This window comes from Dethiosulfatarculus sandiegensis (assembly GCF_000931935.2).
GTDB classification, from domain to species: domain Bacteria; phylum Desulfobacterota; class Desulfarculia; order Desulfarculales; family Desulfarculaceae; genus Dethiosulfatarculus; species Dethiosulfatarculus sandiegensis.
Map to the genome: position 1 here is coordinate 40,001 of NZ_AZAC01000010.1, position 115,343 is coordinate 155,343.

Here is a 115,343-nt window from a genome sequence, read left to right on the forward strand (position 1 = left end):
TTATTTGAGAGATCATTGCTGGCGAAACCTGCCAAGTTTTTCCTGCACCGTCCGTTTGGTCAGTGCGTCGCGTCAGCAACGAGGGGGATAATATCAGAACCAGTCTAACCGTCAAGCATAAAAAGCCATTTTTTTTTCACACTACCGCCACACGCGCTTATCCACCTTCATAATTCTAATTATAACCGTTCGTTACCTGTTTAGGCTTTTTATTTTAATCATCAAAAAAGAATTGCCCCATCCCTTGGCAAACCCTTCACAACGCGCTCATTATGATTTCTTGCCAAATTCAGGGTTTCGTTTTTTTTAGGGATCTGCATAAATAAATGTATCTGTAGGCAGGCTCCCTGTTTTCCAGGGCATAGAAATGCCGATTAAAGAAGCTGCTGAGTTCTTTTTTAAGGGTCAAGTCCTCAACCCCATGCATCAAAAGCATCATGGCTGTCCAGGAGGGCAGGGCGGCATTGGGATGCCTTTCAAATTCCAACTGCAATTTACTGAGCATACCCTCCACTTCAGCCGGATCAGGCAATCCGTGTTTCTTATGCTCTCGAAGCCATACACTACCGGTCAGTCCCAGGACATACTCCTCTGCATATGCTGCCTGGGCAATGGGAAAGCCCAACACCAGCCCCATTTTGGCGACCCGCTGTAATTCCTCTATAAAGAAGAAGCGATCATGATGAGCCACATGTTCCAGCACATCCAGGGCAACGGTGATATCCACCGAGTTGTCCGGCTGGCTGAGTCCTCCGTGTTTCAGGGATATTTTTTCGGTGTTGGCGGTAACCTGGTGTTCAGGTAAAAAAGCGGCAAAGGCGTTGTCAAAGGAACCGACATCAAGCACAGACAGCCTGCGTCCCGCTGCCAGAGAGCGGATCAGCTCCGCTGCTTTGGCAAATCGCTGATAACGATCGAACCACAGGCTGTCTGTACTCATTTAACCTCTTACTATGGTTTACTCCGGCACTACCCGGTGATGTTTCTTTTTACCTGCCCTGAGGCGTATGGAGCCGTCATCTCCGGCCATATCCAGTCCGATCAGCTGATCAAAGGCGGTGAGCCTTTCTTCTCCCACATAAGCGCCACCTTGTTTGACCAGTCTCCTGGCGTCGCTGCTGGACTTGCACAATCCGGTCTTCACGAACATCTGGAAAGCGGGCACACCCTTTCTAAGCTCCTCTTTGGAAAAGGTGCTGGTGGGGATGCCCTTCACTCCTCCGCCTCCGGAGAAGGCTGCCTCGGCCGCCTGACGCGCCTTTTTAGCCTCATCTTCACCATGAACGATCTTGGTCACCTCAAAAGCCAGCACCTGCTTGGCCTCCCTGGTGTCCGCTCCCTCCAGTTTAGCCAGTTCATCTACCTGTTCCATGGGCAGGAAGGTAAAGAGCTTCAACATGCGCACCACGTCTTCATCGGTGGTGTTCACCCAGTACTGGTAAAAGTCATAGGGAGAGGTTCTATCCGCATCCAGCCAAACCGCACCGGCTGCGGTCTTGCCCATCTTGGCTCCGGTGGAAAGGGTTACCAAAGGGAAGGTCAAACCATAGACCTGGGTGCCGAACATTCTGCGGCACAAATCCACACCGGCCACAATATTGCCCCATTGATCGTTACCGCCCATCTGCAGGCGGCAGCCAATCTCCTTACACATGTGCATAAAGTCAAAAGCCTGCAAAAGCTGGTAGTTGAACTCTATAAAAGAAAGGCCCTGCTCCTGTTCCAGGCGAAGTTTCACACTTTCGGCGGCCAACATGCGGTTGACGGAAAAATGCCTGCCAACATCGCGCAAGAACTCAATGTAGTTGAGTTTAGTCAACCATTCGGCGTTATTAAGCATAATCGCCTGGCCTTCACCAAAATCCAGGAATCTGGAGAGCTGGTTCTTAATGGCCAGTACGTTTTCTTCCAGAGTTTCATAAGTCAGGATCTTGCGCATCTCGGTCTTGCCCGAGGGGTCGCCGATCATACCGGTGCCCCCGCCCACAAGGCAAATGGGCCTGTGTCCGTTTCTTTGCAGACGCATCAGGCTCATGATCGGCAAAAGACTGCCAACATGCAGGCTGGTGGCGGTGGGGTCGAACCCGATGTATCCAATCACCTGTTCTTCTTCAAAAAGACGGCTCAACTCCGCTTCGTTGGTGCACTGCTCAACATAGCCGCGTTCCTTGTATATTTCGAACATGCTCACTTTTATAAACCCCTTAACTGAAATCTATCTGTTAATTGCATATTGTCTTAATTTCATATTCGGCTCAAGTGAAAACACCCTTGCCGGCTTATCCATGTATTAATAACAATATCGATGGAGGTGAGCAGCCCCGTTTTGTGGAAAGAATAATAATGTATCCATAACCCATCCTCCTTGCTGGAAGTTCATCCTCGCAAAGCCAAGTCAAGGCGCTCTATTTTAAGGGCCTTACCCGACTTCTTGTCTATTGTTATAAAGGCCCCCTGCAGTCGGGGGTCCTTGGTTGCGGCCTTCATGTTGTTGGGCCTTGCGGTTTTAAACCGGTAAAGCGCTGTCTCCGGATCCATGCCGATCACCGAATCATGGGGTCCGGTCATGCCCAGATCAGTCATATAGGCCGTGTGTTCATCCAATATTCTCTGGTCGGCGGTCTGCACATGGGTGTGGGTGCCGACCAAGGCGCTGACCCGTCCCTTGAGATGATAGGCCATGGCCTTTTTCTCACTGGTGGCTTCGGCATGAAAGTCCACCAATATGGTCTTTATACCAGCCAACGGCCCGTCAAGCAGTCTGTCCATGGCTTTAAAGGGGCAGTCAAGATCACCGCCATAGACCCGACCCTCCAGGTTAACCACCGCAATCCGGCTCCGGCAGGGCAAAGTCCGAATGGCATAACCACAACCCGGGGCAGGGGAGGGATAGTTAAGAGGCCTTATCACCCTGGGCTCGGTCTTGAGCACACCTACCAGATCCTTTTTTTTCCAGACATGGTTGCCGGTGGTTATTACATCCACTCCATATCCCAAAATATCTTCGGCCAGTTTGGCGCTAAGCCCAAGTCCGCCGGCAGCGTTTTCGGAATTGGCCACCACCAGGTCAAGGGACTTGGATTTTCTCAATCCGGGCAGTAGTTCCGCGAGGCACCTGCGCCCGGGCTTGGCATAGACATCACCCAGCATAAACAGCCTGATCTGGTTGGGATCCGGCTTGCCATGATTGTTGATAGAGAGTTTTTTTATAAGATCCTGAAACATAAAAAATCCGTAGACAAAAAAATAAGGGGGCCTTAAGGCCCCCTTTACAGGTACGCCTACCTGGTTATTTATTTGGCATAATCCACAGCCCGTGTCTCCCTGATCACCGTCACCTTTATCTGACCGGGATACACCATCTCATCTTCGATCTTGCGGGCCACATCCTTGGCCAGCATCAAGGCTTTGTCATCGCTGGTCTTGGCTGCTTCCAAAACGATCCTCAGTTCGCGTCCGGCCTGGATGGCAAAGGATTTGGAGACCCCTTCAAAGGAATCGGCTATGCGCTCGAGGTCTTCCAACCTCTTCACATAACTTTCCAGCATCTCCCGCCTGGCGCCTGGCCTGGCCCCGCTCAAGGCGTCCGCCGCCTGAACCAGAACATCCAGGACGCTGTTTAGGGGAACGTCTTCATGGTGAGCCTGGATCGCGTGAATAATATGGGGCTTCTCGCCATATCTCTTGGCCAGATCGGCGCCGATCACCGCATGGGGGCCTTCGATCTCATGATCAAGGGCCTTGCCGATATCATGCAAAAGACCGGCCCTCTTGGCATGTTTGGGGTTGATTCCAAGTTCACTGGCCATGGTCCCGCAAAGGAAGGCCACTTCCAGGGAGTGCTGCAACACATTCTGGGCATAGCTTGAACGGTACTTAAGGCGACCGATAATCTTGACCAGTTCCGGGTGAATGCCGTGTACACCCACATCAAAGGTCGCCTGTTCACCGGCTTCCTTGACACTGGCCTCAACCTCCTGCTGGGCCTTTTTAACCACTTCTTCAATGCGGGCCGGATGTATACGGCCGTCACTGATAAGCCGCTCCAGGGCAATACGGGCTATTTCCCTGCGCATGGGATTGAATCCGGAAAGGATGACGGCCTCTGGAGTATCGTCGATAATCAGATCTATGCCGGTGGCCGCCTCTATGGCCCTGATGTTGCGGCCTTCACGTCCAATGATCCGGCCTTTCATTTCATCAGAGGGCAGAGGAACTACACTGACCGTCTTTTCGGTTACATAATCACCGGCATAGCGCTGACAGGCGGAGGCCAGAATTTCCTGGGCCTTTTTATCGGCGCTTTCCCTGACCTCGCTTTCAATTAGACGCAGGCTCTTGGCGGCCTCATGACGCGCTTCCTGCTCTATGGCGCTGATCAACTGAGCCTTGGCCTGCTGCTGGGTCAGGCCGGCTACTTCTTCCAACACCTGCTTTTGTTTGTTTACCAACTCCTGGTACTTGGATTGGGACTTGCTGACAACCTTCTCGGCCTCGGCCAGCTTGTTTTCCCTCTTAAGGAACTCCTGTTCCCGGGACTCGAATTTAAGCGCCCGTCTATCCTGGCTTTCTTCTTTTTGGGAAAGCCTTTTTTCCCACTGGTTGAGTTCCTGACGCCTTTCCTTGGTTTGTTCCTCAAACTCCACCTTCATCTGGTAGAGCTGATCCTTTGCCTGAAGCAAGGCCTCTTTTTTGAGGGTTTCGGCCTCGCGGCGGGCGTCATCCATAATCTTCTGACTCAGTTGCTCTACAGACTGGAGCCTGGCCTTGCCCTGTTTCACGCGAATCAGGTAACCAAGCGCCAAGCCCGCCACCAGAGCAAGGATGATACCCAAAATGGCAAGGGTAAATGACATGAAACCTCCTTGTTATGCTGCAACAAGGAGTTCAAAGCCCGGAGATGCAAGTGTCTGTTTTAATTGTGAAATTCAATTAAAGCGGTAGGAGGGGGGGGGAGAAGTTTTTATCACATTCCGCATACCCCTTTGGCTTTTTGGATCTTATCCATTTTTCGCCGCTACCGTCTTTACTGTCCATGCTTCCGGCCAGGTTTTCCAAAAATCGGACACATTTAAAAAATCGGATGCGCCAACCTTTTAAATGAACCGCCAGTCACCGGAACACATACACAAAAATCATCTACTTTAACAGACTGTTGCTCTCTAATCGCCTCTGAGAGTCTTAATAAGGCCACCCCCGCCTCTGCCGTTTAGCGAGATCTTTTTTGAACCTGTATTAACAGGTGGGCCGGGCATAATCCGGTTCGGGTCCCCTAATAATTGGGGGTCCACCTCCTAAAATCAGTGGCATTCGGCCCTTTTGCGGATGTGTTGGCTCAAAATACCGCTTCGCCTTATCACGCACAGGGCAGGGGTCGCCTAGCTAACTTGCTGTCCTATTTTGTCCAGCATTCTCTCAGTCTTGGCCTCGATCTCCCGGAGTAGCTGTTCCTGCTGGTCTTTGAGCTGCAGCAGTTCGTTTGTTATATTCAAGGCAGCCAGCACGGTGGTGGCCAGCTTGGAGGTAGTGCCTGCCGAAGATTGCACTTCGATCAACCGCTCATTTAAATGAGCGGCGACTCTGTGAACATGTCCCTCTCCGGCGTCGGAGCGCAGGACATATTCGGTTCCAAGGATTTCCACCTTGACTGTGGCCACCCCCTAAATCCTACAAACTGGTTTCCAATTTTTGGACCAGCATCTCTATACGACCCCGAACCTCGGATTTCTGTTGTTTCATTTCTTCCAATTGAAGCTCCAGGTCGCTTATGGTGTTTTCCTTTTCAGATAGCCTGTTTTTAAGTTCGGCTATCTCTTCGGTTTGTGCTTCCATCTTGCCCAGAACATGTTCTATTTTCTGTTCCAGGCGCTCAAATGCAGTGACTTCCATGGGGTTACCTCATCATAGAGTCACAATAGGGTAAGGTACTATTAACGGTCAAGTTTTTTGTGCTTGAACGGTTAATTTACTCCACTGTAACACTTTTTGCCAGATTCCTTGGTTGATCTACGTCAGTTCCTCGTAAAACAGAGATATGATAGGCCAATAGCTGCAACGGAATGGTGAGTAAAACCGGGGCCAAAGTCTGGGGCGCCGCGGGAATCATGACCGCTGAGTCAGCCAATGCCAGGGCGGCGGAATTGTCTTCTTCCGTAAGGGCGATCAACTTGCCCCCCCTGGCGCTCACCTCTTGCATGTTGGATAGCACCTTTTCGAAAACATCGGTATTGTTAGCCAAAACCACCACCGGCATCTTCTCGTCTATCAAGGCGATGGGCCCATGCTTCATTTCGCCGGCCGGATAACCCTCTGCATGTATATAACTTATTTCTTTAAGTTTTAGCGCACCTTCCAAGGCTATGGGATAACAAAGTCCCCGTCCCAGATATAAAAAGTCATCAGCCTGACAATAGTCCTCTGCGATCTTTTTAATCTCTTCTTCCTTATCCAGCACCTCCTGCAAAAGACCTGGAAGTTTTATCAGATCATCAACCAGTTCAATGCCTTTTTCATCACTGACATTCCCCCTTAACCTGCCCATATGAAGAGCCAGAAGGTAAAGGGCAACCAGTTGGGTGGTAAAGGCCTTGGTCGAGGCCACTCCTATCTCCAACCCGGCGTGGGTGTATAAGGTTCCACTTGCTTCCCTGGTAAGGGAAGACCCCACCACATTGCAAATAGCCAGGGCGGTGGCGCCCTTGGAAGTTGCTTCTTTCAATGCGGCCAAGGTATCGGCAGTTTCACCGGATTGGCTTATGGCCACCACCAGGTCCTTGGGTCCCACCAGGGGGTCGCGATAGCGGAATTCAGATCCCAAATCCACTTCCACCGGTATTCTGGCCAGGCCTTCAAAAAGGAATTTACCTATCAAGCCTGCGTGGTAGCTGGTGCCGCAGGCCAGCATCACCACCCGGTCAAACGACTTGAAAACCTCATCTTCCAACCCAATATCAGGCAAAAAAACCTCCGGAGAACCGGACTTGATCCTGCCGGCCAGGGTGTCGATGATGGCCCTGGGCTGCTCAAAAATCTCTTTTTGCATGAAATGGGTGTAACCGGCTTTTTCAGCCATGGCCGGAGACCAACTGATTGTCTCCACCTTGAAATCCTTAACCAAGTCATTTTTATCAAAAATCCTGACTTGATCAGGCGTCAGTTCAATGAGGTCGTTATCTTCCAGAAATACAACCCGATTGGTATGAGCCAAAAAGGCGGGCACATCGCTGGCCAGAAAAAATTCTCCTTCTTCACCCATACCCAGCACCAAAGGCGATTCCTTGCGCGCCCCAATTATCAGATCCGGCTGGTTACGGTCCATTATAACCAGGGCATATGACCCCCTAATTCTTTGAAGGGATTTACGCACGGCCTGGTGCAGATCCATGCCCTTTTGTAAGAGATTCTCCACCAGGTGGGCGACTATCTCCGTATCAGTCTCCGAAGAAAAAGTATGTCCCTCTTCTTTTAAATCAGCCTTGATCTCAAGATAATTTTCAATGATTCCGTTGTGGATAAGGGCGACATCACCGGCTACATGGGGATGGGCATTGGTTTCACTTGGCTTTCCGTGGGTGGCCCATCTGGTGTGTCCCATACCCACACTGCCTTCAACCGGATCTTGTTTAAGCCTTTCTGCGAGCTTAACCAGTTTGCCTTCGGCTCTTCTTATCTCAAAAGAATTATCTTTGATCACAGCGAGCCCGGCCGAGTCATATCCCCTGTATTCCAGGCGGGACAACCCCTCCATAATGACATCCACCGCAGGCTTTGATCCCAAATATCCAATTATCCCGCACATTCAAGCACCTCTTCATCCTGGGGTAACATCTTTTTCTCAAGGGCCTTTAGTTCTTCAACCGAATTGATCCCCGCCACTTCCGTGGGGTCCGAACACAAGGAATAACCTACCTTCATACCTCTTTTATGCATAATTTCCACAAGGTCTGTCAGGTAATACTCATTCTGGTCATTTTCGGTTTTTAAAAGAGGTAGGTGCTTGAGCATGGTTTGGGTGCGGGCCAAATAGATTCCTGCATTGACCTGCCTGATCTTGCGCTGCTCCGGGTTCGCGTCCCTGTATTCCACTATCCTGGTCAGCTCACCATTTTCAGCGGTAACCAATCGTCCGTAATGGGCCGGATCAGAAGGCTCCATGCCCAATACAGTTAGTTCATAATTTTGGGATCTATGTTTTTCTATGAGATTAAGCAAGGTGACTTGGCTTATTCCTGGTACATCCCCGCACAAAATCAACACATCACCTTTATGATCCATGAGATCGTCCTGGGCGCAGATTACGGCGTGACCTGTTCCCAATTGCGGTTCCTGCAAAGCAAAGCCCAGATTAGGCACATCTTTGAATGCCTCTTTCACCAACTCGGCTTTATGACCCACAATAACCACTATACGGTCGGCGCCCAACTTTTGAGCCGCCTCCACAGGATAAGTCAACAGTGGTCTATTCCCCAGAGTGTGCAACACCTTGGGTAACGAAGACTTCATCCTGGTTCCCTTGCCGGCAGCCAAAATAACTACGGCAAGCTCTTCGGTGCTTGGGTTCTTTGGCATTTTAACTCTGCTTTCGACCTTGAAATGTCCCCCCGGGCCAGGTCGTAAAATAACAGCCAGGAGTTTAAAATTATAGGATATAGTAGCGCTCAACCTAAGAGTTTAGGCCACATAAAATTGTTGACAAACACCCAAACGCGGGCCATTAACACTCCCCCAAAATGCTCTTGCATTTCAGGGATCCCGAATAACGGCCCGCCGAATTACGAACCTTTCCCAAGGCGAGCAATTCGAGTCACTTGGTAAAACCGCGTTTTTGCCAAGAGACAACTGGCAAAGTCCGGGAGGGCCTTGTCAGTAAGATTAAGTGGCGCTCAACCAGATGGTTGGCGCCACTATTTTACATCAAATATGCGTTATTTACATCATTCCACCGATTGCCTGGGCAATGCCTTGCCTGAGCGGCAGATAGGCCTCCTGGAAAGTCAGGTTGGTTTGTCTGGCCGTGGAAACTATACGGGTTTGATATTTTTTCCATTGAGCCGAAGAAGCGGTTCTCTGGGAAATGGTTGTATCGCCTGTTCCCTGTTTGAGGTTGCTGTTGAACTGTTCACTCACCCCGCCTTTACTGCGCTCGGATATCTGCAGATCAGTGATAACCATGTAGGTTACAACTTTCACCAAGGCTCCGCTGATCGTCTCAGCCGCGGCCCCGGCCAATCCACCTATGACAGCTCCTTCCACTGCCCGGTCGCCACCCAAAAGGCCGCCAATGGCTGCACCGCCAAGCACACCGCCAAAACCGGCTGTCTGGGCGTTTTCCACTGCTGATTTATCGGCCTCTCCCACGCTCAGTACATTTGCCTGGAGCATGTAATGGGCCTGATTGGGATCATCCACAACCTTATATCCCCGGGCGGTCAGTGCGGCTATAACATCGCCTTGTAATTGAAAAGGCTTGTCACTGGTGTTTCTGACTTGAACAAAAACCGTTCTTTGAGCAGGAGACACCGGCTCCAGAAATATCGAAGCCGACATCTTGTTTTGAACCTGCAAATCCTTGTAGCGAAGGCCGGTATAGGTGGCGGCACAACCGGCCAACATGGCCAAGGCAGCCAAGACCGCAACCACAAACCCTATGCGAAAAATTTTTGTTTTCATGGCTCTCGATTCTCCTTTGGATCTGCCCAGAAGGCCAGAAATTGATGGATTTGCGGACTCATCTTGTAACATAGCAAACATGTAAACCATCGGCAACAACAGCACTTAAGTCATTATCTCTTTTTTCTTGACATTTTGTATATGAAGATACACTATTATGAGCACAGGCTCATAACTCGTTAAAAAGGTGGCTTCATGGTTCGCCCTCTCAATACCCGAAATATAAAGAAGATTCCTGAAAATCCCGAGTTTGGCCCCTTAAAGGGAAAGGTTAACGGAGAAGTTCTTTTGCCTTTGGAAGGTTGGGAGGCATTAAGGCTGGTTGAAGTAATCGGCATGGATCAAGCAGAGGCAAGTGAATCCATGGGGGTTTCCAGGCAAACCTTTGGCAGAATTTTGTCATCAGCCAGGAAAGCCCTGGCCACTTGTGTTGTGGGCGGTTTTAAACTCAAAATCGAAGGCGGCGTTTATCAGCTGGTAGACGATGGCCAACAACCCCCCTCGGAACCAATGCATCGTGGCAGGGGAAGAGCCCGGCGCAAAAGAAGGGGATATTGAAAAATCATGGACTTCCCCAAAAGGAGGCACAAAATGCCTGGATTTGACGGATCGGGTCCCAATGGCCAGGGTCCTCGCTCTGGTTGGGGATTAGGTAGATGCGGACCGACAGTTACTAATCCTGATGTTCCTCAGAACGATTCCACCCAGGCCGCACCACCGGCCTATTACCCCAATCGCTTCGGTGGATGGGGCAGGGGAGGAAGAGGCCCCGGCCGTGGCAGGGGCAGAGGTATGGGTAGAGGCATGGGCGGAAGGTGGGGAGGACCACCCCGTTGGTAGGCAACCTCTGAACATAGAAAAGGCCGCCCTTCGGCATAACCCGAGGGGCGGCCTTTTTATTCGGTCTTTATTTGCAAAGCCTAAGCTCAGGCAAATTTACATCTTCATCCAGGAGTCGGAATAAAGAGTGTGACCCAGGATGACACGGGCAGCCCGCACAAAAAGCTGAAGCTCTTCGCCTTCGACCTGACCGGGATCAGTAATCTCACCATCCTGGACCTTGTGCACCGTTTCCACGATATCTGCACGTTTACCCTTGGCAATGTCAAGCAGAAGCGAATCCTCATAATCCACAATACTGCTATACATTCCGGCCCTTTCCAGCATAATCATATAAGTCTGGTTCAAGGGCTCGCGCCAGGGGGTGCCGTTTGAGATATTGGAGAGTCCGTTAGTGGATTTGGCGCCCGGAGCTATATCCTGCAGCATCTCGGTAAAGGCCAGAGTAGCCATCAGCTGGGGCTGCTGGATATTGACCGGAGTGATAATCGGGTCAACATAAATCTGCTCATTGGGGATACCCGCCTCATTGGCAGCGTAAACCAATTCCACGGCCAGGCTGGCGCGCTCGTTTTCATCCCTGGGAAGGCCATCGGGACCCCACAAAAGGGCAACCATATCAGCTTTATATTTGGCCACCATGGGGAGCATTACGGTGTAACGCTCAGGACGGGCCATAACCGAGTTCACCAGGGCAGTACCCTTATGCACGGCCAGACCGGCCTCAATGGCCTCAATATTGCTGGTGTCCAGGACCAGGGGAATATCATCCACTACTTCCTGTACAGTCTTGACAACCCACTCCATCAACTCCGGACCGCCCTTACGTGCGGGTCCCAGGTTAATGTCGATGAAATCCACACCGACCTCTTTTTGTTCCAAGGCCATTTTTTGGATGGGTTCGGGGTTACGATCCTTAAAAGCCTGCCCGATGACTTTCTTGATGACGTTCAGGTTCTCACCAATACATTGCATGGGTAAACCTCTTCCATACTGAATGTTAGCGTTCCTATTTAGTCGCAATACCCTTTGAAAACAATACAGTTTTCAAAAAATCCAAATGCTTTCGATTTGCCCTAACAAGGTATCACGAATGACTGAATAAATTAACTATCAAATCGCTTGCGTTCAGACATCAGGCTGACCTTATACTGGCTCGCCCTATTTGTCCGGAGCCCATTCCTTAAGGAATTTGGCCAGATGCGCCGCTTCGCGTGGGCCAATCTGGATATTCCAACCAGGCAGCTCTTCTTCAACGTCACCGGCAATGGCAGCGGCGTACCCGGGAATAATCAAGGCCTTGTGATTTATCTTATCCTCAATGCCGATTTTCTTTACAAACATACCCACATCGTCACCACTGAACTTACCGGCGGCCCAAGCGGTCATAACAGAGAGTCCCTCTGTATCCTTGATCAAGAGCCAGGAAGGCACCCTGGAGCCTTCCATTTCACCACTGACAATAAAGTAGGTGAGTGAGAAGTTTGTGGTAATCGCCACCGGTGAATCAACGCCAGGTCCGCCGATTTCGTAAATACCCTCGGTAACGGTCATAGGCCGCTGCGGGTCTGTATATATATTCAACCGTTCAAGCAAAAGCGGGAATATGCTTTCGGCAGTCAGATCTCCCATAACAACGATACCGGCATATTTAGCTACCAGCATGCCTCCAGCCAGCACCTGTTCACCAACGGTTTCACCCATCTCAGAGGCAAAGGCAATGGTGGGGAAACCCAAAGCACGATTCTGGGCCATTAAGGCGGCCCTGCGCACTGCGACCTGGTCTTCAAACACACCGGCAAAATCCCTGGCTCCGGTATCGATCACCAAGTCCTTGTAGCCTGCTTCGGAGAGCTCGGTGGTCAATTCCATAACCTCATCCATATCCACGCCTTTAACCACTAGGGGACAGCCGTTCTCAGCGCCTATGGGGGCCATTTTATCTGCATTGGCGTTTGTCACCGCATAGATCAAAGGCTTGGTGTCAGCCACAGCCGTGACCACAGGGGCCATGATCTCTGGGTCCTCGCAACCCAGGATAAGTGAAAAACTGCTGTTTTCCACCACTGCCTTGGCTGCGGCTTCGAACTTGGCGGCATCGCCGGATTCGCATTTAACAAAGGCCAGTTCAGGCCTTAAATTCACTCCAACACGCTCCCACTGGAATTTTTCCCAGGTCTTTACTTTTTCGGCTATATCCTCATCAGTATCCTTGATGGTGCCGGCAAATGGGCAAGGATTGAAAAATGTTTTTTCGTGCCTGAACAAAACCGTTTCTCCACCGGTTTTGACGGCCGTATCGCCGTAGCCGAAAGCCACCGGGCGAATAGGAGGAGCGCTAGCTTCTGAAAGTTTCTCCCGTGACTCGTCCGAGACGTAGGGGCAGCTGTCCAGCTCGGCCTTACCGGCAGCCAAATTCATGGCAAAAGCCAGGCAGGTTGGCACCCCGCACTCCCCGCAGTTGGTTTTAGGGAGCATCTTGAAAATTTGAATGCCTGTTAGGGCCATGTTATCTTCCTTCCCTTTTTTTCCCTGGAAGCCAAAGCGTAAATAGTCAAATTATGGGGCCCCCGGGCCGGGGGGCCCCGTCATTAATTAACCCACAATGGGATCCATGGATACAGCCGGGTGTCCCACCTTTTCCAGGTGTTCCATAACACCGGCTTCGTCAATGGCAATGGTCTCATCACAAATCTTGTCGATCAGATCCGGATGGCCGAGTTCCTCACCTCTGCGGATGAGCTGCTCTCTCAACTCTTCCTTCAAGGATTTGGGCATCCACACCATGCGCAAGAGGCCACCGTCGCCGGCGATGAACTTACGCTGAATAACGTTGTATTTGGAGTGTCCCACAAAACCGGGGGAAGACTGTCCACCGCCCATGACACCGGCCAGAGTGGTGAATTTCATACCGCAGGGAGTCTCGCCCGTGTAGTCGCGATGCACGGTCATGACACCGTTGCAAGCCGGCAACACGGCGGCGATGCACTCGCAGCAGCCGCAGGTTGTCATGGGATCATTCACTATGCTGTAGAAGTTATAGTGGGTGATCTTCTGACGGCTGGCTTTAAAGACAAAGTCGTTGCAGCCCTTCCACTGGCCCAGGACCGGGTCGATGACCTCGCCCTTTTCAATGGGCTGGTTGGGGCCGGTGGGGTTTATCTCATAACTGGCCTTGCAGTCAAACCAGTTGTAAGCACCGCAAAGTCCGGTGCGCTCGGGGCTGACCACGCAAACGTGGCTGGGGGCAAAAGACTGGCAAAGAGTGCAGGAGTAGTAGATTTCCACACTCTCATCGGTCATGCTCTCCACACGTTCATCGCGAGTCTTGTAAACGGCTCTTGCGTTTTCAGTATGTTTCTTAACATCCTCTTCCTTGGTGTAGAGAATAACCTCGACCTTGTCCAGGATGTTTCCGAAATCTTTGTGGAACATATCGTGCAGAATCTGGCCGATATGTTTGATCTTGAAGCCTTTGTCCACGGCCGGGCGGCCGGTGCGGATCCAGGCGATGTCGCGCTGGCCGATATGCATGACGCCCTGGGCGTAGTTCACCAGGTGGTGAATCTGGCGCTCGAGGATGGGCTCGAAGTCGGGCTGCATCTTGCGCCCGGCCACCTTGACCAAAATGCCAAGGGGAAGGCGGCCGCCTTTTTCGCCCAAATCGTCGATCTCGGGACCGACGACCGTGATCTTGTTATCCTCGATCTCGTCCATTTCGGTCATTTCCACCAGCTCGGTGCACTGGGTCTTGCCGCCGCCCATCTCCACAAAAAGATCGTCTTTACGGATACGCTCGCCTTCAAAGGCGGCACCGTAGCTCAAGGGGATGTCCACCTTGGTGACAATGGTCTTGAGGCCGCGGACTTCCACGGATTTCTGGCAGATTTCGTCGAGAGGTATATCACCGACCACGTGCTCGTAGGTGCAGACACCGGTGGGCAGGATCTCGGGAATATCCGTATCTGCGATGGTGGGGAAGCCCCAGTTGACGCAGCCCGCCGCGTTGGCGGCCCATTCGGCGTTCACTTCGCCCAAGGCGTTGACAAAGGCGAAGATACGGTCTTTGTTGTATTTCAGCATGGCCTTGTAGTTGCCGGGCTCAATACCGCCAAAGGCCATACCGGCGCGGTTGGCGAAACCAAGGGCAAAGACCGCGGCTGAAATATCCGGACCAAAGGGGACCAGACGGGTGCCCCAACCAACCTGAACACCGGCTTCAATCAACTGCTCGGTGAAGGTGGTGCCGGACTGGTTGGCTGCCATGAACACGTAAAGACTGCGCCGCTGGTATTCCTCGGCGATCTCTTTGGCGATCTCCTTGTTGGGAGCTGCACCCACGATGGCGGCGAATCCGGGAGCCGAACCGTCCACGAACTCCACACCGCGTTTACGCATTACCGTATCGTCGGCTGCGCCGAGCCAGATTTTGCCTTTATCGATGTCCACATTTTCACTGGGCAGGTAGAAATCCGGGTCATCCACGTAGCGGATGGCTTCCACGATTTCCTCTGCAAACAAAGCCGACATACCGGCGTCGAGCAGGGGTCCCAGGTAGGGAAGATGGTTGAAGTTCTTTACGTGCGGGGGCAAAAGTTTACGCGCGATCTCAAGGGGCCTTTTGGCTGAGGCCAGGTCCTTGACCGGTATTCCCAAAAGGGAATAGATGATCGGCAGAAAATAAGCGGTGTTGGGGAACTCAAGTTTCTGCTCAGGCCCATACTGTTCGACAGCACGGTTGTATATACCTTCCGCTTTGGAGACGATGTTGTACGCCCCTTGGATAGCGGCGAATGCTACCATTTTGGACATGATTAATTATCCCCCTTTCTTAGAGGAAGTTGTACATTTCTAAGCGGCGTCCAACTCACGGCGGGCGGCCATGTCGACCAAAACGCGCTCTTTGCCCTTATCCAGGCCAAGAGCTTTACGTTTCTTGTCGATATGCTGGATCATCTTGCGAGCATGCTCATAAGGATCCACTTCCAGATCCCACATACCGCCGTAGATATCTTCCAGTTCCTCAAAGAGGTATTTCTGGAACCTGGGGGCTCCGGTAACGGGCAGGCCCACACCAAAGACGGTGTAAACACCGCTGACCACGAAGTAGTGGCCGATGCTGATGGCCTTCTCACTCATCCACTCGGGCGCGCTGCCGGCCACGGGAAGATCGCTGATGTCCTTGCCCAGGCCGCCGGCCTTGACCACCTCGGAGGCAGCCAAGAGAATTCGGCTGTTATCCACGCAGGATCCCATATGCAGGACGGGCGGTATACCCACTGTCTCGCAGACCTCGGCCAGTCCAGCTCCGCAATAGACCTTGGCAGCCTCGGGAGTCAACAGTCCGGCCTTGCCGCAGGCCATGGCGTTGCAACCTGTGGTCAGGACGATGACGTCGTTTTTCAAGAGTTCCTTGACCACGATGAGGTGCCCCTCGTCGTGGGTGGTGCGGGCGTTGTTGCAGCCAACCACTCCGGCGATTCCCCGGATACGGCCGTTGATGATGTTGTCATTCAAGGGCACGTAAGAACCGCGGAAGGTTCCGCCCAGGTGGTACTTGACGGCTTCCTGAGAGAATCCGACCACCATCTGCTCTTTTTCATTGGGGATAATCGGCTGGGCCCGGCGATTGGGGAAATTTTCGATGGCTGTGCGGACGATTTTCTTGGCGTCTTCAAGAGCGGAGTGCTCATCAAACTCAATATGAATCGTCTCGCCGGATTCAATCATGGCCCGGGGGTTGGTGGTGATGAGCTTGGTGTGGTAGCACATGGCCACATTGGCCACACTCTCCATGATGCACTGTACGTCCACCACCATGGCGTCGACCGCACCGGTCACGATGGCCAGTTCCTGCTGCAGGTAGTTACCGGCAATGGGAAGGCCGTGACGCATCAGAATCTCGTTGGCTGTGCAGCACATGCCGGCCAGCACAATACCCTTGGCGCCTTTTTCCTCGGCCAGCTTGAGCAGCTCGGGATCCTGGGAGGCAACCACTATCATCTCGGACAAAAGAGGCTCATGGCCGTGAACGATCACGTTTACGTGGTCTTCCTTCATCACGCCCAGGTTGATCTCACCCTGCACGGGGTAGGGGGTGCCGAACAGGATGTCCTGCAGGTCGGTGGCCAGCATGGATCCGCCCCAGCCGTCGGCGATAGCCGCGCGGGAACCCTGCTTGATCAGGTTTCTATAGTCCTGGTCAACGCCCATGTGGGTGCGGTGCATGATCTCGACGATCTCGCGGTCGATACCCCTGGGCATGACGTCGAGATCGCGCCACAGCTGAATTCTGGCCTCGGGAGCCTGCAGGACCGGCACAACTTCGCCTTCCTGCTGTCCCCACTGGGCCAGGGCCAATTCGCCCACATCTGTGGCTATATCGTATATATCTCTGTCCTCCTGGACTTTCTGGCCGTCTTCGCCCTCCACCATGACAGAGGTGGGAACGTTGCAGTATTTAGCAACTTCCAGGAGTTTTTCAGTGTCTTTTATGGTGTAATCATCGGTTTCCTTACGGGCGGCCGCCAGGAAAGTTTCGGCCACGCCGCGACCGTGGTCACTGTGAGCGGCAGCGCCGCCTGCAACCATACGGATGAAGTTACGGGCTGCGATTGTTTCAGGTGTGGCGCCGCAAAGTCCCATGCGGGTGTCCTTGCCCTCAATACCCTTTTTGGGCAAAGGTAAGCGGCAAGGTCCCTGGGAACAGTTTTTGCAACATGTGCCCTGTTCACCAATATTACAAGGTTTCAGGGTCAGGGCCCGATCGAAGATGGTCTCCACCTCATCGTTGTGGGCCTTGATAATCATCTGCTGAGTTGCCGGATCTACGCTAGCCGCGTAGGGGTCTGCCTTCTTGGCGGTCTTGGCTTTCGCCTTTATCTCATCTGCTGCCATCAGAGGTTCCTCCTCTCTGTTCCAGCTTTATTTGTCGTAGCTGCGTTCCAAATCCCGGATACATCATCTACAACTTTGCCCCAATTATTTGAGCGTTCCGTTTCCCCTCAGTTTCCAGCGATCCAAAGTCCGTATTATGTAATCCGCATTCGGACCTGCTGTACCGGGTAAACGGTATTCACCAAATTCCTGCTGCTTTTTTTTCTTCTTGGCACCCTTGCCATGCTCCACCATGAGAGGTTCCTCCTCCTTGTTTTATTCACTGGCGACTTTTGGCCACCACTATATGGTTCACAGACTGGGCACGGTTATTCACAACCATTTTCGTGCCCGGCTCGCATCCCTGGGAGTAACTCTTACTTTGCCGGACGCAGCGGACTGGTGCTCAAAAAACCAAATGCCTTTTGATCACAGGTTTAAGCTGCCGCAGCTACCTGTCTCGATTACTTGGGCAGATAACCGTCGCCCCGTAATCTCCAACGAGTTAAAGATTTTTCCACAAAGGCGGCTTCGGGACCGGCAAATCCTTCAGCACGGTATTCGCCGTATTCAACATCTTCATCTTCGTCAGAGGCGTGCTGCGCCTCTTCCTGCAACCGCTGCATGTGAGCCTCTCGGCGTTGCCTGCGCAGAGTGGCCAAATCATCAGCTTCCTTGGCCTTGCGCTCTTCCCGCTCTTTTTTCTCGGCTTCGGCTTTAGCCTTGGCTTCAGCCTCGGCTTTTGCCTTAGCCTCGGCCTCGGCTTTAGCTTTGGCCTCAGCGTCGGCTTTAGCTTTGGCCTCAGCGTCGGCTTTAGCCTTGGCTTCAGCTGCGACCTTTGCCTTGGCATCGGCTTCGGCTTTTGCCTTGGCGTCTACCTCAGGTTCGGGCTTGGCCTCGACCTTGGGTTCGGGCTTGGCTTCAGCCTTGGTTTCTGGTTTTGCTTCGGCCTTGGGCGCCTGAGGTGCAGCCGGCTTGGCAGCGGGAGCCGCGGCAGGTTTCGGAGCTGTTGCGGGCTTGGCTGCTCCAGCGGCCAAGGCTGCCACTTTGGGCCTATCTACAGCCGCCTTTTCAGCGGCGGCGGCCCTGGCAGTCCACATTTTGTCCAAATAGCCCTTAACCAGCTTCAATGCCTCGGGGTGACGCATTATCAAAACGTCACTTCCGGCCAGAAGATAGGAAACCGCACCAGCGGCCTCCATGAGGTAACCGCGCTTTGAGTTATCGCCAAAGCCCTCGGAATCCTCGCCTTCCAACTTGGCTTCCTTGGACTTCCAAATTTCGTTGCCCAGGTTGTTGATCAAGGGCAAAACCAGCTTATCGTCTTCCTGGACCAGAGCGGCCATGCGAATACGTTCCATAACCGAGTAGGAATACTCAAGGCCGTATCCCAAACCACCAGTTGTGGGGTCGATTATGATGCGTTCCATGGGAACGCCCAGGTTACCCAGGAGGATGTTCAGCTGTTTTGCCAAGTTAACATCGATTGGTGAACTGGCTATGATGGAATGACCAAAACCAAGAGCGGCTGCGCCCACGGCCTTGTGGTTGTCTTCGTCCACCGGTCCCAGCATGATGTTTTTGCCCTCAAAATCCTCAGCGATCTTTTTGAGCACCTCAGCATCTTTGTTGGCATTGGCAGATCCCCAGACCAGAACCGGAACGTTAACCGCATCCAGAACTTTACCAACTGCCTCGCTGGCTTTTTCGGGCGGAGCGTCTTCGCCGTTGGGGTCGGTGGATTTCAACTGCAGCACGATAGCCTGTGCGCCGAATTCTTCCACGCACTTCTTGGCCCAGGCCCCACAGTCCGACCACACATCGGAAAATTGCTCAGCGCACGCGCTCGGCCAATCATCAGGCTCCATATCCCAGACTTCCATGGCGAGCAGAGGGCGATTTGGCATTACGCCCTCGAAGGTATGGAATGGATATGATGTTTCTCCGCCGACGGTTACCTGATTTCCGTCCTGGCCGAGGGGAACCTCCATGATACTTCCAGAGTAGGAAACCTTGGTTAGTTCAAAGGGCACTAGAACTCCCTCCCTCTAAATAAAGAGGCCTATAAACCTCTGTTTACGAATCTCCGCCATAACCGTTCGACACATCCGCCATAAACCACGTACGGATGTCTTCCCTATCGAACTAGTTGTGCGTATTTCTTCCACAAATCTTAGTATCTCTTAAATTATAATGCCCTTTAGATCACTCATGATACGGGGCATCGTTGAAACTAGTATAGATAATCACAAGTGTCAATAAAAAAAGGACACTAAAAACAACGTGTTTAGTTGTGGTTTTTACTGACTTATTGGGACGAAACTGTTTTTTCGAACACCTCAAAAGCCCTTTTAACCACAGGATTATCCAGGGGAAGCCGGGAAGTTGGTTCCCCGGCCAAATCCTGGGAAGCCAAATCCTCATCATCCGGCAATATACCGGCCAATTCGAGACCCATCTCCTTGACGGCGTCCAAAAGGGCCTGGGGGGGTTCGTTCCTGACCATGGATAAAACCAGGTGGCATGGTCCGGTCAGCACCCCCATTTCCACAGCCAGATCCCTGATCCTTGCCGCCGCTGTGAGACTTCTTCTGCTGGGATCACTTATGACAAATAGCATTTCAACTTTTTTAGTCGTAATCCTGCTGATATGCTCCATACCGGCTTCATTGTCGACAACGATATATTTATAATTATCTGAAAGAGCATCCAAAGAGGCCGTGAGCAGGTTATTGGCTGCGCAATAACAACCGGACCCTTCAGGACGCCCCATGGCTATCAGATCAAATCCCTTTTCTTCGACCAGGCACTGGTTAACCCGCATTTCAATGAAAAGGTCTTTGGTCATACCCATGCTTTGCCCTTTTTTCATCTCCTCCCTGGCGTCACCAAGGGTCAAGGGCAATTCCAGTCCCAGAACTTCGTTTAAATTAGTATTGGAATCGGCGTCTACGGCGAGTACAGGAGTCTCGCCTTTCTCCACCAGATAACGGACCAACAAGCCAGCCAGAGTGGTTTTTCCAACCCCGCCTTTGCCAGCGACTGCAATGGTAAAGGACATGTAATCCTCCTGGATTAAATTCTATTTTCGCAGGACAAATAGGGTATGTTAACCAAAACGGCATGTCAAGAGGCTTGCAATGTGCCATGAGTACTAACTAATATGAAGTTTGGACAAACCATTGGGAAACCACCTTCTCAGCCGAAAAACGTCGTAATATGTAAGTATAGCTGATAATCAACCATTACTTGTTACTTTTTTCTCAAAGCATTTTGCTGCTGTATATACCCCTAGTGAATTTTATTACAAGGTTTTTATTGTTAAATCGAGGAAAAATTGATCAAAGAAAACACATGGAACCAAATAGAAATAATATTATCAGAAGCTATACCGGAAAAAGAATATGATATTTGGCTCAGACCGTTATCCGGCCAGGTCATGGATAATAAGCTAATTATCACCGCTCCCAACCGTTTTTTCTGTCAACGGATAAACGATCATTACAAGGGTGTAATTACTAAGGCATGCGAGCATATATATAATAAAAAGATGGATATTGAATTTAAAATCGATTTAAACGGGAATTTTTCGAACCATGCCCACCTCCAGAATCAACATTATTCAGAATTCATATTTAAACCATTTAACGATAGATATATTTTTTCCTCATTCATAGTAGGACCCAGTAATGAACTTGCCTATGCAGCTTGTCACGCAGCGGCTAATAATCCAGGAATTCTATATAATCCATTATTTATTTTTGGTGACTCCGGTCTGGGGAAAACACACCTGCTTACTGCGGTGGGACACTTTTTGAAACAGCACAAACCACTTGTTAAGACTTGCTATAACACAATTGAATCATTTACAAATGAGCTGAACCAAGCCATCGTTGGGGATACTCTGAACAGGTTTCGTAATAAATACCGTAAACTCGATTGTCTTTTGCTTGATGATATCCAATTGCTGGCGGGAAACGATCGCACCCAAGAAGAACTTTTCCATACTTTCAATGCGCTGTACGACAACGGAAAACAGATAATAGTCACCAGTGACAAAAAACCAAAGGACATTCCTTCCTTGGAAAAAAGACTCCGCACCAGGTTCGAATGGGGTCTGTTGGCAGACCTGCAACTACCGGAGGAAGAAACCAGAGTCTCAATTGTCCAGGAAAAATCCAAACAAATGGGCTTGCCCCTTAGCAAGAGTGCGGCTCTTTATCTGGCCAAACAACCGGAAAGCAGCATCAGGGTTTTAGAAGGTTATTTAACCAGAATACAAGCTGTTAGCCGGTTAAAAAACCTGGAGCCCACTCTGGAGCTGGTAAGAACGGTAATAAAGCCTCTTGTAGATCAAAACCCAATAGCACCTGAAGATGTTTTGCGAGTTGTTTCATCTCATTTTGCAGTGAAAGTGGCGGACTTGAAAAGTAAAAAGAAAACCAGGGACATAACCTTACCCAGACAGATCGCTATGTATCTTATTCGAAAACTGACCGGAGCCTCCTTCCCCGAAATTGGCCGCATCATGGGTGGCAAAGATCATTCTACAGTTGTTAAAGGTGTGAAAAAAATAGAAATTTTAATTGCAAACGACTCTGAAACAAATGAAAAAATTATGCTGGTGGAAAAAGCTCTGCTCGGCAGAGACTCTTTTTGACCTGTCGGTGGAAAAAACAGGCTGTTTAAGCAAGATGCTTAAAAACCTGTTGAGGTTCCGACAGATTTGGTTAATAATTCAGTAAGAAAATTAAGCTTAGATTTAAAAGAGTTAGATGACTTTTCAACTTTTCACCACTCTTTATGATTATGGATTATTTTATCTGATTAATATATTAAAGAAATAAAAGAGCCGAAAAACAACAAAGCGGCCGTCTTCTGTACCAAGGTCACAAAGACTGAAAGCATGCAGGATCAGAGGCCCTTTCCAAATCAAAAAGAGAACTTTACTTTAAACTGAAGCCCATCCAGGAGAAATCACTATGGAATTTTCTGTTCGCAAAGAAGATCTGGTCAAGGGACTAGCCAGATCTCAAGCTGTAGTTGAAAAGAGAACAGCTATGCCGATCCTCTCTAACGTTCTTTTGGACGCCAGAGAGGACAAGATAATCATGAGGGCTTCCGATCTTGAGACCAGTTTTGAAGGATCCTATCCGGCCAGGGTTCAAACCCAGGGCAGCACCACGGTGCCGGCCCGAAAACTTTTCGAGATAGTAAAGGAGCTTCCCGCCGAAGAGATCTATCTCAAAGAAAAAGAAAATTCCTATCTGCATATCTCCGGCGCCCGGGCCAATTTTGAACTGGTGGGTATAGCCGCCGATGAATTTCCCGCCTTCCCGGAAGTCACAGATGCCTTTGAACTCACTGTAGAGGCCAAAATCCTGCAAGAGGCCATTGAAAAAACAATGTTTGCCATTAGTCAGGAAGACACCAGATTCAATTTGGCCGGCCTGTATGTGGAAAAATTCCAAATGCCGGATGGACCGGCCCTGAGATGCGTAGCCACAGATGGACACCGTCTGTCCCTGATTGACAAGCAAGTAGACGGCATGGAGGAATTCGGACTTAGCAAAGGCGTCATTATCCCGCGTAAAGGTGTCAGTGAAATTAGAAAGCTTTGCGAAGAGGGTGGGGATATTGTCCTTGGTCTAAGTAAAGAAAGCGCATACGTGAGTAAAAACGAAGTAAAATTAATCTTGCGCATGCAAGAAGGCGCTTTCCCTGACTATGAAGTGGTTATTCCTAAAAATACCCAGAATAAAGCATTCGTCAATAGACAAGCCTTTAGTGACGTCTTGAAAAGGGTTGCTTTATTGGCTACCGATCGTTTTCAGGGAGTAGCCTTGGAGTTCAAGGAAGGATTGCTTGAAGTTCAAAGCCAGAATCCGGAACTAGGCAAAGCCAGCGAATCATTGGAAATGGACTATGATGGGGCAACTCTCAAGGTTGGCTTTAACGCCAAATATTTTTTGGATATTTGCAATGCCATGAAGTCCGAAGAAATTTCCCTTGCCTTTATTGATGAACAAAACCCTTGTTTAGTATCAGGCGAAGGGGATCCAGGATACCTTAGCGTGGTTATGCCGATGAGGCTTTAAGACTTTTAAAAATATCTCTATATAGTATAGATACAACAAGGCCGGGTTGAGTAAGTCTCAATCCGGCCTTGTTGATTTACTTTTACTTTAAAAAAATATTATACGTCTAGTGCTCTGACATCCAAGGCGTTCTCAAATATAAAGTCGCGCCTTGGTTCAACCGAGTCACCCATAAGGGTGGTGAACATCTCGTCTGCTATGACCACGTCCTCCACCTTTACCTGTAAGAGGGTGCGCTTCTCAGGATCCATTGTGGTTTCCCAGAGTTGATCCGGGTTCATTTCACCAAGACCTTTATACCTCTGTAGATGAAGCCCCTTGGCTCCCTGATTCAAGAGCTTTGTCAAAAGATCCTGGGCATCGGGGATTTCGTCGGTCGTGGAATTTTTACTTACCACATAGGGACCTTCTTCCAGGCCTGACAGGGCAGTGTAGGTTGAAAGAAGCTTCATATAATCGGCGCCGGAAATAAGCGACCATGATATGACAGCCGTATGTCTGGCATCACCTTGAGAGGTGACCGAAATTTCATAAAGACTATGTTCTTCATCAAAAGAGATGGTATTAACCAAAAGCCCCTGTTCGGCCAAGAGGTTAGCCAGATCTTCGGTTTTGGATTTGTCGCTGAAAGTGGTTTTTGAACAAACCCTCGCCCTTAATAACCCTTCCAAGGCCTCAACAGGGATGCCCCTATGCTTAAGCTTGGTAAAGTCCTCCAGATAATCGGAGAGTTTTTCCATCATGTTAACCAGGCGTTGGCCGGTAACTGTTTGTTCCTTGGCGGGAATATTCAAAGACACCCCGGAGCAGGCGCGATCCAAAAGGAACTTACGCATGGTGACTTCGTCTTTGATGTAGTTCTTTTTCTTACCGTCCGTCATCAGGAACAGAGGAGGTTGGGCTATATAAAGATATCCCTTTTCAACCAACTCCGGCATTTGACGGAAGAAGAAGGTGAGCAAGAGGGTGCGGATATGGCTACCATCCACATCTGCGTCTGTCATGATTATGATTTTATGATACCTTGTTTTTTCGATATCAAAATCATCAGCTCCGATTCCAGTACCCATGGCTGTTATAAGGGTGCGGACTTCGGCATTTTCCAACATCTTATGGAAACGAGCCTTTTCCACGTTCAAAATTTTACCCTTTAAAGGCAAAATAGCCTGGAATCTGCGATCACGCGCCTGTTTGGCTGAACCACCGGCCGAATCTCCCTCTACCAGGAAAAGTTCTGCGGTTGATGGATCATTTTGAGAGCAGTCGGCCAATTTGCCGGGCAGGCGATGTTCACTCAGCACGCCTTTTCTACGCACCAGATCCCTGGCCTTGCGCGCAGCTTCCCTGGCCCGGGCAGCATCTGTTACCTTGGAAACAATTTTCTTGGCAACTGGAGGATTTTCTTCCAAGAAAGTCCCCAACTGGTCATAAACCAACTGTTCCACCAGGCCCTTGACTTCTGAATTGCCCAGCTTCATCTTTGTTTGACCTTCGAACTGCGGGTCGGGGATGCGTATACTGATGACGCCGGTAATACCTTCCCTTACATCTTCACCGGAAGGGGAGAATTTAATTTTAGGCAGGTTCTGGCCAATGTACTGGTTTATTGTCCTGGTGAGCGCCGCCCTGAGGCCGGTCAAATGAGTGCCACCTTCTCTTGTATTGATATTATTGGCAAAACTAAATATTCGCTCATTATAGGCATCAGTCCAACGCAGGGCTATTTCTACCTGTAGCATATCTTTTTCACCGGAAAGATAAACCGGTTTAGAATGAAGCGGCTGTGATTTGCGGCTTAAGAACTCCACAAATTCGCTTATACCGCCTTTGTAATAAAAAACCGATTCCTTTTCGTCCCGTTCGTCATACAGGGTAATCTTCAGGCCGCGGTTAAGAAAACTCAGTTCCCGCAACCTGCCGGCCAGGACCTCAAATGAAAAAACCGTATCTTCAAATATCTCGGAATCGGGTTTGAAAGTAACCTTGGTGCCGGAAGAGGTGCTGGTGCCGATAACGTTCAGTTTATTAACGGGAACGCCGTGGGCATACTTCTGGCTATAGACCTGTCCGTCTCTGGAAATTTCCACTTCCATCCATTCGGAAAGGGCATTCACCACGCTTACGCCAACACCATGGAGGCCGCCGGAAACCTTATAAGCCTTGCCATCGAATTTGCCGCCGGCATGCAGTTTTGTCATAACCACCTGAACGGCCGGAACCTTTTCCGTGGGATGCATATCAACAGGTATGCCTCGACCATCGTCACATACCGTTACCGAATTATCTGAATGAATGGTGACTTCAATATCTTCGCAGACTTTGGCCATGGCCTCGTCTACTGAGTTATCAACTACCTCATAAACCAGGTGATGAAGTCCATCCGGTCCGGTTGAACCGATGTACATGGCCGGGCGCTTGCGCACCGCTTCCAGACCTTCAAGAATTTTGATTTTGTCAGCAGTATAAGTGTTGGCGGATTGTTCCATATATGAGGTCTCCAAAAGAGAAAATATGCAATTCAACTGGATTAATTAAACAGAGGAATGCCGGAAGTGCAACTAAATTTATGCCTTTTAAGGCAAAACACTTCCGGCACGATAAATAGACTAAAAGGGAAAGTCAGACATGTTCTTCCAGTATGTTCCGCCACTGGGGATGTCTTAGGCGCTGCAGCGCCTTTTTTTCGATCTGACGAACCCTTTCCCGGGAAAGAGCAAAAACCTTGCCTACTTGTTCTAAGGTATGCTCATCTTGGTTACCCAACCCAAAGCGCATCTCAAGGATTTTTCTTTCTCTGGCATCCAACCCTTCCAATGCTTCGGAAAGATGAGTGTGCATCTCAGATTCTTCCACCCTCTCTATTGGGCATTCTGAATCCGTGTTTTCAATAAAATCACCCAACTCGTCGCCATCGTCACCAACCGGCGTTTCCAGGGAAGTGGAATCCAGAGTCAAGTTTACCAATTCCTTAACTTTTGTCTCATCAATTCCAACTTTTTCAGCAACTTCTTTGGCAGAAGGCTCCCGACCCAACTCTTTGTAAAGACTATAATAGACTCGAAAATATTTGGATCTGAGTTCTAAAAGGTGGATTGGGATGCGGATAGTGCGCGCCTGATCGTATATGGCACGGCTTATGGTTTGACGTATCCACCAGGAAGCAAAGGTGCTGAAGCGGTAACCGGTTTTATAATCATAACGATTTACCGCTTTCATAAGGCCTATATTACCTTCCTGGATAAGGTCGGCAAAGGAAAGGCCGCGAAAAGTATATTTTTTGGCAATGGAAACAGCCAAACGCAGATTGGCTTCCACCATTTCTTTGGTGGCCTTTTCAACTTCGCGCCTGGCGGCGTCGATTTCCTGGACCAATCTTTGAACTTCTTTGTTTCTCTTTAATTTCTTGACACAAACCCCCACCACAGCCTTGGCCTCGCTCATTACATCCTCAACGGAAAGAGGGGACTTGTGGGAATCTTCGAGCCAGGTTTCTATACGAAAACAGGTGTCGGAAGATTCATCGAAACGGCGCATTATCAAAAGGCTGCGGTTAAGGATCACAGATCTGCCTTCCTGGATGGTTTTACCCAGACTCAGCTCCCTTTCTGGAGTAAGCAGACCTCTGCCTTCCACCTCTTTAAAATAGGTGACGGGTGTATCTAAACTAAGGTCCGCGGACCTTTCATCAGCTACCTTGGCCATTCGTTTCGTCTCCTTATGTTGCAAACCCAGCCAAGGGTATTTTTCATAAGGTAAGCACTATTTAAACTAAAGCCGCAAATTTTAGAAAAAAGATGTGCAAAAAATCGCAGTCTACCTTAATCGGCAGTATAAAAAGGAATGACATTAATAATGTTTCATCACTCCTCCTGAGCGGTGGCAATGACTCTTTGGTTATGATAGGCTGAAAGGCAAAACATCCAGCCGGAAAAAAAATGGCTAGCCGTACAACCAATTCGGCCAGCCCAACTAACTCATCATTTCATGATAAATTATTTCAACCTAATATGTCAAGATTTTTTCCAGACAGAGTGGAATCGGCAAAAAACCACTCAAGTGGTATGGTTGTATTAAAATTAATTCAGGTTTAAGTAGTTTAAGATTAATTATTATTTTAACTAATTAAAAATATTATATATTTTTAAATTTAAAAATTGGTTTATTTTAACGGCTGTGGAGGCCGGCCCCTAAGAACCAGGTAAAACGGGCATAAATCACCCCTGGCATACCAAAACGGTAAGGCCGGGGTTGTTTTTTACTTGATCCGGGAATCCATAAGAGTGATCACTTGGAAATTCTAGATTAAGCGCTACACCTAATGTGAATATCGGCATTTAAAGAGAGAATAAAATGGGCAAAAACACCATGAAATGTACACGCTGTAAGGGAGAGGCCACCATACGCATGCCATCCCATAATCTACGCTTGTGTACTGATTGCTTTGAATTCTATTTCAAAAGACAGGTGGAAAAGGCCTTAAAAAAGTTTAATATGATCAACCTTGAATCCCGTATTGGGCTTGGAGTAAGCGGGGGGAAGGATTCTTTGGCTCTCTGGCAGGCACTGACGGAGATGGGAATTGAAACCAGAGCCTTTCATCTTGACTTGGGATTGGAAGACTTCAGTGTTGCTTCAGCCAACGCCTGTCTTGCAATGGCTGAGCAGCTCGGCAGACCAGTAGAAATAGTAAAGGTCAAAGAGTATGTTGGGCTTAATATCATAGATGTAGTCAGGGGCAGCCACAGGCAGTTCTGTTCAGTCTGTGGAACCATAAAACGACATGTGATGAATCGTTATGTCAGGGATAATAATCTAAATGTAGTCTGTTCCGGCCACAATTTGGATGATGAAGCCTCCAGGCTTTTGGGAAACCTGATTTATCAAAGAAACGATTATATTAAACGCACCTGGCCAGTGTTGCCGGAAACGGAAGGCATACTTCCTAAAAAAATCAAACCCCTTATTCGTCTGGATAATTACGAGATAAAGACATACGCCAGAATTAAAAAATTACCGTACCTCAAGGATGATTGCCCGAGATCCAGGGGAGCAACTTTGCATTACTATGGTTCCGCTTTACATCAACTAGAAGATAACATGCCGGGAATTAAGAGGAATTTATATTTTGGCTATTTAAAAACCAATGGTGGACCAAGTGAAGATACTCCGGAAAATCGTTGTGAGATCTGCGGTTTTCCAACACGTATGAAAATATGCTCTGCCTGTGGACTCATTTCCAAGGCCAAGGACAGATTAAATGAAAAATAAAGCCATGATCCTTACCTTGGGTTGCCCCAAGAATTTGGTTGACTCGGAAGTACTGGCCAGTGAACTGGAAAATACCGGCTACGAAATGACCTCCGGACCAAGGGAAGCCAATATTATATTGGTGAATACCTGCGGATTTATTGAAGAAGCTGTTTCTGAATCCTTAGAAGCCATTCTTGACCTGGGACAGATGAAAACAGAAGGTCAGAGATTAGTGGTTATAGGGTGCATGGTGGGTAGGTATGGCGAAAGCCTCGTTGAGAACCTTCCAGAAGTAGATCTTTTCATATCTCCAGCTGGACTTGGCAGGCTCAAAGAAATTTTAGACGCAGGGGAAAGCGGTTTAGCCGAATCAAAACCAAAGGTGGACAGCACTCTTTTAAAAGGCTACAGCCAAAGGATGCCTACCACCGGCCCAGGTTGGGCATATGTAAAAATAGCTGAAGGTTGTGCAAATAAATGTAGATTTTGTACTATTCCTTCCATAAAAGGGCCATTAATTTCTCGTAATCCGGAAAGTATTCTTAAAGAAATTGAGTGTTTTGCCCAAAAGGGAATAAAAGAAATAAACCTGGTTGCACAGGACCTCACTGATTATGGCAAAGATGTCAAATTTAAATATAACCTTGCATATCTTCTTGAACAAATTGAGAAAATCGAAAATATTGCCTGGGTTAGGATGCATTATTTAAATCCAGAGACCATATCCGAAAACCTAATAAATGCCCCGGCCAAGTATTCCAAGGTTCTTCCTTATTTTGATTTACCTATCCAACACGTCGCCGAAAAAGTGGTGAAAAATATGGGACGAAGGAAAATCGAAGCAGATATAAGAAACATATTGAATAAGATATCAGATACTTACCCCAAATTTACTCTAAGAGCTACGGTTATGGTAGGGCATCCTGGAGAAGGTGAAGAGGAATTCAATCAACTACTTGAATTTTTAGCTGAGGCCAGGTTTGATCATTTGGGTTGTTTTCACTACCAAGCTGAAGAAGGCACCCCCAGCGCCAGGATGAAACAGATACCAAGAGAAATTGCTTTAAAAAGAGAAGAGGCCGTTATGGCACAACAAAAGGAAATAAGTAAAGCAAAGCTGGCTGAACGGGTCGACAACATGGAAAGTGCGCTGGTTTTGGGACCCCACCCGGAGTCAGATCTTGTCTGGCATGGCAGGCTATGGTCACAGGCGCCGGATGTTGATGGTGAATTGATAATAACAGAATGTAAGGCTGAACCGGGCGAGATAGCTGAATGTAGAATAGTCGATTCTTTTGATTACGATCTGGAAGGTCATATCACCTGAATAAATGGCTTATAAAATAGAATAAAAAGGGCCGGAGGAAACAATTTTCCAGCCCTTTTATTATATTAACTATATGATTTTATGTGACAAATTAATGTTCTACTTCAAGAGTTCCAACCATCTTTTCAGGTCTGTCATTGCCCTTTCAGCGTATTTTTGTTTTCTTTCCTTTTTCGTATGCCGTTCGACTAGTTTGGGAAAAAGGCCAAAATTAACATTCGATGGCTGGAAGTCTTTGGTTTCCAGGTTGGTTAAATGAGTGATCAAAGAACCCATGGCTGTGGTGGGTGGAGGTATGACAAGGTTCTTTTTTTGTAGTAATCTAAGAACGTTGAATCCCACCAGTAAGCCTGTGGCCGCAGATTCCACATAACCTTCAATTCCTGATATCTGTCCCGCAAGAAATAGATGTGCTCTGCCTTTTAAGCGAATAAAACAGTCTAAAACTCTGGGAGCATCCACAAAAGTATTTCTGTGGATAGACCCAAAACGAAGAAAATTAGCGTTTTTCAAGGCAGGAATCAGGGAAAGAACTCTTTTTTGTTCAGGATATGAGAGTTTTGTCTGAAAACCCACTATATTTAGGGCACTACCCTCTGAATTTTCCTTACGCAACTGGACCACTGCATAAGGTTTTTGGTCCGCACCCGGCTGCCATAGGCCGACAGGTTTCATGGGACCAAAAAGTAATGTCTTATACCCCCTGGCCGCCATTACCTCAATTGGTAAACAACCTTCAAAAAAACGGGGCTCCTCAAAATCATGCAAGGGAACTTGTTCGGCCTTGATCAATTCATCATAAAAAAGGTCATATTCCTCTTTGGTCAAGGGACAATTAAGATAATCACCTTTTGATTGGTCGTCCCAGCGATCCTTCCAATATGAATTAGCCGAATCTATAGTATCGGTTTCAATAACTGGAGATATGGCATCATAAAAATGCAATCCCTCAGAAGTGGTTACGGAAGAGAGGGAGTCAAGCAGGGCAGGGGTGGTTAAAGGACCGGTCGCCAATATAACAATCCCCTTATCAGGTATTTTTTTCCATTCTTCAGTTTTGAATTCAATATTGGGATGGCTTTGAATTGCCTTTGTCAGGCAAAGAGAAAAAGCATCTCTATTCACAGCCAATGCCTTTCCGGCCGGCACCTTGGTCTTAAGGGCGCAATCCATAAATTTGGAACCAAGCATCAGCATCTCTTGTTTTAAGAGACCCACAGCACTGGTTGGTTCTGCTGAACGCAAGGAATTTGAGCAAACCAATTCGGCCAGATTAGGTGATTTGTGAGCCGGTGAAAAATGATCCGGCTTGGTGTCATATAAAATTGTCTTAACACCATGGTCGGCCAGGAATAAAGCGGCTTCACACCCTGCCAGACCCGCACCTATAATTTTGACTACATTTTTCATCTGGTGTGGTTCAATCTTACTTATTGAAAAAAAATAAACAAAAGTGATTTTAGTTTGTAATTTACAGACCTTCGGGTCAATGTTTCACGTGAAACGTTGACCCGAAGGTCTGGGATCTACAATTAAAATTCTAGGGCCCAGTTTAGTATATGGGTAATAGGTCACGAAATTTAGTCCTAATTCTTGGGCCTCAGAAATATCTTTTGTAGATCTGGGTAGTAAAAGAGTTGTTGTTTTTTTTCTGAATGGCTGGGCCATATTCATAGATTCCGTGATAGATGTAACAGCGCGTAAAGTAATAGTGTCGTAAAAAGTGGGAACTTCAATCTGGTCGCTTCTTTTAGCCAATGAGGTAACCCGGTTTTCCAACTCCAGTAGACGGCATACATGTCTTTGAAAACTAACCCTTTTAGCCCTGGGTTCAAGCAGAGTTACTTTTAGTTGGGGTAGGGCGATGGCGAGAACCAGACCGGGAAAACCTGCTCCGGAGCCAATATCCAACAGAGAGTCGCCTAAAACCCATTTAGTAAGGCATAATCCATCGAGAATTAAATCCCTGTAAGCGTTTTTGTAAAATTTATGACCAGTGAGATTGTGCACCTTGTTCCACTTGAGAAGTTCCAAGATCAATAATTCAAGGCAAGAAAAGACGGGGGTGTTCAGATCAGGGCATATGGATTGCGCCTCCCGAGCCAGTTCGGGATAAGTTAAATTTTGCATGGTTACTTACCAACACAAAAATTGCTGAAGACAGCATCAATTACCTGATCATCAAGAACCTGGCCATCGATTTGGGAGAGAAAATGAAGAGCCTCTTCCAAATGAAGACTGATCAGCTCTTCATAGCTGGCCCCATGGTTCCTTATTATGTTAAGGGCTTTTGCAACCTGTAGGTTGGCAGCATTAAGGCAATCGGCATGTCTTTGGTTTACTACGGTCTGCCCCGGAACGGGTTCTGGTTGACCGTTGGTTATCAGCTCAGTCAATTTATCTAAAAATTTATCGAAACCTAAAAGGGTTTTGGAACTTATTTTAGTAATGGGAGAATTTGTTTCACGTAAAACATCAAGATCCCAGGCCGGGGTTAGATCACACTTTGAAACGGCTATGATGCGCTTGGTATTCCGGGTTTTTTGAAGGATATGACGATCCATGTCTGTGAGAGGCTGGGACCTGTCTAGGACCAAGATTGTCAGGTCGCTGGCTTCAACCTGGGAATAGGCTCTTTTTATGCCCTCAGCTTCAACTTCATCCTGAGGTGTGCCTAGGCCTGCCGTATCAGCGAAACGGCAGGTAATTCCCGAGATGATACAAGCTTCTTCAAGGCTGTCCCTGGTGGTTCCCGGCAGATTTGAAACGATAGCCCTTTCGTAGCCAAGAATGGCGTTAAAAAGGCTTGATTTACCTGCATTAGGTTTTCCGCATAAAGATAGCCTGATGCCGTCCCGATAGGGGAGCCATTTGTTGCGGTTCTTTATAAGTACGTTTAAAGGCTTTAAAACGGAAGATTCAAGCATAAATGCGAGATTCGAGTGGTCAATACCAGTTACATCGTCGTCAAAATCAATGCTGGCTTCTATTTCGGCCGCACAGTTTATCAGGGAGTTGCGAATATAATCCAGATCATGGCCCATTTTACCTTGCAGTACAGAAAGGGCTATGCGTGCTTCGGCCTGGGTGTTTGAAGATATAAGATCACTTATGGCCTCAGCCTGGCTCAGATCGATTCTTCCGCCCAGATAGGCTCTAAGGGTAAATTCCCCGGCCCTGGCCACCCTGCAATTTAAATTCAAGGTTTGTTCCAAAATACGTTTGGCCAGGGCTGAGCCGCCATGACAATGGATCTCAACCACATCTTCGGTTGTATAGGAAGCCGGACCAGGGAAAAAGGTTAACAAAACCTGGTCAAGTCGTTCCCCGCTATTGTATTCAAGGGCAAATCCAAGATGCATAAATCTGGGTTTGGGTTCCCAGTCAGGGGATTTGGCTTGCGGTTCGAAAAGAGCCTTACCCGTGGCGAGTGCATCTGGTCCGGATATGCGAACCACTGATATTCCCCCTGCTCCCTGAGGGGTTGAAATAGCGGCAATGGTGTCAGGGTTGGATGGGTCGGCGGTGAGGGGCCTGTGGCCCGTTTGATCTGCTTGATTATATTTTTGCACAGTCATCTATAAAGGCCGGCGCCTTTATCTCCTGCCAGACCCCCGCCGCGCTTTTAAAGCGCGGCGGGGGCTCATAATCCTAATAACGCGGGCTGATGATGACCTTTTTGACCTCGCCCCTGCCCCTGGAAGAGGTGCTTAACCCTCTTTCATTGCGCAAGGCAAGGTGAACAATGCGCCTTTCCTGGGCATTGAAAGGGCCTATTGCCACAGGCCTGCGGGTGCCTCGGGCCTTGGATGCCATTCTGGAGGCCAGCTCCTGTAGTGATTCAACCCGTCTTTTTCTGTAATCGCCGGCATCTACGTTGATGCGAACCGGACGTCCTTCCTGGTGGCTTACAATCCTGGTTGTGAGGTATTGCAGCGCCTCCAGGGTCTGACCTCTGCGGCCGATAAGGATGCCGATCTCATGGCTGTCTATTTTGAGTTCAATGGAGTATTGAGTGCTTTCGCCAATAATATTGGCATCTGCATCCAGAGGGTCAACCAGACGAACCAGTACTTGGCGAGCAGATTCTAAAACTTCCGGACTTTCCGGTTGAGGGGTGGTTTTGCCTTCCTCGCTGGGCGTCTCCCCATGCCTGTCATTGCTCCCCTGATTGGTGTAAGTTCTGGAAGCTTGCCTGTTTGGGGATGGTTTAGAGGTTTCTTCGCCAGTCAGCTCCCTCATGACTTCCCGGACTTCCATACTGGTGCTGTTGGCATCAGTAGGAGTTGCCAGAATCTTGGCCTTTTTCTTACCGAACAAGCCGAGTATGCCGTTGGAGCCTGCGTTAATGACCTCGACTTTGAGTCTACCCAAAGGAAGGTTGAAATATTCGCTAGCCAGACGGACCGCCTCTTCAGTAGTTTTTGCGGTAAATTCTTTTGATTCCATTTCGTTATGCCTTGCCCTTATTAGTCATATACTGTTGCGCAATACCCAGAACGTTGTTTACCAGCCAATAGAGAACCAAGCCGGAAGGGAAGCTGATAAACATGAAGGTGAAGACAACCGGCATTAAAAGCATCATTTTGGCTTGGGCAGGATCACCAGGGGTCGGGGTCATTTTCTGCTGCAGGAACATGGAGGCGCCCATCAGCAGGGTGAGCACTGGTAATCCGCCAACATAAGGAATGTCAAATCCGATCATCAAACGATCCGGGGCAGACAGATCGTTGATCCAGAGCATGAAAGGTGCGTGGCGAAGTTCGATTGAGCCGCCAAGAACTTTATAAAATGCAATAAAAACAGGTATTTGGACTACCATAGGCAGGCAGCCGCCCATGGGATTTATTTTGTAGGTTTTATAAAGGCCCATGACTTCCTGATTCATGCGCTGCTTGTCGCCCTTGTATTTTTCCCTGATTTTCATGATCTGGGGCTGCAAGGACTGCATGGCCTTCATAGATTTGTAGCTCTTTCTGGCCAGGGGCCAGAATACGATTTTGGTGAGCAAGGTTATGATGATGATGGCCACACCATAGTTGCCAATCCATCCGTAGAGCAGGTTCAAAAGGACCAACATGGGTTTGGCCAGGATATCGAACCAGCCAAAATCAATGGCATTGGCCAGGTCGTGTCCCAGAGGTTCCAGAATGTCCAGATCCCTCGGGCCGGTGTAAACCAGGTATTGGTAGCTGGTGCTTTGGTTAGGCTGAACAGTTGCTGCGGCTTCCAAAAGAACGGTGGTCATGATCTGGTCTTGGGTCGTGCCCCGTACGGTTCTTTTTTCGGAGATGTCTTTGGTGGTGGGAACCAGGCCGCTCATGAAGTAGGGAATGTTGATAGTGGTCCAGGAAATGTCTCCTGTAAGAACCGGCTTATCCTCAAGATCGCCTTTATCCAATTCTTCCAGGCCCTTGTTCATCCAGACTTCCGCGCCTGAGAAAGAATAGGCATTGGCCTTATCCTTGGGTGAGTTGCCTGTCAGGATCATTTCAGGGGCTATCTCAAAGGGTGCGTTGGTCAGGTTTTTAACACTGAGATCAAGATCATAATCGTATTTATCGCTTCTAAAGGTGTATTTCTTTTGAATTTCAAAATACTCGGTGCGATAGGTGAATACCAGGCTGGCCTGGCCGTCCTTTCCCACGACCAGTGAATCCTTATCTGCGGTGAAAATACGCTTGTTCAACTGAGGGGCCAGTTTGGGGATGATGGTTCCCAAGGAGAGCTGTTGGTTTTCTTTGAGATCCAGCATGACCAGGTTGCCGCCCTTTTCCCCTGGTTGATTGTAGTATTTTTTAAGGATGACTTTTTTCAAAGCTCCGCCACGCGCGCTGAATACCAGGGTGGCAACCTGGTTTTCCACGATGATTTCCCTGGCTTTGGTGAGGGGTTCGGGTGCGGGGGCCGTAGGAGCAGCCGGGGTTTTCATCTGGGCGGTCTGGGGTTCAGCCGCGGCTTTTTCTTTTTTTACGCTTTGCTCCACCTGAGCGGTTTGTTGAGCGGGCGGTTGGGGGTTGGTCATGAAGGTCTGGTAGGCGAGCAAAAGGCCGCCGCTCAAAACAATTGCCAGAATAAGTCTTGTTGTGTCATTCATTTTTCATTGACCTCTTGGATCACATCGTGAGGTATTAAGATCAGGCTGGATCGTATCCCCCGGGATGTAGTGGATTGCATTTCAGGATTCTAAGAATAGCTTTGCCGATACCACGCCAAAAACCGTACTTGTCCAATGCGTCCAGCGCATATTGGGAGCAGGTGGGGTAAAATCGGCATTGTCCCCCGAGGATGCCGGATAGCGTAATCTGATATGCTCTTATAAAAAATTTGGCTATTAGAACGGGCCACTTTGGGTGGGTTCTCCCAGGACCCTCTTGCGAGCTAGTTGGGAAAGAGCCTGATACATTTCTTCTGCTATTTGCCTCTGGGTCAAGAGCGCAGAATTCCTCTTGCCAATCACCACCAAGTCCAATCCTTGGGGGATCTTGTCTCCGCCCAGACGGAATGCCTCCCGCACACGGCGCTTGAAGTGGTTTCTCCCCACTGCACCGGCTACTTTGCGGGTGATGGTGATCCCCAGTCTGGTTGCAACAGAAGAATTTTCTTTCCATAGAATGACCAGGTGCCTGGAATGAAGCCTTTTGGCTTCTTTGTTCATTCTGAGAAAGTCAGGGCGCTTTTTAAGCCGTGCCCCTTTGGGAAATAGGTGTCTTTCCGGGGTCACGGCTAAAACGTCCCCTGATTACACGGCCAACCTGGCGCGTCCACGTGCTCTACGGCGGCGAATAACCGCTTTTCCGCTTTTGCTGCGGCTGCGGACAAGAAAGCCATGAGTTCTGCGCCTTTTGGTGTTGCTGGGCTGAAAGGTTCGCTTCATTTTTAAATTCTCCTTGCTCGTAGTCTGTGGCAGGCTTAACCGGCCGGGCCTTTACCGGGCTTGTAAAAAAACGCCTGCGATTTACGAAGCGCGCACGGTCCAATTGACCTTTTAATAAAAAAAACAAGTAGATAATTCTTGCAAAAAAACAAGACACACTACTGCCAGGTACTTTTATTGAACCTCGAAGTAAATCACATGCTTTGCCTGTTGTCAACTGGCCATGGGAGGATTTCTCCTGGCCTGTAGATGTCGTTAATTTGAAATCATAACCTTTTTGAAATCCGGTGCAACCCATATGACAAAATTATGATAACTATTCTTGTGGTTAGTAAAAAATAATATTATTCCATAGTTCCGCCTGTAAGGTTATTTTTAATATAAATGGCTGACCTTGTGTAAGATGTCTTGCCTGGTGGTCAAGCGTCTGGTAGTTTGATCGCAGAAGAACTCTGTTGTCCATCCACAAAAGAATTACCCGAAGGAAGCATCGGATGCTGTTAGACCCTATCCTGGGAATTTTTTCCAACGATATGGCGATTGATTTGGGCACGGCCAATACCCTGGTATTTGTCAAGGGCAAGGGGATCGTGCTCAGCGAACCAAGTGTTGTCGCGGTTCGCCAAGACGGAAGGGCCGGTCAAAAGGTCATGGCCGTAGGCAAAGAGGCCAAATTGATGTTGGGCCGCACACCGGGAAATATTACCGCCATCCGCCCCATGAAAGATGGGGTTATTGCCGATTTTGAAGTGACTCAGGCCATGTTGAGGCACTTTATCCGCAAAGTGCATCAAAGGCGTAACCTTATAAGACCCAGAATCGTGATAAGCGTGCCTTCCGGCATAACCCAGGTTGAGAAGAGGGCTGTGCGGGAAAGCGCCGAGAGCGCAGGCGCTCGCGAGGTTTTCCTCATGGAAGAGCCCATGGCCGCCGCTATTGGCGCAGGGCTGCCCATCACCGAACCCACCAGCAACATGGTGGTGGATATCGGGGGCGGCACTACCGAGGTGGCGGTGATAAGCCTCGCCGGTATTGTCTATTCCAAGAGCGTCAGGGTAGGCGGAGACAAGATGGACGAGTCCATCCTTCAGCATATAAAACGCAAGCACAATCTGTTGATTGGCGAGCGCACCGCCGAGATGATCAAGACCACCATCGGCAATGCCTGCCCCACCGAGGAAGTCGACACCCTTGAGGTCAAGGGCCGGGACCTGATAACCGGAATTCCCAAGACCTTGACGATTGATTCCGAAGAGGTGAGGCATTCCATCTCCGAGCAGATAGACGCCATAGTGGAGACGGTCAAGATCGCCCTGGAACAGACACCGCCGGAATTGGCGGCTGATATTGTGGATCAGGGAATTGTACTCACCGGAGGCGGGGCCTTGTTGAAAGGGCTCAATGTTCTTTTGAGCGAGCAAACCGGATTGCCCATCACTATTACCGAAGACCCTCTCTCCACAGTGGTGTTGGGTTCGGGCAAGGCTCTTGACGATCTGGCGCTACTCAGAGAAGTCAAGATTAAATAGCCTTCTTTGCGGAATTCCTCTGAGGCTGGACTCATCGCGGATCCCTTGATTTCTGTGGTGTAGCCCCTTTTTAATAGCAAATCTAAAGATTTGTTCCCGCTTTTTTGTGCCTTGTCCTATTAGTGTACGGAAAACGGGAACATCATATGGTTGATTCAGGCAAAAGTGAGGTTCTGGCGCAGATTTCGCTTCTCCCTTTTGATTGCTGCCTTTCTGCTGGCTGCACTGGCATTATATTCAGTGAACGCCGGCAGGGAACAGGCTTCTTCCTGGGGAGGAAGGTTGGTTTTGGAGGTGGTTGGTCCCTTTCAAAGGGCCGTCACCGCCGCGGGTGACTATGTCCATGACATATGGCGCGGCTATTTTGCCTTGGTCAACGCCCAGAAGAAAAACCAGGTTCTGAAAAAAGAACTGGCCAAAATGGAGCAGGATCTGGTCAGGCTCCAGGAACTTGAACGCACCAACCGCCGCCTGCGCGGTCTTTTAGGCCTGAAAGAAGCCGCCGATTATCCAGTCGTTGCCGCCGAAGTCATAGCCCTTGATCCCACCTATCAGTTTCACACGGCAGTCATAAACAAGGGGACAGTAGACGGCATAAGCTCCCAGATGCCGGTCATTCACACCGGGGGTGTGGTGGGGCGTATAATCTGGACAAGCCGGAATTATTCCAAAGTGCTTTTACAAACCGATCCCAACGCAGGTATGGATGTGATGGTCCAGCGCAGCAGGGTCAGGGGAGTTATCGAGGGCGCGGGCTCAGACGGCATGCGCCTCAAATATGTTCAGCACAACGGTGATGTGCAGGCCGGTGACAAGATCATTTCCAGCGGAGCTGCCGGAGTCTTTCCGGCAGGCCTGTTTGTCGGGGTGGTGAATAATGTTGAAAAGATCGGCAAGGGCATGTTCCTGAATGTAGAAGTGGAACCGGCGGTCAATTTTGATCGATTGGAAGAAGTCCTGGTGATTTTGAGAAAAAAAGAGTTTGAAGCTGATTCCTAAAACCGCATTGACGTCTGGCCTTAATGCGGTTTTCATATAAATAGCGAGGTCAAGCCTTTTGATGCCGCAAAAAAGACAGAGCATGTGGCCCAGGTTTTTGGCCACTATTCTTTTGTCGTTTATTCTTTTAGTATTAAGCACCACTTTGCTTTCCTGGTGGAGCCTGGGCCCTTTGCGCTTGCAGCCGCTGTTGGTGATAGTGGTGTCCGCCGGATTCAAACTCCCTCTGATATGGGGCGGCTGCCTGGTTTTTATGCTCGGCTATGCCAGTGATTTGTTAAGCGGCGGAGTTATGGGGCTGCAAACAGTGGCCTATATGATGGCCTTTGCCGGTTGCGCCATCGCCGAAAGAAAACTGGAGATAAATTCCTGTTTTCTGGAAATGTTGGCCGTGGGTCTGAACAGCCTGGTCTATCAGGCGGTAGTTACCGGCGGGCTGATTTTGATGGACAGCCAAAGCGCACCCTTGCTTGATTCGCCGGGAATGGTCTTGGCCCAGGTTTGTCTGAGCGCCCTTACCGCACCTGTTTTCTTTGCCGTTTTAGAAGGTTTGGTCCGCTTGTTTACACGATTTTTCCCCAAGCAAAGGAGCTTGGAAGTTTGAATTTATATAAGGGAAACTCATCTGTCTGGCTGGACAACAAGGCGCGAGCAGCTGAGTCCGGACAGTCGCCCGTAACCAAGAAAATCCTTCTGGCAGGGTCCCTTTTGGTGGGCCTGGCTTTTGCCGCCTTGATTGCCCGGCTTTGGTATATGCAGCTTCTACAAGGTGACCATTTTAGAAAATTAAGCGAAAACAACAGGGTAAGGCTTGTTGATGTGTCTCCGAGCCGAGGCCTGATCTTGGACAGCAAGGGCAGGCTGTTGGCAGACAACCGGCCCACCTTCACCTTGGCCGTAGTGCCCGAGGATGTACCTGACTGGAAACTTCTTTCCAGGCGTTTACAGGAGCTGGTGGGAATAACCACAGAGGAGATAAAAAAGGCGCGACTTGCCGCCAAGGGGCAGCCTCCCTTTAAACCCGTTCGCATTCGTTCTCATCTTGACAGGGAGCAATTGGCGATCTTGGAGACCTTTCGCTATGAGTTGGCAGGCGTCAAGGTTTTGGTCGAATACAGGAGGGCTTATTTGGCTGCCCGTGAAACCGCCCATCTGGTGGGGTATCTCGGAGAGATCAACAGCAAGGAACTTTCCCGTTATCCCAAAAGCGTATATCGGCTCGGCGATTATGTGGGGCGGTATGGTCTGGAAAGTGCTTATGAAAGGGTTTTGCACGGGAAAAGGGGCGCCCGCCAGGTTGAAGTTGACGCCATGGGCAGGGAGCTTAACCTTCTGGATAAAGTTGATGCCGCCTCGGGCCATAACCTCGTTTTGAGTATTGATCTTGATATGCAAAAGGCCGCCGCCAAGGCCCTGGGCGACGAAACGGGCGCAGTGGTGGCCATGAATCCTCAAAATGGTGAAGTCTATTGTCTTTATTCCTCTCCCACCTTTGATCAGAACAATTTCATATGGGGTATGACCAGCGGTCAATGGAAGAGCCTGGCCAACGACAAAAAACACCCCTTGAAAAATCGTGCCATCAGCGGAAATTACCCTCCCGGTTCCACCTATAAAATCGTTACTGCCGCCGCCGGACTGGAAGAGGGGGTCATAACCCCTGAGACGACCTTTTTTTGTCCGGGACAGATTCACTTTGGCCGCAGGTTTTATAAATGCTGGAAAAAAGGCGGGCACGGCACGGTCAACCTGCAAAGGGCTCTTTCCGAATCCTGTGATGTATATTTCTACCGCTTGGGGCAGAAGCTGGGCATCGACCGCCTGGCCAAATATGCCAAGGCCTTCGGCCTGGGTAAACGCACCAATATAAGCCTGCCCCATGAATCAATCGGGCTGGTGCCGAGCACTGCCTGGAAAAAGAGGCGGTTCGGCGAAGTATGGCATGAAGGCGAGACCTTGAGTGCGGCGATTGGCCAGGGGTTCAACCTGACTACACCCTTACAGTTGGCCCGCATGGTCTCTGTTGTGGCCAATGGCGGGAGGCTGGTGACTCCCACTCTGGTAAAACGCATGGTGGTGAGCGGAAAACAAGATCCGGTTCCAGCACCCAAGGCGGTTACCACCAAGGTGAATATCAAGCCCGAACACTTAAGGACCATACATCAGGGGCTGGTGGATGTGGTCAATTCTCCCAGGGGAACGGCCCGTAGGGTTCGCCTGCCAGGAATCACCGTTGCCGGCAAGACAGGTACGGCCCAGGTGGTTGGGCTGAAGTTTGAGCGAAGTTTTGGCAAGGAAGAAGATGTTCCCTGGAAATATCGCTCCCATGCCCTTTTTGTGTGCTATGCACCGGCTGAAAATCCAACCATTGCGGTGGCTGTTGTGGTTGAGCACGGCGGGCACGGAGGCTCTGATGCCGGTCCTGTGGCCAAAAAGGTGATGGAAGAATTTTTCGGTATTAACAAAAAAGAGACCATACAGGCTGCGGCTGGTGTTTCTGAGGTGAGCGGTGATTGACAGGAGGCTTATAACCGATTTCGATTGGGTGCTTTTGGCGCTTTTGTTCTTATTGGCCGGGGTGGGCGCGGTGAATTTGTACAGCGCGGCCAGTTCCTTTCCCCAGCACGGCACCCCTGTGTATTTGAAACAGATATATTGGTTTGGCCTGGGGCTTTTCGCCATGCTTTTTTTTGCGGTGATCAGCTACCATCGGCTGGCCAGCCTGAGTTACATATTTTATGGATTGGTGGTGCTTGCCCTCTTGGCGGTGTTGATCTGGGGGAGGGTGATAGGCGGGTCACAGAGATGGATATTTATCGGGCCCATGCCGATTCAGCCCTCGGAATTAGCCAGAATGGCTGTGGTGTTGATTCTTTCTCAATATTTCCATAGAAACGACAAGGGAAAACCGTTGAAGCTTAGAGAGCTGGTGATCCCTTTTGGCCTCATAGCCATTCCCGCCTTTCTGATCCTTAAGGAGCCTGACCTGGGAACAGCCTTGCTGGTTCTGATTGTGGGAACCAGCGTGATTCTGGCCAACGGGGTGAAACTAACCTCGCTTGGTTTGGCCGCCGGCGGCATCCTGGCCATATTGCCGGTGGCCTGGAGATTTTTAAAGGATTATCAGAAAAGACGTATTTTCAGCTTCCTCGATCCTGATTCCGACCCCCTTGGCGCTTCATATCACCTGATTCAGTCAAAAATAGCCGTGGGATCGGGTCAGTTTTGGGGAAAAGGCTATGCAGCAGGCACCCAAAGCCAGTTGCATTTTCTTCCGGAACAGCATACGGATTTTGCCTTCAGCGTATTGGCGGAAGAATGGGGCTTTGTCGGCTCGGTCATTGTCCTGTTGCTTTTAGCTCTGGTTATTTACCGTGGGCTGATGCACGCAGGCAGGGCCAAGGATAAGTTGGGTATGCTGATGGTTGTCGGAGCGGTGGCCTGTTTCTTCTGGCCGGCGATTATCAATATAGGCATGGTGTTGGGCCTTTTCCCGGTGGTGGGCATACCCTTGCCCTTCATATCCTACGGAGGCTCGAACCTGGTATCCACCATGGCTGTTTTAGGGTTGATTCAAGGGGTGTGCATGCGCAGATTTGTATTTCATCCGCGTCCTTGATTGATGTCGCCTTTCATTTTGTATAAAGTATTCCCTGGTGGATTTAGTCTATATTGAGTTATATATTGAGTTGAATACTAGGTGCGAGCGTACATACCAGTCCTTTTCAGGTGGTGGTTGCGTGCGCTTAATCAGGGAAAAGGCTCTTAAACGCCCAGCAATAGTATATTTTAGATAATTACAATTCCGGCTTGTGTATTGCTTGCGTAAAGAACTTTTCCTGTTAGCATCCACTTGTGGCGGAAAACTTATGGATCGTATGCGAACGGTCTGGAGGAGTGAGGTGGCTAAACGCCGCAAAGATCAAGACGTGAATGTGTTTTTGGGAAGTGACAGCTCCTTGGAGGGGCTCTTGACTTTTACGGGCGAAGCCCGGCTGGATGGCGCCTTTAAAGGTCAGATCAAGGGCACCGGCAGGCTTTGGATCGGACCCACGGCCAAAATAGAGGCCAATGTGGAAGCTGCCCAGGTCATTATCAGCGGTGAGCTCATTGGAGACATTAACGCCACCGACCGTATTGAACTGACAGTGCCCGGTAAGCTCAAGGGTAATATTAGCGCGCCCTTAGTAGTGATGGACGAAGGCGTCAACTTTGAAGGACACTGCTCCATGGCTTCCGGCGAGGTGTTGGAAGAGGCCAAAAAGGTCACTCTTCTGGCTGCCGGAAAATAAGCTCTGCCCGGATTGGGACTCTTTTTATTGGGGGCTTTCTCAGTTGTCCCTGATTTACTGGAAGCCCCCAACAATTCGCTATGATTTGTGAAATCATGCTCAATGACGTGTAACCATATGGTAATTTGCGGACATGTCGTCGGGTTAGCACAAAAAAAACTTTGACAGGTATGTAAAAAATATTGTAGAAGTGCGCATCCTGTCCGAAAAATCACAAGCTCGATTTTTTATCGTGCTGACTGGACAAATTGCTGCTCAGCCGATAATGAGCATAATGAATCTGGCAGGTCCGGTTGGATGCGGCTCTTGTGTCCAATCAAAGATATTGTTTTATAAGTAAAACAGAGCTCGCATCGCTTAGCGGTTCTGGTGTTCATATTCTTCGTGGCTAATCCAACTAGGCGCTTTTCGAGGAGCTGTCTATATGGTCAGCATTGATGTTGATTTATTTGTGGTTTTGGTCCAGGTGGGGATTTTCCTCTTTCTCCTGGTTGCGTTAAACTTTCTTCTCTACAAGCCCATACGCGGTATCCTGCGCACCAGGGCCGAAAAAGTGGCCCAACTGAATGGGGATATAAAGACCAATTCAGAGGGCGTGACCGCCAAGAATGAGGAGATGGAAACGGAACTGGCCAAGGCCAGGAAAGCCGGGGCCGAGGTCAAGGACGAACACCGGGCCGAGGGCCGGGCCGAAGAGCAGAAGATCATAGACATGGCCACCGCCGAGATGGAAAAGGCGGTTCAGGAGGTTCGTTCCCAGATCGCAGAGGATATCGGCAAGGCCAGGGAAGACTTGCGAAGCCAGGTTAAATCCTTTGGAACCGATTTGGCTGAAAAGCTACTTGGAAGGAGCATCCAGTGATGAGAGGCCGACTTACTCTGCTTTTTAGCTTGGCTATGTTGGCCGCGCCCGGTGTGGCGCTGGCTTCCGGCGGCGGTGACGCCATGATGATGGATTTTGTCTACCGAATTATGAACTTTGCCGTTTTGGCCGGAGTTTTGTTTTTTGTGTTGAAAAAACCCTTGAAAAACGGTCTGGCTGGTAGGGCTCAGTCTATCAAAGACGAGTTGGAAGAGCTTGAAGCCAAACGGGAGCGGGCCGAGCGCGACTACGCACTCATGGAGCAGCGCCTGAAGGATGCCGAGTCGGAGAGGGAATCCATCCTGGAAGAGTACCGTGAGCAAGGCGTCAAGGAAAAAGCCCGCATCATCGAAGATGCTCACCTTTTGTCCGAGCGGATTAAAAGCCAGGCCCAGTTTACCATTGAGCAGGAAACCAAGCAGGCCAAGGCCGAGTTGAGAAGAGAGATAGCGGATCTCTCCGCGGCCCTGGCTGAAGATTTGGTTAAAGAAAATATAACCGCTGACGACCAGAAACACCTGGTTAAGGATTATCTGGCCAAGGTGGGGCAGGAGGTACAGTGACCAGCCAGATCGTTGCAAAACGCTACGCCAAGGCCTTGTTGGAGATCGGCCGGGAAGACGGTCTGATGGAGCAGTATGGTCGCGAATTGGTTGAAATGGCTGCTCTGTTGACCGATACGGCGGATTTGATGCCGGTCTTGGCTAATCCGGTTTTTGAACTGGAAAGCCGGAAGGCAATTTTGGAAACAATTGTAGAGAAAATGGGGTTGAGCCCCATTGTGGCCAACTTCTTTAAACTTCTGCTGGATCGGAGACGCATCACCGCGGCTGCGGATATCAGTCTAGTTTACGCAGGACTTTTGGATGAAGCCAAGGGTATAACCCGCGCGGAAGTCTCATCAGCGGCGCCTTTAAGCGATGACGAGGTATCCGGTATCTCGGAAGTGCTTAGACAGGTGGCGGGCCAGGAAGTACAGGTCGAGGTGAAGGAGGATCCCAGCCTGATCGGTGGCGTAATTGCCAGGATCGGGGATCTGGTGCTGGATGGCAGCGTCAAGTCTCAACTTCAGAGCTTGAGGGAATCTCTAAGAAGGGGTGAATACGCCTAATGCAGATCAGAGCTGAAGAAATAAGCCAGGTTATCCGGGAGCAGATTAAAGACTACGATAAAAAGGTCGAGGTCTCTGAGACCGGTACCGTGCTCTCGGTGGGTGACGGCATTGCCCGCATCCATGGTGTTGAGAAGGCCATGGCCGGTGAGCTGCTGGAGTTTCCCGGCGGCATTCTGGGAATGGTTCTCAACCTTGAAGAAGACAACGTAGGCGTCGCCGTTATGGGTGAGGTCGAGCACATCAAGGAAGGCGACCCGGTTAAACGAACCGGCCGCATCGCCGACCTTCCGGTGGGCGACGCCGTAATGGGCAGGGTCATCGACCCTGTGGGCAACCCGCTCGACGGCAAGGGGCCCATTGAGTCCGAGCACCGCCGCCGCATCGAGATGGTGGCCCCGGGCGTTATCGCCCGTAAATCGGTGCACGAACCGCTCTATACCGGCCTCAAAGCCATTGACGCCATGACCCCTGTGGGCCGCGGGCAGCGCGAGCTCGTGATCGGCGACCGCCAGATCGGCAAGACTGCTGTTTTGGTTGACGCCATCATCGCCCAAAAGAGTCAGGATGTGAAATGCATCTACGTGGCTGTGGGGCAGAAAAAATCCACCGTGGCTCAGGTTATTGACACCTTGACCCGCCACGGCGCCATGGATTACACCTGTGTGGTCAGCGCCTGCGCCTCAGACCCGGCCACCCTGCAGTACATCGCCCCCTATTCGGGCTGCTCAATTGGTGAATATTATAGGGACAGCGGCGGTCATGCGCTCATCTGCTACGATGACTTGAGCAAGCAGGCCGTGGCCTATCGTCAGATTTCCCTGCTGCTCCGCCGTCCACCGGGGCGTGAGGCTTTCCCGGGCGACATTTTCTACAACCATTCCAGGTTGCTTGAGAGGGCGGCTAAACTGAGCGACGAGTTGGGAGCCGGTTCCCTGACCGCTCTTCCGGTCATCGAGACCCAGGCCGGTGACGTTTCGGCCTACATTCCCACCAACGTGATTTCCATCACCGACGGTCAGATCTATCTGGAGCCTTCCCTGTTCTTCAGCGGCATCCGCCCGGCCATTAACGTGGGTCTGTCGGTCAGCCGTGTGGGTGGTTCCGCCCAGGTCAAGGCCATGCGCCAGGTTGCCGGCACCCTGCGTCTGCAGCTGGCCCAGTACCGTGAACTCGAGGCCTTTGCCCAGTTTGGATCCGACCTTGACAAATCAACCCAGCAGCAGCTTAACCGCGGCCGCAGGATGGTGGAAATTTTAAAGCAGCCCCAGTATCAGCCGTTGCCCATGCACAAACAGGTGACCATTCTGTTTGCGGCTTCCAACGGCTTCCTGGATAAATACCCGGTCGAATCCCTGGCTGACTATGAAAAGCAGGTTTACGACTTCTTTGAATCCAGTCACGAGGAAATCTTCAATGAGTTGGCAGAGAAGAAGATTTTCGATGACGACCTCACAGCCAAGATGAAGAAGGCGCTGGAAGAGTTCGACGGTATTTTCCAGCCCGCAGAATAAAGAGGGGTCGTTATGGCAGCGTTGCGCGACATTCAAAATAAGATCTCTGCGGTCAAAAAGACCCGGCAAATCACCCGCGCCATGAATATGGTGGCTGCTGCCAAACTGCGTGGAGTACAGGACAAGACCGAAAAATTCCGGCCCTATGCGGAAAAATTCGCGGAAGTGCTCGGCAGTCTGGCCCAGGGTATCAATCCTGACAGCCACCCCCTTTTGGCCGTGCCGGAGGCCGTAACCAAAGTCGGCTTGATTTTGATCTCGTCTGACCGCGGTATGTGTGGTTCTTTTAACGCCAACCTGATTCAGGCCGGAACCAAGTTCGTCAAGGAAAAAAAAGAGGCCGACCAAGAGGTCAATCTTTACATGGTTGGTAAAAAAGCCAGGGATTATTATAAAAACCGCGAATACCCGATCGCCGAGGACATGCCCGGGGTGATGAACTCCGTGGACTTTGATCTGGCGGTCACCGTGGCTCGTCTCGGGCTGGACGCATTCCTCGCCGGTGAAGTGGACGAGGTGTATGTCCTTTACTCCAAGTTTAAATCCATGGCCGCCCAGGTGCCGACCGTAGAGCGGCTTCTCCCCATCCAGCCCGAGGCTTTGGAAGGGGATGAGGGCGCCGATGCCGGTCAGGAATATCTCACCGAGCCATCGGCCGAGGAAATCCTGGTCGACCTTTTGCCCCGTTTTCTGAATGTCAGGGTGTACAGCGCCTTGCTGGAGACCTCGACAGGTGAAAACGCAGCTCGCATGACTGCCATGGATAATGCGACCAATAACTGCTCGGACATGATTGATAACTTAACCATGCTTTACAACAAGGCCCGTCAGGCTGCCATTACCATGGAGCTTGTAGACATCATCGGTGGCGTTGAAGCTCTCAAGGCAGGCTAGGTTAAAACACCTTCGAAGGATAACGCTTCTTCTATAGGAGGCTCGTTCATTATGCAGACCGGAAAAATCAAACAGGTCATCGGGCCGGTGGTGGACGTCGAGTTTGAAAGCGATCTACCCCCCATTTTGACAGCCCTACTGATCACTAATCCAGCTATCAACGACGAGGAAGACAACCTGGTCGTTGAGGTTGCCCTGCACTTGGGTGACAACACGGTGCGCACCATCGCCATGGACGTCACCGAGGGCCTGCAAAGAGGCCTTCCTGTGAAGAACACCGGAAAGCCCATCCAGATGCCGGTTGGCGACGCCACCCTGGGCCGCGTGCTCAACGTGGTGGGGCGCCCGGTGGATGGTTTGGGACCGGTGGAGACGGATCAGTATTACCCTATTCACCGCCCGGCTCCCAGCTTGGTGGATCAGGACACCACGGTCAACGTCTTGGAGACCGGTGTTAAGGTTATCGACCTTCTGGTGCCTTTCCCCCGCGGCGGTAAAATGGGTATGTTCGGCGGTGCCGGTGTGGGCAAAACCGTCATCATGATGGAAATGATCCACAACATCGCCATGCAGCATGGTGGTATCTCGGTCTTCGCCGGTGTGGGTGAACGCACCCGTGAAGGTAACGACCTTTACCACGAGATGAAGGACTCCGGCGTTATCAGCAAGGCCGCTTTGATCTATGGCCAGATGACCGAGCCTCCGGGAGCCCGCGCCCGCGTGGCCATCTCAGCCCTGACCGCTGCCGAATATTACAGAGACGAGCAGGGCCAGGATGTGCTCTTGTTTGTCGACAATATCTTCCGCTTCACCCAGGCCGGTTCCGAGGTTTCCGCCCTTTTGGGACGTATGCCTTCCGCGGTGGGTTATCAGCCCACACTGGGCACCGACCTTGGTGAACTTCAGGAGCGGATCACCTCCACCAGCAAGGGTTCTATTACCTCTGTGCAGTGTGTGTACGTGCCTGCGGACGACTTGACAGACCCCGCTCCGGCCACCACCTTTGCGCACCTTGACGGCACCGTGGTTCTCAGCCGCCAGATCTCCGAGCTGGGCATCTACCCCGCGGTGGACCCCCTGGATTCACAGTCAAGGATCCTGGACCCCAACTATCTGACCGAGGAGCATTATCGCACCGCCCGCGAGGTCCAGACCATTTTGCAGAAATATAAGGACCTGCAGGACATTATCGCCATTCTGGGTATGGACGAGCTTTCGGATGAAGATAAAATCACCGTGGCCCGCGCCCGTCGTATCCAGAGGTTCTTGTCCCAGCCTTTCCACGTGGCCGAAGTCTTCACCGGCACTCCCGGTAAATACGTCAAACTTGAAGACACGGTCCGTAGTTTCCGCGAGATCATCGACGGCAAGCACGACGATCTTCCCGAGCAGGCCTTCTATATGGTGGGCAGCGTTGAGGAAGCCAGGGAACGAGCTGAGGAGATGGCCAAGGCCTCCTAGGCAGTCCGGACCCTTGAAGCACATCAGTGCCTTGGGGTTGCGAAGATTTCGCAATCCCATGCACCAACAGACAGCGGGAATGACAGGCTATGGCCAATAAAATACTGTTGGAAGTCGTGACCCCGGACAAGCTCTTGCTGAGCAAGGAAGTGGAAGTGGTGGTGGCCACCAGTATAGACGGAGAGTTCGCCGTGTTATATGGTCACGTACCCTTTCTGGCTTCCCTGGCCGTAGGCGAGATGCGGTTCAAAGATGGCGGTAACACCGAATACGCAGCCATAGCGGGTGGTTTTGCCGAAGTCACCGGAACAAAAGTGACTGTACTGGCCGAAGCAGCCGAATTGGCCCGCGAAATCGATGTGAACCGAGCTGAAAGAGCAGCCGAGCGTGCCAGAGAGCGTATAGAAAAAGCCAAAACCGAGGGCCGGGACTATGTCAAGGCCCAGGCAGCCTTACACCGGGCTATGCTGCGTATACGCATGGCAGACAAGGCTAAGCTGTAGAAGCTTAACACTTTTTAATTATACGGGTGACAAAAAGTAAAAGGCCTTTTCGGTATTTTCCGAAAAGGCCTTTAATCTTTTATGATGCTAGTTACCGACATCCGCTAAAAAATTAAGAGTCGCCTCAAATTGTGCTGTTTTCCATGAAAGGCAGTCAAGCCGTTTACCAACCGAGCATCAGGACACCTTATAACCTGCTATTATTTTAGCTTTTATTCCCATATTTTATGCTAAGGTGAATTTTGCATTAGCGCTGAATGATAAAAATAAACTAAAACCGGTTGGTTTTCAGGACAGTAAAAGTCGAGTATTTCTATACGGTGATTTTTCAATAAAACTGTATGGCAGTCTTGGGCTGTATGGATTAATAGAGGAGAAAAATCAAGCCTTGATTGATAAACTGTAGCATGGAGTTAGCGTTATTTATTTGTTGTTTTTATAGCGCTGTTAGCGAGGCTAAAAATAATGGATTTAATTGATCTGCATACACATACCACGGCCAGCGACGGCAGTTACACCCCTTCTGAGGTGGTTTTTGCCGCATACGAATCCGGACTGGCTGTAGTTGCCATAACCGATCATGACAATATTAACGGAATTGAAGAGGCGTTTAAGGCCGGGAAAGGTCTTCCCATTGAGGTTGTGCCCGGGGTTGAGATCAGCGTGGATGCCGGGTTCAGAGGTGGCATGCATATGCTTGGATATTGTATAGATCCGTCTGAACCCAGGTTGGTGGCGGCTTTGGAGAGGCTGCAACAGGCAAGAGCCGAACGAAATCCCCAAGTTGTGGAAAAGTTGAATCAGCTAGGACTGGATATCACCATGGATGAGGTTCGCGCCTGCGCCGGTCAAGGCCAGATAGGCAGGCCCCATTTTGCCCAGGTGATTATCGAAAAGGGATATGCCAAAAACAGGGCCGAGGCTTTTAATCGCTGGCTGGGAGCAGATAAGCCGGCTTATGTTCCCAAATTTAAATTTAAACCGGACGTGGCTATTTCCCTGTTGCGCGGGGCCGGCGGAGTGCCGGTGCTGGCTCATCCCGGCCTGTTAAAATTGGCTTTTTTACGTCTGGAATCCCTGATAAGGGAACTGATGGAACTTGGCCTGGAAGGGGTTGAGGCAATATACAGCGAACATAATCAGGCGTTGCGCAAACGTCTTTCGGATTTGGCCGCTCGCTTGGGCCTGGTGATAACCGGTGGAAGCGATTTCCACGGCGATCCCAAGCCGGATATTAAACTGGGGTATGGGTTGGGAGATTTAAGGGTGCCCAAAAGTTTGCTTATGCCCTTAAAGCAACGGGCGGAAAAGGTGGCAGCATCCCGTTTAGACCGCCTTCCCGTTAATCAGGAAGAGGTCTCTAACCAACTTAAACAGTAAAAGAAAAATCTATCATGGAATTGACTATCCTGGGCTCGGGCAGCAATGAACTTCGGAAAGAGCGCTCTTCGGCCGCTTATCTTTTGGCGGCAGGTGAGGACCTTTTGATGCTCGACGCCGGGCAGGGTTCTTTGCGGCGTTTTTTGGAAACAGGCCATGATCCTGCCAGGTTATGGGCCATATTTCTTTCCCACCACCATCCGGATCATATTGCGGACCTGGTTCCTTTAGTTTTTTCATTGCAATATGACCAGCATATGGCCGCCAGAAAAGAACCGCTTTTGCTTTTTGCTCATAAGGAGATGGAGGATTTTCTGAGCGCACTGGAGGGGGTGTTCGGCCAGTGGCTAAAGCCGGGACCGGAAAAACTTCAAAAACGGTTTTTCAAACCAGGTGATTCACTGGAAACTGCAAGCGGGTTAAAAATATCCAGCCACCAGATGGACCATCTGCCAAGCAGCCTGGCCTGGCGTTTCGAGAGTATCGGGAAAAAGCTTGTATATTTAGGTGATGGCCCAAATAATCCTGGATTGGCTGATTTTTGCCAAGGCGCGGATTTAGTAATGGCTCATTGCGCAGGATCAGATGAAAAACCTAAAAAAGGGCATATGTTTCCCGCCATGGCCGGAGAGTTGGCCGAAACGGCCAAAGTGAAAAAATTGTTGCTCAGCCACCTGTATCGGATAGTTGATCCAAATTTGGCCTCCAAAGGCGCCGGCAAGTATTTTTCAGGCTCGATAATAGAGGCTAAGGACTTGCTTTGTTTGAAAATTTAAAACCAGGCCCCAAGATAAATCAAATTCAGGTCAGTAGTTCGGAAAAAATCCGCAGAGTTTATTCCACCGATTGTGAAATTAAAACTATTTTCATCCATACAAAAAGAAAATTATACTAATCTGAATACTTGGAAAATACCGGGATAACTAGTATGGATGGTGGATATTGGGCCTTGACCCAAGACCCTGGGTTTTGATAGCGTGTATACGGTATCCCCTTCACTTGCCTAACAGATATCTGGAGTATCTATGGGACAGCTTTCCAGGGTCGGCGTAATCGGCGCCGGCAATATGGGGGCTGGCATCGCCCAGAAGTGCGCGCAGGAAGGTCTTGAGGTTGTTCTGATCGACATCAATCAGGAGTTGGTCCAGCGTGGGATAGACGGGATTGCCAGTCTGTTACAGCAGGGAGTCTCAAAAAAAGTTTTCACTCCCGATCAAGTAGAGGCGACTCTCAGCCGTCTCAAACCCTCCACTGACATTTCTGACCTTCAGAATTGCCAAGTTGTCATAGAAGCCGTATTTGAAGATTTTGAAGTAAAGAGAAGGCTTTTCAAACAGGTGGATAAGGTGGTCGACTCAAAGACTGTCCTTGCCACCAACACCAGTTCCCATTCCGTCAGTGAATTGGCCGGGGTGATAAAAAATCCGGAAAGGTTCGTTGGACTGCATTTCTTTTTCCACTCGGCGAAAAACCGGCTCCTGGAAATAATTCCCGGAGAAAAAACCAATGAGGAATCAATTGCCCTTTGTGAGGAGCTGGCGGCTGTCGCAAGCAAGGATGAAATCTTTGTTGCCGACGCTCCTGGTTTTGCGGTTAATCGCTTTTTTGTTCCCTGGTTGAACGAAGCCACCAGGCTTTTAGACGAAGGTGTGGCCAATATCCCCACCATAGAGGTTGCCGCCAAGAAGGCGTTCAAAATCGGTTTGGGTCCGTTTGAGTTGATGAACCTCTCAGGCATACCCATTGCGTTACATTCCACTGAAACCCTGGGAGCCAAGTTGGGAGATTTTTATTCCCCAAGCCAGGCGCTTAAGACCCAATATAGTAAAAAACAGCCTTGGCCCCTGGAAGGGGAGGTGGATGAAGGAAAGCTGAATGCCTGTCAGGACAGGTTGCTGGGAGTGGTTTTTTATGTCTGCTGCCAGATGCTTGATGAAAAGGTATGCGGCATGTCCGAGATTGATCTCGGCGCCAAGGTTGGTTTGAGGTGGGCCTTGGGCCCCTTTGAGCTCATGAATAAAATAGGCAATGAAAAGGTTGCCGACCTGGTCAATGGCATTTGCGGGCAGCATACTTTCCTGACCATCCCGCAAGCCTTGAAAAAGCGCCTTTCCTTTGGAGATGCATGGCCGGTGCGTTACGTGGACCTAAAGATTGAGGGTAATCTGGCCCAGATTATCTTCCAGAGACCTGAGGCCATGAACGCCCTGAACGAGGCGGTGGTGGCCCAATTGGGCAAGGCCTTTGATAAGGCCAATGCAAACCCCAAGGTCGAGACCATAGTCTTAAGGGGCAAGGGCAAGGCCTTTGTAGCCGGTGCTGATATTGGCTTTTTCCTTAAGCAAATAAAGGGGAACACTGTTCATAGGATCAGAGAGTTTGCCGGTGACGCCCAGGATGTGTTTTTGCGTATGGAAGCCAGTCCCAAGTGGGTGGTCTGCCTGATGGATGGCCTGGCCTTGGGCGGCGGGGCGGAATTGGCCCTGGCTTGCGACACCATAATCGCCACACCCAAGGCTTCCCTGGGCTTCCCGGAAACCGGTATAGGCATTTATCCGGGATTGGGCGGAACCCAGCGTTCCTTGCGTGCCGTGGGGCTGCCCCTGGCTAAATACCTGGTAATGACAGGTAAGGTGCTTTCAGCGGCCCAGGCCCATGAGGTGGGTTTGGTTGAGTACCTGGTGCCCCAGGGTGAGGCCATGAACAAGATCAGGGAATTGGCCGGCAACAATCCCTTGACCAAGAAAACCGTCGAAAAGCCTGTCCTGAATGGAAAATGGGCCGAAATTACAATGGCCTTTGAAGATCCTGAAAGGCTGGAATCCCTTTTGAACGGTGCGGGCGCAGAGCAAAAAGACACCACAGCTGGAAAAGTGGCCGGGATTTTATCTAAAAAGGCTCCCTTAGCCATACGGTGGGCAGGTGAGATTATGGATCAGGGGAGCAAGGTGCCCCTGAAAGATGGATTGAAGTTGGAGTTGGATCGTCTGGAAGCCATGTTCAAAACCAAAGATGCCCTTGAAGGGCTAAGCTCATTGGTGGAACGCAGGCGTCCGCAATTCACGGCTGAATAGTTTTAAGAGTTGAAGGTTGGATACTAAAAAACTCCGTCCGGCGTTAATTTGCTTGCCGGGCGGAGTTCATGCCAAGCCATAGACGCGGCTTTTGTTTCGGACCCTGGGAGGTGACAAATAACCAGGCGGAAAATGAAAACCGCCTGAAAGGTTTAAAAGAGCAGAAAAACTAATTAGCACCGAGGTGGGCGATGAATTTCAAAGTCTTGATCCCGGTAGATAATGCCAGAAACTCTTTAACCGCCGAAGAATATGCGCTTAAACTCAACTGGCGCGTACCCTTGAGCATAACTCTTTTAAATGTGGTTAACACAAAAAGGCTGGAAGGCCACGGCATAAGCCCGGAGGACCAAAAACGCATTTTGGCTTCTATGATGAAAAGAAGCGAGAAGATTATGCAATCCGCCTCCGAACCCTTTGCAAAGGCGGAAGTGGATTTTGTGACCCGCATAGAAAAGGGCTTGCCGGGAGACCTGATTTGCAAGATAGCTGAAGATGAAAATTATGATATGGTGATCATACCCCAGAGTGGACTTAGCGAGTGGGAGGAGATTCTTGGTGGTTCCGTGGTCCGCTATGTTCTTTCCAAATGCAAGGCTCCGGTCCTTTTAGTAAAGCACTCCAAAGAACAAATGGAAAGGCAACGCAAGGTCAGAGCCGAAGGCACGCTCTTGCCAAGTTAGCTTGCGTCCTTTTAAAAAAATCAATTATTCCAATTTATAACCATTAAATCCAAAGGCGTTTCGCCTGAAAAAGAAATCAGGCGACTTCAAAACACCAAAAACCTAGCTAACCGAGATGACATACGGTTAATACCGATTAAAGGTAAATTAAGTGTAGTGTTTCAAATGCCACAAAAATAGCAGGGGTTGATGGAAAAGGAAAGGAGGCGAGAGGTATCCGCAAACTGGTTGGAACTAAAGCGGACCGAAAGGCCAATAAGTCTATGGTTCAATTTTTCAACCAATGGCAACCCTGGAACAGGAATCCTTTTTAATAGTCGGCCGGAGGGCCGACCTGCCTAGGGAGGGTGGGCTTATGCGTATTGCCAGATGGTTAGTACTGTTGACAGTGGCGTTTATCAGCTTGGCCTTGGTTGCGCCGACTGCGTTTGCCAAGAAGCCGTCTCTCGCGAAATGGAAAGCAAATTTTGATTATTCCGGGGCAAAATACAAAATCAAGGTGAGCAATGTCAGCCACCCGGCCATCAAGGGTGTGTTTGCGGGCTTTGCTATCCGTGATGCCCTGTGGAAAGCCACCAAAGGCCAGATCTATTTCGAGTACATCCCATTTTCCATGTTGGGAGGCGAGGTGGAGGTCTTGAACCAGCTTCAAATGGGGGCCATTCAGGGAATGGCGGTGAGTTCGGTTGCCTCTACCAACCTGGGCCCGCGGATGGGCCTTGTGAACCTGCCTTTTTTAATCAACTCCTATGAAAAAATGGATAAGTTCGCCGGTAACAAAAAACTCTACCAGTATTTTTTGGACGGCATGAAGCACCAGGGCATCATGGGTCTGGACGTCACGGCTTATGGCCGCTATGGCTGGGCCACCACAATTCCGGTCAAGACAATTGCCGATGCCAAAAAGGTCAAGTTCAGGATCGCAGAGGCGGCGGTTAACAAGCTGCTTTACAAGTCCTGGGGCTTCAACCCGGTGGTCATGCCCTGGCCTGATGTTCCCACCGCCCTGAAGCAGGGAGTCATTACAGGCCTGGATCACACCCTGATCGTCAGTTACCTGACCAAAAAGTTCGAAGTAGCCAAAAACTACACTCCGGTCAACTATGCCCAGGGTCTTTTCATCTGGATCTTCAATGAGGCCTGGTTTAAATCCCTGCCCGAGGATTTACAGAAGATCTTTGTAAAAACCATTCATGAGGTCTGCGCAGATTATCGCAACAAGTGCAAGACCCAGGAAGAGGATGCGGCAGCGGGAGCCAAAAAATCCGGGGTTAAGTTCTGGGATCTGTCAGAGGCCGACCTTGGCACGCTTAAAAAAGAGGGTAACAAGGTTCACGAGGAATTCGCAGATCAGATTGGGGCCGAGTACCTGAAAGAGGTCCAAAAATTCTTGGGCTACAGCGAATAGGCGCCTAAAAACATCGATGCCGGCGGGGTAAAAGCCCCGCCGGTGACCAGTCTTTCACCCTGAGCGAGGCAAGGGAATGTTTGGTCGGATTCTGAACAGCCTGGACAAGGCTATGTCATGGTTTGAGGAGTGGACCCTTTACCTGGCGGTTATGGTTGGTCTTCTCTCCTTGTTTATTAATGTAATTCTGCGCTATTTCTTCCATTACGCCCTGGCTTGGTCCGAAGAGCTGATCAGGGAGATAATCATACTGACCACTTTTATTGGGCTCTCCACCGCAGTGAAAAACGGTTCCATGATCACCATCGACGCGGCGGTGCAGTTGATCCCCAGACTCAGAAAAACCTTTGCTTATTGCAGCCATATTGCGGTTCTGATTTTTGCTATTCTCATAGCCAAACTGGGTTATGAGATGGCGCTAATGCAGGCCCGCACCTTTCAAAAAACAATTATTTTGGAAATTCCACTAGTTATCCTCTACTGCATCCTTCCCCTGATGGGGGTGATGATGTTCATCCGCACAATTCAGGTTCTCTATAAGAGCTATATGGAAGAAAAGTCGGCAAAAAGGGAAGAGTAAAAGGGAGGGCGGCTGAAGGATGGAACTAAGCTATCTGATAATTCTTTTGGTGTTGCTTGGGTGCATGGCGGCAACTGTGCCGGTTTTTTTGTGCCTGTTTTTTACAGCTGTGATTGGGTTTTTGGCTTTTACAGATCTGCCCTTGTTGGTTTTGGCCCAAAGCCTTTTCAGGTCCATGGATAAATTTGCCCTGGTTGTGGTGCTTTTCTTTATATTATGCGGAAACATCATGACCTCCGGCAGTATCGTTACCAAGCTCATCCGATTTGCCAATGCGGTGGTGGGATGGCTTCCCGGCGGTTTGGCCATGGCCGGAATTCTGGCCTGTGGCATGTTCGGAGCCATCAGCGGCTCCACTGTGGCCACAGTGGTGGCCATAGGCGGGTTTATGATTCCCGCTCTGGTGGAGAATAAATACGAGGAAAAATTCGCTCTGGGCTGTATGACCGCCGCCCCGAACCTGGGCGTTATTGTTCCGCCTTCTATCTCCATGATTCTTTATTCAATGATTTCGGCAGTCTCTTTGGAGGGACTTTTCCTGACCGGATTTGTGCCCGGCATCCTGATCATGGCCGGTATGTGCGCCTATTCATTTATTTGGGCTTTGCGTAACCCCGGCTTTGTCAGCGCTCCCAAACCAACCTGGATTGAAGTGGGCAAAGCCTTTAGAGAGGGATTCTGGGCCTTAATGCTGCCGGTGATTATCTTTGGCGGTATATTCAGCGGGGCTTTCACAGCCAACGAGGCAGCGGTTGTGGCCTGTGTTTATGCCCTGGTTGTTGAACTTTTTATTCATAAAAGTATGAAATTCAGCCAGGTGAAAGGCGTGATGGTCAACTCGGCCGTAACCAGCGCCACCCTTTTGATCATTGTTGCGGGTGCCACCTGCTTTGGCCGTTATCTGACCATGGAGGCAATACCGGCCAAGATCAGTGAGGCGGTTGTTGCTTCCATTAGCCAGCCATGGCTGTTTTTACTCACCACCAACATTTTGCTTTTAGCAATCGGCATGTTTATGGATATCATAAGCGCCACGCTTATTCTGGGACCCATATTCCTGCCCATGCTGGACTATTATGGCATAAACGCAGTGCACTTTGGCCTTTTGATGACTGTGAACCTGGCCATTGGTTATTGTACGCCGCCATTGGGTGTGAGCTTATATATTACCGGAGCCCTGACCAACCGAGATCTGCTATTCACCTCCAAGGCGGTGATGCCTTGGATTCTGATACAGATCACGGTGTTGATTATTATGACCTATTTACCTGATGCAGTTCTGTGGTTGCCGCGCATGGTGGGCTGGTCGGTTGATTAACGCCCGATAACCCGTATATGATTAGCCGGTGGAGCAAAGGCTCTGCCGGCTTTTTTTGGGGAAGGGCTTTTACATGACAGCGACCAGCTCAAATATTTCCAATTTGCATTCCCAAAGGCTTAATGCCTCCCTGGCTGTTATTCTAGCGGCCGGAGAGGGTAGGCGTTTCGGCAGCCGCAAGCAGTTTTCCCTGCTAAGGGGGAAGCCGCTTTTGAGTTACAGTATTCAAGCCGCCAAGATCTCCGGTTTGGGCAAGGTTATGGTGGTGGGCGGCGAACCCCTGCCGGATGCAGCCCGCCTGGCTGCCGATATGGGAGCCACTGACTTTGTTTTAAACAAAAATCCGGAAAAGGGTATGGGGCGCTCCCTTGCTCTGGCCGCGGCCAGGGCCCGTGAAATGAAGGTTAAGTGCCTGGTTGTCCTGCTGGCGGATATGCCTTTGGTCGACCCATTGGTCGTGGCCGGGGTGTGTGAAAAAACCTGGCAGACAAATTGTGGGTTGGCCGCAGCTCAAGTAGGGACGAAATGGTGTCATCCGGTTGGGTTTATGGCGTGGCATTTTTCAACCCTTGCGGCATGCTGCCGGGATAAGGGCGCCAGGGATCTGGTTAAGGCCCACCAGGATGAGCTTGGCCTGGTACAAGCTGCTGGTGAAAGCATATGGGATATTGATTCTCAGGCCGACCTGGCCAGGGCGGAAAGCTATTTGGCGGCCAGGGAGTTGGAATGCTTTAAATAAAAATTACCTCCCCCTTTTTCTTTACGTTTCTAAATGCAATAATCAATTCAGACAGATGCTATAGTTGAGTATGGAAAAGACCTTACGGGTTTTTTCACTCAAACCTTGGCAAAAGTAATTAATTTTCCAATTATCTTGAATTACTCGGTTTTATAGAACCGGTGCAGTCGGTGGGCCGTCTTAGGCATACTGGCATGCTGTTTTTGAGCAGCCGGATTCGATGATTATAGGGATGCCGACCCTGGTGATTCTCTTGAAATTCGTATTTTCGTTTTAATCAGGGGGTGTTGATGACAATGGAAAAGCGGCCTGAAAATGACATTGCATATCTGGAGGCTGTGGTTGATCTGAGTGCCGTTCTGGCCGACCCGAAAATGCAACTGGCGGAAAAGTTGCAGACATGCGCCGAAACCTTGGCCCGGGTGTGCAAGGCGGAAAAAGCTTCATTGATGCTTAAGGAAAAAGAATACCTGGTAGTGGCCGCAGCCACTGATTTCAACCTGGTGGGTATATCCACTCCCCTTGAGCAGGATACTATCTCCACAAGAGTCCTTAGGTCCAAGGAAGCGGTTTATATAAAAAATGTGGCAAAAAGTGATTTTGCCGCCCAGAGCCGGGAAGGTGATAAAAGTCACTACCGTACAGGTTCTTTAATCTGCGTGCCTCTTTTGGACAATGATGCGGCTGTGGGGGTGTTGAACCTTTCGGATAAGAAAAATTCGCCCTATTTTGACGACCTTGATCTTGAGCTGGCCCAACGGGTGGCTGCCCAGATTACCAGACAGGTTATCTTCAGCGCCCTGCATTCCAAACTGGATGCGGCCTACCGGGAGCTTAACCGGGCTTTACAGGCCAAGGAAGACCTGATGTACATGGTTATCCATGACATGAAGGCTCCGGTCACCGGCGTAAGGGAGGTCTTGAGGCTGTTGCGCCCTGAAACCGGCCTGCCTGTGGAAGAAAGACTCAACTACCTAACCCTGGCTGAAAATGATCTGGAGCAGTTGTGGCGGCGGATCACTAACTTGCTGGATCTCGGCAAGATGGACACCAATCAGTTTCCCTTAAACCCAACCTCATTAAATTTAAATGAGTTTATTGGGGAGATAACCGAACGCATGTCAGCGGTTTGCTCGGTCAATCAGGTGCGGCTGGTGGCGGAAAAAGGTGATGAGTTGCATGTGTGGGTTGATGAGGACCTTGCCGAAAGAATTATCGTCAATCTATTGATGAATGCTCTTACCTTTTCCTCTCCTGAACAGGGAGGCAAGGGGGAGGTAAAGGCCAGAGTGATCAGGGAAAATGATAAGGCGGTGTTTGAGGTTCGGGATACCGGCCCCGGTGTGGATCACCAATTGGGCGACAGTATTTTTGAACGTTATGCCCAAGGCAGGATTACTAAAGGCTCCACCGGTATCGGATTGTACTTCAGTCGGAGGGCTGCCTGGCTTTTGGGCGGAGATGTGAATTACCGGAATATGGCTCAAGGCGGAGCTGTTTTTAAATTGAGCCTGCCGCTGTCTGAATGATCTGTTCAAGTAAGGCCCCGTTTTGACCGAAAAGAAAAGATATGGCCGCAATATATTGAAAATAGATGGTATTCAGGAGAGCCATGCCCTTGGGCGAGCAGGTAAATAGCCATTGGGTTCCTAAAGAGGGTTTCAGAACCGAAGAAGAGATCCAAAGGGAGATAGAGCGCCTTGAGCGGCTGGTGGCGCGTAAGGCCCCGGTAGTGGTGGTGGATGATATGCACACCATGCGTATTCTTCTCACCCAGGCTTTGCGCGGCAGTGGCTTTGATGATGTACTAAGGGCCACGGACGGGAAGAACGCCTTAAAGATCATCGATAAACACAATTGTGATTTGGCCCTGGTTGACTGGAACATGCCGCACATGGACGGACTGGAGCTTTTAGATCTGGTTCGCGGTGATGAAAAGCTGAAAGACATGGTTTTTATCATGGTCACAGCCGAAACCGTGGACACCAAGGTAATTCAGGCTGCGGAAGAAAGCCAGGACGCCTATCTAACCAAACCGATAAGCGCGGAAAAACTCACCAGGCGGTTGAATTTGATTCTGGAGCAACGCCTGGTGACGGCCCGCGCCATGCTGCTTGAGGTCGAGGGCAAGATAGATCAGGCGGCGGAGCTGTTTTTAGAGGCAACCAACAATAACCCCCGGGCGCGTTGGACTCTTTTTCGGTTGGGAGAACTGTTTGCCAGAAATCAACAGTTCGACCAGGCTGAAGCCTGCTTTAACCGGATTTTGGAGCTGGACCCGAGGGCCAGCCTGGCTCTGGCCTATTTGGGCCGGGTGTTGGAGGAAATGGGGGATTCACGAGCGGGCCGGGAAAATTATCGCAGGGCTTTAGTGGAAAACCCCCGTTTTTTCAAGGCATACGACCTGCTGGCTGATTCCATGCACAAGGAGGGCAAGTCAACCGAGGCCTTGAGCGTTTTGGAAAAGGCCTTGCAAAATCAAGGCAGTGAAAATGCAGGCCGCCAGGAGAAAATCGCCTTTCTGTACCAAGAGCAGGCCAGGTTCCCGGAGGCGGAGGTGAGCTTTCTAAAGGCCTTGGAGCTTAAACCCAGGGAAAACCCGGCCCAGAGAAATCTTGAGCTGGGCAGGGTGAGGCTTGCCCAGGGACTAATTGATGATGCGGTGGGGCCTCTTTTCAAGGCCGGGGATCTGAAGACCGGAGGGTCTGATGAGCACAGACTGGACGCACAGTTGCTTTTGGGAGGCGCATTGGCTCGCAAGGGCGATTACAAGGCAGCGGAATCGGTCTTTGCCTCTTTAGCTAATCCGGCAAACTGGCGTGGGGAGCGGCTGCCCTTTGACCTCTCCGGCTACCATGACACCGTGGCCGAAGTTTATGAGAGGGCGGGGATAAGCGAATTGGCCGACACCCATAGAAAAACTGCCCGAAAATTGGCTCGGGAAAAGGGTCCGACTGTGGTCACCCAGGCCCGTATAGACGAACTTTCCAAGGAAGGCCTGGACATGGTGGAAAAGGGTCTTTTCAGTAAAGGCCTTAAAAAATATCATGAGGCCCTGGCCCTGGATGATGCTTCACCGAGGGTGCAGTTTAATATTGGCATAGCGCTTATCCGCATGGAAAAAACAGGTGACGCTCAAAAGTTTTTAGTGGATGCGTTGATTAACGGAATATTGCGAAGGGACAGTGAGCTTACGCCCAAGGTGGTGAGGGTGTTCGTGCGAATGGGCAAGGGTGAGCTGGTGCGCAACCTTTTAGACAAATACAAGGCAGAGCTGGCAGGCTCGGATTTGCTTGCTGAATTGCTTCCTGTTTTAGACTGAAAATCCTTTTTTATTTTACTTTTTCCCCTTCTTTTTCCTCTTCTTTTTCCTCTTCGGTTTCTTGGGGCTTTCTAAATCTGGGCAGAGGTAATTTGCCTTTGTCCGCATCGCTTTCTTTGTATTTATAGACCCAGATGGAGATGACCGTACCCTTGGGGACCTGCATCTGGGGCATGGGATCTTGAAAAGCTATGGTCCCGGCGGCCTTGCGGTTCTTAGTCGGCAGATTTTTAACAACAGCGATATCCAACTTTTTACTCCAGACCGTGGCCTGGGCCTCATATTGATGTTGTCCCATGAGGCTGGGAACGCGGACATTATTGGTTTGTTCGGGTGGTGCTGAGGATTGGGGCTTGGAACCGGTTTTTCTCGTATGGTCCTGGGCATTGGTGTCGTAGTACCAAACCTTCACGGACTGGTTTCTGTCCCATAGGCGATGACCAGCCCTGGGTTCCTGCTTCATTACCTTGCCTTTCTGAGAGGGCAGGAGAGTGGGAACCGCAATGGTAATCATCTTCATTTTGGCCTGTTTAAGCGCCTTGCTTGCCTGGGCAAGGGTCAGTCCGCTCAAGTCGGGCACCCCGGACCCGGCCAAGGCGGGCAGGGCGGAGAAAAGAAAAAAAAGGCAGACAAGGGGTATTTGGGTCTTTAACCTATGGTGGAGACTGAAAAACCGCATATTTTCTCCCTGGCCGTTGCCTTTGATTCTGAGGAAAGTAAGCCGTTAAAAAAGGCCGCTACCTGCAATTTTACCATGCGGGTAACGGCCTTTGTTAGAACGCTTTTGACTGTTTGTTTTCTAGCTGCCCCCGGTCCTGACTTTCAACAGATCGCCCGGAGTGAGCCTGGTGGAATTCAGGCTGTTCCAGCGGCGAAGGTTGGAGGTGGTTACATTGAACCTGCGGGCTATCTTCCAGAGGCTGTCGCCGCGCCTCACCCGGTAGTTGATGGTTTTACCGGCTTCAGGCCTTGTTTTGGATTTGACCGCGGGCTGCACCTTGGACTCGGCCTTGGCCTGGGGTACATAGAGCACCAGTTTCTGTCCGGGGCTTAGCCTATTGCTGCGGCGTCCGTTCCAACGCTTTATCTGCTTGTAGTTCAGGCCGTAAGCCAGGGAGATGTCCCAGAGGGTGTCACCCCTTTTGACCGTGTGTACGATTTTGCGCTGGTTTCTGTGAGGAGCCTTGTAGGCCACTGTCCTGGTCTTGCTCCCCTTGCTCGAGGCAACTGTGTTGCGGCTCTTTACATGGCTGCGTCCGCTGGGGGGAACATAAACCACCTGGCCGATGCGCAGCCGCCTGGGGTTCAGCCTGGGGTTCATGGCCATCAGGTCCGAAAGCCTCACCCCAAAGGACTGGGCAATGCGTCCCAGGGTGTCTCCCCGATGGACTTTCACTTTAACCGCCCTGGCCCTGGCCGCCCTCTGTTTGGGGGTAAGCTTGGCATAGGCGGCATTAAAGGCAAGGGCCTTGCCTTTGGGTATCCTGAGTGTGTAAGTGCCGCCACCGGGCGGTGTGGACCATCTGCGCAGTTCCGGGTTTAAGTGTGATAATTCTTTGGACTTGACCCCGGCCAGCTTGGCTGCCACGGAAAGTGAGGTGCCTGCGTGGACCTTCACCGTATCGAATTCCAGGGGCGGTTCATACTTGATTTCTTCGAAACCGTATTTGCCCGGATCTTTGGCTATCAGCGCGGCCGCGATCATTTTGGGCACGTACTGTTTGGTTTCGCGCTTGAGGTAACGGCGGTTCCGCTGGCTGATATCCCAGAAGTTTTCGGCCTTGTACCTGGAAAGGGCTCTTCTGATCTTGGCTTCACCGGCGTTATAGGCAGCGGCGGCCAGATACCAGGAGTTGAACTCCTCATACAGGGCTTTCAAGTACTGGGCGGCCGCATGAGTGGCCTTAACCGGGTCCCTGCGTTCATCCACCCAATAGTTGATTTTAAGGCCGTAGCGCTTGCCCGTGCCCCGGATAAACTGCCAGGGACCTACTGCGTGGGCCCTTGAATAAGCTCGGCAGGAAAAGCCGCTTTCGATCATGGCCAGGTAGACCAAGTCTTCGGGCAGGCCGTACTGCTTTAAGATGTCCGTCATCATGGGCACATAGCGCCCTGAGCGGGAAAGCCAGTACTGAAAACGCTTGGGAATGCGATTCTGGAAATAATCCAGAAAGTAATTAACCTGTTTATTAATAGTTATCGGTATGTCATAGGTTACTTCGGGTTCCTTGGCGTCTGCGGCCTCGGCCTTTTGGGAGGGGGTTATCTCCTTGGCAGCCAGTTCTTTCAGCTCTTGAGCGATCTGGGCCTCGATTTCTTTTTCCGGAGGCCTTGGTTTTTGAATCGCTTTAGGTTCGGCTTCGGTTTGCTGAGCCGTTTGCTGGGTTGTGGCACATCCTGCGAGAGCAAGAGATAAAAGCAGGCCAAGGGTTAGAAATCTGGGTGTAATCCGAGAGAGGGTCATACTATGATCCTTTGGCAATATCAAAACGATTAGATCACTTATTAGCAGATACGCCCAATTCTGTAAACCCCCAAGAATGATACGGGCGAAAAAACATGTAAAATTGGAAAATATTATTTGGCAAAAAACACCTAATCTTTACGGGGTAATGATGGAAGTAAAAAATTTCATCGGTTGGATTTGACTAGACCATAGAGTAAAGATAGGATTAATCTGTTACTTCCAGCTACATTATATCCCTAAAAAGCAGGGGAAATGCAAGATGAAAAACAATTATATAAAAGATAAATATACCCGGTCTAAAATTAGAATATCTGTTTTGTTCCTTTTCTTAATTTCTATGATATTTCTATTGGTTTCACCTGTCCAGGCTAAACAATCGGCCTCGAACCAGGCTATGTTGATCCCCATGGTAAACGGTTATCAGACCGGGGAACAGGGACCCTTATTTATACTTTTGAAAAACATTTTCCCCCCTGACTTCAAGGTTAAAAACCAAAATATTAAGGCAAGCCTTTTATTTGCTGAAAATTCTGGCTTTGAGGCCGAGTTTTTAATCTTTGAAGAGGTCAATTCGGAAATGATCCCCAAGGGGATTTGGGTTGCTGGTTTTAAACTGTCTTTACCGGATGGCATTGCAAGGGGAAAAACAGTTAAAAAAGCAACCTTATTGCTCCATGAGCAAAAGAAACAGGTGGCGTCTATTAACCTGTCCCTACCTTTAAACGTATTGCCCGAAGGGGAAAGCCCCAGACTTCTGAGTCCGGAAATGGCAGCGAGCTTGGGGATGACGCCGGATGCCCTTTCGAATAAAACCATGGCTAAGGTAGATAATTCCAAAAAGGATGCCGACGACTGGCAAGACAAATCCATCTGGCTGGTTTTGCTGTTGGTTTTCGGCGGGGGCCTTGCCTTGAACCTGACCCCTTGCGTTTATCCTCTGATTCCCATAACCATCAGCTTTTTTGGCGGAAGGTCCCAGGGCTCCAAGGGGTTGATGGCTGCCAACTCCCTGGTCTATCTCGGCGGCCTTTGCCTGACCTATACGGTTATCGGCGCCTTGATAGCCCTTACCGGCCAGATGCTGGGCCAGGCTCTGACCTGGCCGCCGGTGGTTCTGTTTGTGGCCCTGATACTGGTGGTCATGGCCTTTTCCATGTTCGGTCTGTGGGAGATAAGGCTTCCGGCCGGTCTTAACCGTGTGGCCTCGGCCAACCGAAGCGGCATCCTGGGCACCTTTGTCATGGGCCTAACCGTGGGGCTCTTGGCAGCTCCCTGCGTGGGCCCCTTTGTGGTCTCCCTCATGACCCATGTGGCCACGGTGGGCCGCTTGGATTACGGACTTTTGGTGTTTTTCGTCTTTTCCCTGGGTTTGGGCCTGCCGCTTACCGTGCTGGCCTTTTTCTCGGGTTCCATTGCCGGGTTGCCCGGGGCCGGGGATTGGATGGTCTGGGTGCGCCGCTTTTTTGGAGTGGTGCTTTTGATCATGGCCCTTTATGTGCTCAAGCCGGTTTTGGGCCAGGCGGCCTTTGACTGGGGCCTGGTGGCGATTGGTCTTGCGGGAGCGGTTTACCTGGGCTTTTTTGAAAAAAGCGGGAAGGGAAAGTTTTTGGCTTTTAAACGAATATTTGCCGTTATTGCTTTAATGGCTGTGGCTGTCTTTGGCTGGTTCACCTTGTATCCCACATTTGTTTCTCAACCGGGCGCTTCCCATGCGGCCTGGCAGGCCTTCAGTCCGGCGGTGCTGGATAAGGCCGCCAAAGAGAATAAACCCGTGGTGGTGGATTTCGCGGCTGACTGGTGCATGCCCTGCAAACAGATGGATGCCACTGTCTTCAGTGACCAGAAAGTCATAAAGGCTATGGGGGATTTTGTCATGGTGCGGGCCGACGTGACCAACGGAGCCTCCCCCGACCTGAAGCCCTATGCAGCCAAATGGCGCTTACGCGGGGTGCCGACCCTGATATTCCTGGACAGTCGGGGAAACTGGCTAAAGGACCTGACCATAGTGGGGGCAGTGCCCAAAGAGGTGGTTCTGGAGCGCCTAAACCGGGTAAGGGAGCGTTCCGGCGGTTAAGGTCTGTTACAAGAGTTGTTAACGGCTCGCCGGGGTAGGCGGGCCGTTACGGCAAAAGGAGGACTTATGTCTCCCTTGGGCGGCGAGTTGACTAAACCTGCGGTTATTCATGACCTGGTCTCCACCGCCCTGGGCGAAGAGGCCGCCGACCTGGTGGTTAAAGGGGTTAGGCCGGTAAATGTCTATCTTGAAAAAGTCGAGCCTCCAACTTGCCTGGCCGTGCGCCATGGCCGCATAGCCGCCTTGGGGCCTCTGAAAAAAGCCTGGATCGGCCCGCATACCCAAGTTGTGGAGGCAGGGGAAAGTTATCTTCTACCGGGTCTTATTGACGCCCACACCCATCTGGATTCCATTTTTCAACTGGGAGCTTTTACTCCCTATGCCCTGGCCCACGGCAATACCTGCGCCGTAACCGAGACCGCCATGATGGCAGGGGCCTGGGGAAAAGCCGGGGTGGATTTATTTCTCAAGGAGGCCGCTCGGCAAAAGATGCGGCTATTTTTTTTGGCCCCGCCCCTTACTCCTCCCCTGCCGGAGCTGGAAACCAGCGCCGACTTCAGTGCAAAAGAATTTGAAGAACTTTTAACGAGCCCGGAGTGCCTGGGCATAGGCGAGACCTACTGGACAGCGGTGACGGATCATGACCCCAGGGTGGGCAGGTTTTTCAGTCTGGCTCAAAACCTGAATAAAACCCAGGAGGGGCATGCTGCCGGGGCTAAAGGTGACCGTCTGGTCGCCTATGCCGCGGCGGGTGTCACCAGCTGCCATGAGGCGATCACAGGCCCGGAGGCCCTGGAAAGGCTCAGGCTGGGAATTGCCGTGCAGGTCAGGGAAGGGTTTGTGCGCAAGGAGATGGATGAGGTGGTTCCTTCCTTGCGCGATTTGCCGGACACCAGGCAGGTGATGCTGGTTACAGACCTGGCTCCCCTGGATGGCCTGGCCGAAAACGGAGCCATGAACCCTTTATTGCAAAAGGCCGTGGAGATGGGAGTGAACCCGGCCCGGGCCGTGGCCTGGTGCAGCTTGAACCCCGCCCGTTATTTTGGATTGCGACGCCTGGGCGGCCTTGCTCCGGGTAATTGGGCGGATTTTTGGCTGGCAGGGGATCTGGAAAAATTTAAAGCCCAAAAAGTATATTTAGCCGGTGAGTGCGTCGCGGAAAACGGCATCCCCCTTGACCCTGACACCAGGGTAGACTACCCGGAGTCCGCCCGCCGGACCATGCAATGCAAAAGGCCGGAGGCTGCGGATTTTTCGATTAAGGCGCAAGGACCGGAAGTCCGGGCAAGAGTCTCTGTCATAGTCTCGAGCACCATAACCAAAGAAGCTGTCCATGAGCTTTGTGTGGAAAATGGCCTGGTCAAGCCCGACCCCAAAAGGGACATTCTCAAGATGGGGGTTTTTAATCGTCATGTCCGGGATGCCGCACCGGCCCTGGGCTTTGTTCAGGGTTGGGGAATCAAAAGCGGCGCCTTGGCCACCACGCTTTTATGGGACGCCAACAACCTGTTGGTTTTGGGGGCCTCGGACAGGGAGATGGCCCTGGCCGCCGGCCGGGCCCACGAGCTGGGGGGCGGTGTGGTGGTGGCTAAAGGGGCGGAGATCCTGGCTGAGCATGCCATGCCCATCGCCGGCATTATTTCGGACAGGCCCCTTAGCCGGATAGTTTTGGAGCAAAAGGCCTGTGAACAGGCGTTGCGCAGCCTGGGCTGTGGGCTTATCGATCCCCTGTTGACCGTCCAGACCTTGTCTTTTACTGGTTTACCCTTTATCCGCCTTACGGATAAAGGGTTGGTGGATATCAAAACCGGAACCCGCTTGGAGGTGCTTCTGTGAGTAGGTCTCGATATCTGATTAATTTTGTCGGTTTAATTATATTTTCAGTTGTTTTTTTAAACTTAAACGCCTGGGCCCTGGATGAATTAAGGCTTCAGGGAAAGATTTCAGGCCCCGGTGGAGAGGCGGTGGCCGGAGCTTTGATAAGTGATGGGCACCAGGTGAAGATCAGCTTGGCTAAAGGCGAATTTGAGATCAAGACCAGGCCGGGCCGCATCCTGGCAATCACCGCGCCTTCCGGTTATGCGGTCAAGGGCGACTGGTGGTGGCCGGTTGAAAAGTTCAAGAAATCCGGGCAAACCGTCAACCTTGTAAAGGTCCATTACGGTAAGGAGATAAGAATAGCCGCACTTTCCGATCCCCATCTTTGTTCAAAGGAGGCGCCGCCCGACTGGGAGGTAAAGCCCGGATACCTGGAAACACCGATGCGCACCTGGGCCAAGGTGGCCCGCCAGCTAAAGGATTTCCGGCCTCATTTAAGCCTGGTGGCGGGTGATATCTGTATGGATGCCGAACACAAAAAAACTGCCCACACCAAGGCTCAGATGCTCTTGGCCTGCCAGGCGGTGGGAATGCTGCCTCAACCGGTGCGTTGCCTGCCGGGCAACCATGACGTTCGCTATGGATTTGAAGAGCCCTGGGGAGTGAATTTAAGTTCCTGGCGAAACTACCTGGGACCATCCAGACAGGTTTACATTGTTGAAAATATTTGTCTTATCATGCTGGACAATATGCATCTCGGCAGAAATTACAAGGACAAGCCGAAAAATACCGGCGCTTGCTCGGAAGACACCGTTAATTGGTTGGGAAATCTGGTCCAGGTCTTGCCCAAAGATTTACATGTCCTGGTTTTAAGTCACTTTCCGTTGTTTTCTCCATTATCCGGGGTTAACCCCCTTAGAAAAGGCTCCCTGGTAAAGACGCCAAAGGCTCCGGGTTTTGCCCTGCGTAATGTGGATCAAAAGGCAAAACAGGTGATTGAACTTTTGGGTGAGCGGCCGATTTTGGGCTTGATAAACGGACATGAACATGCCTATCAGACCAGCACCCTGTTCACTGCCCAAGGTGCATTAAGGGCCATTGGCCTGCCGAGTGTCTGCGGGTTTTGGTGGGCCGGTGACATGCCTTTCGGCAGCCGGAAATTCCCCCCGGGTTATCTTAAAATCAAGCTTAATCTGGCCGGGGAGAAACCTGTTCTGGATACGGAGTTTGTGCCGGTGATTTACGCTCGCGTTAAATAAAATATGCTCTGCCCGGCTTTGGGCCGGGCCTATTGCAATCCATTGGCGGTAAGGTTTTTTCACAATAGTAATTCGCTTTGTTTTTAGTCGGTTGGCTAATGTTTTAACCACCTGTGCCAGCTTTTTTGGGAAAGGAAAAAACCTTAAATTTTTTGGCTGGGGAAACCCGGTTTTATTAGGATTAATGCAGATCAAAGGAGTATGTCTGCCGGGTTTTACGGCGTTGAATCATAAAAGGTAATTTTAAGTAATTGACCGGGTGAATTTTGACTCCTTGCCGCTTATTCCACTCTTCAAGGCCTGGCCGGGTCTGATGGATTGGACAAGTATTTAATTGCTAAAAGGCGCCTATATAAACCCTTTTGCTGAACACATGCGTCCGGTTAGTGGAAAAACAGGATAATTACCTGAAATTAAAAGACAGAACAGGATATGAGACAATGGGTTCCATTAGCTTGCATAGATGAAGTCAATATTTAAGTTTCCTTTCGTTTGCATGATTGGTGGACCTCAAGCAACATTTGGGGCGGCTAACAAAACCCTTTAAGGGTTTCGTTGAGGACAAGGAAGTTTAGTTCTAACGGTGGAGGCTTTGAATGTTTTTGAGTGAGATTCAAATAACTCATCAGTATCAAGGTGTTTCTGATCTCTTGGGACATAGAGAAGTTGTTTTGCTACTGGGAGGAATGTCAATCCCGGGGTCATGCTAACATAGGGACTGTGGAGGATAAAATTGCATAAGATTTCGCTTAGATGTAGCATATATAGTATGTATAAGTAAATTAAGCGCAATGGGTGGTGTAAGCTTCTTGACAGTCATGTCGACACAATGTAATTAACCACCATATTGGGAGGAAGTGTGGCTGATAACTTGACCCAAAAACAGCGTAAACTAACCATGCAGCGGGTCAAAAGTAAAGACACCTCTCCCGAGATGAAGGTTCGCCGGCTGATCCATGGGATGGGCTATAGATATCGGCTACATTGTAAGGAATTGCCAGGGAAACCAGACTTGGTGTTTCCAAGACTAAAGAAGATCATTTTTGTACATGGCTGCTTTTGGCACAGACATAACGGGTGCAAGTACGCTAAAATCCCGCAAACAAACCAAGATTATTGGTTGCCTAAATTAGCTGGTAATGAAACCAGGGACCTCACAAACCAAAAGAAGTTGTGTGATTTAGGATGGTCGGTTCTAATAGTGTGGGAGTGTCAGACTAAAGATACAGCTAGCCTAACTGAAATTTTAAGAGAATTTCTTGAAGAAAAAATAAATGGCTGATCAGTCGCAACAACTTGGGTTTTATGAGTTTTTCGCTGGAGGTGGCATGGCCCGCCTTGGCTTGGGTGAAAAATGGCAGTGCTTGCTGGCAAATGAAATTTGTCCCAAAAAAGCTAGGTCCTACCGGGTCAACCATACTAATCATAAATCCCTGGTGGTCGATGACGTAGCCAATTTGCACCTGAATCAATTACCTCCCGGTGCTCAGCTGGCCTGGGCTTCTTTTCCCTGTCAAGATTTATCCCTGGCTGGCAATTATGCGGGGTTAAAAGGGGAGCGTAGCAGCACATTCTGGCCTTTTATGGAGCATGTCAGAAATTTGGTTGCTGATGGCAGGCCTTTACCAGTGATTGTTCTAGAAAATGTCGTAGGTGCCTTAATCTCTAACAAAGGCGCAGATTTCGAAGCTATACTCCAAGCATTGGCAGATGAAGGCTATTTAGTGGGTCCGCTTGTCATCAATGCGATTCATTTTGTCCCTCAGTCAAGGCCCAGGTTGTTCATTGTTGCTGTTTTACGGGACAACCCAGAGGTAACTCGTTTAAGAGCCAATGGGCCTCACCCCGTCTGGCATCCAAAGCAGGTAGTGCGCGCCTATGATTTGCTCCGAGCTACATTGAAGGATTTTTGGGTTTGGTGGAGCCTGCCCGATCCCCCTCAAGCAAATCATCACCTTGAAGACCTAATTGAAGTGATGCCTGATGGCGTTCGTTGGCACTCTGCTAAGGAAACCGAACGGTTGCTTTCTATGATGTCTGAGGGCAACCTTAAGAAAGTACACATGGCCAAGAGGCTGGGTAAGTTGACCGTGGGCACCATTTATAAAAGGACCCGACGTGATAACGAAGGTAAAAGGGTCCAAAGAGCGGAGATCAGGTTTGACCAAATCAGTGGTTGCCTGCGGACTCCCGCTGGCGGATCCAGCAGACAGATAATTATGCTGGTTAAAGGCAATGAAATTCGCTCGAGGTTGATTTCTCCGCGCGAAGCGGCCCGGTTGATGGGGCTTGCTGATAATTTTATACTGCCTGAGCGCTATAATGAAGCATATCATCTTTTGGGGGACGGTTTGGTTGTGCCGGTAGTGTCTTGGCTTGAAAAAAACCTGCTGAATCAACTGGCCGCCCAAAGCCTTCTTTCCCAGGCTGCTTGATAACTACATTTTTAAGTTGAGTTGGTGATGGACAATACTCTATTAAAGTTGGAGCAGTTGCGCGATCGGGAGAAAATGCGTAGCAAAGGGCCGCTTTGCGTCGCCTTGCATGTAACCAGGGTGGCCATTGAAAGAGGCTTACCTATTGATGTTGACCAGCAGTTTACTTCAGGCGGTGGCCAAATTAAAGGTCTGGGCAAGGGCAGGGTGCAGTCCATTCTCAAAGGATATGGTATCACTCGCGTGTTGGCTGCGGAAGGTGGACGCACTAGTCGCGGCAGCATCGGCATCATGAAGTCCTATGTAGCCTTTTTAAACGAACTCAACAAAGTAGGACCTGTTGATCTTAATGTAATTGAAAGCTGGTGGGTTGAGCAGGTAAAGGTTTTTTTTGCCTCAAAGCCCTTCAAGCTCAAATATGATACCGCAAAATCTTACCGGGCCATCATCTCCGATCTGTTGACCCAAGCTGAGCGTAGACAAAACCAGGGCAGCGGTACCATGTGGGTTGGAACTTTGTTGCAGCACCTTGTGGGAGCTAAAATCGATAGCCTACTTGGTAAAGGTGAGGTGCAGCATCACGGGGCCTCAGTGGCGGATTCTCCAACAGGCAGACCCGGCGATTTTTTAATAGACGATATTTCTATTCACGTAACCGCTGCTCCTGGAGAGGTTTTGATCAGGAAATGTGCCGACAATATCAACTCCAACTTCAGGCCAGTAATAATAACCTTGCCCAAGAAAATCACAGTAGCCGAAGAGCTGGCCGCTCAAAATGGTTTAGAAAATCGAATAGACGTTTTTGATATTGAACAATTTTTGGCTGCAAATGTTTATGAACTTAGCCGTTTTAGTCGGGCGAATCGAAAGGTTACCATCAAGGAGATAGTAGAAAACTACAATCATATTGTTACGGAATGTGAGTCTGATCCCGGGCTTAAAATTGATTTTGCGTAGAGTGGAGAAGTGTCTTCAGATTACCATTAGTTGAGACTCAAGAGGTTCACCACAGCGGGAAAATATTCCACACCACCCTTCTCGCCCCCAAACGCAGCCCGATGCATTTCAAATTATTCTGGGAGCCCTTAGCAACAGCCAGCTAAATCGCGAGTTTTTTAACAGTCGTTAAAATTAGTTTCCTTTTGCAAAACCATTAAGTTTTAAGCGAGATTTGAAAAAGTCGAAAAGGAGTTTATTGGAGGATTACAAAGCGCCGGAGGCGATAAAGCCGTCCGGCGCTGTTACTGGATCTGGGATGTTAAGGGTTATTTATTTGATTTGGGCTTGACCAGCGCCCTTTTAACCACCTGGTCCATGCGTTCGGCAAAATAAAACTCCATGGAGTTTTTCACCGCCTTTGGCACGTCGGCTAAGTCTCTCTCGTTTTGCTTGGGCAAGATAACCTTTTTTATACCTGCCCTGTGGGCGGCCAAAATTTTTTCCTTGATTCCGCCCACCGGCAAGACCATGCCCCGCAAGGTGATTTCACCGGTCATGGCCATTTCCGGGTCAACGCTTCTGTTGGTTAAAAGGCTCACCAGGGCGGTTAACATGGTCACTCCGGCGGAGGGCCCGTCTTTGGGGATGGCCCCGGCCGGCACGTGGATGTGCAAGTCGTTTTCCTTGTGAAAATCCGGGTCAACCTTGAGCAGATCGGCATTGGCGCGTACATAGGACACCGCCGCCAGGGCGGATTCCTTCATAACGTCACCCAACTGGCCGGTAAGCACCAGGCCGCCCTTACCAGGCATGGCGCTCGCCTCGATAAACAGGATGTCACCTCCGGTGGGGGTCCAGGCCAAACCGGTGGCCACCCCGGGCACAGAGGTTCTAAGCGCGGTGTCCGGCGTTATTTTCTCGGGCCCTAAAACGGCGTTTATTTTTTTAACCCCAACGGAAACCCTCTCGGCCTCGCCTTCGGCAATGGTTCTGGCTGCATAGCGGCAGATGGAGCCGATTTCCCTTTCCAGGTTTCTGACTCCGGCCTCCCTGGTATAACGCTCGATAACTTTGGTGACGGCAGCGTCTGTTATGCTGAAATCACTACCGGTCAAGCCGTGTTCTTTTCTCTGCCGCGGCACCAGGTAGCGTTTGGCAATTTTCAATTTTTCATTTGCCGTGTACCCCGGCAGATGAAGGATTTCCATGCGGTCGCGCAAGGGCGCGGGAATGGTGTCCAGTACGTTGGCGGTGGCTATGAACATTACCTTGGAAAGGTCAAAGGTCACATCCAGGTAGTGGTCGCTGAAACTGAAGTTCTGTTCTGGGTCCAGCACTTCCAAAAGGGCGCTGGTGGGGTCGCCCCTGAAGTCGGCGCCCACCTTGTCAACCTCGTCCAGCATAAAGACCGGGTTGGCTGTGCCCGCCCTGCGTAAGGACTGGATGATCCGGCCGGGCAGGGCCCCCACATAGGTGCGGCGGTGTCCCCTTATCTCCGCCTCGTCCCTCACTCCGCCAAGGGAGATGCGTACAAACTCCCGGCCCATGGCCCTGGCGATTGAGCGGCCCAGGGAGGTTTTGCCCACTCCGGGAGGACCTGCCAGACACAAGATGGGGCCTTTCATGTCCGGGTTGAGCTTGCGCACGGCCAGATATTCCAGGATTCGCTTTTTAACCTTTTCCAGCCCATGGTGGTCCGCCTCCAGGATGGCTCGGGCATTTTTTATATCCAGCTGGTCTTCGGAATATTCCTCCCAGGGAAGGGAGGCGAGCCAGTCAAGATAGGTGGTTATCACATGGTATTCACTGGAAGAAGGGTGCATGTTGGCCAGGCGTTTCAACTCCCTGTCAGCCTCCTGGCGGGCCTGTTCGGTGAGTTTCTTCTCATCCAGCCTGCGTCTGAACTCCTCCACTTCGCTTTGGGTTTCGTCCGCTTCCTCGCCGAGTTCCTTTTGAATGGCCTTGAGCTGCTGCCTGAGATAGTATTCCCTTTGGGTCTTGTCCAGACCTTCCTTGACCTGATTCTGAAGCTTGGACCCAAGCTCCAGCACCTGAATCTCCCGGTTGACAAACTCACGGATCATGTGCAGGCGTTCTTTTACGTCCAAGGCGGCCAGCACACCCTGCCTTTCTTCCGGACTCATGCTGAGAATGGTGGAGACCATGTCACAGAGCGCTCCGGGTTCGGGAACGCTGGTGATCAAAGATTCCATTTCCTCCGGCAGGTTGGGGGACAATTTAACCACCTTGCGCAACTCGGAGCGCAGGTTGCTCATAAGGGCCTTGGTTTCAACGTCATCTACGTGTGTCTCAGGCGCCATCTCCACCCTGGCCTTGATAAAGGGCTCCAGGCTTACGAAATCGCCTGTGTGAAAACGGGTCAGCCCCTGGATAACCAGACTTAAGTCCCCGTTTTCAGATGTTATCATCCTGAGAACCTGGGCAGCCACGCCGGTTTTGTGAAACATGTCCCTGGTCTCTGGGCCATCCGGAGTGGCCGGTTCCTCTTTGTAGGCTAAAAAGCCGACCAGCTTGTTGGTGTTGACAACCTCGTCCACCAGCTCACGGTGCTTTTTACCTTCCAGCACCACAGGTATGACCATCCTGGGAAACAGGTTGACCTGGGTGACCGGTACGATCGGCAAGGTGGCGGGCAGGGCCGTGCCGCGTCTTTCCCGGGACTGTTCATCAAGCTCCGGCAGGCCGATATTGACTTCTATAGGGCCGTCAGGCCTTAGAATGCGATACTGATCGCTCATTACCATATCCTTTCTGAATACCCCTTGGCTTGAGGCCCTGATTATTTTGATTCCTCTTTGGGCAGGAATATGTAAAGAAGGCCGTCTTCCATCTGAGCCTGGACCTTTTCCGGGATAAAGCGCGGGGTTATCCGGAAGGAGCGGACAAAAGTTCCTGATTCAATCTCCATGCGGTGAAAACGGGCGCCTCCTGAACAACAGGTGGGCTCCCTCCTGCCGTAAAGCCTCACCACATTGTCGTCTAAGATCACCTGCACCTGGTCTTTATTGACTCCGGCCAGCTCGGCCACAATGACCACTTGATCCGGAGTTTCATAAATGTCCACCGCAGGCGACCAGGAACCCTGGTCTGATTGGTCATAAAGAGCTATGCGCTCCAGCATGCGGCGCATGCGTCCACTTATCAGATCACCGGATGAAAAACGTATAATCATGCTCATAAGGGTCCTCCGCAGAAAAACAATCGGACTTAAGCGATAAGGTAAGTCCGCTCTTGCCAAAAAAAAACCCCCCTCATTAAAAACCCCTACTTGACTTGGTGATGGGCGTACTTACCTTTGGATTGTATGGAAATTTCGGAAAAAACCTTTTTTCTTATACAAAAGTCTATTAAGTAACGCATGGCTGGAGACAGCCCGAAAATATAGGAGGGTAATTATGGCGGACAATCAAAGAATCATCGGTATCGACTTGGGCACCACCAACTCGGTTGTGGCGATCATGGAAGGTTCTGAAGCAAAGGTTCTCACCAACGAGGAGGGAAGCAGAACCACTCCCAGTGTGGCCGCTATAACGGATAAGGGTGAGCGTTTGGTCGGCGCCGCCGCCAAGAGGCAGGCCGTGACCAACCCCGCCAATACGGTTTATTCCATCAAGCGTTTCATGGGGAGACGCAAGGCCGAGGTCGCCGAAGAGGAATCTCAGGTGCCTTATGAAGTGGTGGGTGATGATTTGGTCAAGGTGCGGATCAGGGGCAAGGATTACACCCCGCCCGAGATAAGCGCCATGACTTTGAGCAAGCTCAAAAAGGCGGCTGAGGATTATCTCGGAGAAAAGGTGGAGAGTGCTGTTATCACAGTGCCCGCTTATTTCAATGATGCCCAGCGCCAGGCCACCAAGGATGCGGGCAAGATCGCGGGGCTCAAGGTGGAGCGCATCATAAACGAGCCCACTGCCGCAGCCCTGGCTTACGGCCTGGATAAAAAGACCAATGAAACCATAGCGGTTTACGACTTTGGCGGCGGCACCTTTGATATTTCGGTGCTTGAAGTCGGCGAAGGAGTGGTTGAGGTAAAGGCCACTAACGGTGACACCCATCTGGGCGGCGACAACCTGGACCAGCGGGTGATCGAGTGGCTGGTGGAGGAATTTAAAAAGGATCAGGGCGTGGATTTGAGCAAGGACCCCATGGCCCTGCAGAGGCTGCGCGAGGCCGCGGAAAAGGCCAAGATGGAACTCTCCGGCGCCATGGAGACGGACGTCAACCTGCCTTTCATCACTGCGGATCAAAATGGGCCCAAGCACCTGAACCTGAAGCTGAGCCGAGCCAAGTTCGAGGCCTTGGTGGAAGCTGAACTTAAGCGCACCCTGAAACCCTGCGAGCAGGCTTTGAAGGATGCCGGTATTGACAAGGGTCAGGTTGATGAAGTGGTGCTGGTCGGTGGCTCCACCAGGATTCCCAAGGTGCAGGAGCTGGTAAAGGAATTCTTTGGCAAGGAGCCACACAAGGGCGTCAACCCGGATGAAGTGGTTGCCATGGGCGCAGCCATTCAGGGCGGCGTGCTCGGTGGCCAGGTGAATGACGTCTTGCTTCTGGATGTGACCCCGCTTTCCCTGGGTATCGAGACCTTGGGTGGAGTCATGACCACTTTGATAGAGAGAAACACCACCATCCCGGCCAAGAAGAGCGAGGTGTTTTCCACTGCGGCGGATAACCAGCCCAGTGTGGATATCCACGTGCTGCAAGGTGAAAGGGAATTTGCCAAGGACAACCGGACCCTGGGACAGTTCCAGTTAACCGGTTTACCGGCGGCCCCCAGGGGAGTGCCCCAGATCGAGGTGACTTTTGATATAGATGCCAATGGTATTGTCCATGTCAGCGCCAAGGATATGGCCACCGGCAAGGAGCAGTCCATTGAGATCAAGGCCACCGGCGGTTTGAGTGATGAGGATGTGGAGCGCATGGTGGGTGACGCCAAGCGTTTTGAGGCCGAGGACAGTGAACGCAGAAAGACCGTGGAATCCAAGAACCGTCTTGATTCCTTGATTTATCAGACTGAGAAGCTTTTGAACGAGAATAAGGAAAAGCTCGACGCCTCAACCCTGGGCGCCATGGAGACTTCTCTGGAACAGGCCAAAAAGGCCCTGGAAGGCGGAGAAAGAGCCGCCATGGACAGCGCCTTTGAAGCTCTGCAGAACGCCAGCCACGCCATGGCCCAATCCATGTACCAGGCCGGTCAGGCGGGCGGGGACCAGGGAGCCGGGCCGCAACCCGGAGGCCAGTCGGCAGGGTCAGCCAAACCGGATGATGATGTAGTGGATGCCGAGTTTACTGAGCAATAATTTTCGACCTGTTAAGTTAAAAGCCCTGGCCGCCGGAAGGCGGCCAGGGCTTGTTTTTGAGTCAGGCTTCAGTCTCCCCGGATTAGAACTGAATGGAACACGAGTTTGGGGAATTGTTGCTTGCCCTGGCCAGGGCAAGGTCGATCAGCTTGTTTAAAAAGGCGGGCAGGGGATAGCCTCCGGCCTTGGCCGCCTTGGGTAAGAGGCTGGTCTCGGTCATGCCCGGAATGGTGTTGGTCTCCAGAATAAAGGGACCGTCTGCCGTAAGGATGAAGTCGCTTCTGGAGTATCCTTCCAGCTCAAGGGCTTGGTGCGCCCTGATCGCCATATCCTGGATTATGCGAGTCTGTTTTTCATCCAGCTCGGCCGGGCAGATTTCCTGGCTGGCTCCGGGCAGATATTTGGCGGAAAAGTCAAAAAAAGTATATTTTTCGCTGGGAATTATCTCTATAAGCGGTAAAGGTTCCGGCTCTTGATCACCCATCACAGCGGCAGTGACTTCTCTGCCGACCAGGAATTTCTCCACCATTACCTGTCTGTCCAGTAGAAAGGCAGCGTTAATGGCAGGCAAAAGTTCTTCTTTTTTCTTTACTATGGCCACCCCGTAACTGGAACCCTCTGTGGCGGGTTTCACCACCACGGGTAAAGGCACCAATGAGGTGATGTGCTTGATATCCAGAGGCCGCCCCTTATGAAGGAGGAGATCCGGGGCCACGGGCAGGCCCGCACTTTTAAACAGCACCTTGGACATGGGTTTGTGCATGGCCACGGCGCAGCCCAGGGGACCGGCGCATTGATAGGGAATACCCAAAAGATCCAGCATTCCCTGAATACGGCCGTCTTCACCGCCTTTGCCGTGCAGCATGATAAGCGCCACATCCAGTTCGTGGGCGTCTCTCATCAAGCGGGGTATATCCACCGAAGGATCGTAGACCTTTACCCGGTAAATCTTGGGGTTCAGGGCCTGCACCACCGAACGCCCCGATTTTATGGATACAGAGCGTTCAGAGGAGTCTCCGCCCAAAAGTACAGCCACATTAAGTTTTCTTTCTTGCGGGTTGGTCATGCGGCTGCCCCCTCCAGGCGGTTGCTTATTTCAGATGGTGTGTGGATGAGGCCGATTTGTTTGAAGATCAGGTCTTCCACTTCAAAGGCCCTGGCCCTGCCCTTGGCAATGCGGGCGATTCGTTCAGGCTCGCCTCTGCCGTAGCGTTTTTCAATGTAATCGTAACGGTCGTTCAAGTTGACGATACGGTCGTGCTTGACCCTTTTGTCTGCGTAATTAACCACCATGGTCTCGTCCAGAGGATGACCTTCCGGCAGATATACGTGAGCCCTCACCAGGTAACCCAGCTCGGGGTAACCTTTTTTAAACAGTATTTCGTAACCTTCTTCAGAGTGCAGGCGGTCTGAATTAAGGCATTGGGTTTTAGCGATATCATGGGCCAGAGCCCCGGCCAAAACGGCGTCTTCCCTTAAGGCAAGGCCGGATTCAGCGAGCCATTGATTTACCAAAAGCGCTACTTGGGAGACTACAAACGAGTGGGCCCTTATATTATCAAGCATTCCGTATTCATCCCACCAGGAGCGGACAAGCTCGGGCGTTGGAACCGGAGTATCTTTGCTTATGGCTATATATTCGGGAAACAAAATCCACCTCTGAGGCAACAGGGACGACTGGGCAGGCCGTTTTGCTGTTTGCGCAACTAAGGCGCAATAGTCGGCCCCGGCAAGGTTTAAGGTTTTTGCCCGGCCCGGGTGATTTTTTCAATCAGGCCGGGGAAGGCCTTTAAAATGAATTTGGCCACCATTACAGGCTGGTCTGCATCTAAAACAGGCAGGCCTTGAAAACTTTTTTCCAAAGGCGCCCGCCTGGCCAGGGCGAGCAAGGTCTTTTCCCCCAAAAGATGAGGCTCCTTACCCGGAGCAACCACCTCTATCTTGGGGATCGAAGCCTTTTTAAATCCCTCGACCAGTACAAAATCATGGTCCTTAAAATATTTGGCCGCAACCAGGGCGGGGGCGAGGTCTTTGGGGTCGCTTCGGGTTTCCAACAGGATACCCTTTTCGTGCACCAAGGCCACTGATTCCGCTCCGGCCCGGGAAAATTTATCCGTATCCTTAAGCTCCTCCGGCCGGATCAGACCCTCTGGATGTCCGTGATGCTTGATCACCGCTACTTTTAAACCGTATGCAGTCAGCTCCCGCACCACAGCTGAAACCAGGGTGGTTTTTCCGCTATTGGAAAATCCGCAAAATCCAAGCAAGGGTAACATTTGATTGTTCCGGTCCCAGCGCGAGAAAAAAACAGCGCTCACTTAAGTGGAGCATTAAAATCTAGTTTATGGTTTGGCTAATTTCGGGTCAAGCCATCATTGGCACCCGACCGGTTTGATTAACTTGCCCTGGGCCCCGGTGTTTGTTAAACCTGTTTATAACCGACTCCGGTCGTAAGGAAAAATCAAAATTCAGATAATTTTTGGTATACTTCGCTTTTTTTATCCAAGTTAAAACATCAAGTCTGTATCCAGGCCGACATACGGAGAGGGAAAAATGGAAAGAAAGATCATGCGGGCCTTATTAAGTGTAACCGATAAGTCCGGCTTGGACGTATTTGCCAAGGGGCTGGCCGAGATGGGGGTTGGCATTATTTCAACCGGAGGAACCGCAAAGATGCTGCGCGGCTCCGGTGTGGATGTGACCGATGTCTCCGAAGTGACCGGCTTTCCAGAGATGCTTGACGGAAGGGTGAAAACCCTGCATCCCAGGGTGCACGGCGCAATTCTGGCCAGGAGGGATGATTCCAGTCATAGGGCACAGTTGGGCGAGCACCATATCGCCACAATTGATTTGGTCTGCGTAAACCTCTATGCCTTTGAATCCACCATTGCCAAACCCGGCTGCACATTCAGTGACGCCATTGAAAACATAGACATCGGCGGACCTTGCCTGATCAGGGCCGCGGCCAAAAATCACGCCGATGTGACGGTGGTGACGGATCCGGCTGATTATCAGGCCGTCTTGGATGAAATGAAGGAAAACAAAGGCAGCGTAAGCGATAAAACCCGCAGAAAATTGGCTGCCAAGGCCTTCAGGCTCACCAACGGCTATGACGGCGCCATTGCCGATTATCTTGAGGCCCAGTCCAAGTAAGGAAATCTTTAAGGGGTATGGCGCTTGTTAAGAACTCCCACTTAACCACCAAACCCTGTTAATAAAAAGTTTAAACCTTAATAAACCAAAGGAAATTACCCCCTCGCCGCCCGGCGGCGCCAGGCGGGATTAATGATGGAGGCAGGTAAATGAAAGTCCTCGTGGTTGGAAGCGGCGGGCGTGAACACGCCTTGGTATGGAAGCTGGCCCAAAGCCCCAAGGTGAAAGAGGTTTTTTGCGCGCCGGGCAACGCGGGCATCAAGTCCCAGGCGACCTGCGTGGATATCAAGGCCGATGACATAGAGGGCCTCAAGGCTTTTGCCGCAGATAACGCCATTGACCTCACCCTGGTCGGTCCCGAGGTTCCCCTGGTGACCGGCATTGCCGATGAGTTTGAAGCCGCCGGGCTTAAGGTGGTGGGGCCGGACAAATATTGTTCCCAATTGGAAGGGTCCAAATCCTTTGCCAAGGATTTGATGGCCAAATACCAGGTTTCCACCGCGCCCTACCGGGTCTTTTATGATCACGCCGAGGCCCTGGCCTATGTGCGCGGCGCGGGCAGGCGTCTGGTGGTCAAGGCCGACGGCCTCTGCGCGGGCAAGGGTGTGACCCTTTGCAAGAATACCGAACAGGCCGAAGCGGCTCTGGATGACCTGATGGTCAAAAAAGTCTTTGGCGAAGCCGGGGCCAAGGTTGTCATAGAGGAATGGCTTAATGGCGAAGAAGCCAGTTTCATGGTCTTTTCAGACGGTGATAATGTTCTGGCCATGCCGAGCAGCCAGGACCACAAGGCAGTGGGGGAAGGCGACACCGGAGCCAACACCGGCGGCATGGGGGCCTATTCTCCCGCGCCCGTGGTTACTACCGAAATTTCGGATAAGGTCCTGGAAAAAATTATCTGCCCCATGATCCATGGACTCAAGGCCGAGGGGCACCCTTATCGCGGCGTACTCTATGCCGGGTTGATGATCAGCGAAGAGGGCGAGCCCAGTGTGGTCGAATTTAATGTGCGGTTTGGCGACCCGGAATGCCAGCCCTTGATGCTTCGCCTGGGTTCGGATCTGGCCGAGATTTGCCAGGGAATGATGGACGGCAACCTGGGCCAGATCAAGGTCCATTGGCACACCAGCCCTGCGGTGTGCGTGGTTTTGGCCGCGGAAGGATACCCCGCATCGTATGACAAGGGCAAGGAGATAAGCGGCCTTGAAGAAGCTGCCCAAATGCCTCAAGTGGAGGTTTTCCAGGCAGGTACTTCAGAAAAAGACGGTAAGTATTATACAAATGGCGGCAGGGTTCTTGGTGTGACCGCCAGGGGCCAGGATATCAAAGACGCCATTGATATAGCTTACAAGGCCTCCGAAATCATCAAATGGGAAGGCCAGTACTACCGCAAGGATATTGGCCACAGGGCCCTGACCAGAAGTGAGAAAAGCGCCCAGGTCGGTGTGATTATGGGTTCCGCCTCTGACTGGGACGCCATGAAGGGCGCGGTGGAGGCCCTGCGCATTCTGGGGGTCAAGGCCGAGGTCAGGGTGCTCAGCGCCCACAGAACCCCCGAACAGGCTGTTGCCTATGCCCGTCAGGCGCCTAGCAAGGGTATTAAGGTGATTATAGCCGGTGCGGGCTGGGCTGCTCACCTGGCCGGAGCCATGGCTGCCCATTCCATTTTACCTGTGATCGGCGTGCCTATGGATTCTTCGCCCCTAAACGGCATGGACGCCCTGCTCTCCACGGTGCAGATGCCTCCGGGAATCCCGGTGGCCACAGTTGCCATTGGTTCCGGCGGAGCCAGAAACGCAGGTATCTTGGCAGCCCAGATTCTGGCCTTAAGTGATGAAAACCTTGCCAAGGCTCTTAAGGGCCAACGCAAGAAACTGGCCCAAAAGGTCCTCACCGCAGATGAGACCATGACCCAAAGGGCATTGGCCGGCGAACCTTTTTTTGAATAGTATCTTAATCCTGCTGGGTCAATATATATTGACCCAGCAGGTGGAATTGAGATAAATTGCCCCGGATAATTACCATTAAAGAGGATTTGACTCGGCCGGAAGACCGGGAGACCCTGGAAAAGGCCGCCCAGATTCTGGAACAGGGCGGGGTGATTGCCTTTCCCACCGAGACCTTTTACGGCCTGGCCGCGGACAGTGAAAATGAAGATGCGGTTAAAAGGTTGAATTTTATAAAGAATCGCCCCAAGGGGAAACCCTTTCCCCTGATTGCGGGTTCCACGGACCAGGCCAGAGATTTAAGCTACGATCTTTCTCCTTTGGTTTTACGGCTTATGGAGGAATATTGGCCCGGCCCCCTTACCTTGATCCTCACAGCCGGAAAACCCGGACCCGCAGTATCGGAACAGGGCGGTGTAGGGGTGAGGGTCTCGCCCCATGCGGTGGCCCGCGGCCTGGCCCTGGCCCTGGGCAGGCCCATAACCGCCACCAGCGCCAATCTTTCCGGCAGGCCCTCAGTCAAAAGCGTGGCGGATCTGGACCCGGAATTGGTCGAGCGTCTGGATCTGATCCTGGATGGCGGTGAAACACCCGGTGGCTTGGCCAGCACCGTTGCCAGGGTTGATAATGACCAGATAGTCATTTTACGTCCAGGGCCGGTGGACCCGTCTTCCGCATAAAGGAACCTTCCCGGAATTTTTCCGCTAAATGAGCCAGTGTCCACGCCCTGATGGTGAGCCCCTACCACCGGTCTCCAGGTTTTAGTTTATTCGGCACCACTATATTGATTTTTCAGTATTGGGCTTGCTTTCAGATGGCCCTCACATCTGCTTAAAAAAACAAATTAACTTTAAAAACCGTATACCCTGTTGCCAAATTTTTGGAAGTTATTGGTCCTCGTTAACAAATGAGCAATGAATCACTATTCATTACAATGGGTTAGCTTGAGTGCCATGTTTAATAAAAACAAACACTTGACTCTAAACACCAATAAGTTTACTGTGAACACTCAAGTTTGAAACCTACCTCACCAATGGAGGTGCTTAGTGAGATCCGGGCAAGATGCGGTTATCGTGGCCATGGGTAGAACCCCAATAGGCGATTTTGGCGGTAAACTGGCCAAGGTCAGGGCTCATGAACTGGGCGCCTTGGTGATGGCCAGACTTTTGGAGCAGACCGGCGTGGACCCGGCCCAATTGGATGATGTGATCTTGGGTGATTGCGTGCAATGCCCGGATGAGGCCAATACGGCGCGCACCGCCATGCTTAAATGTAAAATTCCGGTTGAAGTCCCGGCGGTGACCATTCAGAGGCAATGTTCCAGCGCCATGCAGGCCCTGGCCTATGCGGCCATGATGATCAAATCGGGCGAGGCAAATATGGTCATGGCAGGCGGGATGGAATCCATGTCCAATGCCCCCTATGTGCTTCCCTCGGCCCGCTGGGGGGCCAGGCTGCGCCATAATCAGATGATGGACGCCATGTGGGAGATGCTTCATTCCGGCTCCACCTTGCTGGACCCTCCGGGATATATCATGGGCCAGACAGCGGAAAATTTGGCCCAAAAGTATTCTATTCCCAGAGAGGAACAGGACGTGATTGCCCTGCGCTCACATCAGAATGCGGCAAACGCTGTCAAGGAAGGCAGATTCAAAGAGGAGATCATACCGGTTCTCATACCCACCAGAAAAGGCGATCCGGTTTTGGTTGATACGGATGAGCATGTGCGCATGGGGCTTACCATGGAAGACCTTTCCAAGTTAAGGCCGGTTTTCAGTAAAGACGGCACCGTAACCGCGGGCAACGCCTCGGGCTTGAACGACGGCGCCGCCGTATGCCTGGTGATGTCCAGGGAGGCCGCTGAAGAACAGGGCCTCAAGCCGATCGCCAGGATATTGGCAAGCAGTGCCGCCGGGTGCGATCCCCAATACATGGGTTGGGGGCCGGTGCCGAGCACCAAAAAACTATTGGCCAAAACCGGTGTAGAGTTGGCCGATATAGAGCTGATCGAATTGAACGAGGCCTTTGCCGCCCAGTATCTGGCCTGCGAACAGGGGTTGGGGCTAAACCGCGACATAACCAATGTCAATGGTTCGGGTGTGGGCTTGGGGCATCCGGTTGGGTGCACAGGCGCTCGCATAGTGATCAGTCTCTTGCATGAAATGAAACGGCGTGACCTGACCCTGGGGCTGGCCACCTTATGTGTAGGCGGCGGTATGGGTATGTCCATGCTTTTGGAGAGGGAATAATGACCTACCAACTCACTGAAGAGCAGTTGATGCTTCAGCAGATGGTGAGGCGTCTGGCCAGGGAGCAACTGGCGCCCCATGCAGCCGAAAGGGACGAAAAAGGTGAATTCGCCTGGGACGCTGTGGAGATATTCAGGGAAAACGGTCTTTTTGGCTGTGATTTTCCGGAGAAATACGGCGGATCCCATATGGGCACTTTAGCCATGTGCCTGGCCACCGAAGAGGTTGCCAAGGTGTGCGCCTCCAGCGCGGTGGTGCTTTTGGTTCAGGAGCTGGGCTCCCTGCCCATGATGTTGGCTGCCGGTGACGAGCAAAAGGATAAGTGGTTTCCTTCTTTGGCTTCGGGCGAACATTTGGTGGCATTTGGCCTTACAGAACCAGGAGCAGGCTCCGATGTGGCCGGTTTAAAGACAACAGCGGTAAAAAAAGGCGATAAGTATATTATAAACGGACGTAAGCAGTTTATCAGCCATGCCGATGTAGCCCAATATGTTTGTTTGGCCTGTCGTACAGACCCTGCTAAGGCAGCTCACAAAGGGGGGCTTTCCATCATTGTGGTGGAAAAGGGAACTCCCGGTTTCAGTATTGGTAAGCATGAAGACAAGATGGGTATAAGGGGCTCCACCACCTGCGAGGTTGTGCTGGAGGATTGTGAAGTCCCGGTGGAAAACCTTTTGGGCAAAGAGGGAGACGGCTTTGCCATTCTGATGAAGACCCTGGACTTTACCCGGCCCTGTGTGGCGGCCCAGGCTCTGGGCATCGCCCAGGGAGCCCTGGACTATGCAGTCGCCTATGCCAGGGAAAGGGAGCAGTTCGGTAAACCCATCATCAGTTTCCAGGGGCTTAACTGGATGCTGGCGGATATGGATGCCAAGATTGAGGCTGCCCGCCAACTGGTTTACAAGGCTTCCGCCACCTTTGAAGAGGTGCCAAAGGATCTGAGCAGGGTGTCCAGGGAAGCGATCAGGCTCTCTGCCATGAGCAAAATGGTGGCAAGCGATACCGCCATGCAGGTAACCACCGATGCTGTACAGATTCTGGGTGGTTATGGGTATGTAAAGGAATACCCGGTGGAGCGTATGATGAGGGATGCCAAGATAACCCAGATCTATGAAGGCACTTCCCAGGTGCAGAAAATAGTTATCGCCTCCTGTCTTTGATCGGATCTAAGGCCTTTAGATCAAGGCAAACCCTCGTAGCCAGGCACAAACCCCGCCGCTGCCTGGCCGCGGGGGTTTGTCTTTTTTTTGATCTAGGTGAGGAATCCTTTTGTTTTTGCTTAAAAAAATATTTGTCTAACAATTTAATAGTATCTTAAATGTGGAAATTCAAAGGCTCTTGAGACCCTGATTTAGTGGAGAGGGAGGGCATGGAATTTCAGCTGTGTATTGGTTTTTTTAGCCATATCGGCTGCTTGCCAATATAATTTAATTGTTATCCTTTGCTTTTATATAAAAGTAGATCCCATAGCGGTTTTGGCCGGAAGAACGAATGCCGGGAGATGTCATGGTAGAGATCACAGGTGGCAGGAAAAAGGAAGCAGAGACCAAAAAACTTAAAAACAGGGTCCTTAGCCTGAGCCGTGAACTGGATGCCCTGGAAAACTCCTATCAGAAGAGCAGTAGAGCCTTTGAAACCACAGTAAAGGTGCTGAGCGGCCTTTGTGATACGGATCTTGAAGGCCAGGTCCAGTCTGCCATTGAGGGCCTTAAAAAGGTGGTGGCAGCCAAGAAGGTGGACCCTAAAGATCTTGACCGGGCAGTCAGAGAATTGAAAAACAGCCTGGTGATCCAGGGTGAAGGGGAGCAAATCCCAAAGGAAACCCCTGAAACCAAGGCCGCCGGACGTCACGTTGCCTTGGCTCTTTTGGCCGGACTGCGTCTGGGGCATGATCAGTTTGACCAAAGCCTGGAAAAAGCCATTGCCCGCATAACTTCATGCATAAATCAAGGCAACATCAGGACTGCAATGACTTATGTCGCAGATATTATGCAAGAGTTTAAAGAGGTCAGTGAGGTGAGGCGGCTAAGGGCCGAAGAAGCCCTGGCCGAGATATATGAAGAGGTGCTGGCCACGGAAAAGGAACTGGCGAGCATGTTTTCCTCGGCGAGTCGCGAATGGGTTAAAACGGGAAGCGAGTTCGATCAAAAAGTTACGGCTTCTTTGGGCAAACTGGCCGAGGGCCTTAAATCAGATGAAAACTTGGAGGCCTTAAAAGCCAGTGTGCTGAATCATGTCCGCACCTTAAGAGAAACCATCAGGTCTCGTAAAAGCCAGGAGCAGGCCGCCCTGGAAAAAACCAGACAAGAGCTCAAACACTTAAGAAGTGATCTGGTCCAGGCCACCGAAAAGATGCAGAAAATGCAGGAGGAAAGTAAAAGGCTGGGTAAAGAGGCCCGGACAGACCCCATGACCGGAGTCCTGAACAAGAGGGCCTTTTCAAATTTATTGGATAAGCACCTGGATGATCTAAAAGCTCTACCGGTTTCCTTGATAGTATTTGATATCGATCATTTCAAACGGATTAACGATAGATTTGGCCACCAGGCAGGTGACAGGGCTTTAAAGGCCATAGCGGAACAGGCCTCTGCCTCTCTCAGGGGAGATGATGTCCTTTTTCGTTATGCCGGTGATGAGTTTGTGATCGTGTTGCCCAAAACTCAGACCAAAGATGCCGCCAAGGTGGCTGAAAGGGTGCGTCAGGCTGCGGAGAAGATTTCATTTTCCTATAGGGGGGAGAATCATATCTCCATAACCATCAGCCTGGGGTTGAGCCAGAGTGTGAGTGGAGACAAAAGCGAGTCTTTGTTTGAAAGGGCGGACCAGGCGCTTTTAGAGGCTAAAGACCAGGGCAGGAATCGGGTTAATGTTAAGTGACCAGTAGGTCATATGAGTGGTTTGCCCAATGTGTTTGATGGGAAGACCAGCAACTGTTTACAAATGTTTCCGGATGAGGCGAAGCCGCTGAAACGGTTCTGGCAATCGGCCTGACTGTTCAAGGTGTTATAAAGAGGGGAAAATTCTCTTCCGGTTTGAATTTATAAAAGATCAATAATAGTTAATTGTCTTAATTCAGGGGATTTTTTAAAAAAAGGTCCTCCAGGCTTTTCATTTCATGGGGTTGTGGGGGGCTTTTCTTTAAGTTTTCCTGGCGGCTGTTTTGCCAACAGGCAGCCAGTTTCTAATTTTTGGTTCTAAAAAAGAGAGGGTTTAAAAAACGAGTTCGATAGCACCCTAATTAAAAAATAACTTGTTATTTAGCATGAGTACAAAAATAAAAATTTAGATCCCAATTTATGACCATTTGGTCATTTTATAAAACGAGCTTCTAAGAAACCTCTACTATCCTTTAATAACCAATAGGGGGACTGTCTTGGCCACCATGGGCGCTATGCCGGTCTCGTCCAGAATTTTAGCCACAATATGAACATCCTTGTAAGCCTGGGGCATTTCTTCGGCCAGGGACTTGGGGTTTTGGCAACGCACCTGAACACCGCTTTGCAACAGTTCCTGGATCAGGTTTCTGTTCTTGGCCAATTTTTTTGCCTGGGTGCGGCTTAACCTGCGCCCGGCTCCATGAGCGGAACTGGCAAAGGTTTTTTCCTGGGCTTTTCTACTTCCAACCAACACAAAACTTGCCCGGCCCATATCTCCGGGTAACAGCACCGGCTGACCAACAGCCTGATATTGGGCAGGCAGCTCCGGATGCCCGGGACCCAAGGCGCGGGTGGCCCCTTTTCTGTGAACCAAAAGACGGGTGGGGCGGCCGGAGATATTGTGAGTCTCCAGCTTGGCGATATTGTGAGCCACATCATAAACCAAACTTAACCCCAAATCCCTTGGCCCGATCTTCAGTGACTGTTGAATAGTTTCTCTGGCCAACCAGGCCAAAACCTGACGATTGGCAAAGGCAAAGTTGGCGGCCGCGCCCAAGGCTGCCAGGTAGTCCTGACCGATTCGGGAATTGATGGGGGCTGAGATCAGTTGCCGGTCTTTTTGATGAATGGCCTCAGGGCTGGAACCGAACAGCCTGAGATAGTCATCACAGACCTGATGCCCCAATCCCCTGGAACCGGAATGCAGCCAAAGGACAATTTGGCCCTTCTTGAGCCCCATGGCACCGGCAGCTTCCTTTTGATAAATTTCATCCACTCTCGCCAACTCTAAAAAGTGGTTCCCGCCGCCTAAGGTGCCCAACTGGGTGATGCCTCTGGTTTTGGCCCGTTCGCTCACCTTCTCCGGGTCGGCCGGAGAAAGGCGGCCATTGGCCTCCGAATAGTCGATTTCGGAAATTTCACCCATTCCCTGGCTTATCGGCCAGGCTGAACCCTTTAAAAAAACCATGTTCAGGTCTTTTTGATTTAACTTAAGACCTTTACCGTGACCATACCCGGCTGGAATGTTTTGAAAAAGAGCATCCGCTAAAAGTTTTAACTGCTGAGATTTAATTTCTTGTATATCAAGATTTGTGCGATAGAGTCTTACTCCGCAATTGATGTCATAGCCTACTCCTCCGGGTGAAATAACCCCTGTCTCTGGATAGAAAGCTGCTACCCCACCAATGGGGAAACCATATCCTTGATGGGCATCGGGCATAGCTAAAGCAGGTTCGCAAATACCGGGCAGCCAGGCAACAGAGGATAGTTGTTTTAAGGTGCCATCTTGTTTTATTGAGTCTATTATTTGTTGGTCAGCAATCAGGACCGCCCTGATCTTGCCTTGGGCGTCCGTTTTTATTACCCATTCATGGGGTGAATTTTGTTTCATAAGTATCCTTAAATTGGTATAAACTGTGGGTAATTTTTTGTTTTATCCCTTCTAAAGATCAAGGATGAAGTAAGCTTTGAACCAAACTCCGGATTTTTTAATTACAGCCTCGTGAAGGGTTACAGCCTTTACCGGATGCTTAATCCTTAACAGCTCTGGTGACTGAAGGCTAAAAATTAGAGTAGCTCGCAATTTATTATTTTGAATTTCAAGGTTTTCTACTTCATTAAAAATAAGGTAATCAACTTCTAACAAGTACAAAATATCGTTTAAAAAGTAAATTAACAGGCTTATATTGTCCGGAGCTTTAAGTCTAAATTCTCTAGTGGTGATAAGGTTGTTTTCTGAGGGAGTGCAGCAATATTCCATCAAGGCTGTTGCGCTGTTTATAAATAACTCTTCGATACTTTTTCCTTTGGCCCAAAGGCAAATATCCGCTGTATGCGGCTTTACCCCCCAAGTTTGGTCCATGAAAACTCCTTTGTGGTTCCGAAAAATGGAACCAACCCAAGCCAGCGCCTATTTTTCAGGTCTTTATTCAAGATTTAACAAAAAGTAAGGCCCGGGGCTATGGATAGCGCCACGAATCGGTGTTTTTTTAAAAACCAACTGATCTGAGAAAAATATCAAAACGGAATTTCAGGCGGTCTACGGCCGGGAAAAATTTGAAAGGAATCGTTAAATATAAAGGACCCAGGGCTAAAGCCCTGGGTCCGTATAAATAGAATCTCAGAAAATATTAGTAATGTTCAGGCTTTAAGTCTCGAGTCATGAGTTCTTCCAGGGCCTTGGCCGGAGTGATTTTACTGTGTATGACCCGGTGTACGGCGTCCACAATCGGCATCTCCACACCCAGACTTTGAGCGAGGTCAAGCACTGTGTCTGTATTGTGTACGCCTTCAGCCACCATGCGCATGGAAGATGTTATTTGGGAAATACTTTCACCCTTGCCCAGGCGCACGCCCACAGTACGGTTTCTGGAAAGTTCGCCGGTGCAGGTAAGGACCAGATCACCCAAACCGGCCAGACCGGAGAGGGTTTCAAGGCGTCCGCCCATGGCGAGTGAGAGCCTGGTCATTTCAGCCAATCCCCTTGTTATAAGGGCTGCCAGGGTGTTATGCCCGGCGTTCAGCCCTGTGCACATGCCTGCCGCAATGGCAAGGGGATTTTTTACGGCTCCGCCCAACTCTATGCCTACAAGGTCCGTCGAGGTATAGACCCTGAGCCAGGGCGAGGCAAACGCATCCTGCACCCTTTGGGCCATAGCCTGATCCACTGCGGCCACTGTGACGGCTGTAGGGACGCTTTTGGCCACTTCCCGGGCAAAGCTGGGGCCGGATAAACAGCAAAGTTGTTCGTGGTGCTCCCCGGGCAAAAGGTCCTTGGCCAGGTTGCACATGGTAAAGCCGGTGCCTTTTTCAATACCCTTGGCGCAGGAGACCAAAGGCGCCTCTTTGGGCAGGTGAGGCATGGCCTCTTTAAGCACCGTGCGGTACACATGGCTCGGCATTACCATTAAAACCATATCCGCATCAATAAGCCCCTGGCCCAAGTCATTTTTGGCCTTTAAGTTTTGCGGCAGCTCTATTTCCGGCAAAAAGGCTGTATTTTCGTGGTCTTGGTTAATAGACTCCGCCACTTCAGCTTCATAAGCCCAGATGGTGACATGGTGCCCCACTTTGGCCAGATGCGCGGCCAGGGCAGTTCCCCAGGAACCGGCTCCCAACACGCAGACCTTTAGTAAACCGTTTTTAGGACTGTTGGGGCTCATCATCTTGCTGGTCTTTACCATTCTCCTCGGGCTCAGTCAGCCGGGGTTGAAGCTCATCGTCTTGCTGGTCTTTACCATTCTCCTCGGACTCGGCCAGCCGGGCCACCGCCACCAGCTTTTCACCTGAGCTCAGGTTGATAAGTTTCACACCCTGGGTGTTCCTGCCGATAACGCTTATGCCGCCTACTTTGGTGCGGATAATGTTCCCCTGTTCAGAGACCATCATGATTTCGTCTTCGTCTTCCACCACAAGCGCGCCAACCACAAGACCGTTTCTTTCGGTGGTCTTGATGGTTATGACCCCTTTACCGCCCCGGTTGCGCAAGGGGTATTCTTCCAGCATGGTGCGTTTGCCGTACCCGTTTTGGGTGACGGTGAGAATAGTCGGAGTGCCTGCTATGGCCTCCATGGCAACCACGGCGTCGTCACCTGAAAGGTCAATACCCTTTACGCCTGCGGCGGTGCGCCCCATTGAGCGGACTTTTTCTTCAGAGAAGCGGATAGCCTGGCCGTTTTGTGTGGCCAGGAAGATTTCCATTTCCTTGTCGGTGAGGCGCACGGCTACCAGATAGTCGTCCTCGGCCAGGTTAATGGCAATGATGCCGCCGCTTCTGGGCCTGGAGAAGGCATCCAGGTTGGTCTTCTTGACTGTGCCTTTTTGGGTGGCCATGAAGACTTCTTTGTCGTCGCTGAATTCTTTGACCACCAGCACGGTTGAAACCGTGTCTCCGGGCAACAGATTAAGAAGGTTCACAATGGCCTTGCCCTTGGTGGCCCTTCCGCCCTGGGGCAGTTCGTGGACCTTTAACCAATAGAGGCGGCCCATTGCTGTGAATACAAGGAGATAGCTGTGGGTGGAGGCCACAAACAGGCTGGATACAAAGTCTTCCTCTTTGGTATCCATGCCTCGTTTTCCCCTGCCGCCGCGCAGTTGGGAGCGATAAAGGCTGATGGGGCTTCTCTTGATGTACCCGCTGTGGGTCATCGTAACCACCATCTCCTCTTCGGCTATCATGTCTTCCATCTCAATTTCAGTGCTTGCGGCGATGATCTCGGTGCGCCTTTCGTCGCCATAGGCATCGGAAACGGCCATGGTCTCCTGGCGGATAATGCTTTTCACCTTTTCGTCGCTGGCCAAAATGCTCTTGAGTTCGGCAATGAGCTTGATCAGATCCCGGTATTCGGCATCGATCTTATCGCGCTCCAGGCCGGTCAAGCGTTGCAGGCGCATCTCCAAAATGGCGTCTGCCTGGGCCTTGGAAAGGCTCAGCTCGGCTATCAAGGCATCCTTGGCAATGGCCGGGGTCTCAGACCCTCTGATCAAGGCGATGACCCGATCGATATGGTCCAGGGCGATCTTAAGGCCTTCCAGAATATGGGCCCTGGCCTCGGCCTTGCGCAGGTCAAAGGTTGTGCGCCTTAAGATGACTTCCTTGCGGTGCTCTATGAAAAGGCTCAGGATTCTCTTGAGGTTTAAAAGCTCGGGCCTGTTGTTTACAATGGCCAGAAGGTTGACTCCGAAAGAACCTTGCATCTGGGTGTATTTGTAAAGCTGGTTCAAGACCACCTGCGGCTGTGCGTCCCGTTTGAGATCAAAGACAACTCTTAAGCCGTCACGGTCGGACTCATCTCGAATATCGCTTATGCCCTCGATTTTACGATCTTTTAGCAGATCGGCAGTGCGCTCGAGCATCTTGGCCTTGTTGACCATGTAAGGCAGCTCTGTGACCACAATGGAGGTCTTTTTGCCCCGGGCCGCTGTTTCAATGTTGGCCCTGGCCCGTATCTGAATTATGCCGCGGCCGGTGCGGTAGGCCTTTTTGATCCCTTCGGTGCCGTGAATAAAGCCCCCGGTGGGGAAGTCCGGACCCGGGACAAGCGGGAGCAGCTCGTCGATACTGATATTGGGGTTATCCACAACAGCCACCACGGCCCTGGCCACCTCGCCCAGGTTGTGGGGAGGAATGTTGGTGGCCATACCCACGGCTATACCACTGGAACCGTTAATCAAAAGGTTCGGTATTTTGGTGGGCAGCACTGAAGGCATCTGCAGGGAGCCGTCGTAGTTGTCTACGAACTCGACGGTTTCTTTTTCAATGTCCTGCAAGAATTCCTGGGTGATCTTGGCCATGCGGGCTTCGGTGTAACGCATGGCCGCGGCGGAATCACCGTCAACGGATCCAAAGTTACCCTGCCCGTCCACCAATGGGTAGCGCATGGCGAAATCCTGGGCCATACGCACCATGGTGTCATAAACCGCCGAATCGCCATGGGGGTGATATTTACCGATAACATCACCAACCACACGGGCGGATTTTTTATAAGGCTTGTTATAATCATTCCTGAGTTCGCGCATGGCGAACAGTATGCGCCTGTGAACCGGTTTCAAGCCGTCTCTGACATCTGGTAAGGCACGGCTTACGATTACGCTCATAGCGTAATCCAGGAATGAACGTTTTATCTCTTCCTCTAGGAGGACGTCTTGTTTCCTCTGGTCAGTTGGCAGCAAGGTGTTTTCTACTCGTGTTTTAGGGTTAGCAACTTAATATGAGTGAGCCATATGCGGCTATGGCGAAAAGACATTCAATGTCTGCTGTCTCTGAAAGAGAGTTTCACCGCCGAGAGGTCTCGGATGACTCAGTGATTAAGTGCGAGTTGACGTCTAGACTAACTGGCGAAGTATACAACCTACCCAGAACAAAAGCAATCCGGTGCTGTTGGGGCAAACAGCCTGAAATAACTTGCTCATGAGGCGTATTGGGTGGGAAGATTGAAGATAATCGATCAGGGAAGGGGTTTTTTGAATTATGAAAAAGATCTTAATCGGCTTAATTGGAATTTTTCTTTTGGCGGTTCCGGCTTGGGCTTTAGAGGAGGCAGACTTACTTAACAAGGGAATCCAACAAGTTAAAAATGGAGATTATGAAAAGGCCTTCCAAACGGTGGACCAGGCGGCCCTGTCGATCTGGTTAAAGGCTCCTTTTAGTCTGCGCAATGTTTTTTACACCAAGGGAAAAGCTACCGGTTTCGGGGTGTATAACAAAAGGCCGGACAATATCTATCCCACCGAGGGAGAGCCTATATATATCTATCTGGAGCCCCGTTTTTATAAGATGGTGAGAAATAAAAAAGGGGTTTTTTCCTTTGGTTTTGATGTGGACCTATATCTCTCCGACAAAGACGGCGGTGTCCTTTTCGGCAGAGAGGGCTTTTTAAAGACAACCATGCGCAGCTTGGTGCCTAACCGTGAGTTCATGCTGACGATCACCTTGAATTTAAGCGGAGCCGAGCCGGGGGATTACGTTGTTCGCCTGGTGGTTACCGATAAGGTGAGCAAGCAAAAGGCTGAGACCAGGTTGCCACTTGTGATCAAGGCCGCAGCCAAAACAAATTAGGCGAAATTCTTGCCTGCCTTTTTAAGGGCTGAGATCAGTCGATCCAGCACCAAAACGGCGATATTTACCGCGGGGATTTCGCTTTGAATCTGCATTTGGGCGGCCTGGGTCAATTCCCCGGCCAGGGCCGCCTTTTTCCTGCCAAGAGGGGTGGGGAGTATTCTTCTTGCCCGGTGGTCTTTTTCATCCACGCTTCTCTTGATCATTCCCTTATCCAACAATCTGTTTATCGGTTTGCTAAGGGCCTGGGGGCTGATGCCGAGATGCTGTGCCGCCCGGGTTACGGTTACCCCCTTTTCCGGATTTTCGCAGACAAACCAAAGCAGGTTTAATAAACCGGGCTGCAACCCTGCCAGGCGGGCCTTTTGGCGTTTAAGGGCATCCAACTCCCTGTAAAGTTCCTCAATGCGTAAAATTACCTTTTCAGGCGGTATGTTGGAGGGGATATGTCCGGATTGGTTCGCTGGAGCTGTAGTCATGATTTTCTCCAACTTGATGGTTTATAGACTTGATAAATTGAGTTTAGTAAAAAAACCATTTAAAAACCAGGGAAATATGAAATTAGCTTTATTAAATCGCTGTTCGGATATCAAGGCTTATGGAAAAAGGATTTTAGGTAAGAAAAATATTAAACTTAGTTGAATATATTCTCCTGAAAACGAGGTGAGGGCGGCTAAGGGCCTTGAAAAACAAAGAAAAATGAAAGCGACGCTTATAAAAAGTCAATAAAAACAGTTGAGTACAAAAAAATTTTTCATAACCTGTAATTTGCATATTTGTTGTAGCTTGTAACAGCTTTAGTGTAGGGCTACAGTAAATAGATTAATCACCGGTTTTACCCTTGGGCTTTTTAGGGGCCTCTTGGGATGGGAGAGACAAGGAAAATCAAACCTTTTTGGAAAAGGCCTAAAAGATTAAGGATTTTTTATTGTTTTCGGATAAAGCAGTCACCTTCTTGTTAAGAATCAGCAAGGAACGTTAAATGACATTGCGCATGGCAGACAGCATCCTGCAGTTGATCGGCCGGACGCCCCTGGTCAGGATCAACCGTCTTAATGAAAACCAGAAGGTTCAGATATACGCCAAATTGGAATTCATGAACCCCGGTGGCTCCATTAAGGACAGGCCTGCGTGTTGTATGCTTGAAGCGGCTGAGCAAAAAGGTGAACTCACAAAAAACAAGATAGTCTTGGAGCCCACCAGCGGCAATACGGGCATTGGCCTGGCCATGGCCTGCGCGGTAAAGGGCTATCGCATGCTTTTTGTGATGAGCGAGTCCGCCTCCCTTGAAAGACAGAAGATATTAAAGGCCTATGGAGCCGAGATCCTGCTTACTCCGGCGCATATGGCCACAGACGGTGCTATCGAGGAGGCCTATCGACTGGCCAGGGAGGAACCGGAAACCTATTTTCTGGTGGATCAATACAACAATCCCAACAACTGGCAGGCCCATTATAAAGACGGCACCGCCGATGAAATCTGGCAGGCCACTGAAGGCAGGGTCACCCATGTGGTGGCCGCCATGGGCACTACAGGCACGGTCATGGGCCTTAAGAGGCGTTTTTCCGAGCTGGCTCCCCAGGTTCGGGTGGTGGCGGTTGAGCCTTTTCAGGGGCACAAAATCCAGGGCCTGAAAAACATGAAGGAGTCCTATCCGCCGGGTATTTACAACCCGCGGGAAATGGACCGGGTTGTGCACGTGGATGACGATGCAGCCTATGAAACAGCCCGCCGCCTGGCCAGGGAAGAGGGCATATTTGTAGGTATGAGTGCAGGCGCCGCCCTGAGGGCGTCGCTTTCGCTGGCCCAGGGCCTGGACAAAGGCCTGATCATTGCGATTTTACCGGACGGGGGAGAGCGTTACTTAAGCACACCGCTTTTTGTTTCTGAAAAGGTGCCGGTTCCCCTTAAATTCCACAACACCCTTACCAGCAAAATTGAAGACCTGGTGCCTGTGCGCCCGGGCCATGTGGGTATATATGCCTGCGGACCCAGCCTTGACGGCCCTGCGGACCTGGGTCTGGCCAGGCGAATGGTCCTGGCTGATCTCACTCGCCGGTACCTGGAGTTCAGAGGTTTTGGGGTGAAGCTTGTCATTAACCTGGCTGATATCGACGATCGCACGGTTAATCAATGCCTTAAAGAGGGCGGGGATTTGGATTCCTTCACTTCCCACTGGGAAGAGGTTTTCTTTGCCGACATGAACGCCTTGGGGATCAAGCCCGCCCACGACTACCCCAAGGCCAGTGAACATGTAGGTGAGATGATAGAGACCACCAGAGAGCTTCTGGACCGGGGCCTGGCCTATGAAAAGCTGCGTTCGGTTTATTTCAACATCAGCCGCTTTCCTGCCTATGGCAAGCTTTCCAATGTTGATTTGAACGCCTCTCAAAAGGGTAAAACAGTCGACTTTGACTACTATGAAAAAGAAAACCCCCGCGATTTCACTTTGTTCAAGCGGGCCAGCCTGGCTGAACTCAAGGCTGGGATCTACTGGAAAACACCTTGGGGCAACCAGAGGCCGGGTTGGCACGTGGAATGCGCGGCCATGGCCACCAGTCATCTGGGGCCCACCTTTGATATTCACATGGCCAGCCGGGATCTTATTTTCCCCCATGGTGATAATGAAATCGCCATAACCGAGTCTTTGAACGGCAAGCCCATGGCCAACATCTGGCTTCATTCAGAGGTGGTGATGGCCGATGGCCGCAAGGTATCCCGTCCCACCGGGGCTGACCTTACCTTCAGGGATCTTTTGGCAGACAGCTTTTCCGCCGCGGCGGTGCGTTACTGGCTGATGAGCCAGCATTACTCCAAGGTGCTCAATGTAAGTGAAAAGGGGTTGGCCCTGGCGAGCAAGACGGTGGAAAGGCTGAATCGTTTTGTAAATGCTTTAGCCACCTGGCCCGCCGGTGACACGGTTTTGGATTTGGACCAGATAATTTATGAGGCCAAAAGCCGCTGCCAACAGGCCATGGATAACGATCTGAATTTCCCCGGGGCCATGGGGCATCTGTTTGCATTCATGAAAAAGATAAACCACCTTTTAAGCCAGGGAAAACTGGATGCCAGGCAGCTTAGAAAAGTATTGAGCTTCATGAGAGGCATCAACCATATCCTGGGAGTGATGGATTTTAAAACGCCCGATACGGATCAAGAGGTGGAGAGGCTGGTTCAAAAAAGAGAGGAGTTGCGCACGCAAGGCGCGTACGCCCAGGCAGACGCCATCAGGGAGCAATTGGCTGCCCAGGGGATCGAAATTTCAGACAGCCAGGCAGGGCCGATCTGGAAAAGAAATTGAGTTCTTGCTAGGTTCATGATCAGCCGCCAACAGGCTTGAGTCCTGTTGGCGGCTGTTTATTTACTTCAACACCTCAGGGTGTTTGAGTTTCTGATAATAGGAGTTTGTCTGATAAATCGGAGCCAGCGGGTTATGCCCGGTCACCCGGTCCTTGGCTGCCAGCACTGTCACCGGAGCTTCGGCGTATTTGAAAAATAAAGAATCATGCCCCACGCAAAGCCCCAGAAGCACGTTGAATTCAGTCTTCGAGTCATTGAGGGCCTTGGCTTGGAAAATGGGGTTGCAAAGTGATTCTTCGGTATTATAGCGGATAGTTTCGTCTACCTTAAGGTCGAGAACCTCTTTGGGAGTGCGGCCAGCCTTACAGCATACACTGGCTACTTCAAATCCGTGAATTTTAAAGATTTCCTCTACGGCCATGGCCTCCTTGGCCAGGCCCACGCAAAAGGCCATCCCCAGGCGTTTGTATCCCATGCGGTGGGCAAATTCACATATTTCCTGGATACGGGTCTTGGCTGGCTGAAGCACGTAGTCGGATTGGCCGCGGTTGGCATAGGCAGAGGCCTCCTGGGCGCTGGCCTGGTGGGCGAATTCCTTTATGCCGGGGTCTTCATATTCTTTATTAGCTTCGGCCAGGACCTTTTTCTTGGTAAGGGTGGGACAGCCTTTGGCTGGAGTTCCGTTTTCAGAAACACAGATCTTGTTTGGATTTTCGTAAGCAAAAGCAGCACATGAGGGCAGATGCTCTTTTTTGTCCGAGCTCATATTTGTTTCCTTTCGCAATTATACACCGTGGATATCAGGGGAATATTACCAATACCCAAAAGCCATGGGAAGGAGCTATTATAACTATTCCCAAGGCGGATATCGGTAAAGGCATTTCAATCAGGAAAAAAGGCGGCTTAAATCAGGGGTCGCTTAAAGGGTCAGTCTTTTGAGGCGCAGGCCATACGGGGTTTGTAAGTGTTTGGCGGGTGGCATTGGCTGCAGGTTGGCTGTTTGTCGCCGCCCCAGCCCTTGGTGTGGCAATTCCGGCAGGGAAGGTCTTTATGAGGAGGTGTCAACCGGCAACCAACCTTGGCATGGTTCCACAGGCCAGGTTTGAAATCACGATGGCATTTCCCGCATTGTCTAGGTGTGTGGCGATAGTTGCCCTTGGCCTGGTGGCAGTCCGTGCAGGCAAGATTCAGATGAAAAGGCGAGAGGTCAAAGCCGGTCCAATTATGATTGAAATTAACCGGGTCGATCCAGGCCTCGGCAATGGGGTAGTTTTTACCCAGGTGCTCCTGGTGGCATCCAGAGCATTTTTTAACTGGTGCGTATTTATGGATGCCGGTTTCCAGGACCAGACTCATCTTCCCTTTACAGGCAAGGCAATTGGAATCGGGAGTACCCTTGAATCCGGGATGGCAGGCCTTGCAGTTGTTTTCCAAACTGCCGTGGGCTGTACTCAAATGGTCCGGCATGAGCAGGGTTTCATCAACCAGGCTGAAGATTAATAGAGCAAGGCCAATGAAAAAGAGAGGGTGAAGGAAGAACTTTTTCATACTAATAATAGATCCAGGCGAAAATATGCATAGCCAGAACCCACCACATGAAATAGCTCAAGGGTCCGTGGACTTTTTTCCATAGAGAATAAACTTCATTTAAAACCAAAAAGTTCCTGGTGTCGTTCTCCAGACGTAAAAGATGAAGTGCCTGGGTCTTGCGCAGCTCTAAACTTCGCTTTTCAAAGCCCGCCAGTTTTTTCACTTCCGCGGCCAATTTCCTGGTCTGGGCGCTGCTTGCGCGGTACTCTCCCCAAAGGGATTTTATGCGGGATATATGTTGCCCCAAGGTGGGGCGGGGCAGATGGATCTTCTTTTGCTCAGAATAGTCGGAAAGTGGGCCGGCTTTTCCCAGTTGTGATTCCAATTCTTGAACCTCTTTGGCCTGCACCTCCATTATCCCTTTAATTTCATGGAGTTTTTTTAGAATAGTTTCCCTCTCTTCGGTTCTGTGCCCCACTTCGTCCGGTAGTCGGCGATAAATAAAATGGCCGATAATGCCACTGGCCATTACCAGCCAGCAGGCCAGCAGTAAAATACCTCCCAGGCCATAGAAATCCCCATAAGCGTGGAAAAGGGCTAAGATTGAACCTGCCAGCCCAAAGGCGACATGGAGCCGGTACCATAAACGAACCTTGCCCCAGGTGAAGAGCTTCTTTTTTCTTGGTACATAAAGCAGGCAGATAAGCATGCAGACCAGGGAAATCCAGCCGCTTTGGTGATCCAATTGAAGTAAAAGGGTGTTAAAAAATTTCCAGCCCAGGAAGTGGCCCAGATAAATCACGTGGCTGAAAAGGAGCATTATAAAAATGCCCCAAAATAGCAGATTATAGCGGTAATAACCCCTCAAAATCTGGTTTTCCTGTCGGGAAAAAGATTGGTAAGGTTTAGTAGCTTGCGAGTATTTTAAAAGCTAACATAAATTACCGGATAGAAAAACAAATAACCTGCGCTTCACATTACGCAGAAAAAATAATTTTTCCTTATAAGGCGGAGTGTTGGCCTTGGCCGTTAGAATGACAAAACTTGAAAAAGTAAGGTTTATGGACCGACTGGCTCCCTATCCAGCCGTGCTTTGGCCGGTTCCGGAAGGGGGCATGGAGGTGATTTTTCCTAATTTCGCTGAATTAAAAGCCTTTGGAATTACCCGGGAAGCTGCGGTCAAGGCAGGCTCTGAGATTCTCACTGCCGAGATATTGAAGTATGCCGTCGGTGGTCGGGATTTGCCCAGGCCATCTGACCCCAAGAGGTTGATTGCCGATGAAGATGAGCCTCCCGGAACGGAGTTGGTCATGCTGGAACCGGACCGTCGGGCCCTGGTCCGTTACCTGGGCCTGGAAAAAACCCAAAAGGCCTCGGCCCTGCGTGCTTTAGGGGTTTTGGGCAAAAAATAAGCAACCTAGGGTCATTAGACTTTTTTAGAGAATTTCAGGGTCTTTGCCATTTCCGCAAAAGCACGTACATGGCTCCCGCGCCTCCGTCCATCTGCTTGGCAGTACAAAAGGCCAGCACTCTTTTAAGCAGGCGTTTGTGGGTCAAAACCTTGGCCAGCGCGTTTTTGATCACCGGCACACCGCCCACTGAGCCGGTTCCCTTGCCGTGGACAATAAGTACATGGCGCAGGTTCCTGGTGGCGCAAGAGGCCAGAAAAGACTCCACTTCGCTTAAGGCGTCTGCTGCGCTTAAGCCGTGCAGGTCCAGGTAGTCCTGAATCGGGAACTCCCCCTCGGCCAGTCGTTCAAGCAATTGAGGCCCCACTGCCGGCCCTGCGCCGGAGACAAAATCCCCGGTCAACCTCAGGTCAAAGGGCTCCTTGCCGCTGATAAGGTCGGCCAATTGAGCCAGGGTCTCAAGGTCTTCATCCACTTGAGAATGGATCTTAACCGAATTTTTGGGATGTTCGTTGGGGACCGTGGCCTTGTTTGAATTTGCCAGTGGATTCACTCCTTGCATGGCCCTTTCAAACAGATCTTCGTCATCCGCTTGATTTGCATCTTGTTTTGGGGTCGGGGCGACTGGTCTGGACCCGGGAGAGGCGTCCGCCACCTTGATCTGTTTTTTCAGCACGGCAAAGGGGCTGTTAAAGGGATGATCCTTTGCGGCATTTTGATTTTGCTTGTTTTTTTTCTTTTTCTTTTTTGCCATGCGACCAATCATAACCCCATATGCGGGTTTAGGGCAAACAAACCTCGACATAAAAGCCGGCCCAAGTTAGCATGGTACCCTTATAAGCCTTGGGGCGGAAAACAAGAACTGCTAAATCCGACTTCTTATCTCTGCCCTTAAGGGCGCCTGAACCAAAATGAGGGGAATAACCTTAGCCGGTTATTGATTTCAGATTTTTTGTTTCCCGGATGTGGAGCTTGGAATAATGGCTAAAGTAGACGATTATCAGATGAGTTTTGATATCTCCGCCGAAAAGCTGGCCAACCGGAACCTGATCGAGGTGGCCAAACGGGCCGGGGCCAAGGCTGATGAAGACGGTAAGGCCCTGGAACTCACTTATTATGGCCGGCCTGTACGGGTTGAGAGAGACCCCTGGAGTGTGCACGCCCTGGATGAGGGCCCTGAAATTCCCCTGCCTGAGCAGGCCTTGATTCTGCATTATCTGGAGACTGCGGAAGACAAGCCTCTGGCCAATGAATGGATAACTTACCGGGAGGTTCCCTCGGGAGAGTTTTACTGGTCCGCCTTTGTGAGAAGGGCCAAGCAGCCTTTGGTGGGTTTTTTCGGTGAGAGACCTCAATATTTGCTTGAAATGGCTCCCAAGGTCGGCGGAGAGCCGATCGAAGGTGTGAATGCCGATGCTGCCGTGGTGGTTTGGGCATTCCCCAAGGTGCCGATTTTATTTCAGCTATGGGCGGGCGATGATGAGTTCCCGGCTGACGGAAACGTGCTGTTTGATAAGACCGTGGCCGGTTTCTTACCCACTGAGGACATTGCCCTGGTGGCCGGCCTGCCTATTTATAAAATCATGGCAATGAGCCGCGGATAATCAGGTCAATTTCCTTGAGGGCTGGATAAATGGCTAGTCAGTGACTATTTTTTCATATGAGGCCCAAATAGCCTATCTAAAATCTTGAATATATGGCCCGGGACTTTTTAAGGAAGCCGGATCGGGGAGGGTAAACATGGAAAATCATTGTCATGAAGGCTGCTCATGTGGTTGTGGGTGCGATACCAATGCCGATGAGGTGGTTTTTCCCTGCGACATGCCTGATTGGGCAGCCCTGCCGGGGTCTACAGTGCTTTGTCCCTGTGCCGGGGTGACCAAGGAAATGGTGGTAAAGGCCATAGCTCAGGGAGCGGATTCCCTGCCGCTTTTAAAGGTGATGACCGGTGCGGGGCGTGCCAACCAGTGCCGGGATAAAAATCCCCTGGGCAGGAGCTGCGAACTGGACCTGTTGAAGATGCTCGCGATTTATGCCTGAGTCCAGGTTCCTGAAAGCGACCTTGCCGGAAAAATTTGCAGGTTCCAGATGTTTTTGAGTTAAGGAGTGCCTTATGAAAATAGCAGTTAGCGGAAAAGGAGGAGTGGGCAAAACCACTTTCTCCGCCCTTTTGGCCCGCAATCTGGCCAAAAGGGGCATGCAGGTTCTGGCTGTGGATGCAGATCCGGACGCCAACCTGGGCCAGGCCCTGGGTATGCCCGGTTATGAAAAGATAGTCCCGGTCGGTGACATGAAGAACCTGATTGAAGAGCGCACCGACAGTGAGGGCGGCGCTTTGGGAACTTTTTTCAAGCTCAACCCCACGGTGCACGATCTGCCTGAAAAGCTCAGTGTGGAGAATAATGGGGTGCGGCTTTTGGTCATGGGCACGGTGAAAAGCGGCGGCATAGGTTGTATCTGCCCTGCCTCGACCATGCTCAAGGCCCTGATGACCCATATGGTGCTTTCCAAGGAAGAGGCCCTGATAATGGATATGGAGGCCGGTCTGGAGCATCTGGGCCGGGGAACCTCCCGTTTTGTGGACGCCTTGGTGGTGGTGGTGGAGCCGGGCCGCCGTTCCCTGGATACAGCCCACACCATAAGGAAATTGGCGGCCGATCTGGGCGTTCAGCATATCTATGTAGTGGGCAACAAAATCCGGGGCGAAAAAGACCGCGAGTTTTTGGAAAAAGCCATGAGTGATTTTGAGTTCCTGGGCTTTATGTCCTATGATCAGGATATTATAGAGGCCGACATGGAGGCCGTGAGCCCGGCCTTAAAGGCGGGAAAAGCCATGCAGACCATCGATGAGATGGCGGACAAGCTTTTGGCTCAAAATGGAGATCAAGCCTGATTTTTATAAAGCTTAGTTTGAGCTGAAAAACCCCGCCGACCCAAGGTCGACGGGGTTTTTTAATAAATAGTATTCGGTAAGGCCCCGGCAGGGTTCAAGCCTAAGGGTTATTGCTTGCTGAACACCAGCTTGTTGCCTTCCACATCGGCCAGGATGCTGTCCCCCTCTGAAAAAGTGCCGTCCAGGAGCTTTACTGCCAGCTGATCCTGCAAGTGAACCTGGAGCGCCCTTTTCAAGGGCCTGGCTCCGTAGACCGGATCATAGCCCAGGTCGGCCAGGAGATTCAGAGCCTGGTCACTGATAGTGAGCTTAAGCCCCCTTTGGGACAGAAGCCGGTTCAGCCTTTGCACCTGAATCTTGACGATCTTGCCGATCTGCTCCCGGTCCAGGCTGTGGAAGATCACCACATTATCCACCCGGTTCAGGAATTCCGGCTTAAAGGCCGAGCGTAGAGCCTGCATTACCGCCCCTTCCATCTTGGGCCTTTGCTCTACCGTGTTCATTTCCTGGATAAACTCACTGCCGATATTGCTGGTCATGATCAGGATGGCGTTTTTAAAGTCCACAGTCCTGCCCTGACCGTCTGTGAGCCTTCCGTCGTCCAAGATCTGTAGAAGCGCGTTGAAGACGTCCGGATGGGCTTTTTCGATCTCATCAAACAGAACCACGCTGTAGGGGCGTCTGCGTATGGCTTCGGTGAGATAGCCTCCCTCTTCATAGCCCACATAACCCGGAGGTGCGCCGATGAGCCTGGCCACGGCGTGTTTTTCCATGAATTCGCTCATGTCCAGGCGAATCAGGGCCTGCTCATCGTCAAACATGAATTCCGCCAAAGCCCTGGCCAGTTCGGTCTTGCCCACACCGGTGGGGCCCATGAAGATAAAACTGCCAATGGGCCGGTTGGGGTCCTGCAAACCGCTTCGGGCCCTGCGCACGGCGTTGGCCACCGCCTCGACCGCCTCTTCCTGGCCCACCAGCCTTTGGGCAATGCGCTCTTCCATGTTCAGCAGCTTTTCGCGCTCGCCCTCTAAAAGCTTGTCAACCGGGATGCCGGTCCACTTGGCCACCACCTGGGCCACATCTTCGGAATCGACTTCCTCTTTCAGCATGGAGCCCTGGCCCTGCAGCTCGCTCAACTCCTCCTGGCTTTGGGCCAGCTGTTTCTGCAGCTGGGGCAAGCGGCTGTATTGCAGCTCAGAGGCTAAGGTGAGGTCACCTTCCCTTTTGGCCTTTTCGATTTGGCCCCCCATCAGGTCCAGTTCTTCCTTGGCCTTTCTGATACTGCCTATGATCTGTTTTTCCTCTTCCCAGCGGGCCCGCATTTCGTCACGTTCACCGCTCAGCTCTTTTATTTCATCTTGGACCTTATCCAGGCGGCGCGCACTGGCCTGGTCAGACTCCTTTTTAAGGGCCTCGCTCTCAATGGTGAGCTGCATGATGCGCCTTTCCAGGCTGTCCAGCTCGGCGGGCAGACTGTCAATGGCTATCTTGAGCTTACTGGCCGACTCGTCGATTAAGTCAATGGCCTTGTCCGGCAAAAAGCGGTCGGTGATATAACGGTCGCTCAAGGTGGCGGCTGCCACCAGGGCAGAGTCCTTGATGCGCACCCCGTGGTGCACTTCGTATTTGTCCTTTAAGCCCCTCAGGATGGCCACCGTGTCTTCCACACTGGGCTCGCCCACCATAACCGGAGCAAAACGCCTTTCAAGGGCAGCGTCCTTCTCTATGTTCTGGCGGTATTCCTTGGTGGTGGTGGCTCCCACGCAGCGAAGCTCTCCCCTGGCCAAAGGCGGTTTCAACATATTCCCCGCGTCCATGGCTCCTTCGGCCTTGCCCGCGCCGACCAAGGTGTGCATTTCGTCGATAAAGAGGATGATTCTGCCCGCGGCCTCCACAACCTCCTTCAAGACCGCCTTGAGCCTGTCTTCAAATTCTCCCCGGTATTTGGCCCCTGCGATCAAGGCCCCCATGTCCAGGCTCACCACCTGCTTATCTTTTAAGCCTTCGGGTACATCTCCGGCCACTATGCGCTGGGCCAGGCCCTCCACAATGGCGGTCTTGCCCACGCCTGGTTCGCCGATCAGAACCGGGTTGTTTTTGGTGCGGCGGCTCAGAATCTGGATCACGCGTCTGATCTCTTCGTCCCTGCCGATGACCGGGTCCAGCCTGTCGTGGGAGGCGTCTTCGGTGAGGTCCCGGGCGAACCGTTTAAGCGCTTGGTATTTGTCCTCGGGGTTTTGGTCTGTAACCCTTTGATTTCCCCTTATATCCTTGAGCACACCCATGACGGCGTCCGGGGTTACACCGTGGGACTTCAGCAACTCACCGGCCGGGTCCTGGGACTGGGCCAGGGCCAGGAGAAGGTGTTCCACGCTGGTGTATTCGTCTTTTAAGTTTTCAGCCACCTCCTCGGCGTTTTGAATCACCTGGCGGCTGGGGCCGGAGAGCACCACCTGTTGGGCAGCCCCCCTGACCTGGGGAAGTTTTTGCAGGGCGTTTTTAAGCTCTTCATCAAGCCGGTTCTGATTGACGCCCAGTTTACCGATAATGGGTTTGGCCACTTCTTCGCTTATGGCCAGGACCTGAGCCAAGAGGTGCACAGGTTCAATCTGGGGATTGCCCTGCTTCTCGGCCATGGCCATGGCAGCCTGTAGAATTTCCTGGCCTTTTACAGTCAGTTTGTCCAGTCTCATATATTGTTCTCCTTTCGGATACGTACTTTGCCTTTTCAGTTAAGCAAAAAATCAAAGGGACTTTAAGAACCCTATTAACAAAAAAGAATCTAAGATTGAGTGGGCGTAATAAAAGGGGGTGAACAAAAAAAGAAAAATAAATTAAACCGTAAAAATCAATAACAGATATTTTCTTAACACCCCTTCATCTATTCCCAACCACATTTCAAGTTAAGATCAACAAGTCGTGGTTTCAATATGCAATGGAATATTTGCTGGAAAAGAAGTGTTTTTTCAGTAAGTTAAATTGATAGGGCATTTTGACTGGAATAGAACGGATTTTTGCCTGAATTACCTTTTCAGTAAAAATGGAGCCAGGTTTAAATACGGTTATTTGTTTTTTATTTGACGGTGAAGCCAGAGAACCTGGCGGGCAATGCCTCGTAAAGCTCTTACTTCCCGGGAAGAAAGACCCGCCCTGTCCAATACGTTTTTAAAGGGCCTGAAAAAATGGGAGGGATTACTTTTACGTAATACACCTATGGCCAAAAGGGCTTCTTTTAAATGTTCCTTCAGGGCTTCTTTTTCCTCCAGGCTGGCAGGCTTGGGAAAGGAGGTTGCAGCCAGGGCCGAATGGTGGTTTTCTTCCTGGAGCGTGGCTATGCGTATCTCATAGGCCAGAACAATCACCGACTGGGCCAGGTTAAGGGAAGAAGACTCGGAAGTCGGGATGCGCACCGTCATGTTGCAAAGATCCACTTCCTCGGTGGTGAGCCCCCTGTCCTCCGGGCCGAAAACTAAAGCGAATTTGCCGTTGTGGGCTTGTTTTACGGCTTGCGGCGCCGCGGTCCGGGGGGAGAGAAGGCGGCCCCTTTTGGTTCCCAGGCGGGCTGTGGTGGCCATGGCGCCCTTGCATTCGGCCAGCGCCTGTTTGAGGCCGGTGTAAACTTCCATTGCCTCCAGAACGGGCTTGCCCTGATCAGTGGCCAGGCGTTGCATAGGCACGGGCCACATCCTTTCCGGGCTGACCAGTTTCAGGCCTCCCAGGCCCATGTTCGCCACCGCTCTGGCCGCTGCGCCTATGTTTTCCGGAAAACGGGGTCTGACCAGCACCACATAAAAGGCTTGTAAGATATCTGTTTCCAAGTCACACTCGCCTGGAGGATTTGTGTTTGCACAAAAGGCCTGAGTTCTTGTGATATGGCTTATCGCCGTTTACGGCAATCAGGCTTTTTACAGCATAAGCCACGATTCTGTAAAGGCTTCTCACACTCTGGTATGGGAGTGATTCCTGTTATAGCAGGCCTAGCTCCGCTTTTAAAAGATTGTTTTGCTACTGGTACTCTAGGCTGGGAAGCTTTGCAAGTGGTCATCTGAGGTTTTTTCAGAAAGGATGCGTCCGGCATGGATATAAAAACAGCTTGGCAAAATGTGGAGCGAGCCGCATTTGATATGGAAAGCGGCCAGGGTGATTATCAGATCAAGGTTGCCACGCTTTACGCTGCCATAGATATGCTTTTTGATTACCCGGTAAAGGAAATAGTGGAGCAGGTGGAAGCTTCCTATCTGCCCACCCGCCCCACCATGAGCTGGTTGGTTTACGAGGGAAGCAGGATAAAGGGCATTGACCATGATAGGGCGCAGGCCCTTAAGGAGTTCTGGAACAAAAATAATCCCGAGGATGAGAAGATCATGGACGGTCCCAAGGGGGTTGACCTGGTTTAAGAATTATTTGCGCATTTGATTAATAATCAATTTATGGTGGGTGTTGACACTATGGTTGGCGCTCTGGTACTGTCTTGACAGCCATAATATAAAATGGATCTCAAGGTGAACTCAATTAGACCTCAGGCATGCATTAATCTTTGGTGGTGGTGGCGTGGCTCACCCAGGGGAGGTGCGTCCTAAGGTCTGATTTCTTAGCTGAATAAATACATCCAGACCGAATACCAAGCGGGCCTCCTTTAGAAGGAGGCCCGCTTTTTTGTTTCCCGGACGGGAAGAGATCCCCCGGCCAGAATAACCGGAAAGGAAAACAAAATGGAGCAGATCAGGGTCGATTTGAAAACCGAAGATATGCCAAAGCGGTGGTACAACATCCAGGCGGATATGCCTAATCCCCTGGCCCCGCCGATACATCCGGCTACCAACGAGCCCGCCACGCCTGAGCAGATGAACGTTATTTTCCCCATGAATCTGTTGGAACAGGAGATGAGCCCCCAACGCTGGTGGGAAATTCCGCAAGAAGTTTTGGATATTTATGCCCTGTGGAGGCCAACGCCTTTGCAAAGGGCGACAAGATTGGAAAAGGCCCTGGGGACACCTGCCAAAATTTATTACAAAAACGAGTCGGTAAGCCCGGCCGGGTCCCATAAGCCAAACACTGCGGTGCCTTCGGCTTATTATAATAAACAGGCCGGGATCAAGCGTCTTTCCACCGAGACCGGAGCAGGCCAATGGGGAAGCGCCCTAAGCATGGCCACCAATTTTTTTGGTCTGGAATGCACGGTCTACATGGTCAGGATCAGTTATGAGCAAAAACCCTATCGCAAATCACTGATCAATACCTGGGGAGCCTCCATCTACCCCAGCCCTTCAGACCAGACCGAGGCCGGTAGAAGGTTCCGCGAAGAATACCCGGACACCCCGGGAACCCTGGGCATGGCCATCACCGAGGCGGTGGAGGACGCCGTCAATAATAAAGACACCAATTACTCCCTGGGTTCGGTTTTAAACCACGTATGCCTTCACCAGACCATAATCGGTGAAGAAGCCCTCAAGCAGATGGCGCTGTTGGGTGAAAATCCGGATGTGGTGATCGGCTGCGTGGGCGGCGGGTCCAACTTTGCCGGTCTGGCCTTCCCTTATATCCGGGAGAAGATGGCGGGAATGGATGTACGTATCCTGGCTGTGGAGCCAGGATCCTGCCCAACCGTGACCAAGGGTGTATATGCCTATGATTATGGCGACACCGGGAAAATGGCCCCCATTGTGAAGATGCACACCCTGGGGCATACCTTTGTGCCTCCGGGCATCCACGCAGGCGGCCTGCGTTATCACGGCATGGCCCCCCTGGTCAGCCGCCTGGTTAAAGACAACCTGGTGGAGGCCATCTCCTATGGCCAGACCGGCTGCTTTGAAGCCGGGCTTTTGTTTGCCAGGAGTGAGGGCCTGGTCCCCGCTCCGGAATCAACCCATGCCATAAAAGCGGCCGTGGATGAGGCAATAAGGGCCAAGGAGGAAGGTAAGGAACGGGTTATCCTGTTTAACTTGAGCGGGCACGGGCATTTTGATATGGCCGCTTATGACGCCTACCTGGCCGGGCAGCTTTCAGACTATGAATATCCCACAGAGCTGGTGGAACAGGCCTTGAGCCATTTACCCCAAATAGGCTGAGGTTGTGTGATTCAGGGCTAAATTAAGACCCTAAAAAAAAATTAGAGACATTTTAAAAGGGTAAAGAGGGCCCAATCCCTCTTTACCCTTAAATTTTTAAGTATAAAAATAAAGGTTTAGCACTTGGTTTTTTTAGGAATTGGGGTTAATCTTTAACTAACTGAAGATAGATAAAGAGAAAAAGTCCGGAGGTTATATGAAGTTTTTCGGACTATTTGCTTCTTTTACTATATTGATCGCCATAGCCAATTTTGCCCATGCCGACGGCAAGAAAAACCTGGACGCAGCTTTACTGGCCGACAGTGAGGGGAACCTGCATCTTGCTCTGGAACAAGCAGACAAGGCAATAAAATCACAAACTCTTTCGGTGCAAAATCTTTCCCTGGCCTACTACATAAGGGGTGCTGCTTACCGTGATTCAGGCAGGTATTCTTTGGCAGTAAAAGATTTTTCAAAGGCCATAGAGTTGACCCCGGAACCGGCTTTTGCCTATCATGCCCGAGGCCGGGCTTGGCATGCCCAAGGAAAATTGAAATTAGCCTTGCTTGATTTTGAGAAGGCAATAAAACTAAGACCAAATGCCTATATGTTTTTTTGGTCAAGAAGTGTGGTTTTCGAGGAGCAAGGTGATCTGAAGCATGCTGTAAAAGATATGCAAAATTATTTAAGGGCCGATCTTGCTTCGGAAGACGAGGATCGAGGTTGGAAGCGCCTGACCGAATTGGAAGCCAGATTGGCCAACCCGGCCAGACAAAGAAAGCGCCATTCGGCCATGGGGCCCTTGCCCGACCCTCCCCCTTATCCCAGTTCTTATCATTAACTGTTGTCTATAAAGAAAAACGCCGGACTAAACGGGGCTCACCTATTTGAAAAATATACAATTCCAGATAATAGCCACTTTCCAATCATTTTAAAAAAGCAAGTAACTCCAGCCAGTTGAAATTACCTTGCCTCTACCGGGCGGCATCTGACAAAGCCCCGAAGGACTTTGTCAGCAAGCTGGGTTTTAGATCCTGTCTCTACCTAGCTGAATAATTCTTTTGAGGTTTTAATTGTGAGGATGGGATCCAGGGGGCTTTTGCGATAAAGGCCCAGACAGGCCTGATGATCCTGATCAGTCATGGCATTGGAGGCGTCTTCCAAGATAACCGCGTAAAAGTCATTGCAAACCGCATCCAGGGCGGTGGTCAGCACACAATATGGGGTCATGATGCCGCAGACAGCCACCCTTTGAATCCCCCAAAGCCGCAGAGTTTGATCCAGGTCTGTTTTATAAAAAGCGCTCATGCGCCTTTTAGGCAGCCAGACATCACTTTCTTTCCGGTTAAGCAGCTCTGTGATCTCTGCTTCTTTTGTGCCCCTTAAGGAGCATTCCTTCATACGCCCTTTAAAGAGAAAATCACCGGGTAAAAAGGAATCCGTAGCGAAAATAACCGGCCAGCCAAGTTTGCGCGCCTTATCCGTGAGCCTGTTTATCTGGGGAACCACGGATTTGGCCCTTTGGGCCACCGCCTCATGGGGTGAGAGTTCCAGGTTGTCCTTTACCATGTCCACCACCACCACTGCTGTCTTCATGAGCTTCCTTCCCTTTGGTCTTTTGAGCATGAGTATTGTGCAGAAGTTCGGTTATCATCTGGGCGGATTCTTTAATCTCATCCGGTTCGGGGCCTGGGTGCACTTCCATGACAAAACAGGGGCTGTCAACTAAAAGCGGGAGTAAATCCGGCCAGGAGGCGTCTCCCTGTCCCGGGGGAAGATGATCTTTTTCAGCCAGGGTGTCATGCAGGTGGCAGCCCACCAGGTCCCGGCCAAAAGCCGTCAGCCATTTGTCCGGTCCGGGCAGACCCGCGGCCTGTTGCACCAGGGCGTGGCCCAGGTCATGCCAATGCCCCAAAGGCGCACCTTTGAAACGCTTAAGTAAAAGTTGAGCCTCTGTGAGGTCCGGAATCTCAAAGGCATGGTAGCGGTTTTCAATTCCCAGAACCACGCCCAGTGGTTCGGCTCTTTTGAAAAGCTTTTCAAGGGAGAAACTAACTGCGTCCCTAAAAGCCGGGGCCAGTTGATTTCGATATTCAAGTTGCCTGGTCAGCTCTGCCGAAGAAGCGGATTCCCCGGCCGCCAGTTTAATAACCTGCTTGTTTTCCAAGCCTTCCACCCAGCCAAGATGAAGGACCAAGCGCTCCACTTCCAGGTCGCTGGCCATTTCCAGGCAGGATGTGGTCAGTGAAACAGCCCTTTGCCGGGTTTCTTTGTCCCTGGAGGCCAGGTTGAAGAGATCTCCGCCGGCTAAGGCCGGATCCATATCAAGGGGCAGGGGACAGAAATTATGAATGCTCGATATTTTAAGGCCCCTTGGTTTCAACTCGGGCAGAAGATCCTGCAAAATCGGGGTGGTGAGGCGGTATTCCAATTCAAGCTTATCAAAGCCGGTTTTCCGGATCTGGTCCAGGAGGTCGGCGGCGGATTGACAGTTTTCAGAGGCCCAGCAGGTGGAAAGGGCCGGGACCGGGTCAAAGGTATTCATTTTCGGGATCTTATCCGCTTTGTGTTAAAACAAAAATAAGGCCGCCCTTAAGCCTCGCGGCAGGGCGGCCTGTGGGCTTTTAAGGTTGCTTTGTTATCCGGTTGCGGTTTTTTGGTTCCAGAATGGAGAAATATCCCGCAGCCGTTTTATGATACCTGGCATGTGTTCAAGCACATAGTCAATTTCTTTTTCCGTGTTGTAGACGGAAAGGGAGAATCTGATGCTGCCGTGGGCCGCCGTAAAGGGCACACCCATGGCCCTCAGCACATGGCTGGGCTCCAGGGAGCCCGAGGTGCAGGCCGAACCGGAGCTGGCGCATATGCCAAGGTCGCTCAGCATAAGCAGGATGGATTCCCCTTCCACATATTCGAAACTGATGGAGGATGTGTTCGGCAGGCGGTGCATGGGATCGCCGTTTATCATGCTGGCCTGAATCTTCAACAGGCCCTTTTCAAGTCGATCCCTCAGGGCCTTTACCCTGGTGTTCTCTTCGTCCATATTTTGGGCGGCCAGTTCGCAGGCCTTGCCCAGGCCGACTATGTAGGGGATGTTCTCTGTACCGGCCCGGCGGCCGTGTTCCTGATGGCCTCCGTTTATATAGGGCACAAACGGCGTTCCCTTGCGTACGTAAAGCACCCCCACTCCCTTAGGGGTGTGCAGTTTATGGCCGGAGAGGCTAAGCATGTCTATGTTGGTCTTGGCCAGGTTGATCGGCACCTTTCCCACTGCCTGCACGGAATCGGTATGCATCAGAGCACCTTTGGAGCGGGCCATGTTCGCGATCTCTTCCACTGGGAAAATAACCCCGGTTTCATTGTTGGCCCACATGACGCTGACTAAGGCGGTGTCGTCTGTGATGGCATTTTCCACATATCCCAGATCCAGGTTTCCCTGTCGATCCACCGGCAGAAAAGTCACCTCATATCCCTGGCGGGCCAGGTTCTGGCAATAATTCAACACGGCAGGGTGTTCCACCCTGGTGGTTACAATATGCCTTTTGGAGGGGTTGCTCATCAGGGCGGAGTTTATGGCCGTGTTGTCGCTCTCCGTGCCGCAGGAGGTGAAGATGATCTCTTCGGGCTCGGCCCCGATAAGGTCTGCCACCTGTTTTCTGGCCTTTTTCATGACTTCTGCCACCATGCCTCCAAAGGAGTGCATGGAGCTGGCATTGCCGTAAAACTCCCCGAAATAGGGCAGCATGGCTTCCACCACTTCCGGGGCGGTTTTGGATGTGGCGTTGTTGTCCAGATAAATTACCGGGTTTCCCATTACTTCACCTCCTCCACCACCAGGTCGGGGCTCACAAATTCCCTTAATTTACTTTGCACAAACTGGCTTAAAGTAGCCTGGCTGGCCTGGCAGGAACTGCACATGCCCCTTAAGGCAACCAGCACCTTGTTGCCTTCAATATCCACCAGT

98 protein-coding genes, 1 other RNA gene and 1 pseudogene (1 of these 100 cut by a window edge) are annotated in these 115,343 nt (G+C 50.9%); 51 read left to right on the top strand and 49 right to left on the bottom strand.

The genetic code is table 11. The annotated features are described in order from the left end of the window. Positions 1-289 precede the first annotated feature (289 nt). The 10 genes from X474_RS06870 to X474_RS06910 all read right to left on the bottom strand — a co-directional run bounded on the left by X474_RS06870 (position 290) and on the right by X474_RS06910 (position 9,669). Positions 290-940, bottom strand: a complete 651-nt coding sequence (locus X474_RS06870; RefSeq protein WP_044347724.1) for a class I SAM-dependent methyltransferase — start codon at positions 938-940, stop codon at positions 290-292. Between the two features lie 18 nt (positions 941-958). Further along, on the bottom strand, positions 959-2,191 hold the full coding sequence (gene tyrS / locus X474_RS06875) for a tyrosine--tRNA ligase (protein ID WP_044347725.1): 1,233 nt from the start codon (positions 2,189-2,191) through the stop codon (positions 959-961). Positions 2,192-2,376: 185 nt separating this feature from the next. After that, the gene (locus tag X474_RS06880; protein ID WP_197282010.1) at positions 2,377-3,225 is read right to left on the bottom strand and encodes a TIGR00282 family metallophosphoesterase; all 849 of its coding nucleotides are present in this window, start codon (positions 3,223-3,225) and stop codon (positions 2,377-2,379) included. Between the two features lie 68 nt (positions 3,226-3,293). Continuing rightward, positions 3,294-4,856 (bottom strand): ribonuclease Y, encoded by a 1,563-nt coding sequence (rny, locus tag X474_RS06885; RefSeq protein ID WP_044347726.1) that lies wholly within the window; start codon positions 4,854-4,856, stop codon positions 3,294-3,296. A 333-nt stretch (positions 4,857-5,189) separates the two neighbouring features. After that, positions 5,190-5,377, bottom strand: a non-coding RNA gene (gene ssrS, locus X474_RS25520) — 6S RNA. 1 nt (position 5,378) lies between these two features. Then, the gene (locus X474_RS06890) at positions 5,379-5,657 is read right to left on the bottom strand and encodes a cell division protein ZapA (protein ID WP_044347727.1); all 279 of its coding nucleotides are present in this window, start codon (positions 5,655-5,657) and stop codon (positions 5,379-5,381) included. A gap of 10 nt (positions 5,658-5,667) precedes the next feature. Next, complete coding sequence (gene zapB, locus X474_RS06895; RefSeq protein ID WP_044347728.1) at positions 5,668-5,889, bottom strand: cell division protein ZapB; 222 nt, start codon at positions 5,887-5,889, stop codon at positions 5,668-5,670. Between the two features lie 76 nt (positions 5,890-5,965). Beyond that, positions 5,966-7,798 (bottom strand): glutamine--fructose-6-phosphate transaminase (isomerizing), encoded by a 1,833-nt coding sequence (glmS, locus tag X474_RS06900; protein ID WP_044347729.1) that lies wholly within the window; start codon positions 7,796-7,798, stop codon positions 5,966-5,968. Beyond that, positions 7,786-8,568, bottom strand: coding sequence for a sugar phosphate nucleotidyltransferase (locus tag X474_RS06905; RefSeq protein WP_044347730.1), 783 nt, complete (start codon positions 8,566-8,568; stop codon positions 7,786-7,788). Before X474_RS06905 ends, glmS begins: the two co-directional genes overlap by 13 nt. Positions 8,569-8,928: 360 nt before the next feature. After that, positions 8,929-9,669 carry a complement resistance protein TraT gene (locus tag X474_RS06910; protein WP_044347732.1) on the bottom strand — a complete coding sequence of 247 codons (741 nt, stop codon included), beginning with the start codon at positions 9,667-9,669 and terminating at the stop codon, positions 8,929-8,931. A gap of 195 nt (positions 9,670-9,864) precedes the next feature. Here X474_RS06910 and X474_RS06915 point away from each other — a divergent pair, with 195 nt between their 5' ends. Then, positions 9,865-10,227: a DUF134 domain-containing protein gene (locus tag X474_RS06915; protein ID WP_044347734.1), complete on the top strand. Its 363-nt coding sequence runs from the start codon at positions 9,865-9,867 to the stop codon at positions 10,225-10,227. A gap of 378 nt (positions 10,228-10,605) precedes the next feature. On the opposite strand, the gene X474_RS06925 is transcribed toward X474_RS06915, so the two are convergent. The 7 genes from X474_RS06925 to X474_RS06950 form a co-directional block, all read right to left on the bottom strand. Continuing rightward, entirely contained in the window at positions 10,606-11,484 is an 879-nt protein-coding gene (locus X474_RS06925) for a dihydropteroate synthase (RefSeq protein ID WP_044347736.1), read from the bottom strand. Between the two features lie 186 nt (positions 11,485-11,670). Beyond that, complete coding sequence (gene acsC, locus X474_RS06930) at positions 11,671-13,017, bottom strand: acetyl-CoA decarbonylase/synthase complex subunit gamma (RefSeq protein ID WP_044347737.1); 1,347 nt, start codon at positions 13,015-13,017, stop codon at positions 11,671-11,673. 87 nt (positions 13,018-13,104) lie between these two features. Beyond that, entirely contained in the window at positions 13,105-15,321 is a 2,217-nt protein-coding gene (acsB, locus tag X474_RS06935; RefSeq protein WP_044347738.1) for an acetyl-CoA decarbonylase/synthase complex subunit alpha/beta, read from the bottom strand. Positions 15,322-15,360: 39 nt separating this feature from the next. Beyond that, positions 15,361-17,406, bottom strand: coding sequence for an anaerobic carbon-monoxide dehydrogenase catalytic subunit (gene cooS / locus X474_RS06940; RefSeq protein ID WP_044347739.1), 2,046 nt, complete (start codon positions 17,404-17,406; stop codon positions 15,361-15,363). 84 nt (positions 17,407-17,490) lie between these two features. Continuing rightward, the gene (locus tag X474_RS26040) at positions 17,491-17,640 is read right to left on the bottom strand and encodes a hypothetical protein (RefSeq protein WP_156360659.1); all 150 of its coding nucleotides are present in this window, start codon (positions 17,638-17,640) and stop codon (positions 17,491-17,493) included. A 209-nt stretch (positions 17,641-17,849) separates the two neighbouring features. Beyond that, positions 17,850-19,418 (bottom strand): acetyl-CoA decarbonylase/synthase complex subunit delta, encoded by a 1,569-nt coding sequence (locus tag X474_RS06945; protein WP_044347740.1) that lies wholly within the window; start codon positions 19,416-19,418, stop codon positions 17,850-17,852. 275 nt (positions 19,419-19,693) lie between these two features. Further along, positions 19,694-20,446, bottom strand: coding sequence for an ATP-binding protein (locus tag X474_RS06950; RefSeq protein ID WP_044347741.1), 753 nt, complete (start codon positions 20,444-20,446; stop codon positions 19,694-19,696). Positions 20,447-20,722: 276 nt separating this feature from the next. Here X474_RS06950 and dnaA point away from each other — a divergent pair, with 276 nt between their 5' ends. Together dnaA and dnaN are read left to right on the top strand one after the other, a co-directional pair. Further along, a complete protein-coding gene (gene dnaA / locus X474_RS06955; RefSeq protein WP_052514957.1) occupies positions 20,723-22,045 on the top strand; it encodes a chromosomal replication initiator protein DnaA in 1,323 nt (440 codons plus the stop codon). A gap of 322 nt (positions 22,046-22,367) precedes the next feature. Then, entirely contained in the window at positions 22,368-23,483 is a 1,116-nt protein-coding gene (gene dnaN / locus X474_RS06960) for a DNA polymerase III subunit beta (RefSeq protein ID WP_044347744.1), read from the top strand. Between the two features lie 98 nt (positions 23,484-23,581). On the opposite strand, the gene gyrB is transcribed toward dnaN, so the two are convergent. Both gyrB and X474_RS06970 read right to left on the bottom strand, forming a co-directional pair. After that, on the bottom strand, positions 23,582-25,969 hold the full coding sequence (gene gyrB / locus X474_RS06965) for a DNA topoisomerase (ATP-hydrolyzing) subunit B (RefSeq protein WP_044347746.1): 2,388 nt from the start codon (positions 25,967-25,969) through the stop codon (positions 23,582-23,584). Positions 25,970-26,102: 133 nt separating this feature from the next. Further along, the gene (locus X474_RS06970; protein WP_044347748.1) at positions 26,103-27,185 is read right to left on the bottom strand and encodes a sigma-70 family RNA polymerase sigma factor; all 1,083 of its coding nucleotides are present in this window, start codon (positions 27,183-27,185) and stop codon (positions 26,103-26,105) included. Positions 27,186-27,833: 648 nt separating this feature from the next. Here X474_RS06970 and X474_RS06975 point away from each other — a divergent pair. Together X474_RS06975 and rimO are read left to right on the top strand one after the other, a co-directional pair. After that, positions 27,834-28,751 carry a PP-loop family protein gene (locus X474_RS06975; RefSeq protein WP_052514958.1) on the top strand — a complete coding sequence of 306 codons (918 nt, stop codon included), beginning with the start codon at positions 27,834-27,836 and terminating at the stop codon, positions 28,749-28,751. Next, a complete protein-coding gene (gene rimO, locus X474_RS06980; RefSeq protein ID WP_044347749.1) occupies positions 28,741-30,060 on the top strand; it encodes a 30S ribosomal protein S12 methylthiotransferase RimO in 1,320 nt (439 codons plus the stop codon). The genes X474_RS06975 and rimO overlap by 11 nt, the downstream gene beginning before the upstream one ends. A gap of 99 nt (positions 30,061-30,159) precedes the next feature. Here rimO and trmFO read toward each other — a convergent pair whose 3' ends face one another. The 8 genes from trmFO to rpmH form a co-directional block, all read right to left on the bottom strand. Next, the gene (gene trmFO / locus X474_RS06985; protein ID WP_044347750.1) at positions 30,160-31,470 is read right to left on the bottom strand and encodes a methylenetetrahydrofolate--tRNA-(uracil(54)-C(5))-methyltransferase (FADH(2)-oxidizing) TrmFO; all 1,311 of its coding nucleotides are present in this window, start codon (positions 31,468-31,470) and stop codon (positions 30,160-30,162) included. Positions 31,471-31,554: 84 nt separating this feature from the next. Then, complete coding sequence (gene rsmG / locus X474_RS06990; RefSeq protein WP_052514959.1) at positions 31,555-32,190, bottom strand: 16S rRNA (guanine(527)-N(7))-methyltransferase RsmG; 636 nt, start codon at positions 32,188-32,190, stop codon at positions 31,555-31,557. Positions 32,191-32,192: 2 nt separating this feature from the next. Next, a complete protein-coding gene (gene mnmE, locus X474_RS06995) occupies positions 32,193-33,638 on the bottom strand; it encodes a tRNA uridine-5-carboxymethylaminomethyl(34) synthesis GTPase MnmE (protein WP_044347752.1) in 1,446 nt (481 codons plus the stop codon). Between the two features lie 73 nt (positions 33,639-33,711). Next, complete coding sequence (jag, locus tag X474_RS07000; RefSeq protein ID WP_044347754.1) at positions 33,712-34,509, bottom strand: RNA-binding cell elongation regulator Jag/EloR; 798 nt, start codon at positions 34,507-34,509, stop codon at positions 33,712-33,714. A 4-nt stretch (positions 34,510-34,513) separates the two neighbouring features. Continuing rightward, positions 34,514-36,157: a membrane protein insertase YidC gene (yidC, locus tag X474_RS07005; protein WP_044347756.1), complete on the bottom strand. Its 1,644-nt coding sequence runs from the start codon at positions 36,155-36,157 to the stop codon at positions 34,514-34,516. A gap of 40 nt (positions 36,158-36,197) precedes the next feature. Then, the gene (gene yidD / locus X474_RS25530; protein WP_082464223.1) at positions 36,198-36,395 is read right to left on the bottom strand and encodes a membrane protein insertion efficiency factor YidD; all 198 of its coding nucleotides are present in this window, start codon (positions 36,393-36,395) and stop codon (positions 36,198-36,200) included. Continuing rightward, complete coding sequence (rnpA, locus tag X474_RS07010; RefSeq protein ID WP_197282011.1) at positions 36,395-36,784, bottom strand: ribonuclease P protein component; 390 nt, start codon at positions 36,782-36,784, stop codon at positions 36,395-36,397. Before rnpA ends, yidD begins: the two co-directional genes overlap by 1 nt. Before the next feature lie 18 nt (positions 36,785-36,802). Then, positions 36,803-36,937 carry a 50S ribosomal protein L34 gene (gene rpmH / locus X474_RS25535; protein WP_082464205.1) on the bottom strand — a complete coding sequence of 45 codons (135 nt, stop codon included), beginning with the start codon at positions 36,935-36,937 and terminating at the stop codon, positions 36,803-36,805. Positions 36,938-37,431: 494 nt separating this feature from the next. On the opposite strand from rpmH, the gene X474_RS07020 reads away from it, so the two are divergent. The 23 genes from X474_RS07020 (at position 37,432) to X474_RS07130 (ending at position 62,606) form a co-directional block, all read left to right on the top strand. Further along, positions 37,432-38,466 (top strand): rod shape-determining protein, encoded by a 1,035-nt coding sequence (locus tag X474_RS07020; RefSeq protein WP_044347760.1) that lies wholly within the window; start codon positions 37,432-37,434, stop codon positions 38,464-38,466. Positions 38,467-38,616: 150 nt separating this feature from the next. After that, positions 38,617-39,465 carry a rod shape-determining protein MreC gene (mreC, locus tag X474_RS07025; protein ID WP_052514961.1) on the top strand — a complete coding sequence of 283 codons (849 nt, stop codon included), beginning with the start codon at positions 38,617-38,619 and terminating at the stop codon, positions 39,463-39,465. A gap of 61 nt (positions 39,466-39,526) precedes the next feature. Beyond that, positions 39,527-40,069: a hypothetical protein gene (locus X474_RS07030; protein WP_156360660.1), complete on the top strand. Its 543-nt coding sequence runs from the start codon at positions 39,527-39,529 to the stop codon at positions 40,067-40,069. Next, positions 40,066-41,982 carry a penicillin-binding protein 2 gene (gene mrdA / locus X474_RS07035; RefSeq protein ID WP_052514962.1) on the top strand — a complete coding sequence of 639 codons (1,917 nt, stop codon included), beginning with the start codon at positions 40,066-40,068 and terminating at the stop codon, positions 41,980-41,982. Before X474_RS07030 ends, mrdA begins: the two co-directional genes overlap by 4 nt. Continuing rightward, positions 41,975-43,084 carry a rod shape-determining protein RodA gene (gene rodA, locus X474_RS07040; protein WP_044347764.1) on the top strand — a complete coding sequence of 370 codons (1,110 nt, stop codon included), beginning with the start codon at positions 41,975-41,977 and terminating at the stop codon, positions 43,082-43,084. Before mrdA ends, rodA begins: the two co-directional genes overlap by 8 nt. Before the next feature lie 250 nt (positions 43,085-43,334). Beyond that, positions 43,335-43,757 carry a bactofilin family protein gene (locus X474_RS07045; protein ID WP_044347766.1) on the top strand — a complete coding sequence of 141 codons (423 nt, stop codon included), beginning with the start codon at positions 43,335-43,337 and terminating at the stop codon, positions 43,755-43,757. Positions 43,758-44,181: 424 nt separating this feature from the next. Continuing rightward, positions 44,182-44,619, top strand: coding sequence for a F0F1 ATP synthase subunit B (locus tag X474_RS07050; RefSeq protein WP_044347767.1), 438 nt, complete (start codon positions 44,182-44,184; stop codon positions 44,617-44,619). Beyond that, on the top strand, positions 44,619-45,182 hold the full coding sequence (gene atpF, locus X474_RS07055) for a F0F1 ATP synthase subunit B (RefSeq protein WP_052514964.1): 564 nt from the start codon (positions 44,619-44,621) through the stop codon (positions 45,180-45,182). Before X474_RS07050 ends, atpF begins: the two co-directional genes overlap by 1 nt. After that, the gene (gene atpH / locus X474_RS07060) at positions 45,179-45,730 is read left to right on the top strand and encodes an ATP synthase F1 subunit delta (RefSeq protein ID WP_044347768.1); all 552 of its coding nucleotides are present in this window, start codon (positions 45,179-45,181) and stop codon (positions 45,728-45,730) included. Before atpF ends, atpH begins: the two co-directional genes overlap by 4 nt. After that, positions 45,730-47,244 (top strand): F0F1 ATP synthase subunit alpha, encoded by a 1,515-nt coding sequence (gene atpA, locus X474_RS07065; protein ID WP_044347770.1) that lies wholly within the window; start codon positions 45,730-45,732, stop codon positions 47,242-47,244. The genes atpH and atpA overlap by 1 nt, the downstream gene beginning before the upstream one ends. Positions 47,245-47,256: 12 nt before the next feature. Next, a complete protein-coding gene (atpG, locus tag X474_RS07070) occupies positions 47,257-48,138 on the top strand; it encodes an ATP synthase F1 subunit gamma (RefSeq protein WP_044347771.1) in 882 nt (293 codons plus the stop codon). Between the two features lie 51 nt (positions 48,139-48,189). Beyond that, positions 48,190-49,599 (top strand): F0F1 ATP synthase subunit beta, encoded by a 1,410-nt coding sequence (gene atpD, locus X474_RS07075; protein ID WP_044347773.1) that lies wholly within the window; start codon positions 48,190-48,192, stop codon positions 49,597-49,599. Between the two features lie 89 nt (positions 49,600-49,688). Then, positions 49,689-50,102 (top strand): F0F1 ATP synthase subunit epsilon, encoded by a 414-nt coding sequence (locus X474_RS07080; protein WP_044347774.1) that lies wholly within the window; start codon positions 49,689-49,691, stop codon positions 50,100-50,102. A 465-nt stretch (positions 50,103-50,567) separates the two neighbouring features. Then, positions 50,568-51,482 carry a PHP domain-containing protein gene (locus X474_RS07085; protein WP_082464208.1) on the top strand — a complete coding sequence of 305 codons (915 nt, stop codon included), beginning with the start codon at positions 50,568-50,570 and terminating at the stop codon, positions 51,480-51,482. A 14-nt stretch (positions 51,483-51,496) separates the two neighbouring features. Next, positions 51,497-52,258 carry an MBL fold metallo-hydrolase gene (locus X474_RS07090; RefSeq protein WP_044347775.1) on the top strand — a complete coding sequence of 254 codons (762 nt, stop codon included), beginning with the start codon at positions 51,497-51,499 and terminating at the stop codon, positions 52,256-52,258. A 249-nt stretch (positions 52,259-52,507) separates the two neighbouring features. Further along, positions 52,508-54,556, top strand: a complete 2,049-nt coding sequence (locus tag X474_RS07095) for a 3-hydroxyacyl-CoA dehydrogenase/enoyl-CoA hydratase family protein (protein WP_044347776.1) — start codon at positions 52,508-52,510, stop codon at positions 54,554-54,556. A 191-nt stretch (positions 54,557-54,747) separates the two neighbouring features. Then, positions 54,748-55,239 carry a universal stress protein gene (locus X474_RS07100; protein WP_044347777.1) on the top strand — a complete coding sequence of 164 codons (492 nt, stop codon included), beginning with the start codon at positions 54,748-54,750 and terminating at the stop codon, positions 55,237-55,239. Between the two features lie 355 nt (positions 55,240-55,594). Next, a complete protein-coding gene (locus X474_RS07105; protein WP_044347901.1) occupies positions 55,595-56,647 on the top strand; it encodes a TRAP transporter substrate-binding protein in 1,053 nt (350 codons plus the stop codon). A 76-nt stretch (positions 56,648-56,723) separates the two neighbouring features. Further along, positions 56,724-57,227: a TRAP transporter small permease gene (locus X474_RS07110; protein WP_044347778.1), complete on the top strand. Its 504-nt coding sequence runs from the start codon at positions 56,724-56,726 to the stop codon at positions 57,225-57,227. A gap of 19 nt (positions 57,228-57,246) precedes the next feature. Further along, the gene (locus tag X474_RS07115; protein WP_044347779.1) at positions 57,247-58,545 is read left to right on the top strand and encodes a TRAP transporter large permease; all 1,299 of its coding nucleotides are present in this window, start codon (positions 57,247-57,249) and stop codon (positions 58,543-58,545) included. Positions 58,546-58,618: 73 nt separating this feature from the next. Then, positions 58,619-59,284 carry a nucleotidyltransferase family protein gene (locus tag X474_RS07120; protein ID WP_044347780.1) on the top strand — a complete coding sequence of 222 codons (666 nt, stop codon included), beginning with the start codon at positions 58,619-58,621 and terminating at the stop codon, positions 59,282-59,284. 290 nt (positions 59,285-59,574) lie between these two features. Then, the gene (locus X474_RS07125; RefSeq protein WP_044347781.1) at positions 59,575-60,813 is read left to right on the top strand and encodes a GAF domain-containing sensor histidine kinase; all 1,239 of its coding nucleotides are present in this window, start codon (positions 59,575-59,577) and stop codon (positions 60,811-60,813) included. An 83-nt stretch (positions 60,814-60,896) separates the two neighbouring features. Further along, the gene (locus X474_RS07130; protein ID WP_052514965.1) at positions 60,897-62,606 is read left to right on the top strand and encodes a response regulator; all 1,710 of its coding nucleotides are present in this window, start codon (positions 60,897-60,899) and stop codon (positions 62,604-62,606) included. Positions 62,607-62,616: 10 nt separating this feature from the next. Here X474_RS07130 and X474_RS07135 read toward each other — a convergent pair whose 3' ends face one another. Both X474_RS07135 and X474_RS07140 read right to left on the bottom strand, forming a co-directional pair. Continuing rightward, entirely contained in the window at positions 62,617-63,285 is a 669-nt protein-coding gene (locus X474_RS07135) for a PASTA domain-containing protein (protein ID WP_044347783.1), read from the bottom strand. A gap of 120 nt (positions 63,286-63,405) precedes the next feature. Continuing rightward, positions 63,406-65,070, bottom strand: a complete 1,665-nt coding sequence (locus tag X474_RS07140) for a LysM peptidoglycan-binding domain-containing protein (RefSeq protein WP_052514966.1) — start codon at positions 65,068-65,070, stop codon at positions 63,406-63,408. Between the two features lie 817 nt (positions 65,071-65,887). Here X474_RS07140 and X474_RS07145 point away from each other — a divergent pair. The 6 genes from X474_RS07145 to X474_RS07170 all read left to right on the top strand — a co-directional run bounded on the left by X474_RS07145 (position 65,888) and on the right by X474_RS07170 (position 73,616). Continuing rightward, positions 65,888-67,147 (top strand): protein-disulfide reductase DsbD family protein, encoded by a 1,260-nt coding sequence (locus X474_RS07145; RefSeq protein ID WP_197282012.1) that lies wholly within the window; start codon positions 65,888-65,890, stop codon positions 67,145-67,147. 66 nt (positions 67,148-67,213) lie between these two features. After that, on the top strand, positions 67,214-68,983 hold the full coding sequence (locus X474_RS07150) for an adenine deaminase C-terminal domain-containing protein (protein WP_044347784.1): 1,770 nt from the start codon (positions 67,214-67,216) through the stop codon (positions 68,981-68,983). Beyond that, entirely contained in the window at positions 68,980-70,224 is a 1,245-nt protein-coding gene (locus X474_RS07155) for a metallophosphoesterase family protein (RefSeq protein ID WP_044347785.1), read from the top strand. The genes X474_RS07150 and X474_RS07155 overlap by 4 nt, the downstream gene beginning before the upstream one ends. Before the next feature lie 859 nt (positions 70,225-71,083). Next, positions 71,084-71,506 (top strand): very short patch repair endonuclease, encoded by a 423-nt coding sequence (locus tag X474_RS07160; protein WP_044347786.1) that lies wholly within the window; start codon positions 71,084-71,086, stop codon positions 71,504-71,506. After that, the gene (locus X474_RS07165; protein ID WP_044347787.1) at positions 71,499-72,659 is read left to right on the top strand and encodes a DNA cytosine methyltransferase; all 1,161 of its coding nucleotides are present in this window, start codon (positions 71,499-71,501) and stop codon (positions 72,657-72,659) included. Before X474_RS07160 ends, X474_RS07165 begins: the two co-directional genes overlap by 8 nt. 27 nt (positions 72,660-72,686) lie before the next feature. After that, the gene (locus tag X474_RS07170) at positions 72,687-73,616 is read left to right on the top strand and encodes a DUF4928 family protein (RefSeq protein ID WP_044347788.1); all 930 of its coding nucleotides are present in this window, start codon (positions 72,687-72,689) and stop codon (positions 73,614-73,616) included. A 308-nt stretch (positions 73,617-73,924) separates the two neighbouring features. Here the strand turns inward: X474_RS07170 and lon are convergent, their stop codons facing one another. Both lon and X474_RS07180 read right to left on the bottom strand, forming a co-directional pair. Then, positions 73,925-76,357 (bottom strand): endopeptidase La, encoded by a 2,433-nt coding sequence (lon, locus tag X474_RS07175; protein WP_082464210.1) that lies wholly within the window; start codon positions 76,355-76,357, stop codon positions 73,925-73,927. A 41-nt stretch (positions 76,358-76,398) separates the two neighbouring features. After that, on the bottom strand, positions 76,399-76,797 hold the full coding sequence (locus X474_RS07180) for an Hsp20/alpha crystallin family protein (RefSeq protein WP_052514968.1): 399 nt from the start codon (positions 76,795-76,797) through the stop codon (positions 76,399-76,401). A gap of 217 nt (positions 76,798-77,014) precedes the next feature. Between X474_RS07180 and dnaK the strand changes: the two genes are divergently transcribed. Next, positions 77,015-78,919: a molecular chaperone DnaK gene (gene dnaK, locus X474_RS07185; RefSeq protein WP_044347789.1), complete on the top strand. Its 1,905-nt coding sequence runs from the start codon at positions 77,015-77,017 to the stop codon at positions 78,917-78,919. A gap of 82 nt (positions 78,920-79,001) precedes the next feature. On the opposite strand, the gene X474_RS07190 is transcribed toward dnaK, so the two are convergent. From X474_RS07190 to mobB, 3 genes are all read right to left on the bottom strand, one after another. Next, positions 79,002-79,985, bottom strand: coding sequence for a D-alanine--D-alanine ligase family protein (locus X474_RS07190; RefSeq protein ID WP_044347790.1), 984 nt, complete (start codon positions 79,983-79,985; stop codon positions 79,002-79,004). Continuing rightward, the gene (locus X474_RS07195) at positions 79,982-80,569 is read right to left on the bottom strand and encodes an HD domain-containing protein (RefSeq protein WP_082464211.1); all 588 of its coding nucleotides are present in this window, start codon (positions 80,567-80,569) and stop codon (positions 79,982-79,984) included. Before X474_RS07195 ends, X474_RS07190 begins: the two co-directional genes overlap by 4 nt. An 86-nt stretch (positions 80,570-80,655) precedes the next feature. Beyond that, the gene (gene mobB / locus X474_RS07200; protein WP_044347791.1) at positions 80,656-81,195 is read right to left on the bottom strand and encodes a molybdopterin-guanine dinucleotide biosynthesis protein B; all 540 of its coding nucleotides are present in this window, start codon (positions 81,193-81,195) and stop codon (positions 80,656-80,658) included. Positions 81,196-81,472: 277 nt separating this feature from the next. Here mobB and X474_RS07205 point away from each other — a divergent pair. The 6 genes and pseudogenes from X474_RS07205 to X474_RS07230 all read left to right on the top strand — a co-directional run. Further along, positions 81,473-82,066, top strand: a pseudogene (locus tag X474_RS07205) (IMP cyclohydrolase); the annotation flags it as partial. Between the two features lie 155 nt (positions 82,067-82,221). Beyond that, positions 82,222-84,021, top strand: coding sequence for a phosphoribosylamine--glycine ligase (purD, locus tag X474_RS07210; RefSeq protein ID WP_044347794.1), 1,800 nt, complete (start codon positions 82,222-82,224; stop codon positions 84,019-84,021). 56 nt (positions 84,022-84,077) lie between these two features. Then, positions 84,078-84,698, top strand: coding sequence for an L-threonylcarbamoyladenylate synthase (locus X474_RS07215; protein ID WP_052514969.1), 621 nt, complete (start codon positions 84,078-84,080; stop codon positions 84,696-84,698). 399 nt (positions 84,699-85,097) lie between these two features. Further along, positions 85,098-86,267 (top strand): thiolase family protein, encoded by a 1,170-nt coding sequence (locus X474_RS07220; RefSeq protein ID WP_044347911.1) that lies wholly within the window; start codon positions 85,098-85,100, stop codon positions 86,265-86,267. After that, complete coding sequence (locus X474_RS07225) at positions 86,267-87,427, top strand: acyl-CoA dehydrogenase family protein (RefSeq protein WP_044347796.1); 1,161 nt, start codon at positions 86,267-86,269, stop codon at positions 87,425-87,427. Before X474_RS07220 ends, X474_RS07225 begins: the two co-directional genes overlap by 1 nt. A 346-nt stretch (positions 87,428-87,773) precedes the next feature. Further along, complete coding sequence (locus X474_RS07230) at positions 87,774-89,144, top strand: GGDEF domain-containing protein (protein ID WP_197282014.1); 1,371 nt, start codon at positions 87,774-87,776, stop codon at positions 89,142-89,144. 465 nt (positions 89,145-89,609) lie between these two features. Here X474_RS07230 and X474_RS07235 read toward each other — a convergent pair whose 3' ends face one another. The 4 genes from X474_RS07235 to gyrA all read right to left on the bottom strand — a co-directional run bounded on the left by X474_RS07235 (position 89,610) and on the right by gyrA (position 95,314). Beyond that, on the bottom strand, positions 89,610-91,034 hold the full coding sequence (locus tag X474_RS07235; RefSeq protein ID WP_044347798.1) for an RtcB family protein: 1,425 nt from the start codon (positions 91,032-91,034) through the stop codon (positions 89,610-89,612). Between the two features lie 51 nt (positions 91,035-91,085). Next, the gene (locus tag X474_RS07240) at positions 91,086-91,505 is read right to left on the bottom strand and encodes an archease (protein WP_044347799.1); all 420 of its coding nucleotides are present in this window, start codon (positions 91,503-91,505) and stop codon (positions 91,086-91,088) included. Between the two features lie 268 nt (positions 91,506-91,773). Then, complete coding sequence (locus X474_RS07245) at positions 91,774-92,826, bottom strand: NAD(P)H-dependent glycerol-3-phosphate dehydrogenase (RefSeq protein WP_231688300.1); 1,053 nt, start codon at positions 92,824-92,826, stop codon at positions 91,774-91,776. After that, positions 92,786-95,314, bottom strand: coding sequence for a DNA gyrase subunit A (gene gyrA / locus X474_RS07250; RefSeq protein ID WP_082464212.1), 2,529 nt, complete (start codon positions 95,312-95,314; stop codon positions 92,786-92,788). Before gyrA ends, X474_RS07245 begins: the two co-directional genes overlap by 41 nt. A 298-nt stretch (positions 95,315-95,612) precedes the next feature. Here gyrA and X474_RS07255 point away from each other — a divergent pair, with 298 nt between their 5' ends. Next, on the top strand, positions 95,613-96,200 hold the full coding sequence (locus X474_RS07255) for a hypothetical protein (protein ID WP_044347800.1): 588 nt from the start codon (positions 95,613-95,615) through the stop codon (positions 96,198-96,200). Here the strand turns inward: X474_RS07255 and X474_RS07260 are convergent. Beyond that, the gene (locus tag X474_RS07260) at positions 96,197-96,679 is read right to left on the bottom strand and encodes a MarR family winged helix-turn-helix transcriptional regulator (protein WP_044347801.1); all 483 of its coding nucleotides are present in this window, start codon (positions 96,677-96,679) and stop codon (positions 96,197-96,199) included. The genes X474_RS07255 and X474_RS07260 overlap by 4 nt on opposite strands. Between X474_RS07260 and X474_RS26045 the strand changes: the two genes are divergently transcribed. Further along, entirely contained in the window at positions 96,678-96,842 is a 165-nt protein-coding gene (locus X474_RS26045; protein ID WP_156360662.1) for a hypothetical protein, read from the top strand. The two genes, X474_RS07260 and X474_RS26045, sit on opposite strands and share 2 nt — an antisense overlap. Before the next feature lie 340 nt (positions 96,843-97,182). Further along, a complete protein-coding gene (gene cysS, locus X474_RS07265; protein ID WP_044347802.1) occupies positions 97,183-99,501 on the top strand; it encodes a cysteine--tRNA ligase in 2,319 nt (772 codons plus the stop codon). Positions 99,502-99,561: 60 nt separating this feature from the next. On the opposite strand, the gene X474_RS07270 is transcribed toward cysS, so the two are convergent. The 3 genes from X474_RS07270 to X474_RS07280 form a co-directional block, all read right to left on the bottom strand. Beyond that, positions 99,562-100,266, bottom strand: a complete 705-nt coding sequence (locus tag X474_RS07270; RefSeq protein WP_044347803.1) for a DUF1847 domain-containing protein — start codon at positions 100,264-100,266, stop codon at positions 99,562-99,564. 161 nt (positions 100,267-100,427) lie between these two features. Beyond that, on the bottom strand, positions 100,428-101,048 hold the full coding sequence (locus X474_RS07275; RefSeq protein WP_044347804.1) for a hypothetical protein: 621 nt from the start codon (positions 101,046-101,048) through the stop codon (positions 100,428-100,430). 1 nt (position 101,049) lies between these two features. Then, a complete protein-coding gene (locus X474_RS07280; RefSeq protein WP_156360663.1) occupies positions 101,050-101,850 on the bottom strand; it encodes a hypothetical protein in 801 nt (266 codons plus the stop codon). A 214-nt stretch (positions 101,851-102,064) separates the two neighbouring features. Here X474_RS07280 and X474_RS07285 point away from each other — a divergent pair, with 214 nt between their 5' ends. Next, positions 102,065-102,442, top strand: coding sequence for a type II toxin-antitoxin system HicB family antitoxin (locus tag X474_RS07285; protein ID WP_156360664.1), 378 nt, complete (start codon positions 102,065-102,067; stop codon positions 102,440-102,442). 34 nt (positions 102,443-102,476) lie between these two features. On the opposite strand, the gene X474_RS07290 is transcribed toward X474_RS07285, so the two are convergent. After that, positions 102,477-103,193 (bottom strand): Smr/MutS family protein, encoded by a 717-nt coding sequence (locus tag X474_RS07290; RefSeq protein WP_044347916.1) that lies wholly within the window; start codon positions 103,191-103,193, stop codon positions 102,477-102,479. Positions 103,194-103,419: 226 nt separating this feature from the next. Between X474_RS07290 and X474_RS07295 the strand changes: the two genes are divergently transcribed. The 3 genes from X474_RS07295 to X474_RS07305 all read left to right on the top strand — a co-directional run bounded on the left by X474_RS07295 (position 103,420) and on the right by X474_RS07305 (position 105,332). Further along, entirely contained in the window at positions 103,420-104,043 is a 624-nt protein-coding gene (locus X474_RS07295; RefSeq protein WP_052514971.1) for a DUF3786 domain-containing protein, read from the top strand. Positions 104,044-104,179: 136 nt separating this feature from the next. Next, positions 104,180-104,479, top strand: coding sequence for a (2Fe-2S)-binding protein (locus tag X474_RS07300; RefSeq protein WP_052514972.1), 300 nt, complete (start codon positions 104,180-104,182; stop codon positions 104,477-104,479). Positions 104,480-104,552: 73 nt separating this feature from the next. After that, positions 104,553-105,332, top strand: a complete 780-nt coding sequence (locus tag X474_RS07305; protein WP_044347809.1) for an ATP-binding protein — start codon at positions 104,553-104,555, stop codon at positions 105,330-105,332. A gap of 107 nt (positions 105,333-105,439) precedes the next feature. On the opposite strand, the gene clpB is transcribed toward X474_RS07305, so the two are convergent. Both clpB and X474_RS07315 read right to left on the bottom strand, forming a co-directional pair. Beyond that, positions 105,440-108,025 (bottom strand): ATP-dependent chaperone ClpB, encoded by a 2,586-nt coding sequence (gene clpB / locus X474_RS07310; protein WP_044347810.1) that lies wholly within the window; start codon positions 108,023-108,025, stop codon positions 105,440-105,442. 369 nt (positions 108,026-108,394) lie between these two features. After that, entirely contained in the window at positions 108,395-109,150 is a 756-nt protein-coding gene (locus X474_RS07315; RefSeq protein WP_197282015.1) for an RNA methyltransferase, read from the bottom strand. A gap of 258 nt (positions 109,151-109,408) precedes the next feature. On the opposite strand from X474_RS07315, the gene X474_RS07320 reads away from it, so the two are divergent. The 3 genes from X474_RS07320 (at position 109,409) to X474_RS07330 (ending at position 112,220) form a co-directional block, all read left to right on the top strand. Beyond that, the gene (locus tag X474_RS07320) at positions 109,409-109,729 is read left to right on the top strand and encodes a hypothetical protein (RefSeq protein ID WP_044347811.1); all 321 of its coding nucleotides are present in this window, start codon (positions 109,409-109,411) and stop codon (positions 109,727-109,729) included. 315 nt (positions 109,730-110,044) lie between these two features. Next, on the top strand, positions 110,045-111,400 hold the full coding sequence (locus X474_RS07325) for a TrpB-like pyridoxal phosphate-dependent enzyme (protein WP_044347812.1): 1,356 nt from the start codon (positions 110,045-110,047) through the stop codon (positions 111,398-111,400). 196 nt (positions 111,401-111,596) lie between these two features. Next, on the top strand, positions 111,597-112,220 hold the full coding sequence (locus X474_RS07330) for a tetratricopeptide repeat protein (protein WP_044347814.1): 624 nt from the start codon (positions 111,597-111,599) through the stop codon (positions 112,218-112,220). A gap of 203 nt (positions 112,221-112,423) precedes the next feature. On the opposite strand, the gene X474_RS07335 is transcribed toward X474_RS07330, so the two are convergent. The 4 genes from X474_RS07335 to nifU form a co-directional block, all read right to left on the bottom strand. Continuing rightward, on the bottom strand, positions 112,424-112,975 hold the full coding sequence (locus tag X474_RS07335) for a cysteine hydrolase family protein (protein WP_082464215.1): 552 nt from the start codon (positions 112,973-112,975) through the stop codon (positions 112,424-112,426). Then, the gene (locus X474_RS07340) at positions 112,914-113,924 is read right to left on the bottom strand and encodes a sugar phosphate isomerase/epimerase family protein (protein WP_044347816.1); all 1,011 of its coding nucleotides are present in this window, start codon (positions 113,922-113,924) and stop codon (positions 112,914-112,916) included. Before X474_RS07340 ends, X474_RS07335 begins: the two co-directional genes overlap by 62 nt. A 93-nt stretch (positions 113,925-114,017) precedes the next feature. Then, positions 114,018-115,193, bottom strand: coding sequence for a cysteine desulfurase NifS (nifS, locus tag X474_RS07345; RefSeq protein WP_044347818.1), 1,176 nt, complete (start codon positions 115,191-115,193; stop codon positions 114,018-114,020). Then, positions 115,193-115,343, bottom strand: partial view of a Fe-S cluster assembly protein NifU gene (gene nifU / locus X474_RS07350; RefSeq protein WP_044347922.1) — the final stretch only. The gene runs 698 nt beyond the window's last position; the window shows 151 of its 849 coding nt (coding positions 699-849); the start codon falls outside the window, past its right edge — the gene reads right to left on this strand; its stop codon occupies positions 115,193-115,195. The genes nifS and nifU overlap by 1 nt, the downstream gene beginning before the upstream one ends.

What these genes read in the sequence shown, in the direction of transcription:
- mnmE (WP_044347752.1), bottom strand. Translation starts at nt 33,638, where the DNA reads ATGACTGTGCAAAAATATAATCAAGCAGATCAAACGGGCCACAGGCCC.
- X474_RS07335 (WP_082464215.1), bottom strand. Translation starts at nt 112,975, where the DNA reads ATGAAGACAGCAGTGGTGGTGGTGGACATGGTAAAGGACAACCTGGAA.
- X474_RS07305 (WP_044347809.1), top strand. Translation starts at nt 104,553, where the DNA reads ATGAAAATAGCAGTTAGCGGAAAAGGAGGAGTGGGCAAAACCACTTTC.
- cysS (WP_044347802.1), top strand. Translation starts at nt 97,183, where the DNA reads ATGACATTGCGCATGGCAGACAGCATCCTGCAGTTGATCGGCCGGACG.
- rpmH (WP_082464205.1), bottom strand. Translation starts at nt 36,937, where the DNA reads ATGAAGCGAACCTTTCAGCCCAGCAACACCAAAAGGCGCAGAACTCAT.
- X474_RS07325 (WP_044347812.1), top strand. Translation starts at nt 110,045, where the DNA reads ATGGAGCAGATCAGGGTCGATTTGAAAACCGAAGATATGCCAAAGCGG.
- X474_RS06950 (WP_044347741.1), bottom strand. Translation starts at nt 20,446, where the DNA reads ATGTCCTTTACCATTGCAGTCGCTGGCAAAGGCGGGGTTGGAAAAACC.
- clpB (WP_044347810.1), bottom strand. Translation starts at nt 108,025, where the DNA reads ATGAGACTGGACAAACTGACTGTAAAAGGCCAGGAAATTCTACAGGCT.
- X474_RS07130 (WP_052514965.1), top strand. Translation starts at nt 60,897, where the DNA reads ATGCCCTTGGGCGAGCAGGTAAATAGCCATTGGGTTCCTAAAGAGGGT.
- X474_RS07320 (WP_044347811.1), top strand. Translation starts at nt 109,409, where the DNA reads ATGGATATAAAAACAGCTTGGCAAAATGTGGAGCGAGCCGCATTTGAT.
- X474_RS07225 (WP_044347796.1), top strand. Translation starts at nt 86,267, where the DNA reads ATGACCTACCAACTCACTGAAGAGCAGTTGATGCTTCAGCAGATGGTG.
- X474_RS06915 (WP_044347734.1), top strand. Translation starts at nt 9,865, where the DNA reads ATGGTTCGCCCTCTCAATACCCGAAATATAAAGAAGATTCCTGAAAAT.
- X474_RS07090 (WP_044347775.1), top strand. Translation starts at nt 51,497, where the DNA reads ATGGAATTGACTATCCTGGGCTCGGGCAGCAATGAACTTCGGAAAGAG.
- trmFO (WP_044347750.1), bottom strand. Translation starts at nt 31,470, where the DNA reads ATGAAAAATGTAGTCAAAATTATAGGTGCGGGTCTGGCAGGGTGTGAA.
- X474_RS07245 (WP_231688300.1), bottom strand. Translation starts at nt 92,826, where the DNA reads ATGGTAAAGACCAGCAAGATGATGAGCCCCAACAGTCCTAAAAACGGT.
- X474_RS07145 (WP_197282012.1), top strand. Translation starts at nt 65,888, where the DNA reads ATGGCTAAGGTAGATAATTCCAAAAAGGATGCCGACGACTGGCAAGAC.
- X474_RS07295 (WP_052514971.1), top strand. Translation starts at nt 103,420, where the DNA reads ATGGCTAAAGTAGACGATTATCAGATGAGTTTTGATATCTCCGCCGAA.
- X474_RS06905 (WP_044347730.1), bottom strand. Translation starts at nt 8,568, where the DNA reads ATGCCAAAGAACCCAAGCACCGAAGAGCTTGCCGTAGTTATTTTGGCT.
- X474_RS07135 (WP_044347783.1), bottom strand. Translation starts at nt 63,285, where the DNA reads ATGCGGTTTTTCAGTCTCCACCATAGGTTAAAGACCCAAATACCCCTT.
- X474_RS07300 (WP_052514972.1), top strand. Translation starts at nt 104,180, where the DNA reads ATGGAAAATCATTGTCATGAAGGCTGCTCATGTGGTTGTGGGTGCGAT.
- purD (WP_044347794.1), top strand. Translation starts at nt 82,222, where the DNA reads ATGAAAGTCCTCGTGGTTGGAAGCGGCGGGCGTGAACACGCCTTGGTA.
- X474_RS07020 (WP_044347760.1), top strand. Translation starts at nt 37,432, where the DNA reads ATGCTGTTAGACCCTATCCTGGGAATTTTTTCCAACGATATGGCGATT.
- X474_RS07290 (WP_044347916.1), bottom strand. Translation starts at nt 103,193, where the DNA reads ATGGCAAAAAAGAAAAAGAAAAAAAACAAGCAAAATCAAAATGCCGCA.
- X474_RS26045 (WP_156360662.1), top strand. Translation starts at nt 96,678, where the DNA reads ATGATTTTCTCCAACTTGATGGTTTATAGACTTGATAAATTGAGTTTA.
- X474_RS07030 (WP_156360660.1), top strand. Translation starts at nt 39,527, where the DNA reads ATGCCGCAAAAAAGACAGAGCATGTGGCCCAGGTTTTTGGCCACTATT.
- X474_RS07140 (WP_052514966.1), bottom strand. Translation starts at nt 65,070, where the DNA reads ATGACCCTCTCTCGGATTACACCCAGATTTCTAACCCTTGGCCTGCTT.
- X474_RS07110 (WP_044347778.1), top strand. Translation starts at nt 56,724, where the DNA reads ATGTTTGGTCGGATTCTGAACAGCCTGGACAAGGCTATGTCATGGTTT.
- X474_RS07095 (WP_044347776.1), top strand. Translation starts at nt 52,508, where the DNA reads ATGGGACAGCTTTCCAGGGTCGGCGTAATCGGCGCCGGCAATATGGGG.
- X474_RS07180 (WP_052514968.1), bottom strand. Translation starts at nt 76,797, where the DNA reads ATGAGCATGATTATACGTTTTTCATCCGGTGATCTGATAAGTGGACGC.
- X474_RS07230 (WP_197282014.1), top strand. Translation starts at nt 87,774, where the DNA reads ATGGTAGAGATCACAGGTGGCAGGAAAAAGGAAGCAGAGACCAAAAAA.
- X474_RS06870 (WP_044347724.1), bottom strand. Translation starts at nt 940, where the DNA reads ATGAGTACAGACAGCCTGTGGTTCGATCGTTATCAGCGATTTGCCAAA.
- X474_RS07125 (WP_044347781.1), top strand. Translation starts at nt 59,575, where the DNA reads ATGACAATGGAAAAGCGGCCTGAAAATGACATTGCATATCTGGAGGCT.
- X474_RS07270 (WP_044347803.1), bottom strand. Translation starts at nt 100,266, where the DNA reads ATGAGCTCGGACAAAAAAGAGCATCTGCCCTCATGTGCTGCTTTTGCT.
- atpA (WP_044347770.1), top strand. Translation starts at nt 45,730, where the DNA reads ATGCAGATCAGAGCTGAAGAAATAAGCCAGGTTATCCGGGAGCAGATT.
- zapB (WP_044347728.1), bottom strand. Translation starts at nt 5,889, where the DNA reads ATGGAAGTCACTGCATTTGAGCGCCTGGAACAGAAAATAGAACATGTT.
- acsC (WP_044347737.1), bottom strand. Translation starts at nt 13,017, where the DNA reads ATGGCCCTAACAGGCATTCAAATTTTCAAGATGCTCCCTAAAACCAAC.
- X474_RS07050 (WP_044347767.1), top strand. Translation starts at nt 44,182, where the DNA reads ATGGTCAGCATTGATGTTGATTTATTTGTGGTTTTGGTCCAGGTGGGG.
- X474_RS07165 (WP_044347787.1), top strand. Translation starts at nt 71,499, where the DNA reads ATGGCTGATCAGTCGCAACAACTTGGGTTTTATGAGTTTTTCGCTGGA.
- X474_RS07105 (WP_044347901.1), top strand. Translation starts at nt 55,595, where the DNA reads ATGCGTATTGCCAGATGGTTAGTACTGTTGACAGTGGCGTTTATCAGC.
- X474_RS06925 (WP_044347736.1), bottom strand. Translation starts at nt 11,484, where the DNA reads ATGCAATGTATTGGTGAGAACCTGAACGTCATCAAGAAAGTCATCGGG.
- atpF (WP_052514964.1), top strand. Translation starts at nt 44,619, where the DNA reads ATGAGAGGCCGACTTACTCTGCTTTTTAGCTTGGCTATGTTGGCCGCG.
- X474_RS07045 (WP_044347766.1), top strand. Translation starts at nt 43,335, where the DNA reads ATGGATCGTATGCGAACGGTCTGGAGGAGTGAGGTGGCTAAACGCCGC.
- X474_RS07285 (WP_156360664.1), top strand. Translation starts at nt 102,065, where the DNA reads ATGACAAAACTTGAAAAAGTAAGGTTTATGGACCGACTGGCTCCCTAT.
- dnaK (WP_044347789.1), top strand. Translation starts at nt 77,015, where the DNA reads ATGGCGGACAATCAAAGAATCATCGGTATCGACTTGGGCACCACCAAC.
- X474_RS26040 (WP_156360659.1), bottom strand. Translation starts at nt 17,640, where the DNA reads ATGGTGGAGCATGGCAAGGGTGCCAAGAAGAAAAAAAAGCAGCAGGAA.
- X474_RS07340 (WP_044347816.1), bottom strand. Translation starts at nt 113,924, where the DNA reads ATGAATACCTTTGACCCGGTCCCGGCCCTTTCCACCTGCTGGGCCTCT.
- X474_RS07080 (WP_044347774.1), top strand. Translation starts at nt 49,689, where the DNA reads ATGGCCAATAAAATACTGTTGGAAGTCGTGACCCCGGACAAGCTCTTG.
- rimO (WP_044347749.1), top strand. Translation starts at nt 28,741, where the DNA reads ATGAAAAATAAAGCCATGATCCTTACCTTGGGTTGCCCCAAGAATTTG.
- X474_RS07115 (WP_044347779.1), top strand. Translation starts at nt 57,247, where the DNA reads ATGGAACTAAGCTATCTGATAATTCTTTTGGTGTTGCTTGGGTGCATG.
- X474_RS07120 (WP_044347780.1), top strand. Translation starts at nt 58,619, where the DNA reads ATGACAGCGACCAGCTCAAATATTTCCAATTTGCATTCCCAAAGGCTT.
- X474_RS07255 (WP_044347800.1), top strand. Translation starts at nt 95,613, where the DNA reads ATGAAAAAGATCTTAATCGGCTTAATTGGAATTTTTCTTTTGGCGGTT.
- X474_RS07280 (WP_156360663.1), bottom strand. Translation starts at nt 101,850, where the DNA reads ATGCTCCTTTTCAGCCACGTGATTTATCTGGGCCACTTCCTGGGCTGG.
- atpG (WP_044347771.1), top strand. Translation starts at nt 47,257, where the DNA reads ATGGCAGCGTTGCGCGACATTCAAAATAAGATCTCTGCGGTCAAAAAG.
- cooS (WP_044347739.1), bottom strand. Translation starts at nt 17,406, where the DNA reads ATGGCAGCAGATGAGATAAAGGCGAAAGCCAAGACCGCCAAGAAGGCA.
- jag (WP_044347754.1), bottom strand. Translation starts at nt 34,509, where the DNA reads ATGGAATCAAAAGAATTTACCGCAAAAACTACTGAAGAGGCGGTCCGT.
- X474_RS07190 (WP_044347790.1), bottom strand. Translation starts at nt 79,985, where the DNA reads ATGACCAACCCGCAAGAAAGAAAACTTAATGTGGCTGTACTTTTGGGC.
- X474_RS07330 (WP_044347814.1), top strand. Translation starts at nt 111,597, where the DNA reads ATGAAGTTTTTCGGACTATTTGCTTCTTTTACTATATTGATCGCCATA.
- X474_RS07150 (WP_044347784.1), top strand. Translation starts at nt 67,214, where the DNA reads ATGTCTCCCTTGGGCGGCGAGTTGACTAAACCTGCGGTTATTCATGAC.
- glmS (WP_044347729.1), bottom strand. Translation starts at nt 7,798, where the DNA reads ATGTGCGGGATAATTGGATATTTGGGATCAAAGCCTGCGGTGGATGTC.
- mobB (WP_044347791.1), bottom strand. Translation starts at nt 81,195, where the DNA reads ATGTTACCCTTGCTTGGATTTTGCGGATTTTCCAATAGCGGAAAAACC.
- X474_RS07220 (WP_044347911.1), top strand. Translation starts at nt 85,098, where the DNA reads ATGGGTAGAACCCCAATAGGCGATTTTGGCGGTAAACTGGCCAAGGTC.
- rsmG (WP_052514959.1), bottom strand. Translation starts at nt 32,190, where the DNA reads ATGCAAAATTTAACTTATCCCGAACTGGCTCGGGAGGCGCAATCCATA.
- lon (WP_082464210.1), bottom strand. Translation starts at nt 76,357, where the DNA reads ATGAGCGATCAGTATCGCATTCTAAGGCCTGACGGCCCTATAGAAGTC.
- rny (WP_044347726.1), bottom strand. Translation starts at nt 4,856, where the DNA reads ATGTCATTTACCCTTGCCATTTTGGGTATCATCCTTGCTCTGGTGGCG.
- acsB (WP_044347738.1), bottom strand. Translation starts at nt 15,321, where the DNA reads ATGTCCAAAATGGTAGCATTCGCCGCTATCCAAGGGGCGTACAACATC.
- X474_RS06880 (WP_197282010.1), bottom strand. Translation starts at nt 3,225, where the DNA reads ATGTTTCAGGATCTTATAAAAAAACTCTCTATCAACAATCATGGCAAG.
- dnaN (WP_044347744.1), top strand. Translation starts at nt 22,368, where the DNA reads ATGGAATTTTCTGTTCGCAAAGAAGATCTGGTCAAGGGACTAGCCAGA.
- gyrB (WP_044347746.1), bottom strand. Translation starts at nt 25,969, where the DNA reads ATGGAACAATCCGCCAACACTTATACTGCTGACAAAATCAAAATTCTT.
- X474_RS06970 (WP_044347748.1), bottom strand. Translation starts at nt 27,185, where the DNA reads ATGGCCAAGGTAGCTGATGAAAGGTCCGCGGACCTTAGTTTAGATACA.
- X474_RS07085 (WP_082464208.1), top strand. Translation starts at nt 50,568, where the DNA reads ATGGATTTAATTGATCTGCATACACATACCACGGCCAGCGACGGCAGT.
- atpD (WP_044347773.1), top strand. Translation starts at nt 48,190, where the DNA reads ATGCAGACCGGAAAAATCAAACAGGTCATCGGGCCGGTGGTGGACGTC.
- X474_RS07240 (WP_044347799.1), bottom strand. Translation starts at nt 91,505, where the DNA reads ATGGACCAAACTTGGGGGGTAAAGCCGCATACAGCGGATATTTGCCTT.
- X474_RS07170 (WP_044347788.1), top strand. Translation starts at nt 72,687, where the DNA reads ATGGACAATACTCTATTAAAGTTGGAGCAGTTGCGCGATCGGGAGAAA.
- X474_RS07100 (WP_044347777.1), top strand. Translation starts at nt 54,748, where the DNA reads ATGAATTTCAAAGTCTTGATCCCGGTAGATAATGCCAGAAACTCTTTA.
- nifS (WP_044347818.1), bottom strand. Translation starts at nt 115,193, where the DNA reads ATGGGAAACCCGGTAATTTATCTGGACAACAACGCCACATCCAAAACC.
- yidC (WP_044347756.1), bottom strand. Translation starts at nt 36,157, where the DNA reads ATGAATGACACAACAAGACTTATTCTGGCAATTGTTTTGAGCGGCGGC.
- X474_RS06910 (WP_044347732.1), bottom strand. Translation starts at nt 9,669, where the DNA reads ATGAAAACAAAAATTTTTCGCATAGGGTTTGTGGTTGCGGTCTTGGCT.
- X474_RS06975 (WP_052514958.1), top strand. Translation starts at nt 27,834, where the DNA reads ATGGGCAAAAACACCATGAAATGTACACGCTGTAAGGGAGAGGCCACC.
- X474_RS07275 (WP_044347804.1), bottom strand. Translation starts at nt 101,048, where the DNA reads ATGAAAAAGTTCTTCCTTCACCCTCTCTTTTTCATTGGCCTTGCTCTA.
- X474_RS07260 (WP_044347801.1), bottom strand. Translation starts at nt 96,679, where the DNA reads ATGACTACAGCTCCAGCGAACCAATCCGGACATATCCCCTCCAACATA.
- X474_RS07235 (WP_044347798.1), bottom strand. Translation starts at nt 91,034, where the DNA reads ATGAAACAAAATTCACCCCATGAATGGGTAATAAAAACGGACGCCCAA.